General features: G+C 64.6%; 76 protein-coding genes and 1 pseudogene. 31 read left to right on the top strand and 46 right to left on the bottom strand.

Going from position 1 to position 100,380, the window contains the following annotated elements; all coding sequences use genetic code 11:
- Positions 1–898 (bottom strand): alpha/beta fold hydrolase (locus C5O79_RS33035; protein ID WP_165935655.1); only part of this gene is annotated, 898 nt, incomplete at its 3' end.
- Here C5O79_RS33035 and C5O79_RS38290 point away from each other — a divergent pair.
- The 11 genes from C5O79_RS38290 to C5O79_RS32985 all read left to right on the top strand — a co-directional run bounded on the left by C5O79_RS38290 (position 897) and on the right by C5O79_RS32985 (position 13,630).
- Positions 897–1,163: a hypothetical protein gene (locus C5O79_RS38290; RefSeq protein WP_163009088.1), complete on the top strand. Its 267-nt coding sequence runs from the start codon at positions 897–899 to the stop codon at positions 1,161–1,163. The genes C5O79_RS33035 and C5O79_RS38290 overlap by 2 nt on opposite strands.
- A gap of 295 nt (positions 1,164–1,458) precedes the next feature.
- Positions 1,459–2,598, top strand: a complete 1,140-nt coding sequence (locus tag C5O79_RS33030; protein WP_122478853.1) for an ATP-binding protein — start codon at positions 1,459–1,461, stop codon at positions 2,596–2,598.
- 435 nt (positions 2,599–3,033) lie between these two features.
- Positions 3,034–4,191, top strand: coding sequence for an efflux RND transporter periplasmic adaptor subunit (locus C5O79_RS33025; protein WP_122478851.1), 1,158 nt, complete (start codon positions 3,034–3,036; stop codon positions 4,189–4,191).
- Between the two features lie 20 nt (positions 4,192–4,211).
- A complete protein-coding gene (locus tag C5O79_RS33020) occupies positions 4,212–7,355 on the top strand; it encodes a multidrug efflux RND transporter permease subunit (RefSeq protein WP_122478849.1) in 3,144 nt (1,047 codons plus the stop codon).
- 4 nt (positions 7,356–7,359) lie between these two features.
- The gene (locus tag C5O79_RS33015; RefSeq protein WP_089444013.1) at positions 7,360–8,802 is read left to right on the top strand and encodes an efflux transporter outer membrane subunit; all 1,443 of its coding nucleotides are present in this window, start codon (positions 7,360–7,362) and stop codon (positions 8,800–8,802) included.
- 110 nt (positions 8,803–8,912) lie between these two features.
- Positions 8,913–9,602: a response regulator gene (locus C5O79_RS33010; RefSeq protein WP_046546655.1), complete on the top strand. Its 690-nt coding sequence runs from the start codon at positions 8,913–8,915 to the stop codon at positions 9,600–9,602.
- Positions 9,603–9,652: 50 nt separating this feature from the next.
- Entirely contained in the window at positions 9,653–9,859 is a 207-nt protein-coding gene (locus C5O79_RS33005; RefSeq protein ID WP_047852816.1) for a hypothetical protein, read from the top strand.
- 168 nt (positions 9,860–10,027) lie between these two features.
- Complete coding sequence (locus tag C5O79_RS33000) at positions 10,028–10,675, top strand: paraquat-inducible protein A (RefSeq protein ID WP_122478847.1); 648 nt, start codon at positions 10,028–10,030, stop codon at positions 10,673–10,675.
- Positions 10,672–11,319, top strand: a complete 648-nt coding sequence (locus C5O79_RS32995; RefSeq protein WP_122478846.1) for a paraquat-inducible protein A — start codon at positions 10,672–10,674, stop codon at positions 11,317–11,319. The genes C5O79_RS33000 and C5O79_RS32995 overlap by 4 nt, the downstream gene beginning before the upstream one ends.
- Entirely contained in the window at positions 11,316–12,986 is a 1,671-nt protein-coding gene (locus C5O79_RS32990; RefSeq protein WP_122478843.1) for an MlaD family protein, read from the top strand. Before C5O79_RS32995 ends, C5O79_RS32990 begins: the two co-directional genes overlap by 4 nt.
- A complete protein-coding gene (locus C5O79_RS32985) occupies positions 12,983–13,630 on the top strand; it encodes a PqiC family protein (RefSeq protein WP_046546650.1) in 648 nt (215 codons plus the stop codon). The genes C5O79_RS32990 and C5O79_RS32985 overlap by 4 nt, the downstream gene beginning before the upstream one ends.
- Positions 13,631–13,717: 87 nt before the next feature.
- On the opposite strand, the gene C5O79_RS32980 is transcribed toward C5O79_RS32985, so the two are convergent.
- Both C5O79_RS32980 and C5O79_RS32975 read right to left on the bottom strand, forming a co-directional pair.
- Positions 13,718–14,878, bottom strand: coding sequence for an AraC family transcriptional regulator (locus C5O79_RS32980; RefSeq protein ID WP_226235264.1), 1,161 nt, complete (start codon positions 14,876–14,878; stop codon positions 13,718–13,720).
- Entirely contained in the window at positions 14,878–16,512 is a 1,635-nt protein-coding gene (locus C5O79_RS32975; protein ID WP_131932097.1) for an AMP-binding protein, read from the bottom strand. Before C5O79_RS32975 ends, C5O79_RS32980 begins: the two co-directional genes overlap by 1 nt.
- A gap of 368 nt (positions 16,513–16,880) precedes the next feature.
- Here C5O79_RS32975 and C5O79_RS32970 point away from each other — a divergent pair, with 368 nt between their 5' ends.
- Positions 16,881–17,981 carry an AraC family transcriptional regulator gene (locus C5O79_RS32970; RefSeq protein WP_122478839.1) on the top strand — a complete coding sequence of 367 codons (1,101 nt, stop codon included), beginning with the start codon at positions 16,881–16,883 and terminating at the stop codon, positions 17,979–17,981.
- A 28-nt stretch (positions 17,982–18,009) separates the two neighbouring features.
- Here C5O79_RS32970 and C5O79_RS32965 read toward each other — a convergent pair whose 3' ends face one another.
- The 5 genes and pseudogenes from C5O79_RS32965 to C5O79_RS32940 all read right to left on the bottom strand — a co-directional run bounded on the left by C5O79_RS32965 (position 18,010) and on the right by C5O79_RS32940 (position 22,025).
- Positions 18,010–19,515, bottom strand: a complete 1,506-nt coding sequence (locus tag C5O79_RS32965) for a HAMP domain-containing sensor histidine kinase (protein WP_122479116.1) — start codon at positions 19,513–19,515, stop codon at positions 18,010–18,012.
- Entirely contained in the window at positions 19,515–20,234 is a 720-nt protein-coding gene (locus C5O79_RS32960) for a response regulator transcription factor (RefSeq protein WP_039353478.1), read from the bottom strand. Before C5O79_RS32960 ends, C5O79_RS32965 begins: the two co-directional genes overlap by 1 nt.
- A gap of 619 nt (positions 20,235–20,853) precedes the next feature.
- Positions 20,854–21,402, bottom strand: coding sequence for an RNA polymerase sigma factor (locus C5O79_RS32950; RefSeq protein WP_046546646.1), 549 nt, complete (start codon positions 21,400–21,402; stop codon positions 20,854–20,856).
- 181 nt (positions 21,403–21,583) lie between these two features.
- A pseudogene (locus C5O79_RS32945) lies at positions 21,584–21,703 on the bottom strand (peroxiredoxin); the annotation flags it as partial.
- Positions 21,704–21,779: 76 nt separating this feature from the next.
- The gene (locus C5O79_RS32940; RefSeq protein ID WP_046546645.1) at positions 21,780–22,025 is read right to left on the bottom strand and encodes a DUF4148 domain-containing protein; all 246 of its coding nucleotides are present in this window, start codon (positions 22,023–22,025) and stop codon (positions 21,780–21,782) included.
- 325 nt (positions 22,026–22,350) lie between these two features.
- Between C5O79_RS32940 and C5O79_RS32935 the strand changes: the two genes are divergently transcribed.
- Positions 22,351–22,797 (top strand): cupin domain-containing protein, encoded by a 447-nt coding sequence (locus C5O79_RS32935; protein WP_122478837.1) that lies wholly within the window; start codon positions 22,351–22,353, stop codon positions 22,795–22,797.
- 131 nt (positions 22,798–22,928) lie between these two features.
- Here the strand turns inward: C5O79_RS32935 and C5O79_RS32930 are convergent, their stop codons facing one another.
- The 5 genes from C5O79_RS32930 to C5O79_RS32910 all read right to left on the bottom strand — a co-directional run bounded on the left by C5O79_RS32930 (position 22,929) and on the right by C5O79_RS32910 (position 31,868).
- Positions 22,929–24,122, bottom strand: coding sequence for an MFS transporter (locus C5O79_RS32930; protein WP_122478835.1), 1,194 nt, complete (start codon positions 24,120–24,122; stop codon positions 22,929–22,931).
- Between the two features lie 164 nt (positions 24,123–24,286).
- Positions 24,287–25,375, bottom strand: a complete 1,089-nt coding sequence (locus C5O79_RS32925; protein WP_046546643.1) for a HAMP domain-containing sensor histidine kinase — start codon at positions 25,373–25,375, stop codon at positions 24,287–24,289.
- 135 nt (positions 25,376–25,510) lie between these two features.
- A complete protein-coding gene (locus tag C5O79_RS32920; RefSeq protein WP_046546642.1) occupies positions 25,511–25,894 on the bottom strand; it encodes a response regulator in 384 nt (127 codons plus the stop codon).
- A gap of 156 nt (positions 25,895–26,050) precedes the next feature.
- Positions 26,051–26,695 (bottom strand): response regulator, encoded by a 645-nt coding sequence (locus C5O79_RS32915; RefSeq protein WP_046546641.1) that lies wholly within the window; start codon positions 26,693–26,695, stop codon positions 26,051–26,053.
- 115 nt (positions 26,696–26,810) lie between these two features.
- Entirely contained in the window at positions 26,811–31,868 is a 5,058-nt protein-coding gene (locus C5O79_RS32910; protein WP_122478831.1) for a trifunctional serine/threonine-protein kinase/ATP-binding protein/sensor histidine kinase, read from the bottom strand.
- 531 nt (positions 31,869–32,399) lie between these two features.
- Here C5O79_RS32910 and C5O79_RS32905 point away from each other — a divergent pair.
- Positions 32,400–32,636 carry a DUF4148 domain-containing protein gene (locus tag C5O79_RS32905; RefSeq protein WP_046546639.1) on the top strand — a complete coding sequence of 79 codons (237 nt, stop codon included), beginning with the start codon at positions 32,400–32,402 and terminating at the stop codon, positions 32,634–32,636.
- A 624-nt stretch (positions 32,637–33,260) separates the two neighbouring features.
- Positions 33,261–33,692, top strand: a complete 432-nt coding sequence (locus tag C5O79_RS32900; RefSeq protein WP_122478829.1) for a universal stress protein — start codon at positions 33,261–33,263, stop codon at positions 33,690–33,692.
- Here the strand turns inward: C5O79_RS32900 and C5O79_RS32895 are convergent.
- Both C5O79_RS32895 and C5O79_RS32890 read right to left on the bottom strand, forming a co-directional pair.
- Positions 33,673–34,125: a DUF3331 domain-containing protein gene (locus tag C5O79_RS32895; protein ID WP_122478827.1), complete on the bottom strand. Its 453-nt coding sequence runs from the start codon at positions 34,123–34,125 to the stop codon at positions 33,673–33,675. The genes C5O79_RS32900 and C5O79_RS32895 overlap by 20 nt on opposite strands.
- A 96-nt stretch (positions 34,126–34,221) precedes the next feature.
- The gene (locus C5O79_RS32890) at positions 34,222–34,599 is read right to left on the bottom strand and encodes a BON domain-containing protein (protein WP_046546635.1); all 378 of its coding nucleotides are present in this window, start codon (positions 34,597–34,599) and stop codon (positions 34,222–34,224) included.
- 698 nt (positions 34,600–35,297) lie between these two features.
- Here C5O79_RS32890 and C5O79_RS32885 point away from each other — a divergent pair.
- Together C5O79_RS32885 and C5O79_RS32880 are read left to right on the top strand one after the other, a co-directional pair.
- Positions 35,298–36,893: a hypothetical protein gene (locus C5O79_RS32885; protein WP_131932095.1), complete on the top strand. Its 1,596-nt coding sequence runs from the start codon at positions 35,298–35,300 to the stop codon at positions 36,891–36,893.
- A 105-nt stretch (positions 36,894–36,998) separates the two neighbouring features.
- Positions 36,999–37,265 (top strand): hypothetical protein, encoded by a 267-nt coding sequence (locus C5O79_RS32880; protein WP_122478823.1) that lies wholly within the window; start codon positions 36,999–37,001, stop codon positions 37,263–37,265.
- Here C5O79_RS32880 and C5O79_RS32875 read toward each other — a convergent pair.
- A complete protein-coding gene (locus C5O79_RS32875; protein WP_236862408.1) occupies positions 37,257–37,814 on the bottom strand; it encodes a TetR/AcrR family transcriptional regulator in 558 nt (185 codons plus the stop codon). The genes C5O79_RS32880 and C5O79_RS32875 overlap by 9 nt on opposite strands.
- Before the next feature lie 163 nt (positions 37,815–37,977).
- On the opposite strand from C5O79_RS32875, the gene C5O79_RS32870 reads away from it, so the two are divergent.
- The 3 genes from C5O79_RS32870 to C5O79_RS32860 all read left to right on the top strand — a co-directional run bounded on the left by C5O79_RS32870 (position 37,978) and on the right by C5O79_RS32860 (position 44,775).
- Positions 37,978–41,169: a cytochrome P450 gene (locus C5O79_RS32870; protein ID WP_122478819.1), complete on the top strand. Its 3,192-nt coding sequence runs from the start codon at positions 37,978–37,980 to the stop codon at positions 41,167–41,169.
- A gap of 544 nt (positions 41,170–41,713) precedes the next feature.
- Positions 41,714–43,537: an acyl-CoA dehydrogenase gene (locus C5O79_RS32865; protein ID WP_122478816.1), complete on the top strand. Its 1,824-nt coding sequence runs from the start codon at positions 41,714–41,716 to the stop codon at positions 43,535–43,537.
- Positions 43,538–43,590: 53 nt separating this feature from the next.
- Positions 43,591–44,775, top strand: a complete 1,185-nt coding sequence (locus C5O79_RS32860; RefSeq protein WP_047852834.1) for an acetyl-CoA C-acyltransferase — start codon at positions 43,591–43,593, stop codon at positions 44,773–44,775.
- 230 nt (positions 44,776–45,005) lie between these two features.
- Here C5O79_RS32860 and C5O79_RS32855 read toward each other — a convergent pair whose 3' ends face one another.
- From C5O79_RS32855 to C5O79_RS32835, 5 genes are all read right to left on the bottom strand, one after another.
- Positions 45,006–46,628, bottom strand: a complete 1,623-nt coding sequence (locus C5O79_RS32855) for an AMP-binding protein (protein ID WP_122478814.1) — start codon at positions 46,626–46,628, stop codon at positions 45,006–45,008.
- A gap of 490 nt (positions 46,629–47,118) precedes the next feature.
- Positions 47,119–48,243, bottom strand: coding sequence for a porin (locus tag C5O79_RS32850; protein WP_046546627.1), 1,125 nt, complete (start codon positions 48,241–48,243; stop codon positions 47,119–47,121).
- Between the two features lie 154 nt (positions 48,244–48,397).
- Positions 48,398–51,538, bottom strand: coding sequence for an efflux RND transporter permease subunit (locus tag C5O79_RS32845; RefSeq protein ID WP_122478812.1), 3,141 nt, complete (start codon positions 51,536–51,538; stop codon positions 48,398–48,400).
- Positions 51,535–52,638, bottom strand: a complete 1,104-nt coding sequence (locus tag C5O79_RS32840; RefSeq protein WP_240687932.1) for an efflux RND transporter periplasmic adaptor subunit — start codon at positions 52,636–52,638, stop codon at positions 51,535–51,537. Before C5O79_RS32840 ends, C5O79_RS32845 begins: the two co-directional genes overlap by 4 nt.
- 39 nt (positions 52,639–52,677) lie before the next feature.
- Positions 52,678–53,256 (bottom strand): TetR/AcrR family transcriptional regulator, encoded by a 579-nt coding sequence (locus tag C5O79_RS32835; protein ID WP_047852838.1) that lies wholly within the window; start codon positions 53,254–53,256, stop codon positions 52,678–52,680.
- A gap of 81 nt (positions 53,257–53,337) precedes the next feature.
- Here C5O79_RS32835 and C5O79_RS32830 point away from each other — a divergent pair, with 81 nt between their 5' ends.
- A complete protein-coding gene (locus C5O79_RS32830; protein WP_081421300.1) occupies positions 53,338–54,738 on the top strand; it encodes a TolC family protein in 1,401 nt (466 codons plus the stop codon).
- Positions 54,739–54,838: 100 nt separating this feature from the next.
- On the opposite strand, the gene C5O79_RS32825 is transcribed toward C5O79_RS32830, so the two are convergent.
- Positions 54,839–57,286, bottom strand: a complete 2,448-nt coding sequence (locus C5O79_RS32825; protein WP_122478807.1) for an AsmA family protein — start codon at positions 57,284–57,286, stop codon at positions 54,839–54,841.
- Between the two features lie 256 nt (positions 57,287–57,542).
- Here C5O79_RS32825 and C5O79_RS32820 point away from each other — a divergent pair, with 256 nt between their 5' ends.
- The gene (locus C5O79_RS32820) at positions 57,543–59,351 is read left to right on the top strand and encodes an alkaline phosphatase D family protein (protein WP_122478805.1); all 1,809 of its coding nucleotides are present in this window, start codon (positions 57,543–57,545) and stop codon (positions 59,349–59,351) included.
- A gap of 16 nt (positions 59,352–59,367) precedes the next feature.
- Here C5O79_RS32820 and C5O79_RS32815 read toward each other — a convergent pair whose 3' ends face one another.
- The gene (locus C5O79_RS32815; protein ID WP_076841491.1) at positions 59,368–59,514 is read right to left on the bottom strand and encodes a DUF3096 domain-containing protein; all 147 of its coding nucleotides are present in this window, start codon (positions 59,512–59,514) and stop codon (positions 59,368–59,370) included.
- A 945-nt stretch (positions 59,515–60,459) separates the two neighbouring features.
- Here C5O79_RS32815 and C5O79_RS32810 point away from each other — a divergent pair.
- Positions 60,460–61,335: a phytanoyl-CoA dioxygenase family protein gene (locus C5O79_RS32810; RefSeq protein ID WP_122478803.1), complete on the top strand. Its 876-nt coding sequence runs from the start codon at positions 60,460–60,462 to the stop codon at positions 61,333–61,335.
- Between the two features lie 284 nt (positions 61,336–61,619).
- Here C5O79_RS32810 and C5O79_RS32805 read toward each other — a convergent pair whose 3' ends face one another.
- Positions 61,620–61,997 (bottom strand): hypothetical protein, encoded by a 378-nt coding sequence (locus tag C5O79_RS32805; protein WP_122478801.1) that lies wholly within the window; start codon positions 61,995–61,997, stop codon positions 61,620–61,622.
- A 436-nt stretch (positions 61,998–62,433) separates the two neighbouring features.
- Between C5O79_RS32805 and C5O79_RS32800 the strand changes: the two genes are divergently transcribed.
- Complete coding sequence (locus tag C5O79_RS32800; protein WP_122478799.1) at positions 62,434–63,702, top strand: aminotransferase class III-fold pyridoxal phosphate-dependent enzyme; 1,269 nt, start codon at positions 62,434–62,436, stop codon at positions 63,700–63,702.
- A 292-nt stretch (positions 63,703–63,994) separates the two neighbouring features.
- Here the strand turns inward: C5O79_RS32800 and C5O79_RS32795 are convergent, their stop codons facing one another.
- From C5O79_RS32795 to C5O79_RS32775, 5 genes are all read right to left on the bottom strand, one after another.
- Positions 63,995–64,291: an EthD family reductase gene (locus C5O79_RS32795; RefSeq protein ID WP_046546616.1), complete on the bottom strand. Its 297-nt coding sequence runs from the start codon at positions 64,289–64,291 to the stop codon at positions 63,995–63,997.
- A 51-nt stretch (positions 64,292–64,342) separates the two neighbouring features.
- Positions 64,343–65,032: a hypothetical protein gene (locus C5O79_RS32790; RefSeq protein WP_059709047.1), complete on the bottom strand. Its 690-nt coding sequence runs from the start codon at positions 65,030–65,032 to the stop codon at positions 64,343–64,345.
- Positions 65,033–65,236: 204 nt separating this feature from the next.
- Entirely contained in the window at positions 65,237–66,385 is a 1,149-nt protein-coding gene (locus C5O79_RS32785) for an MFS transporter (protein ID WP_226148036.1), read from the bottom strand.
- Between the two features lie 244 nt (positions 66,386–66,629).
- Positions 66,630–67,508, bottom strand: coding sequence for a phytanoyl-CoA dioxygenase family protein (locus C5O79_RS32780; RefSeq protein WP_059709046.1), 879 nt, complete (start codon positions 67,506–67,508; stop codon positions 66,630–66,632).
- 21 nt (positions 67,509–67,529) lie between these two features.
- On the bottom strand, positions 67,530–68,387 hold the full coding sequence (locus C5O79_RS32775; protein ID WP_236862406.1) for an NAD(P)-binding domain-containing protein: 858 nt from the start codon (positions 68,385–68,387) through the stop codon (positions 67,530–67,532).
- A 577-nt stretch (positions 68,388–68,964) separates the two neighbouring features.
- Here C5O79_RS32775 and C5O79_RS32770 point away from each other — a divergent pair.
- The gene (locus C5O79_RS32770) at positions 68,965–69,594 is read left to right on the top strand and encodes a TetR/AcrR family transcriptional regulator (RefSeq protein WP_046546611.1); all 630 of its coding nucleotides are present in this window, start codon (positions 68,965–68,967) and stop codon (positions 69,592–69,594) included.
- Between the two features lie 584 nt (positions 69,595–70,178).
- Complete coding sequence (locus C5O79_RS32765) at positions 70,179–70,778, top strand: TetR/AcrR family transcriptional regulator (protein WP_122478795.1); 600 nt, start codon at positions 70,179–70,181, stop codon at positions 70,776–70,778.
- Positions 70,779–70,919: 141 nt separating this feature from the next.
- On the opposite strand, the gene C5O79_RS32760 is transcribed toward C5O79_RS32765, so the two are convergent.
- Positions 70,920–72,380, bottom strand: coding sequence for an aldehyde dehydrogenase family protein (locus tag C5O79_RS32760; RefSeq protein WP_122479114.1), 1,461 nt, complete (start codon positions 72,378–72,380; stop codon positions 70,920–70,922).
- A 529-nt stretch (positions 72,381–72,909) separates the two neighbouring features.
- On the opposite strand from C5O79_RS32760, the gene C5O79_RS32755 reads away from it, so the two are divergent.
- The 5 genes from C5O79_RS32755 to C5O79_RS32735 all read left to right on the top strand — a co-directional run bounded on the left by C5O79_RS32755 (position 72,910) and on the right by C5O79_RS32735 (position 80,736).
- A complete protein-coding gene (locus tag C5O79_RS32755) occupies positions 72,910–73,890 on the top strand; it encodes an aminotransferase class IV (RefSeq protein WP_053060323.1) in 981 nt (326 codons plus the stop codon).
- A 405-nt stretch (positions 73,891–74,295) separates the two neighbouring features.
- A complete protein-coding gene (locus C5O79_RS32750) occupies positions 74,296–75,615 on the top strand; it encodes a DUF1329 domain-containing protein (protein ID WP_047853658.1) in 1,320 nt (439 codons plus the stop codon).
- A gap of 16 nt (positions 75,616–75,631) precedes the next feature.
- Entirely contained in the window at positions 75,632–77,338 is a 1,707-nt protein-coding gene (locus C5O79_RS32745; RefSeq protein WP_046546608.1) for a DUF1302 family protein, read from the top strand.
- A gap of 7 nt (positions 77,339–77,345) precedes the next feature.
- Positions 77,346–79,745: an MMPL family transporter gene (locus C5O79_RS32740; protein ID WP_122478793.1), complete on the top strand. Its 2,400-nt coding sequence runs from the start codon at positions 77,346–77,348 to the stop codon at positions 79,743–79,745.
- A gap of 16 nt (positions 79,746–79,761) precedes the next feature.
- Positions 79,762–80,736 (top strand): YCF48-related protein, encoded by a 975-nt coding sequence (locus C5O79_RS32735; protein ID WP_174242187.1) that lies wholly within the window; start codon positions 79,762–79,764, stop codon positions 80,734–80,736.
- A 214-nt stretch (positions 80,737–80,950) separates the two neighbouring features.
- On the opposite strand, the gene C5O79_RS32730 is transcribed toward C5O79_RS32735, so the two are convergent.
- From C5O79_RS32730 to C5O79_RS32655, 16 genes are all read right to left on the bottom strand, one after another.
- Entirely contained in the window at positions 80,951–81,640 is a 690-nt protein-coding gene (locus tag C5O79_RS32730; RefSeq protein ID WP_047852851.1) for a response regulator transcription factor, read from the bottom strand.
- 394 nt (positions 81,641–82,034) lie between these two features.
- Positions 82,035–83,663: a choline dehydrogenase gene (locus tag C5O79_RS32725; RefSeq protein ID WP_122478791.1), complete on the bottom strand. Its 1,629-nt coding sequence runs from the start codon at positions 83,661–83,663 to the stop codon at positions 82,035–82,037.
- A 220-nt stretch (positions 83,664–83,883) separates the two neighbouring features.
- On the bottom strand, positions 83,884–84,834 hold the full coding sequence (locus C5O79_RS32720) for an alpha/beta hydrolase (protein WP_122478789.1): 951 nt from the start codon (positions 84,832–84,834) through the stop codon (positions 83,884–83,886).
- 32 nt (positions 84,835–84,866) lie between these two features.
- Positions 84,867–86,357 carry an NAD(P)/FAD-dependent oxidoreductase gene (locus C5O79_RS32715; RefSeq protein WP_082138595.1) on the bottom strand — a complete coding sequence of 497 codons (1,491 nt, stop codon included), beginning with the start codon at positions 86,355–86,357 and terminating at the stop codon, positions 84,867–84,869.
- 337 nt (positions 86,358–86,694) lie between these two features.
- On the bottom strand, positions 86,695–87,678 hold the full coding sequence (locus C5O79_RS32710) for an alpha/beta hydrolase (protein ID WP_122478787.1): 984 nt from the start codon (positions 87,676–87,678) through the stop codon (positions 86,695–86,697).
- A 12-nt stretch (positions 87,679–87,690) separates the two neighbouring features.
- Complete coding sequence (locus C5O79_RS32705; RefSeq protein WP_131932093.1) at positions 87,691–89,154, bottom strand: NAD(P)/FAD-dependent oxidoreductase; 1,464 nt, start codon at positions 89,152–89,154, stop codon at positions 87,691–87,693.
- Positions 89,155–89,213: 59 nt separating this feature from the next.
- Positions 89,214–90,380 carry an iron-containing alcohol dehydrogenase gene (locus C5O79_RS32700; RefSeq protein ID WP_131932091.1) on the bottom strand — a complete coding sequence of 389 codons (1,167 nt, stop codon included), beginning with the start codon at positions 90,378–90,380 and terminating at the stop codon, positions 89,214–89,216.
- 29 nt (positions 90,381–90,409) lie between these two features.
- Positions 90,410–91,903 (bottom strand): NAD-dependent succinate-semialdehyde dehydrogenase, encoded by a 1,494-nt coding sequence (locus C5O79_RS32695; protein WP_124472655.1) that lies wholly within the window; start codon positions 91,901–91,903, stop codon positions 90,410–90,412.
- 1,035 nt (positions 91,904–92,938) lie between these two features.
- Positions 92,939–93,694 carry a histidine utilization repressor gene (hutC, locus tag C5O79_RS32690; RefSeq protein WP_047852859.1) on the bottom strand — a complete coding sequence of 252 codons (756 nt, stop codon included), beginning with the start codon at positions 93,692–93,694 and terminating at the stop codon, positions 92,939–92,941.
- A gap of 56 nt (positions 93,695–93,750) precedes the next feature.
- A complete protein-coding gene (hutH, locus tag C5O79_RS32685) occupies positions 93,751–95,244 on the bottom strand; it encodes a histidine ammonia-lyase (RefSeq protein WP_122478776.1) in 1,494 nt (497 codons plus the stop codon).
- A 7-nt stretch (positions 95,245–95,251) separates the two neighbouring features.
- On the bottom strand, positions 95,252–96,043 hold the full coding sequence (locus C5O79_RS32680; RefSeq protein WP_039353363.1) for an ATP-binding cassette domain-containing protein: 792 nt from the start codon (positions 96,041–96,043) through the stop codon (positions 95,252–95,254).
- A 27-nt stretch (positions 96,044–96,070) separates the two neighbouring features.
- Positions 96,071–96,817 carry an ABC transporter permease subunit gene (locus C5O79_RS32675; RefSeq protein WP_131932089.1) on the bottom strand — a complete coding sequence of 249 codons (747 nt, stop codon included), beginning with the start codon at positions 96,815–96,817 and terminating at the stop codon, positions 96,071–96,073.
- Positions 96,818–96,827: 10 nt separating this feature from the next.
- Positions 96,828–97,550, bottom strand: coding sequence for an ABC transporter permease subunit (locus C5O79_RS32670; protein WP_122478774.1), 723 nt, complete (start codon positions 97,548–97,550; stop codon positions 96,828–96,830).
- A gap of 92 nt (positions 97,551–97,642) precedes the next feature.
- The gene (locus C5O79_RS32665; RefSeq protein ID WP_122479109.1) at positions 97,643–98,503 is read right to left on the bottom strand and encodes a transporter substrate-binding domain-containing protein; all 861 of its coding nucleotides are present in this window, start codon (positions 98,501–98,503) and stop codon (positions 97,643–97,645) included.
- Positions 98,504–98,865: 362 nt separating this feature from the next.
- On the bottom strand, positions 98,866–99,999 hold the full coding sequence (locus C5O79_RS32660; protein ID WP_240687931.1) for a TIGR03364 family FAD-dependent oxidoreductase: 1,134 nt from the start codon (positions 99,997–99,999) through the stop codon (positions 98,866–98,868).
- A 250-nt stretch (positions 100,000–100,249) separates the two neighbouring features.
- Positions 100,250–100,380, bottom strand: a 131-nt coding sequence (locus C5O79_RS32655) for a putative glycoside hydrolase (protein ID WP_240687930.1), incomplete at its 5' end; no start/stop codon positions are given.

Below are 100,380 nucleotides of genomic sequence, written 5' to 3'. Positions count from 1 at the left end.
CCGGCCCGACCAAGGCCTCCAAGGGCGGCAACCAAAGCGGTCTCGCGTCCTTGACCGCAAACACCCCGTGCCCGGTCTTGCCAAACGGCGGCTCGACGCTCATCTGCCCGCGCCCACCCGCCCCCTGAAACGCGGCGAACCAGGTCGCCACCACCTCCGGCGCGAAATACTTGTCGTTCTGCACGTAATGCCACAGCACCGGTACCCGCGTCGTGCTCGCGAAATGCCCGATCGTGTCGGCCATCTGCTTCGGATCGCACGGCATGCCGGGATGAGTCGTCGGGTTCCCTCCACGCCCACCCGAGAAGTTCACCACCGCAACCACCCCCTGCGGCGCGTAGCTGGCCGCCGCCAGCGAAGCAAAACCACCCGCCGATTGCCCGACCAGCACGACACGGTTTCGATCCACCTGCGGCAACGTCTGCGCATACCGCACGGCCGCGAGCACATCGCGCGCGGCCTGCTGCCCCGCAGTGAGGTAATCGGGATGCCGGCACGAACCCGCATCCTCTTCATCGACCCCGCCCGTCGCTCCATACCCGCGGCGAATCGGCACGATGACCGCGAAACCGAGCTTCACGAACGTCCGGATCTGCGGCAACGCGCGGTAGCGGCGCACCTTCGGCCGGTCGCGCGGATCGGGCGGGCTGCCGTGGCTCAGCACGATCAGCGGAAAGGGTCCGGGGCCATCCGGCATGTACGTGGTAGCGACGATGTCGCGCGTGCTCGCCCCCTCATCGACCGGCACCTTGATGACGGTTTCATGCAGATCCGGCGTGATGGACGTGTCGTCGACCGCCGTCGCGGCACAGCCGACGACGGAAGCGATCAACGCGCCCGAGATGAGCAACCAGGCTAATCGGCTGGCGATCCGGTTTCGACGAACGACGATGCTCATGGGTGATCTCTCCACGAATCCGCAGCCGACGGCCCACGCTGCCGCGACGCATACGGCAAAGCCGTCAGTGTATCCGGGTGGCGAAGGTGCACGCTGCGGCGGCGCCATTCACGGGCGGATAGACCGGCGCTGCAACTTCAAGCCGAACTTCACCATCCCCAGCGGCAGCGGAAAAACGACGATCTCGCCGCGCGCGTTCCAACGTACACCGAATCATCGTGTCATCCAATGGCCAATTGCGTGCGGTAATATTGCGACTCGATGAAGTGAATAGCAGAATCCCGAGCGGACACCATGATTGAAGAACGCATACTGTCCCGCACACATCGCGCTGTTTGGCCGCTGCCCCTGTCGGCCGGGAACGATCCCGTCGAGGCAAGCCCGGCCTTTTCGGGTCTCGAGCGACATCGCACCTCCGACACACCTGCCGCGGGAAACCTCGACGCCCCGACGCATACCGCTCGCCCGCCTCGATCACACCCCTCCCTTGACGCCACGACCATCCAACCGCGCGACTATCCCGTCGTGAATCGACGCAACGCCACGCTTGGGAGCACGAAATGAAACTCGGTGGTCTGGGCCGCAAGATTGCGGTGTCGATGGCGGAGCTGGCGCTCGGCATCATGCTGATCGTCGTGCTGATGACCTATGTGTTCTACTACGTGATGCTCCGGCACTGGGGCGAGTTCTGCCACCAGGCAAGCTGGATTCCGTCCACCCCCGAGTGGATATGCCTGGGCATCACGCTCCTGATCGGCCTGATACTCGCCATTGTCGTGTCGACCCGGCTCTCGCATCGGATCCTCGTGCCGCTCAACTCGGTCGCGGACAGCATTCGTCGCGTCGCCAGGGGCGACCTGACCGCGCGCGCCGTCGCCGGCGATCGATCGATTCGCGAAGCCGCGCTGATCGCGGACGACTTCAATGCGCTCGCCGCCCAGCTGCAGCGCATGACGGACGAGCAGGCATTCTGGAATGCCGCGATCGCGCACGAACTGCGGACGCCGGTCACGGTCCTGCGCGGGCGGTTGCAGGGGCTGGCCGAAGGCGTCTTTCAGCCCGGCGAGGCGCTGTTCCGAAGCCTGTTGACCCAGGCGGAAGGATTGACGCGCCTGATCGAGGATCTCCGCGTGATCAGCCTCGCCGAAAGCGGGCATCTGAGCGTGAGCCTCCAGGAGACCGATCTGGCGGAGCACGTCAAGGCGGTCGTCGAGATGTTCGAGGATTCGCTGGCCGCGGCCGGTCAACACATGGTGCTCGATCTCGATACGCGGCCCGTGCATTGCGACGCGTTCCGGATGCGCCAGGCGTTGCTCGCGCTGCTGGAGAATGCACGGCGCTACGCGGTGCCCGGTGCGATCCGCATTCACACACGGGTCGAAAACGGTACGTGCCACTTACAGGTCGAAGACGAAGGGCCGGGCATTCCGGCCGATTACGCCGCGCAGATTTTCGATGCGTTCAGGCGCGTGGACGATGACCATTCCAGCCAGAAGGGCGGCAGCGGCCTGGGGCTGGCCGTGGTGGCGGCCATTGCGCAGGCGCACGACGGCGAAGCATCGTGTCGCCCGACCGCGCGCGGCGGCACGTCGTTCACGTTGCACTGGCCCGACCGCCCCGCATCGGTACGCGCGGCGGCACCGAGCCGGAAGGACCTGCCGCCCACCACGCAGCGCACCGTCGATACCGACCCGCGATAAACCGCCCGGTGAGCGGTCGACGCGCCTTGTGCGCCGGCCGCCGCCCCGCCCCCTCGCGCCCCGGCCGCCCTTGCAGCGGAACGGGAGGTGCGCCGGCCCTGATCCATACCCGCGCCGCCCCCAACGAAGCGAACCTCTCACCCGCATCCCCCGGCACCGGCCCGGGTATACCGATGGCGCGCACGGCCACCGGCATTTCATCGGATGATTGCGGCATTCCGGGACGCCCGCGCCGTCCACCCCCGCTTCCTGGTAGCGCCAAGCCGCCCCGGCGTCCGTCATCTTCCCGCTCGCCCCGCCGCCGGACCACCCTCCCGCCAAGCTTTCCCCCCTCCATCAAACCTCCATCTTTCCGCACAAAAAACTCCATCGGGCGCACGCACACTTCGATCCGAAAATGCGGGCCGCTGGGTGCCTGCGTCCCATGGAGTCCATATGAAAAATCAGAAACGAGCCTGCTACGGCGCCGTGTGCGCGCTGGTGGCGGCGATGCTGGCGGCCTGCGGGCCCTCCGAGCAGCAGGCCGCGGCGCCGGCCACCCCGGTTGCGGCGATGACGCTGGCGGGCGCGCCCCTCGACCTGACCGAAGACCTGCCGGGCCGCGTCGCGGCCGTCCGGATCGCCGAGATCCGGCCGCAGGTCAGCGGCATCGTGCAGCGGCGGCTGTTCGAACAGGGCACGGAAGTCCGTGCCGGCCAGCCGCTGTTCCAGATCAACCCGGCGCCGTTCAAGGCCGACATGGACACGGCCGCGGCAGCCCTGCAACGCGCGGAAGCCGCGCTTGCGCGGGCCAAGGTGCAGACCACCCGGCTCAAGCCGCTGGTAGAGGCCGACGCGATCAGCCGCCAGGTGTACGACGACTCGGTGTCGCAACGCGACCAGGCGGCCGCCGACGTCGCGCAGGCGCGCGCGACGCTCGCCCGCCGCCAGCTCGACCTGAAGTTCGCGACCGTCGAAGCACCGATCACCGGCCGCATCGACCAGGCCCTCGTGACCGAGGGTGCGCTGGTCGCGAGCAGCGACAGCCAGCCGATGGCACGCATCCAGCAGATCGACCAGGTCTACGTGGACGTGCGCCAGCCGGCCGCGTCGCTCGAAGCGCTGCGCGGCGCGCTCGCGGCCCAGCCGGACACCGCGGGCAACGGGCTGCCGGTCGACGTGCTGCGCGACGACGACTCGCGCTACGACGTGAAGGGCCGCATGCTGTTCTCGGGCGTCAACGTCGACCCGGGCACCGGCGACGTGCTGCTGCGCGTGCTGGTCGACAACCCGAAGCGCGAGCTGTTGCCGGGCATGTACGTGCGTGCCCGCATCCCGCGTGGGCATTACGAAAACGCGCTGACCGTGCCGCAACAGGCGATCGTCCGCGCGGGCGGCAAGCCGCAGGTCTGGGTGCTCGACGCGAAGAGCCAGGCGCACCTGAAGTCCATCGAAGTCGGCGAGCTGACGAACCGCAGCTATCGCATCAAGTCGGGTCTGCAGGCAGGCCAGAAGGTCGTCGTCGAAGGCATGGAGCGCCTGATCGACGGCGCGACCGTGGCGGCGACCGACTGGAAGGCGCCTGAAGCGGTCAAGACCGCTTCGTCGCACTGAGTCACGGGGAGCCTCCAGTCATGTCCCAATTCTTCATCCGGCGCCCGGTCTTCGCGTGGGTGATCGCCCTCTTCATCATCCTGCTGGGCCTGATCGCCATCCCCGAACTGCCGGTTGCGCGCTATCCGTCGGTCGCGCCGCCGACCGTCACCATTACCGCCACCTACCCGGGCGCCACGCCGCAGACGATGAACGACAGCGTGCTGAGCCTCATCGAGCGCGAGCTGTCCGGCGTCCGGAACCTGCTGTACTTCGAATCGGCGTCGGATACCTCCGGCCAGGCGAAGATCACCGCGACCTTCAAGCCCGGCACCGATTCGGCGATGGCGCAGGTCGAGGTGCAGAACAAGCTCAAGTCGGTCGAGCCGCGCTTGCCGCCGGTCGTGCGGCAAAACGGCGTGATCGTCGAGTCCGCCTCCACCGGCTTCCTGTTGTTCGTCGGCCTGAAGTCGGACAGCGGCCGCTATGACGAAAACGCGCTGGCCGACTACATGGCGCGCAACGTCGTCGAGGACCTGCGCCGTGTCGAAGGCGTCGGCAAGGTGCAGCTGTTCGGCTCCGAACAGGCGATGCGCATCTGGGTCGATCCGCAGAAGCTGATCACCTATGGCCTGTCGATGAACGACCTGACGACGGCCGTCGCCCAGCAGAACGTGCAGATCGCCCCGGGCAGCCTCGGTGCGGCGCCCGCGCTGCCGGGCCAGCGCGTCACCGTGCCGCTCACCGCGCAAGGCCAGCTCACGTCGCCCGAGCAGTTCGCGAAGATCGTGCTGCGCGCGAACGCGAACGGCTCGAAGGTCGTGCTCGGCGACGTCGCGCGGGTCGAGCTCGGCCCGCAGTCGTTCACCTTCGTCAACAGCGAGAACGGCAAGCCCGCGACCTTCGCCGGCGTGCAGCTGGCGCCGGGCGCGAACGCGGTGAAGACCGCCGAGGCCGTGCGCGAGCAACTGGACATGATCGCCAAGACGATGCCGGCCGGCATGACCTACTCGATCCCGTTCGATACCGCACCGTTCGTGAAGATCTCGATCGAGAAGGTGATTCACACGCTGCTCGAAGCGATGGTGCTCGTGTTCCTCGTGATGTACCTGTTCCTGCAGAACGTGCGCTACACGCTGATCCCGGCGATCGTCGCGCCGGTGGCGATGCTCGGCACCTTCACGGTCATGCTGATGACGGGCTTCTCGATCAACGTGCTGACGATGTTCGGCATGGTGCTCGCGATCGGCATCATCGTCGACGATGCGATCGTCGTCGTGGAGAACGTCGAACGCCTGATGGTGGAAGAAGGCCTGTCGCCCAAGGATGCGACGATCAAGGCGATGAAGGAAATCACCGGCGCCATCATCGGCATCACGCTGGTGCTGACGGCCGTGTTCCTGCCGATGGCGATGTCGAGCGGTTCGGTCGGCGTGATCTATCAGCAGTTCACGATGTCGATGGCCGTGTCGATCATGTTCTCGGCCCTGCTCGCGCTGACGCTGACGCCGGCCCTGTGCGCAACGATGCTCAAGCCGGTCGAGCATGGCCACCACGAGAAACGCGGCTTCTTCGGCTGGTTCAACCGCCGCTTCGACCGCATGACGAACTGGTACGAAACGCGCGTCGGCAAGCTGCTCGGCCGCACGGGCCGCGTGATGCTGCTGTTCGTCGCGCTTTCCACCGCGCTGGTGTTCGGCTTCCGCATGCTGCCGTCGTCGTTCCTGCCCGAGGAGGACCAGGGCTACTTCATGACCGGCTTCCTGCTGCCGTCGGATTCGACCGTCGAGCGCACGGGCGACGTGGTCAAGACCCTCGAGAAGCATCTCGCATCGCGTCCGGGCATCGAGTCGAGCATCTCCATCATCGGCTACGGCTTCTCGGGCCTCGGCTCCAACGCGGCGCTGAACTACGCGGTGCTCAAGGACTGGGACAAGCGCGAAGGGGCAAACGCAATGGACGAAGCGATGCGCGCGCAGGTCGCGATGGGCGGCGTGACGGAAGGCACGGTCATGAGCCTGTTGCCGCCGGCGATCGACGGGCTGGGCACCAGCTCGGGCTTCACGATGCGCCTGCAGGATCGCGCGAACCAGGGCTACGCGGCACTCAAGGCGGCTGAAGCCAAGCTGCTCGAACTGGCCGCGCAAAGCAAGGTGGTGACCGGTGTCTATCCGGACAGCCTGCCGGCCGGTACCAGCGTGAAGCTGGATATCGACCGCGAGAAGGCCGAAGCGCTCGGCGTGTCGTTCACGACCATCAGCGACACGCTGTCGGCCGCGATGGGTTCGACCTACGTGAACGACTTCCCGAACGCGGGCCGCATGCAGCAGGTGATCATCCAGGCGGATGCCCCGGCACGCATGCAGATCGAGAACGTGATGAAGCTCTACGTGCGCAACGCGACCGGCGGCATGGTGCCGCTGTCCGAAGTGGTGCGTCCGGTCTGGTCGGAAACCCCGCTGCAGATGGTGCGCTTCCAGGGTTACCCGTCCGCACGGATCTCCGGCGGCTCGGCCCCCGGCTACTCCAGCGGCGCGGCCATGGCCGAGATGGAACGTCTGGCCGCGCAGTTGCCGCCGGGCTTCACGGTGGCGTGGACCGGCCAGTCGCTGCAGGAGCGCGAGTCGGCTTCGCAGGCGCCGATGCTGATGGCGCTGTCGATGGTCGTCGTGTTCCTGGTGCTCGCGGCGCTCTACGAGAGCTGGGCGATTCCGCTGTCGGTGATGCTGGTGGTGCCGCTCGGCCTGATCGGCGCGCTCGGCGCCGTGATGCTCCGCGGGATGCCGAACGACGTGTTCTTCAAGGTCGGGATGATCACCGTGATCGGCCTGTCGGCGAAGAACGCCATCCTGATCGTGGAAGTCGCGAAGCAGTTGCGCGAGGAAGGCATGGGGCTGATCGAGTCGGCCGTGAAGGCATCCAGGCTGCGTCTGCGCCCGATCCTGATGACCTCGCTCGCGTTCGGCCTCGGCGTCGTCCCGCTGATGATCGCGACCGGCGCGAGCGCCGAAACGCAGCACGCGATCGGCACCGGCGTGTTCGGCGGCATGGTGACCGCCACCGTGCTGGCCATTTTCTTCGTTCCGGTCTTCTACGTGTTCGTGATGAGCATCCAGGAACGCATCTCGGCATGGCGCGCATCCGGCAAGAAGCCCGCCGCCGTGACCCACGAACATGAAGGTTGATGCCATGCGATTACTCATTCTTTCCGCAGCGGTTTCCGCGGCGCTCGCGCTGTCGGCGTGCTCGATGGCGCCGAAGCTGGTCAAACCCGAAATGCCGGTGCCGACCGCCTATACGACCGCTGTCGCGGCCGACCAGCACGCGAACGCGGCCGATCTCGGCTGGCGCTCGATGTTCGGCGACCGCCGCCTGCAGCGCCTGATCGAGCTCGCGCTCGAGAACAACCGCGACCTGCGCCTGGCCGCGCTGAACGTCCAGGCTGCCGAAGCGCAGTACGGCATCCAGCGTTCGGCGCGCCTGCCGTCGATCGGCGCCGGCGCGAGCTTCACGCGCCAGCGCACGGCCGCCGACTCGCAATCGAACCCGCCGCTGCTCGAAAACACGCAGAACCAGTACGGCGTGAACATCGGTCTCAGCGCGTTCGAGATCGACCTGTTCGGCCGCGTGAAGTCGCTGTCGGATGCGGCGTTCGCGCGCTACCTCGCGACCGATCACGGCCGCCGGGCGGTGCAGATCGCGCTCGTCGGCTCCGTGGCCAACGCGTATTTCGCCGAGCGCCTCGCGCAAGAGCAGCGCGCGCTGTCCGAGCGCACGCTGAACGACTGGCGCCAGTCGCTCGACCTCGCGCGCCGCCTCAAGCTCGCCGACCAGGCGAGCGGCGTCGACATCGCGCAGGCCGAAGGCCAGGTCGCGAGCGCCAGCGCCGATCTCGAGGCGCGTTCGCGCGCCGTCGAGCAGGCGGGCAACGCGCTGCGGCTGCTGGTCGGCACCGACCTGCCGAAGAACCTGCCCGATCCGCTGTCGCTGGAACGCCAGCCGGTGATGACCAAGCTGCCGGCCGGATTGCCGTCGGAATTGCTGTACCGCCGGCCGGACATCCAGCAGGCCGAGCAGAATCTCGTCGCCGCCAACGCCGACATCGGCGCGGCGCGCGCGGCATTCTTCCCGCGCCTGTCGCTGACGTCGTCGATCGGCTTCCTCAGCCCGGGGCTCGGCAGCCTGTTCGATGGCGGCCAGCGTGTGTGGAGCTTCGCGCCGCAGGTCACGCTGCCGATCTTCCAGGGCGGCCGGCTGCGATCCGAGCTGAATCTCGCGGAAGTGCGCAAGTCCAGCGCGGTCGTCGAGTACGAACGCTCGATCCAGACCGCGTTCCGCGAAGTGGCCGACGGCCTCGCCGGGCGCGAAACCTTCAGCCGCCAGATCGACGCGCAGACGAAGGTCGTCAAGAGCGCCGAGCGCCGTACCGACCTCGTGAACCTGCGCTATCGCGCCGGCATCGAGGATCGGCTGGAACTGCTCGACTCGCAGCGCCAGCTGTATGCCGCGCGCCAGACGTTGCTGGATCTGCGCAACGCCGAACTGGGTAACGCGGTCGCGCTCTACAAGGCGCTCGGTGGCGGGCTGACCGACACCGACGTGCCTCCCGCCAACAGCGTGGCAAAAAACTGAGCAATGGGCCGTCGCCCATCCGTTCGCGACGACTGAAAGCACGGTGAAGTCCGGCGGCGCACGTGCCGCGCCGCCGGCCCTAACGGTCACGCTCACTTCCAGTGAACCCGATGAACCCTCTGATACTCATTGCCGAAGACGATCCGGAGATCGCCGACATACTCCACGCGTACCTCGCCCACGACGGCTTTCGCACTTACCGCGTCGGTCACGGCCAGGCCGTGCTCGACGTGCAGCCCGTGCTGAAGCCCGACCTGATCCTGCTCGACGTCAGGATGCCGAAGAAGGACGGCTGGGAAGTCCTGGTCGAACTGCGCCGCCGCAGCGACACGCCGATCGTCATCATCACGGCGCTCGACCGCGAGATCGATCGCTTGCAGGGGCTGCGTTTCGGCGCGGACGACTACATCACGAAGCCGTTCAATCCGGCCGAGGTGGTCGCGCGCATCCGCGCGATCCTGCGTCGTTTCGAAGCGGCCACGTCCGGGCGCTTCATCAAGGTCGGCAACCTCGAAATCGATACGCAAAGCTATCTGACCACGGTCCGCACCGACACCGGAGAAACCGGCGTCTCGCTGACGCTGACCGAATTCCGGCTGCTCGCGCACCTGGCCGGCTCGCCGAACCGCGTGTTCACGCGCAGCGAACTGATCGACGCCTGCCTCGCCGACGTCGATGCGCTGGAGCGCACCGTCGACAGCCATATCAGCCGGTTGCGCAAGAAGCTCGAATGCGCGGGCGCGTCCGGGGTGCCGGAGGTGATGCGCGGGGTCGGCTACCGGCTGCGCAGCACCCAGTGACCGCGCGTCCAAGATCGCGGCGGCGCGCGGCGCGGATCGTCGGCCTCCTGATGGTTGCTGCCGTGCTGACGATCGCGACCGGATGGTTCGTCGCCTATGGCGTGATCCTGGCCGTTTCGTCTCCCGCGACCGACAACCCGATCGCGGTGGTGATCCGGGAGACGCCGAGCTATCTGATGCTGGCAGCGGTATTGCTGGCCGCGCTGGTCGCGACGATCGTCGATCTCGTCAGGCTGGCGCGCACGACGGGTTCATAGCAACAAGCCGACGCTGATTGCACGCCTGGGGCCACGCTGCGACTCCCTTGTTTTTGCGATGAAAACGCAACGCGTTCAAGCCCATCCCGGCTCCATCATTTCTCCATCAAACCGCACAAAAGCGTCCATCGACGCCAAGCACACTGCGAAGCCCATCATCGAGAACGCATGCGCGAGCAACACGAACCCATGGACACGTTTCCGGCCCTGATCGCCTGCGAGCATTGCGACAGCGTCTACCGACGCCGCGCGCTGGCGCCGCACGAGGTCGCGCGTTGCGAGCGCTGTTCGGCCGTGCTGTTTCGCTCGAGCTGGCTCGATGTCGACCGGTGGCTCGCGCTGGCGATTGCGGCAGGCGTGGTGTTTGCCATCGCCAACCTCTGCCCGATCATGCGGATCAGCGTGCAGGGGCTGCATAGCGAAGCCACGCTGTGGCAATCCGCGCTCGCGCTGGCCAAAGGCTTCGCCGCGCCGATCGCGATTCCGACGGCGCTCGCCATCGTGGTGGTGCCGTTCCTGCAGATCGCCACGCTGATCTGGTTGCTGGCCTTTGCCCGTGCAGGGCATCGCGCGCCCGCGTTCGGCCCGCTGATGCGGCTGCTCGTCGCGCTGCGACCGTGGAGCATGATCGAGGTCGGATTGCTCGGCATCCTGATCGCCATCATCAAGCTGTCCAGCATCATGCAGATCATTCCCGGCGCGGGCTTGTGGGCCACGGCCGTGCTGATGGTGCTGATCCCGCTGATCGCGGGCCACGATACGCGCCAGCTATGGGACTGGGTCGTGCCGGTGGAACCCGCCGGAGGCCGCCCGTGAGCCTGCCCGTGCGCGCCAGTCAGTTGGGCATGGTCGGGTGCCATGCGTGCGGCCTCGTCTGCCGGCCCCACGCCTGCGCCGCGCGGGATGCGCACGCGCATGGCGCCGAAGCGGAACGCTGCCCGCGCTGCGGGTCGGCGCTGCACGCGCGCCGCCCGGACAGCCTCGTGCGCGCGTGGGCGCTGCTGATCGCCAGCCTGATCTTCTACCTCCCGGCCAACCTGTTGCCGGTGATGCGCACCACGCTGCTCGGCAGCCACAGCGAATCGACGATTCTCAGCGGCGTCGTGGTGTTCTGGAAAGCCGGCTCGTACGGCATCGCGTCGGTGATCTTCATCGCGAGCGTCGTCGTGCCGTGCACGAAATTTCTCGCGCTCGGCACGTTGCTCGTCACGACGGGCCGGCGCAGCGTGTCGGCCATGCGCGAGCGGGCCGTGCTGTATCGCGCGGTCGAGCTGGTCGGCTACTGGTCGATGCTCGACGTGCTGGTCGTCGCGATCATCTGTGCGCTGGTGAAGTTCGGTCCGCTGTCCGAGATCGAGCCGCGCGCCGGCATTTTGTTTTTCGGCATGGTCGTCATTCTCACGATGCTGTCTGCGATGAGTTTTGACCCACGCCTCATTTGGGACGCCGAAGAAGCATGAATCCTGCATCCGGCCCGCAAGGCCTCGAACCCCACGACCCGCCCGTGACGCGCAACCGCCTGCGGCTTTCGCTCGTCTGGCTCGTGCCGCTCGTCGCGGCATTGATCGGCCTGTCGATGGTGATCCACGCGTGGTTGTCCGTCGGACCGGAAATCACGATCACGTTCAACACCGCGCAAGGCCTCGAAGCCGGCAAGACACCCGTCAAGTACAAGGACGTCGTGATCGGCACCGTGACCGCCATCTCGCTGAGCGACGACAGTTCGCACGTCGTCGCGACGGTATCGTTCGTGAAGAATGCGCGCAACCTCATTCGCGACGACACGCGCTTCTGGGTCGTGCGGCCGCGCGTCGGCATGAGCGGCGTATCGGGCATCGATACGCTGTTTTCCGGCGCCTACATCGGCATGGACACGGGCCGCTCGGCGCAATCGCGGAAGGCCTACACCGGGCTCGAGACGCCGCCCACCGTCATCAACGGCATGCCGGGGACGAGCTTCGCGCTGCGCGCCACCGATCTCGGCTCGCTCGATATCGGCTCGCCGGTCTATTACCGCCACCTGATGGTCGGGCACGTCGCGTCGTACAAGCTCGACATGCAGCGCCGCGACATGAACCTGCAGGTGTTCGTCGATGCGCCGTACGACCGCCTGGTGACGACCGATACGCGCTTCTGGAACGCGAGCGGGATGGACCTGTCGCTCGACGCGAACGGCCTGAAGCTGAAGACCCAGTCGGTCGCGACGATCGTGGGTGGCGGCATCGCGTTCGCGACGCCGGACGACAGCGATGCGGCGGCAGCCCGTGCAGGCAGCCTGTTTACGCTCGCCGACAACGAAACGTCCGCGATGGCGGCTCCGGACGGGCCGTCCCAGCTCATCCGGCTGCGCTTCGAGCAGCCGTTGCGCGGGCTCGCGGTCGGGGCGCCGGTGGAATTCTCCGGCATCAACATGGGCAAGGTGGTATCGACCCAGCTCGACTTCGACCGCGCCACCCGGCGCTTCCAGTCCATCGTCATGGTGAAGGTCTATCCGTATCGGCTCGGCCCCGTCATCGAGAAGCTGCAGAAGACCGAAGGCAACGGCAATCCGCGCGCGGCCCAGTTTCTCGCGGGCCTGGTCGAGCACGGGCTCCGTGCGCAGGCGCGTACCGGCAACCTGCTGACGGAGCAGCTCTACATATCGTTCGATTTCGTGAAGAACGCGCCGAAGGTGCCGTTCGATGCGAATGCCACGCCGCTGACGCTGCCCACCGTGGCGAGCACGTTCGACAAGCTGCCGGAGCAGCTCGCCGACATCGTCGACAAGATCAACAAGCTGCCGCTGGAGTCGATCGGCAAGCATGTCGATTCGAGCCTGACGAACCTGGACGCGACGCTCAGGCAGGTCAACGGCCAGTTGCTGCCGTCGACGACGCGCGCGCTCGACCAGGCGAACCAGACGTTCGGCGCGCTGCGCCAGGGCATCGCCGAGGACGGCCCGCTTCAGGAAAACCTGGCGAACACGCTGACCGAAGTCCAGCGCACCGCGCGCTCGTTGCGCACGCTCACCGACATGCTGGGCCGCCGTCCCGACGCGCTGCTCCGGGGCACCGGCGCCGATCATGCGCCGATCGCGCCTGTCGCCCCTTCCACCTCGCCTGTCCAGCAGGAGCCACGACAACCATGAGCTTCCCGATTCGCGCCAGGACGATCGCCCTGGGCGCCGGCGCCGTCATCGCGCTGACCGCCTGCGCGTCGAACCCGGTGCATTACTACACGCTCGTTTCGCCGGCCGCGTCCGCGACGGCAACGACAACGGCGACGGCGACGGTCGCGCGCACCACCGCACCGCCGGCGATCAACGTATTGCCGGTCGGCATCCCCGCCCAGCTCGACCAGCAACAGATGGTCGTGCGCAGCGGGACGGGCACCGCGCTGATACTCGACAACGAACGCTGGGTCGCCCCGCTCGGCGACGAGCTGCGCGCGGCGCTTTCGTCGGCGCTCGTCGAGCAGCTGGGCGCGCGCAACGTCACCGGCCTGCCGCGTCCGTCGAACCAGGCCGTCATGAGCATTCGTACGCAGGTGCGCCGCTTCGATGCTTGGCCCGGCAGCATGGCCCAGTTCGAAGCCGATTGGGTCGTCGGCGTGCAGCAGGACACGCCGGGCGCGCGCATTTCGTGCAGCACGCGGCTCAGCGAAGCCGCACCCGGAGGCTACGCGGACATGGTGCGTGTGCAACAGCGCATGATCGAGCAGTTCGCCGCGCGGATCGCGAGCACGGTGCGCAGCTTCGGCAACGGGCGTCCCGCCTGCCCCGCCGATTCGTAAACCGTCCCGCCGAGGGGAGCCGTCCATGGGAGCGCGCGAAGGTATCCGGTTATGGGAACCGGCTACCTTGACGCGCGACGCGCCCCGTTACACGCGCCGCCGGTAAGTGCCCGGCGTGCTCCCTGTCCAGTGCCGGAACGCGCGATGAAACGCGCTCGGATCGTCGAAGCCGATGTCGGCGCCGATCGCCGCGATCGTGTCGGGCGTATCGGTCAGCCGCTGGATCGCGATGTCGCGCCGCAGTTCGTCCTTGAGCACCTGGAACGTCGTCCCTTCGGCGGCCAGGTGGCGGCTCAGCGTGCGCACCGAGCAATGCAGGTGCTCGGCCGCCTGGTCGATCACCGGCAGGTCGGGCAACGCTTCCGACAGGTACTGCCGCACGCGATGGCATACGAGCTGTTCGCTGAACGATTCGAAGATCCAGTCGCCCGGTGCGCGCGCGAGGAACTTGCGCAGGTTGCGCTTGCTCTGCCGGATCGGCGCGTCGAGGTAATCCGCGCTGAAGCGCATCAGCGTGCGCTCGCAGTCGAACTGCACGGCGCCGGTGAAGAAGTACAGATGTTCGACCGCATGGCGCGGCCGCGGGCACGCGAACTCGATCTGCAGCAGCGGGATCTTCTGCCCGATCAGCCAGGAGCACACCCCGTGCACGAGCTTGAGCATCAGTTCCTGGCCGAGCGCGCCGATCGGGCCGATGGCGTCGTTCGGGCGCAGCACCACCTGCGCGACGAGACCGTCGCGCTTCGATTCGACGAAGAAATCGTCCAGCAGGATATGGAAGAATTGCCCGAAACGATGCAGCGCCGTTTCGAGGTTGCGTGCATCGAGCAGGCTCAGGCACAGGTACTTCAGCGTGCCGCCGCGCAGCGGGCGCGAGAAGATGCCGGGCATCTCGTCGTCGAGTTCGATCGCGAGCGTGCGGTACAGCGTCGAGAACTGTTCCTCCGTCACGCGCGCGTGCGGTTCGCCGAGCAGCTCGATCGGGATGCCGGCCCCGCCCAGGTAGCGCTCGACCACGTCGCGCTGCACGGCCGCGCTTGCGAGGAAGCCGTTGACGAGCGAGATCGGCACCGTCGCGCTCGGCGACGGCAGCGCACGCCCGGGTGCGGGCCCGGGCTGGGCGGAAAGTGAATCTGAACCGGTCATCGCGTCCCCGTCGATCGAACCGCTCGCATTGTACTTGAGCGGCCCGCGCGGAGCCTTCCGGGCCGTCGGCACGCCGGGCATTGCGCTGCGCGCCGACGCCATCAGTCGGTGCGGCTGAGTTCCCGGCGCAGGATCTTGCCGACGGTCGACTTCGGCAGCCGGTCGACGAAGCGAATCAGCTTCGGCACCTTGTAGGCCGCGAGGCTCTCGCGGCAATGCGCGACGAGTTGCGCCTCCGTCACGTCCGCGTCCTGCGCCAGCACCACGAACAGTTTCACGGCCTCGCCCGTGCGCGCGTCCGGCACGCCGATGCACGCGCATTCGGCCACGCCCGGCACGGCGGTCGCGACCGCTTCCACCTCGTTCGGGTACACGTTGAAGCCCGACACGATGATCATGTCCTTCTTGCGGTCGACGATCCGCAGGAAACCGGCTTCGTCGAACACGCCGACGTCGCCGGTGCGGAAATAGCCGTCGGCCGTGAACGCGGCCGCATTCGCGTCCGGCTTCTGCCAGTAGCCGTCCATCACCTGCGGCCCCTTCACGCAGATCTCGCCCGCGCCGCCGATCGCCACCTCGTTGTCCTGCTCGTCGAGCAGCTTGACGTCGGTCGACGGCAGCGGCAGGCCCGTGGTGCCCGTGAACGAGTCGATCGACTGCGGGTTGAACGACACGACCGGCGACGTTTCCGACAGCCCGTAGCCCTCGCGGATGAAGTTGCCCGTCACCGCCTTCCAGCGCGACGAGATCACGTCGATCACGGCCGCGCCGCCGCCGGCCGACAGCTTCAGCCGCGACCAGTCGACTTCCGTCAGGCGCGGATGGCCGGCGAGCCCCGCGTACAGCGTGTTCACGCCGACGAACACCGTCGGCCGCGCGGCCTTCAGCACGTCGATGAAGCCGTCCATGTCGCGCGGGTTCGCGATCAGCCAGTTCTGCGCGCCGATCGCGAAGTAGGACAGGAAGTTCACCGTCAGCGCGAAGATGTGATACATCGGGATTGCCGTGACGACGACCTCCTCGCCCGGCTCGCGTGCGGCCGGCACGATCGCGCCGAACTGCTCGATGTTCGCGACGAGGTTGCGGTGCGACAGCGCGGCGCCCTTCGACAGGCCGGTCGTGCCGCCCGTGTACTGCAGCAACAGCAGGTCCTCGCCGCCCAGCGCAACCGGTTCGAACGTGAGCGATTCGCCGGCGGCAATGGCCTCCGCGAGCGGGACCGACCCGGGCGGCAGCGCGTCGCAGGTCCCGGCCGGCGCATCGACGACGCCGAGATCGCCGCGCCCGACGCTCAGCACGGTGCGCACGCGCGTGCCGCCGACCACTTCGGCGAACGTGCCCATCGACCCGCCGCACACCAGCGCGACTTCGACGCCCGCGTCGTTGAGTTGATGCTCGAGCTCGCGCGCCGTGTAGAGCGGGTTCACGTTGACCTGGATCGCGCCGATCTTCGCGACCGCGACGAACGCGACCGGAAACGCGAGCACGTTGGGCAGCATCACGGCCACGCGATCGCCCTTGCGCACACCCACGACCTGCTGCAGATAGGCGGCCAGCGCGGTCGACAGGCGGTCGACGTCGGCATAGGTGAGCGTGCGGCCATACGAGCGGAACGCCGGGCGATCGGCGTATTGGCGCATCGCGTCGTCCAGCAGCGCGCTTACGGAAGGAAAGCGATCGGGATCGATCTCGGCGGGGATCGAGCCATACGACCCGGTCCAGTGTCTCTTCGTCATGTCTCACTCCACGGGGGACGGCGCGCCGGCCGCGCCGTTCGCACGATGGCCTGCACGCCGGAGAAGCGCGGACCATCGCCTGACCGGCGACTATCGCCCGTGCAGCGCACTTTGAAAATGATCCCGGCGGCCGAAAAGATGATCGAAACGGACATATGCGCCGCGCCTGTCCAGACAACTTCGCCGAATGCCGCCGACGTGGCCGGCCGCGACGCTCCGGGCCGGCTGCAGCGATACGGGCGCCACCGAAGCCCGCTGCGCCGGGTGGCGCCGGCGCGCGTATCAGGGTGAACCCTGTGGCGCCTGGGACCGATCCCGCGCAGAATTGCGTGCCGTCAACGATATCGATTCGGACGCAGGATGCTCCCATGCCGCGCAGTGCGCTCTTGAACCCGACGACCGCCCGCGCAGCCCGCCTGCCGGACGTCGAGCCGACCCACCCATTGCGCCAGCAGCGCTTCACGCCGGCCAAGCTGGCCGTGCTGCTCGACGTGGCCGCGCAAGCCGGCCTCGACCCGGCAGCGGTGCTCGACGGTACCGGCCTCACGCCGGCCGCCGTCGCGGACCCGTTCACGCTCACGTCGCCGCTGCAGTTCCTCACGGCCGCGCGCAATGCGATCGGCCGCTACGACGGCACCGATCTCGGCGTGCGCGTCGGCCACCGGCTGCACGTGTCGAGCTACGGGATGTACGGCTACGCGATGCTGTGTTCGGAATCGCTCGCGCACGCGTTCGAATCCGCCGTCAAATATCACCGGCTCGCGAACGGCATGCTCGCGATCCGCTGGGTCGAACAGGGCGACATCGTGTCGTGGCAGTTTCCCGACCGGCACGAAGTCGCGCTACCCGATCTCGACGAGCCGCTGTACCGCTTCCTGATCGACATGCAGTTCGCGCTGCACGTGACGATCATCAAGGACGTGATGGGAGCGTGGTGCGTGCCGGCGCGCGCGCAGTTCGCGCAGCCGCAGCCGGTGCACGCGGCGCTGCTGGCCGATGCGCTCGAATGCCCGATCGCCTTCGACCAGCCGCATCATGTGCTCAGCTACCCGGCCGCGTGGCTCAAGCGCGCACCGCAGCTCGCGAATCCGATTACCGCCGCGCAGGTGTCGTCGCATTGCGCGAGCCTGCTCGATGAATTGCGCAGCCAGGCCGGTGTCACGCGGCGCGTGTACCAGGAACTCACGCGCACGCCCGGGCAGTTTCCGGACATCGACGCGATCGCGGCGATCCTGTGCATCACGTCGCGCACGCTGCGCCGCAAGCTCGAAGCCGAAGGCACGTCGTACAGCGAACTGCTGGCGAGCGTGCGCAAGGCGCTCGCGATCGACTATCTGGGCACGACCACGCTCAGCACCGAGGACATCGCATTGGCGCTCGGCTTCAGCGACGCCGTGGGGTTTCGCCACGCGTTCAAGCGCTGGACCGGCGTGACGCCGAGTGACGTTCGGCGCAAGCGCGGCGGTTGAACGCGGGCGTGACCGGCGCTGACGACGATCAGCGCCCGTCGCCGGCCGCAGGCGTGGCCACCGCCAGCGCGAACTCGAACACAGCACCGCGCCCGGCCCGATCCACCAGCCGGATACTGCTGCCGTTGAGCGCCAGCATCCGGTGCACGATCAGCAGCCCGAGCCCGCCGCTCGTCACCGCGCCGCCGCTCATCGGCCGCTGCGGCCGCTGGAACAGCCCGTCGCGCCGCGCCGCCGGAATCCCTTCGCCGGTATCGGCCACGGTCACGAGCACGCGGTCGCCGCGCGGCTCGAGCGCGACCTCGACCTCGCCGTGCGCGGGCGTGTGCCGCAGTGCGTTGTCGAGCAGGTTGGTCAGCACGCGCTCGATCATCCCGAGATCGGCCGACACGACCGGCACCCGCGGCGGAATCCGCGCATGCAGCGCGACGCCGCGCGCCTGCGCGGTCAGCTCGAATTTCTGGAACACGTCCTGCACGAGATCGACGAGCGAGAACGGCTCGCGCTCGGCCTGCACGCCGCCCGATTCGAGCCGCGCGAGCTCGAACAGCGCCTGCGCGAGCCGGCCGACCTTCGCGCTCTGCGCGAGCGCGATCGACAGGTAGCGCCGCCGTTCGTTCTCGGCAAGCGTGTCCGACTTCAGCGACAGCGTCTCCAGGTAGCCGTGCAGCGACGTGAGCGGCGTGCGCAGGTCGTGCGAGATGTTCGTGATCAGTTCGCGCCGCTGCTGATCCTGGTGCGTCAGCGCGCGCCACTGGTCGCCGATCCGGTCGGCCATCTGCGCGAACGCGGATTCGAGCACGACGATGTCGTCGCCGCGCCGGCCCGGCCGCGAGCGCGGCACCGGCGGCTGCGTGTCGGGCGTACCGTTCGCGTCGAAGCGGCGCATCGCGTCCGTCAGCCGGCGCAGCGGGCGCGTGATGAAGCTGAATGCGGTAAGGCCCGCGAGCAGGCCGAGCAGCGCGACCAGCGCCATCGACCACAGCGTCGTGCGCAATACGTTGCCGGCATCGACGCGCGCGGCCAGCTGGTCGTGCGCCTCGCCGAGCAGCACCACGTAGATGTAGCCCGACGGCGGCTGCCCCGCCAGCTGCAGCGGCGCGGCGCTGAACACCTTGCGCGCATCCGGGCTGCGCGGGTCGTCGCCGAGGATCGGCAGCGGCTCGCCCGCGATGAAGCGTTGCACGGGCGCGAGATCGACGCGGTCGCGCTTCACGTGGCCCGGCGGCGCATCGTCGCCCTTGATCCGCCCTGCGTTGTCGAGCAGATAGACCTCGACACTCGGGTTCACGCCCATCAACTGGCCGAACAATGTGCGCACGGCGTCCGGACGCAGCCCGTTCGCGTCCATCAGCGGCGCGCTGTGGGTCACGCTGTTGACGATATTCGCGGCCAGGTCGCGCGACAGCCCTTGCACGACTTCCTGCTCGCGCATGTCGTTCGCGCGGATCTGCAGCCACGCGGACGCGCCCGAGCACGCAAGCAGCAGCACCGAGAACACGAGCGACAGCCGCTGGGTAAGGGTGAGCTTCATCATGCGTCCCGCTGGCCCGGCGCGGCGAGCTTGTAGCCGCGGCCCCACACGGTGAGGATCCGCACGGGCTCGGCCGGATCGGCCTCGATCTTCGCGCGCAGCCGGTTGATGTGGGTGTTGACCGTGTGCTCGTAACCTTCGTGCTGGTAGCCCCACACGGCATTGAGCAGGTCCATCCGCGAGAACACCTTGCCCGGGTGCCGCGCGAAGAAATACAGCAGGTCGAATTCGCGCGGCGTGAGGTCGATGCGCGCGCCGTCCACGCTCGCCTCGCGCGCGATCGGGTCGATCGCCAGCCCCGCGACGTCGAGCGTGCCCGCGTCGATCCGCGAATCGCGCGCGAGCGCATCGACGCGCCGCAGCAGCGCCTTCACGCGCGCGACGAGTTCGAGCACGGAGAACGGCTTGGCCAGATAGTCGTCGGCGCCGAGCTCGAGGCCGAGGATCCGGTGCACCTCGCTCGAACGCGCACTGGTGATGATGATCGGCGTGTAGCGCGTCATCGCGCGCGCGCGCCGGCAGATTTCGAGGCCGTCGACGCCCGGCAGCATCAGGTCGAGGATCAGCGCATCCCAACCGCCCTGTTCGAGCAGGCGCAGCCCCTCGGCGCCGTCCGCGCTGTGCACGACCTCGTAGCGCTCGTCGCGCAGGTGCAGGCTCAGTACATCGGCGATATCGGCGTCGTCCTCGACGATCAGGATGCGTTTCGGTTGATCCATGGCGGTGGGCGGCGGCACGTCGGTGCCTGGTATCGGTTCGGGCCGGCCCCGGTCCGGCTGGCCGGATGCGCGAGGGCGAATGGCGGCAGCGGCCGCTCTGCCGCCATTGTGCAAAATTTTGGAGCGGCGAGTGATCACAATTCATTTAACTTTGGATTGTGCCTCTTCCGCGAGCCAATGCCGGCAGGGCTTCCTGCTCCGCCCCTAAAATTAGATCCGTCGCGTGCCGACACGAACACTAGATGGACACTAAAAACCGAACGCACATTGCTGCGGCGTGCCGCCTCACCACCACTCCGGTGCGACAGCGCCTGTCACATGCCGCGCAGCCGATGGTCACCGCAGCAGAACACTCCCGCAACGCATGCCGACGACCGCGGACCGCGCCAAAGGCCCGGCATACGCCTGCGCGATTTCAGCGACCTTGCCGACCAGCCTCTGCGGCAGCGCGGCCATTCCTGACGCTGGAACGCATGCCGATAGGGCAACGCCCATGCTTCGAACAGCGCAACCCGTCCGGCGATGTCGGCCGACGTGCCGATCGCCCTGTCGACTTCCTCGCGCTCGTGCGACGAGAGTTACCCATCCACGTATGCCATGAGCACGATGTCGTCCATTTTCATGCCCCCTGATCCACGCGCTTCGCTGCGCCTTTCATGGGTCGTTCCTTTCCATCGTCGAACAGGGCGCCGATCGTCTGGCGGGCACGCGAAAGCCGGCTCATGATCGTCCCGATGGGTACGCCGAGCGCCTCGGCCGCTTCGTCATAGCTGAGCCCCTTCACGGCGACCAGCAACATGACCACGCGCTGCGCTTCGGGCAGTTGCTGCACCGCCCTGACGATCTGCGCGTCCAGCGCCTGCTGTTCCAGTGTCGGCGCGGTGGGATCGGCGACTGTTTCGAGCAGGTCGTCGTCCCAGTCCATGCCCGAGCGCCGACGCACGCTGCGTGCGCGAAGCTCGTTGAGCCAGATGGATTGCACGATCGAGAACATCCAGCTGAGCGGCGCGGTTCCCGGTCGCAGCTGATGCGCTCGTTCGAGTGCACGGACGCACGCGCCCTGCACGAGATCCTCGGCGTCGTGCCGGTCGCCTGAGATTCGCAGCGCGAAGGTCCAGAGACGCGGCAGCATCGCGGGGAGCAAGGCGGACAGTTCGGCTGCGGTCATCTACGTCGATCCTCCCGCAGTGCAACCAAGCCGACGTTGATGAGCTGCAGCGTCAGCCCGCGAGGCATCCTCGAGATCGCCGCCAGTGCGCAAGCAAAATCGTGCACCACGTCAATCCGGTCATTGCGCTTTCCGAATCGTTGCCAACCGGTCGTCGATCGCGTCAAGCGCCGCACGCGTATCAGGCCACCGTGACGACCACGTCGATGTTGCCGCGCGTCGCCTTCGAACTCGGACGCGTCCGGTGCGCCGCGTCGACCAGCGCCTGTGCGACGTCGGTGTCGACACCCGGCACGCTGACGGCATGATCGGTACCGTGTTGAACGGGATGGGTGGACGGCGATGCCGAAAATCGGCATCGCGTCGGCAGCAGGCAATCAACCGCCTCGATAGAGCTTGTCGAGGGCCGCAAGCTGACCGTCATTCTCTGCCTGCACCAATTCCGCGCGAACCTGGGCGCGCGTTTTCCCCTTCGGCGACTTGGCGACCGTCACCCATTGGCTCGCTTGCCCGACGGCCTGGTCGTTGACGCTCGCGTCGACCGGGCTGTCTGCAAAAGCGGAAGTGGTGGCTGCAACAGCGGCGCACGCCGCGAAAACCAAAGCGATCGTCTTTACTTTCATGTCGTTCTCCTGGGCAAATTCGGCTGCCGCGAATCTGTCCGGGCGCTCGGCGGTCGCTGATCTCGCGAAGCCGGTTCGAGCGCTCTGATCGGATTCGATCGGTGAGATGCATTAAATCCAGATCACGTATCCGACGTGTGTCCCGGGAAACGGCTTTTGCAAGGCGATGTATCCAGCCCCGTTTCATACACATTGAGAAACAAATTTGCCGTCTCGCTTTCGATCGATCGCCAAACGAAGCCGCGCTTTTCCGACAAAATGGCGCCACGACAGCGCGTTCCCCCTTTATGTCGCTGCCATGAGAAAACCGAAGGAGAGATAGCTGATGTCCAGATACGCCCTCGCAGCAATGCTGTTGTTCGGCGCCATGACCTCGGTCGACGCGCACGCTGAAACGATCAAGCCGATCAAGGCGTCGAGGTCCGACCTTGCCGGTGCGATATTCAATCGCGCCGACGCCGTGAAAAAAGACCAAGGCGGCGAAACGAGCGCGGACGTCGCGACGTTCACGTCGACCGACAACGCTTACCAGACCGGCGTGTATCGATCAGGGCCTTCACAAGAGGAGATCAGGGGGCCACACGGGCTGCCGTACAACGAGTTCCTGTACTTTCTTTCCGGCAGCGTAAAGCTGACGTCGTCGGACGGTTCGGTGATGCTCGTGAAGACCGGCGACGCCGTCACGCTTCCCAAGGGATGGACGGGACATTTCGACACACCGGGCTATACCAAGCTCTATGTGACCTACAGCCCCGACGACAGAAAAAAATAGTCCGTCATGCCGAGCGGCCCGGCCACGGCGGAATAGCGCACCCGCCTCGACTGTTCTGTTGAGGCAGGCCATCACTTCCGGAGTCGGGCGGTGCGGAATCGATCACCGGAGGGAACGCCGGTGGCGTGCATTCAGCACGCCACCGGCAATACCCGCTTGCGGTGCTCGACGATCGAGAGAAGCAGCGCGCCCAGGCCGCATGCCGCGATCAGTATCAACAGCATCGTCTTGCCCATGCTGACCAGCACCAAGCTGCCAAGCGCGGGGAATCCGAATACGCCGACGAAATACGACGCCACGAACCACGTCAGCACGGTGTGCCGATGCCGCGCACCGGCACTGTTGACGGCCTGCGCCTGAACGATCGGATAGACGAGGCCATACCCGGTGCCGAGCAGCACGGCGCTGGCCGAATGAAGCAGCGCGCTGTGCGGCACGGCGAACGTCACGGCAACGCTCAGAAACATGAAGCCGAGCAGGATCTGCGTCGTCGCGCAGGCGCGGATCCGAATCACGACCGCACCGAGCAGCCAGCGGATGACGACCACCGTGGCGGAATACAGACCGAAAAACGCTCCGGCCGTCACGCCGGAGCCTTGCGCGATCGACATCTGGAACGTCATCAACCCCGAGAAGACGCTCGAGCCAAGCGCGATGATTGCGATCGGATAGATCGCATGCGTGCGGGCGATCGCGCCCATCTCGCGTACCCAGCTATCCCGCACCGGCCGCGCAACGGCATGCGAAGCAGGCGACAGGTGTCCGAAACATTCCAGCATCGCCGCAGCCGTCACGCACAGCCCGCCGACCGTGAAGAACACCGCGCCCGTCGTCCAGTGCCAATTGCGAATCGCGAGTGCCGCAACGGCGGGGCCGCCGCCGACGCCGGCCATCTGAAACGACCCGAACCGCATGAACCAGCGTTCACGTTCGATCTCGGCCGTGCGCTCCGCGAGCATGATGGGTGCCGCGAGGCAGAACCCGCCCCAACCGATGCCGACCAGCAATCCGGGCACGACGCGCAGCGAGCCGGTGCGCCCGATCAGCGCGAAGCCGACGACGCCTGCACCGACGATCAACGCCGCCAGCGCGGTCGCCCGCGCGGCGCCGATCCGGTGCGAGCACCACGCGACCAGCGGCAGGCCGATCAACGCGCCGATCATCGCTTCGGCGAGTGAGGCCCCCGTGTCGATGTCGCTTCCGCCCGCCAGATGGAAATGCATCGACAACAGAAATGTCGCGCCGTAGCCGCATGCCGTCAGCAGCGCGCCGAGCAGTACGAACGAGGCGACGCGCGGCGACATCCTGCGTGGATCGACCATCATGCCTCCGTTGTTTCAAGATTCCCGTCGATTCGGGCGGCGGTGCAAACAGCGCGCCGCTCACGGCCATCGCGATATGATCCGCACAGTCCGTCATCGAAGAAGTGAACCGTTCCGATGATGTGCTGCATACGTTCGTATCGACGCAAACGACAGCCCACGTTCCGTCACGCGCGTGCGACGCGCTCAGTATCGGCGAGCGGCAACGTCACGCACGCTTCGAGCCCTCCGGTACTGCGATTGTTCAGCTGCAGTTCGCCCCGCATCGCTTGCGTCAGCCGCCGTGCGATCGCAAGCCCCAATCCGGATCCCGGCACCCGCGCAGATGTCTGCGGCGCCCGATACCAAGGCGTGAATACCGCTTCCATCTCCGCCGCCACGATGCCCGGCCCAGAATCCACCACCGCAAGCATCACGCGCCGGGCATCGAAGCGAACGCACACGCGGACATCACGCCCGTAGCGCAGTGCATTGTCGATCAGGTTGACCAGCACGCGCCGCAGTGCATGCGGAAACGTCACGAGCGGACAGCCCAACCGCCCGTCCAGCACGACGGCAAGCCCCGCGTCGCGATAGTTGTCGACCAGCGAGCCAAGCAACTCGTCCACGTCGACGCTGCGCGGCGGCTCCGCCACGCTGCACTGAAGCCGTGCGCAGGCAAGGCTCGCGTCAATCAGTTCTCCCATCTCGGCAAGGTCGCGCTCCATCGCATCGCGCAACGTGCGATCTTCCAGCATTCCGCTACGCAGCATCACGCGCGTCAGCGGCGTGCGCAGATCATGCGCATAGGCCGCGAGCACATGCAGCAATTCCGTCATGCGATCCGCATGCTGGCGATGCGCGTCGTTGATCGCGGCCGCCAGTCTCGCGATCGGCGGCGTACCGCGCTCGACCAGCGAACAGGGCAGTTCTTCCAGCCCATGGTCCTCGATTGCCGCGGCGAGTTGCCGGATTGCCGCGTCCAGACGCAGCGCACGCAGCCACAGCACTGCCGCCGCCAGCGCCAGCATCGCGCCCGCCATGCTCGCAATCAGAAGACCGTCGTCGAGGGCGGGAAGCAATGCATTCGCGAGCAGGTCACGAGCGTCGTACAGCGCCGCCGCGACGAACAGCACGCCAGCCACGACGAACAGCCGGGCCGGACACGCGACGAGACCGCGTGCATGCCCGCGGCATGCGCGGCTGAGGTTGCGTATGGAGCGCGTGAGCCGAGCCTCGAACCAGGCTTCGGACGATAAGGTAGGAATGTTGGCCATCTTCGTTCTCCTGTCGCCGTCGCGGCGGACGGTACAGGAAAGATGAAAACATGCGTGCGGGGGGGCGCACCATCAAACAAGCGGCCATCTACCCCCTACGAAAGTTTAGGTCACCGTTGCGGCGCAGACCGGCAATCAGCCGTATCCGAGCGCACGGGCGAGCCAGCCTTCGAGCTCCTGTGCGTCGATCGGTTTCTCGAGGAGACAAAGCGCGGTGCTGGCCCGCGCTCGCTCGGACGCGCGGGCGCTGACGAACGCCGTGACCAGCACGGTCGGAATGTGCAGGCTGCGTGCTTCCATCTCGGCCAGCACTTCGAGGCCATCCATCTCGGGCATCTGGAGGTCGCAGATCAGGCAACCCGTGCGCGACACCACGTCCGACGCCAGGAATGCCGGGCCCGACGCGAACTCGCGCGCCTCCCCGCCCAGCGAACGCACGAAACTTCCGGCGGCGGCGCGTACGAAGGGATCGTCGTCGACAATGGATACGAGATCGGAGGCTGAGAGTGAAAAAGGCATCCCTGCTTATGGCGAAGGGGACGGAACGGCCCGTCCCGAGCACTGTTACCCAAGTTGCCAGCATACCGTCACGCCGCAGCGCCGCCATCATACCTACGTATGGGTACGCCCGGTGCGGTGCATGGGCCGGCCCAGGGGCCCGGGAAACGCGTGGTGCTAGCGCGACGGCACGTTGATGCCGAGCGCAGTCATCTTGCGCACCAGTTCAGCCACCGAGCGGCACTTCATTTTTCGCATCGCCTGGCTGCGATGAATCTTGGCCGTGATCTCCGCGATGCCCATGTTACCCGCGACCTGCTTGTTCATCAGGCCCATTGCGACGTGTTGCAGCACCTCGGATTCGCGCGGGGTGAGCGATTCCCAACACGCGCGCAGATCGAGCAGCGAGTGATCGTCCTGCAGCCGTTTCGCATCGCGCTCGAGCGCTGCGATCACCGCATCAATCACGTCTTGGTCGCGGAACGGTTTCGTCAGGAAATCCATCGCGCCGGCTTTCATCGCCTTCACCGTCATCGCGATATCGCCGTGCGCCGTGATGAAGATGATCGGCATCTGCGGACCGCTGCTCTCCGCCAGCGACGTCTGAAACGCGATTCCGCTTTGCCCGCGCAGCCTTACGTCCAGTATGAGGCACGATGGTCCCGCGCCCTTCGCTGCCGCGAGAAACTCTTCCGTTGACGCAAAGGCGCGAACCTCCAGGTCGATCGATCGCAGCAGGCTGATCAGCGCGACACGGACAAATTCGTCGTCGTCGACGACGTAGACGACGCGGCTGTTCCGATCAGGTGTCGCGTGGGGCATTCTGGTTTCCGGCATCGATATTCGCTGATGAATTTTCAGGAGTGGCCGCGCAGCGGCTCATACACAACTCGAAGAACCTGTCCGCCCGCTGCGCGTCGCGCCGACGGACGACTCGTCATGGATCGATACGCGGCAGCATCACGGTTGCTCGCGTACCGGCACCCTCGCGCGGCGACAGCGTCAACGTTCCGCCGTGAGCGTCCACGATCGAATGCGAGATGGCGAGGCCCATGCCCATCCCGTTCTCCTTGGTCGTGAAAAGCGGTTCGAGCAGCCGGTCCGCGATGTCGGGTGCAATACCGCTGCCCGAATCCTCAACGCTCACGCGCACACCGTCAACGCCGTGCACTTCGCACGCCAGCGAAAGACAACGCGCCGTCTCGAGCTCGGCCATCGATTCGGCACCGTTCGTCAACAGGTTGATCACGACCTGCTGGAGCTGGATCCGGTCGCCGTGTACGTAGACGGGGCCATCGTGACTGCGCAGCTCCAGCACCACGTCCAGCGTGTCGAGCTGCCGCGCGACGAGCGCCGCGGCCTCGCGAACGGCCTCCACGAGATCGACCGTCGCAAACTGCGGCGCGGCCTTGCGTGCCTTCGCGCGCAGCGTCTGGATGATGCTCTTGGCCCGCGCGGCGCTCCGGTTGATGTGCTCGAGCATCGCCCGCGCCTCGCCGACATCCGCCGGTTCCCGGTTCAACCAGCGCAATGCGGCGCTTGCCGACGTGTCGACGGCGGCAAGCGGCTGTCCGATCTCATGGACGATGGACGCCACGAGCTCGCCCATCGCGGTCAGCCGGCTGGCGCGCTCGAGGCCGGCCAGTGCGGCACGCAACTGTTCCTCGGCATGCGCGCGCTGACGGTTCTGCTCGACCAGCTCCTCATAGAGCCGCGCATTCTCGAGCGCGAAAGCGGCCTGCGACGCGATCACCTCGACCAGTGCCGCCTTGGCCGCGGTAAACATCCGCGCCGCCAGATTGTTTTCCATATACAGCACGCCGACGAGCGTCGCATAACGCATCAGCGGTACGCACATCACCGAACGCGGGCGCCGGCGGCGAACGTAAGCATCCTGACCATGAACCGGCGACTCCGATGCATCGTCGATCACGACCCCTTCCTGCGTTCGGGCAACCGCCTGCACGACGGAGACAGGCAGCACGCTCGCCGTCAACGACACGGCCTCCTGCGTCACGACGATCGTACCGTCGATCACGTCCGCACGAGCCGGTACATGCCAGACGCCCTCGCGCAGCACCGCGAGCGCGCCATGCTCCGCTCCGGCGCTTTCGAGCGTCGTGCGCAACAGCGTTTCCACGAGACGCGCCGGCACGATGTCGCTCGCCAGCGCGTTCGACACGCGAAGCACAGCGTTCACGTCGAGTGCGTGCATCCGGCTCCCGACGGGATTGCCGGCGCCGGCATCGAATACATCGGGATGCGCGGCCTGCAACTGGCGCACCTTCGCCAGCGCCCCCAAGCGCTGCCATGCGCTCAGCGCATGGCGCAAATATGCGTGCGCGGCAATATTGTCGCGATCCGCATGGAAGTGCGCCGCACACTCTGCTGCCAGCGCCTCGACCTGCGTAAAGCCATGCCGGCCCGCGTGCGTCACGGCACGCACATAGGCTTCCGCCGCGTCCAGCGGCCGGCCGTTCACACGCGCGTGCTCCGCGCGCACCAGCTCGCGTCGCGCGGCGAAGTTCGCCGGGCAGGCCTGCGCCCAGACGTCGAGCTGCTCGAGATGGCGCTGCAGCGCAGCCTCCTCGGACGCATCGCGGCCGGGCCGCGCAAGCAGTGCGAGCGCGCCGTAGAACGGCAAATCGGCCCGCTCGGCAAACGAACGCGCCGTATGCTCGCAAGCTTCAGCGTGCCGACGCGCGTCGAGCGCGCCCGGAAGATCGCCGAACAACAGTGCGGCCTGCAGCCTGTAGACCCAGTAGGCGAGATCGACCAGGTTCGCCGGCCGGCCCTCCTGCGGCGGCAACACGTCGCGATCGTCGCTCTCGCCTTCCTGTAACCGCCTCAGCAGCATCTGCTGCACGAGCAGCCCATCGATCACAAGCTGGAAATTCGCATCGCGCGCGATCGCGAGCCCGTGCGCCACCGTGTCGCGTACGTCGCCGAGAAATTCGCCGGCGAACAGCATGCCGGTCGCCTCGTTGCGCTTGCAATAGAGCGCGAAAGTATGATCGCAACACTCGACCGTGATCTCGAATGCCCGCGAGATATACCCGCGGGCCGAGCGCGCCGGCAACACCCACGGCACCACGATCGTACCGTGCGCCATATATACGCGGCCGCGATACCGATCGAGCCCGCGCTCGTCGACCAGATGCAGCGCGAGCTCGCCAAATGCCAGCGACGCGGCGTAATCGCCGTAACGTGCGCCGAAGATCTGGTTCATGCAGACGTAGACGTCGGCCGAAGCATCGGAATGGCCATGCTCGATCGCCAGATTCACCGCGCGCAGCAGGATCATGTCGACCAGGTCCTGATCGGAATAAAGTGCCGGCGGGATCAGGTCTGCAAAGATGTCGACAATCGCGCGCTGCATCGGATCGGCGATGATCGGCAGGTCACGCAGCGCGTCGATCCCGTTGCGGTCCAGCCAGCCGCGCAGGCGAAGGTATTCGCGATGCACGTCCGCGCTGTCCGGATGGGGCGGGATATCGATGCCGGCGCGCTTCAGGAACGCAAGGCCGACACCGAGCGCCAGATCGAAGCGGCCCAGCGCCGTGTACAACGCCGCGCGCAGGCGCGTGAGATCCGCGCCGAACGTGCCGTCGCCCGCGACCCGCTCCAGCTCGGCCAGGCGCGCTTCGGCGGCTTCGAGCGCACCGGTCATGAACTCGGCCTCGCCGCACAGCATGCGCGCCTCGAGCCCGTCGTCGCTGGTCTCCCGTTCGCCGAGGAAATCGACGGCTGCCCGAAAAAAGCCGAGCGCGGAATGATGCGCGGTGGCAGCCCGGGCTTGCTGCCCGGCCTCGAGATTCACTCGCGCGAACGCGCGGCGCTGCGCGGGCGTCTCGACTACCGCCCTGCCGAGGTTCGCCTGCGCGGCCAGCACGAACGCGTCGGCGCAGGCATCGCCGGCCGCCAGCAAACGGCAGGCGATTGCATGATGCAGCGGCGCCCGCTCGTCCTCCGGGATCGACGCATACGCGGCCTCGCGAATGCGATCGTGCCAGAACGTCCAGTCGTTGCCGTCGCGCTGGAGACTGCCGGCCTCGAGCGCCGCCTGCAGCCCCGCGATCGCATCGGGTTCGCTCAGGCCGGCCGCCGTGGCCAGCAGGCGCGTCGACGCCCGCTGGCCGATGCAGGCCAGCAGGCGCAACATGAATTGCGCGGCGTCCGGCAGCAGTTCGAACTGCCGTGCCAGCATCATCGCGACGTCATCGCCGCCGCGATGCGCGGCGATGCGCGCCATGTTCCAGCGCCACCGGCCGGCGCCCGCATCGTAATCGAGCATGCCTTCGTCGGCCAGCAGGCGCAGCAGATGATGCACGAAGAACGGATTGCGGCCGGTCCTCCTTCCGATCAGGTCGGACAGCGGTTGAAGCGCATCGGTATCCTGATGCAGCGCGTGGGCGATCAGTTCGGTCGTCGCCCGTTCGTTCAACGGCCCGAGTTCCACCGTCAATGCGTCGGGAACGTCGGCCAGCGGGCCTGCCCGCAACGGGTGACGCGCATCGATCTCGTTGCCGCGATATGCGCCAACGAGCAGCAACGCCGTGTCGTGGTGTTGCTGCACCAGCCGCTCCAGCACCTGTATCGTGCCCGCATCGGTCCATTGCAGATCGTCGAGCAGCAGCGCGAGCGGGCGCTCCGGTGCCGCGAAACACGCGATCAGCCGGGCGATCGCGTGCAGCACGCGCTCTCGCTCCAGCCCCGGCGCCAATTCGGATTGCTCCGGCGGGCCCGCCTGCGGGCCGAGCACCGCCGAGAGCGCCGGCAGGAATCTCGCGAGCGTGCGCCCGACGGGCGCCACTGCCGTTCCGATTCGCGCGCGCCACAGGTCGAATTCGTCGTCCGCGCAACCGAGCACGAACTGCAGCAGCGGCTCCAGCGCCTGGGCAAGCATCGCATACGGCGTGCCGCGGCGCCCTTCCTCGCCCTTGCTGGTGGCAACGAGCAGCGCCCCGTCGTGCCTGATTCGCGCGACGGCCTCCAGCAGCAGCGTCGACTTGCCGATACCCGAGTAACCGGAAATCCATGCGACGCGCATCTCTCCACCGGCGGCGACGGCACGGTACTGCGCGCGCAACGCATCGATCTCCTGGTCGCGGCCCACCACTTGATCAGCTTGCTGCAGACGCTGCAGCGCCGCATGAGCATCGAGCACGAACATCGGAATGTGTCCGTCGCGACGAAGGCACTGCTCGCATCGCTGCAGGTCGGCGACGAGCCCCGAGGCCGTGCCGTAACGCTGCTCCGGCGCCTTTTCCAGCAACTTCACGACGATCCGGGAAATCTGCTCAGGTACATGCGGAACGAGTTCGTGAGGGGGACGCGCCGAATGCGTGGCGTGCGCGTGCACGAGCCCGGCAGCATCGGTGGCATCGAACGGCGGCACACCGGTCAACTGCTCATAGAGAATGCATCCGAGCGAATAAAGATCGGCGCGCGCGTCGACACGCAGATTCATGCGCGTGCCGAGTTCGGGCGCCGTATAGACGAAACCCGTGTCGTCCCACTCGAGACCGGTGTCGCACAACGGGTCGGTCACATCGGGGCCGATCGCATGGCCGAAGCCCGTCAGAAACGCACGATCGTCGTCATCCACGAGGAAGCGATGCGGTGCAAGCGCGCGATGCACGATGCCGGCCGCATGCATCTCGCCCAACGCAGTCGCGAGCGAAATCGCACGCCGCAGAAACGCGGACAACCGCGGCTGCGGGACAACTTCAACGGAGAGCGGCATCCCGCCCGGATCGGCCAGGACGAGCACGGCGCCGCCGCCATGCGACACGATGGCTTGCGGCACGGCGGACCAGCGTTCGTGCAGTGCCGAGCGCAACACATATTCACGTTGCAGCGCGGCGACCGCGGACGGCGCCGCGACGCCGCGCCCCGCCACCAGGACCGGCGGCGCATGGTCATCGATTGCACGGTGCAGTCGTGGCGGGCCGAAGCTCAATTCGATGAAGCGGCGTGTCGAAAGGTCGATCATGCGAATGCAATAAGGAAACGGTGGCGTCATCTACTCGAACGCCGCCGGCACGGCGGCGTGGAGCACGGCATGCGGCACCCGTGCCACGTGCCGCGGGATGCCGGGTTGTATCCGTTCGTTCGAACACGCGGTCGCGGCGCGGGCCGCGGGGCGCCCTCGATTTCGCTCGTGCGGTGTTGCACCTCACCGGCCGCCGCGCCCTTCTTCCAGGTACCCGTGATAACACGCGAACCCGCCGATTATTCCAGCACGATGTCGTCAATGCAACAATGCGCGCCGGCCAATGCATGCGAGCTGCCGAAGCGCACTCGCGTCGCGATCGGGGCTTTCGTATCCGGATGTATCGCGTGTCCGCATCGATACATGACATTGCAAAACGCCGCGTCGCGGACACATGCGGGATACCTTGGCGGCGCTCAATACACGTGCGACGGATTCTGACGACATTCGCGACGCGGCCGACGCATCCGGCTCCCGCGTTCGCCAGATACCGTGCGTACCGTTCGACCGACCCACTTTCCGGATTCCGACATGAAGACCTCAAGGATCACCTTCGCGCTCGTCGCCTTTGCCACCGCAGCCTTCGCCCATGCAGCGGCCCCTGTCGATTCGACGACAGGGAATCAAGATGCCGTGGCCACGACCGAATGGGCACCAGCCCTCGCGATGCCGATGGGAAAGACACGAGCCGAAGTGCGTCAGGAGCTCGCTCGCTCGCGCCAGAGCGGCGAGCTCGACGCACTCAGGAAACTCTATTCCGGCCATTGACGCACCGACGTGTTGTGGAGGGCCGGCACGGGCAGACGCAATGCTCGCCGGCTCGATATGGCTCATTGACTTGCGGCAACGCAATCGTCGCAACGGCCTCGTGCTCGAACTGAGCGACACATTGCCGGAGACGGACTCCGATTCCGGCTCCCCCCCGAAACCGGACTGGCCATCCGCCCAATCTTCGACGCTGTCGAGCTGCTGCAGGAATCCCGACGCACTGCGTCGCTGCTCGTCGGCATCGACGGGCTTCTGCCATCGGCCGGCAGCCGATACGCTCGACATACCCATCGGCACCATCGTGACCCGGATCTCCCGTGAGCGCAAAGCGATTCGGATGGTGTTCGACGGATCCGGCGAATCACGAATGGAGACGGGACATCGCATCGACGTGCAGTGCCGACGTCGACGAGCGACGTCGCGCGCCTGCCGGTGCGCCCCGGCCGCAACACGATCGCCCGCGTGGGGAATCGCATGGGAATAAACGATCGCCTTCGCGTGTTCAGTGTTGGCAGTCGCGCCGCTTCCGTGCATGTGACCGAACGCCGACCGGCTGTACCGGTGCCCACCACGGGCGATCTTGTTCCCTCGCCGCCAGTATCGAAGATGTCATCGCTGTCCAGAATGCTGCTCGTCTATGACGGAACCAACGAAGCAAACGCCGCGCTCGCACGATGTGCGTCGCTTTCCCGCGCATTGTCGGCCACGGTCGACGTCGTCGCCATCGTCGACAATGCCACCGCCAACGCACGGTCGGCCGGGCTGCTCAGCGAGCTCGCCCATCAGCATCTGGCAGAATCCGCCCGTCGCGATCTTCAACGGGCGGTCGACACACTGACGGACGACGGCATCGCCGCCCGCGGCTATCTCCGCTTCGGACGCGCGGCCGATGCTGTCGCCGCCCATGCATCGACGACCTGCGTGGACATGATCGTCGTCGGATATCGCGCCCCCACCGGGTTCGCTCGCTGGTGGCGCGAGCGTCTCGTTCACTTCGATCTGGCCGAGCGCGTTCCGGGTGCCGCGCTTGTCGTCGTCACGATCCCATCGACCTAGCGTCGGCCGCATCGATGCACGACTGAACGGTCGCGGCAAGAATCATCCGCTGCCGGTTGGCGGGCAGACAGGCCTCGCTCCCGCGCGGACGAAACACCGGGTCCCCGCGTTGTATCGCACGCCCCGTCAGCGCGCATATCGACGGGACACGCGCGCGGCTCCTGCACCAGATTTGCTCGGCATACCGCCCGGAACACGAATCGCTCCACGAGACACTGATCATGTACAACGACAGGCGTTCCATCACGGCTATCCTGGCAGGCGGCTCGGTGCGCGCACGCGCATCGTCCTCGTCCCATTGACTCACCCCGACGCGTCGCGCCTTGTATCGCGTGCGCTGCGCTCGCAAACACACGCTGCGCTGTTCCTGCGAAGGATCCAGGACATTGATCAACGTGCGAGCCACGATATCCGCTTCATGCAGCATCACCATCACCTCTTCTCCCGGTCAATCGGATCAATCATGTGAAAGCGGGCGCACGAATCACCGACACACCGTCATTCGGCCCCGCGATGCGCGCGCCCTCGCTCAGGCGCCGCCTTTCTCATGCAGCATCAGCTCGCTTTTCACCGATTTGACGCCGCGGATCTTCCTGGCCGACTCGACCGCGAGATGGTCTTCGTCTTCGGTCTGCACCTGACCGGCCAGCGTCACCTGTCCGGTCTCGGCATTTGCGAAAACCGTGATCGCTTGCCCTTGCAGCCCCTTCGTTCGCGACAGCGTGTTCTGAATCGACCGCGAGAACCTGCGATTGGCTGCACGCGTGGCCTTTTTCGTCTGGGCGGACGGCACCGCTGCATCCGTGCCTGCACCATTGGCGCTTTCATCGGCAATTGCCTGCAGTTGCAGGCAAGCGAGCAGGACGGCCGCCAGGCCGCCATTCAGGATGACTTGTCGAATTTTCATGATGGGTTCCTTGGGTTGCGGGTATCGAATGGCACGCATGTTCCGGCCGTGTGCATCGTCGCGACGCACGCGAATCGCATCATTGCCGCATCGCGAAGCCGACTCGATCACCTGTCGCCCGCGTCGTCACCGATGCGATTCGTGTACCGGTGGAACCAGAATAAGGCGCGACATCAACGGCATCCATAGCATCTGCAGCTAGCGGCACAACCCGTCGGGATAGATGGCCGCATACGTTCGTATAGGCTGTGGAAATGGCTGCACGCGTCGCTGCGCATCACGCCGCCTGATGCGCGGCCCCGTCAACCGGAAAACGCGGGAGCGTCACCATTGTGTGCGTGCCGCCGCGCACGCGCGGCGGCAGTCAATGAAGGGCGAGCGCAGCAGGCCGCTATGTGCGCCGAAACCTGTTCAGCGACGACGAGAACGCGGGATGTATTGCCGACGACGAACTACATGCATGGCATGAATGGCCTGGCCTCCGCATCACCGGTATATTCCTCGTCTGAGCGGGTGAGCTGACGATCCGGATCGGCCGGAAGCTGATGCGCATATGATCGCTAGCTGTTGCGGCGTGGATGTACGACGAGCTGACGCGTTGCCGAACGTAACGCCATTCAACTTCGAGCGGATATGACCCGCCCCATCGTGGACGACCGAAGTTGCACACACAAATAAACAAGAGAGATTCCGGGAAAATGCTTCGATATGCTTGCCTGTTTGCTCACGACCACCCGTCCACGCCCGACAGCGTGTGGGATATCGACAACGGCCAGATGGACGGCTGGGCCGAATGGTTCGAACAGATTCCGCAACTATTCCTCTACCTCATCGGCGATGCAGCGCATCTGCCGCAGATCGCACCGTGCGCGATGTTTGGCGATGTCGAATCGCCCGCCAGCCTGATGGCGCCGATGGCCGAGGTGCGCGAACGCTGGCATGCGCTGGATCGACACATGCGGCCACGGCTGCCGCAGTTGCCTGCCGATGCCCGGGCGCAATGGGCACACATGCACACGACCGTCTCGACGACGACGCGCGAATGGCTGATCCTCGATTGCAGCCAGTTTTGCGACGCGGCCATCGGCACGCCGGACATGAACGCGTTCCTGCAGCAGACGCGGCAACGCTGCGCCGAATGGAGCCCGGCACCGGAGCCGGGCACGGGCGACCTGCCGCCCGTCCTTCTACCGTTGCTGAGCGAGGCAACGGGGCAATGGGGATGGTGGAATCCGAACGTGATCGAGCGCATCTACGCGATCGAGGCGCAGCCGTATGCGGAATGGCCGGATGATCTGCGGGAAAGCTACGAGCCGGCAAGGGACTGGCAACCATGGATCGAGGAAGTGCAGGCGTACTATGTGCGGCGAATCGATCGTGCTGCGGGCGAACCGCCTTCGGCCGACGCCGATCGGCCACGCGCCGCGGCCGGGCTCGTCACGCCATATGGCCGCTGGCTGGTGCACCCCGACGAAGGCGCGGAATGGATCGACATCGAGGCAGGCTATATCGTCATCAGGCAACACGGTGACTGGAATGCCGGGGCGCGGGGCGGCCTCAAGGATCTGAATGGCCGGTGGGTCGTGCCGGTTTCAGCAGGCTACGTCAATTTGTCTCCCCTCACGCGAACGCTGGCACTGGGGCGACGGGCGCCGCTGCCGGAAGGCACGAGCGGAATCGTCGAGCTGCTGCGTTGGCCAGGTGGCGAATCGCTGTTCGACGACCTGACCGGCGGGATGCTCCATGACGACGGTCGAGTCCGCCTCTTCCATGCGGACGATACGGTGTCCGTTGTCGATGCAGCGACCGGCGAACCGCTGTTCGACACGCGTTACAAGAACGTGTTCGCGTTCCACCGGAAGCTGGGCCTCGCAGTGGTCGAGTGGTGTCGACCCGGCGAGCCTTCGCCGGACAATCCGGGCATCCTGCAGGGTGTCGTGCACGAGAGCGGCCGGCTGGTCATCCCCTGCGAATACGCACACGTCCATCACGCCTACAAGCAGCCGCCGAAGCTCCTGCACGGGCGCCAGTTGCTGGCGATCACCGCGGACGGGCGGCCCCATTTCTACAGTCCCGACGGCGAGCTGCTGGCGGCACTGGAGTGCGACATGAAGCCATGGATCTGGACGCCGATCGTGAAGGAAAATCAACTGTTGGCGCTCGACGGCGAAGGCATGGACGCACGCGTGATCTGGATAGCGTTGAGCGACTACAGCTTCGTCGAGACCGGCGAAACCCGCGCCGATTGCGTGAACATGTTGAGGGAAGGCCTGAAAGGCTGGCTCCCGAAGTAACGGCGTTCGCGGATACGCATCGAACGCACCCTGCTCGACGCCGAGGGCGCCAACCGCCACATTCGCGGCGCACTGGGCGATCACGACACGAAGGACAAGATCGGTGTGCCGTTCGACGATGTGTCGGAGGACGAACGCGAGTGGATCTCGTCCGCGCTGCGGGCGTTCCAGGTAATCGGCGAACTCGATGCCCTCGCGCTCAGCCCCTACGCACGCGTGGTGACGTACCGCGATGCAGGTCGTCTGCTGCTGGCCACGGAATCGGCCGTGTCGTCGAGCGACATCGCGCAACTCGAACGTGCTGCCGTACTCGATCCGCAAGTGCCTGCGCTGCGATCCCCGCTTACCGTGCATCCCCTCTCGCTACTCTGAATCCGCCTGCGCGAACCCGACCGTCAGCCCGAACGCATCGAGGATCGTCGCCGCCGTCTTGGCCATGCGCTTCGCCATGACCGCCGGGGTCTCGCGCGTGGCGCCCTGGCGAAGCCAGTGCACCGCCGTCCAGACCAATCCCCCGCCGAGCACCGTCAGGCAATCCTGCTCTGCTTCCGTACGGACGCCTTCATAGGGCGGAAGGAGACGGCCGGAAACGAATGTCACCAGTTCATCGAAAAACGCCGATGTTGCCGCGTCGTTGAACACGGTCAGATAGAAAGGCTGATGCGCATGCAGATGCTCGAGAATCAGCGCGGTTTCCACCTCCATCGACCTGATGAAAGAGGCATTCGGCGGGTTCAGCAGTTTGCCTTGCTCCTCGACGAACGCAAACGCGTTGTCGAGCCTCACCAGTGCGGCCCGCTGAGCGGCCGACTGAAGATCGGGAAAGTGCTGATAGAACGTGGGACGCGCGACGCCCGCGCGCTGCACCAGCTGAGCAATGCTGAGCTTGTTGAGCGGCGCGTCGTCGAGCAGTTCGGTCACAGCGCGAACGAGCGCGTCGTAGCTCCGTTGAAAGCGAGGATCGGCGGGATTAGGGCTTACATCAGGGGGCATAAAAAGCTCTGGACACGGGGTTTTGTCTATTTTACATTCGTTCAATAGATTGAGATGTGATGCGCTGACATACCTCTGAAAGGCTATTGAAATGAAATCCTCATCCCTCGTCCCCCAGCCGCCCCTGAAACCCGTCATCGGCCATCTGATGGAGGTCCTCGGGCCGTCTCCACTTGCCAAGATGATGGATCTCGCGCGCAAGTACGGGCCGGTCTACTGGTTCGAGGTGTTCGGCCAAGGTTACTACGTTGTCAGCGGCCAAACACTTGTGAATGAAGTGTGTGATGAAAGCCGATTTCAGAAGTGTGTGCACCAGTCGCTGCTCGAACTCAGACCCGCGATCGGGGACGGGTTATTTACGGCATTCGGTGACGAACCGAACTGGGCCAAAGCGCATCGCGTGCTGATGCAGGCGTTCGGCCCGCTCAGTATCTGGTCGATGTTCGACAAGATGGTCGACATCGCCGACCAGATGTTCCTCCATTGGGAGCGGTTCGGCCCGGAGACGCCGGTCGACGTGTCCGATCACATGACGCGACTGACGCTCGATACGATTGCCCTGTGTGCGTTCGATTGTCGTTTCAACAGCTTCTACCGTGAAGATCAGCATCCGTTTGTCGATGCCATGGTCAACACCCTCAGCGAGGCCGGAAAGCGCGAGTTGCGACCCAAACTGGTGTCGAAGCTGATGGTCAATCGCAGTCGAAAGTTCGACGCGGACATCGAAGTCATGCGATCGCTCGCGACCAAAATGATCGAGGACCGGCGCAAGCACCCGCACGACAGCGAAGCGTCGATGGACCTGCTGGACCGGATGCTGAACGGCGTCGATCCGGTGACGGGAGAAAAACTCGATGACGAGAACATCGTCTTCCAGATGATTACCTTTCTCATCGCCGGACATGAAACGACCAGCGGGCTCCTGTCCTTCGCCACGTATTTCCTCCTCAAGAACCCGGACATCCTGCAAAAAGCACGGGATATGGTCGACGAGGTGGTGGGCAGCGAGACACCACGAATCGAGCATCTCGCAAGACTTCGCTACATCGAACACATCCTCATGGAGACGTTGCGAATCTGGCCGACCGCGCCGGCATTCGCCGTGAAACCGCTCGCCGACACCACGTTCGGCGGGAAATATGCCGTTTCTCCCGACGACATCATCATGATCCTGACGCCCATGTTGCATCGGGATGTGAGCGTCTGGGGCGAGGACGTCGACGCGTTCCGCCCGGAGCGATTTGCCCCGGAGAATGCGGAGCAACTCCCGCCCAATGCATGGAAGCCCTTCGGCAATGGTGCGCGTGCCTGTATCGGCCGCCCTTTTGCGATGCAAGAAGCGCATCTCGTCCTGATCATGCTGCTTCAGCGATTCGATTTCTCGTTCGCCGATCCGGACTACGAGCTGGAGGTCGCCGAAACGCTTACGCTGAAGCCGACCGGTTTACGGATCAACGTGAAACCGCGGGCCCGAAGTGCGCTCAAAGCGCCCGATACGGCCGTTCGCGCCCGCTCGAGCGCGCAAAGCCCGAGCGTCGCTCCGGTTCAGTCGCTCCCTTCCAGCGAAGATGTGTCGACGATGCTCGTGCTCTTCGGGGGAAATACGGGCTCCGCCGAATCCTTTGCAAGACGCATTGCAGGGGACGCGAGTCGTCACGGATTTCACGCCACGTGCGCGCCCCTCGACGATTTCGCGGGGAAACTCGACGGGTATCCTGCCATCGTGATCGTCACCGCTTCCTACGAAGGACAGCCGCCGGACAACGCCAGATCATTCGTCCCGTATGTCGAAGCACTCGGCGAAGGCGCGCTGGACGGTGTCCATTTTTCGGTTCTCGGGTGCGGCAACAAACAATGGGCTCGGACATACCAGGCGATTCCCAAGCGAGTCGATGAAGCGCTCGAGAAGGCCGGCGCCACGAGAGTGCACGTCAGAGGCGAACTCGATTCGGGTGGCGACTTCTTTGGTGAATTTGACAATTGGTACACCGAAATGTGGGACCGCTTTGCAATCAGCGCCGGGAAGGAAGTGTCGACCGTGCAACATCGCGATACCGCACTGAAGGTCAGTTTCGCCGAGAATACCCGTGAAAAATTGCTGAATTTCGGCGACATGGCGAATGCATCGATCGTCGACAACAGAGAACTGGTCGATATCAGCGTGGCCGGCAGCCGCTCCAAAAAACATATCGAACTGAAACTGCCGGAACCGATGACTTATCAATCGGGAGATTACCTGGCCGTTCTGCCGCGCAACTCGAAAAACAACGTCGATCGCGTCTTGCGCCGGTTTCGCGTGAGCTGGGACACGCAGGTGGTGATCGAAGGAACGTCAAGTAATCCGCGCCTTCCGCTCGGCCAGCCAATCAGTTGTGGTGACCTGTTCTCGAGCTATGTCGAACTCGCCGTTCCTGCCACCCGATCACAAGTATCCACCCTGGCCGCTGCCACGCGCTGCCCTCCCGAGAAGGTCGAGCTCGAGCGCCTGAGCGCCGACGATTTCGAATGCGAGATCCTGGGAAAGCGGACAACCGTCATGGATCTGCTCGAACGCTTCGGATCCGTCGATCTGTCGCTCGAGAAATTCCTCGATATGCTGCCCGCGCTGAAAGCACGCCAGTATTCGATCTCGTCTTCCCCGCTTTGGAAAGCAGACCACGTCACGCTGACGGTAGCCGTGGTCGATGCACCGGCGCTCTCCGGCAATGGTCGCCATGAAGGGGTGGCGTCGTCGTATCTCGCGCGACTCAACACGGGGGACAGCCTGTCCGTTGCAGTCAGGCCATCGAATGCACACTTTCGGCCACCCGCCGAAACCGGTCTTCCGATGATTCTGATCTGTGCCGGTTCCGGTATCGCCCCATTCCGCGGCTTCCTGCAAGAGCGCGCACTACAGAAGCAGCAGGGGGAAAACGTCGGCAAGTCGTTGCTCTTCTTCGGAATCGATGATCCCGACGTCGATTTTCTTTATCGCGAAGAACTCGACGAATGGGCTCGAAGCGGCGTGGTCGAAGTGATGCCGGCTTACTCGAACCGCCCGGAGGAAGGTGCCCGGTTCGTTCAGGACAAAGTCTGGCTGGAACGCGAGAAGATCGCCGCACTGTTTGCGCAAGGCGCCACCGTCTTTGTCTGCGGGGATGGAAAGAATATGGCCCCTGCCGTACGTGCCACGCTTGGCCGGATTTATCAGGAGGCAACGGGAGCGAACGATGAAAGCGCCAGCGCGTGGATCGACACGATGGAGCGGGAGCATGGCAGATATGTTGCCGACGTGTTTGCATGACGGCCACGGGATCATGCCGGTTCCGGTTGCTTCAGACATTTGACCGGCCCCGCCACCGCTTTCCGGAACCGATGCGACGAGGTCTTCGATCCTGGCCTGCACCGTGTTTTCCTTGCGTCCTTCACCCTGGTTCCGGTCGAGTTCCGACCGGAACCAGGGATTGATCACACGCCGCACAACTGTGCTGAATCGCCCCCTCGTCTTTCAGTGACGGCATGGTTCTGAGAGCGACGGGTTAACCACGATCGACCGCCGATGAACACCATGCTAACTTCATCGGCCATATGACTTGGTCATTTGATCAATATTGGTGTGGATATGCCGTCCCACTGGAACCCCACGTGAATCGCTCCATGCATGTCGCCTCCGGATACGCGTAATCGATCACGCCGATGTCGTGGCGGAGTGGACAATGCCGATCACCACATGATGTCCTGCAGCGTTTCCCAGCCCGATCGTTTCGAAACAATAATTTCGCATTCCGGAATTTATTGAAGAAATTCCAAATCGTTCCGGGACACCCGACACTCACTCATTCGATTCCATGACTAGCGAACTCACCCTCTCCCGTCGCGACGTGGAGTTCATTCTTTTCGACTGGCTGCAGGTCGAATCGCTCACCCGTCGACAACGATTTGCCGGGCAAGACCGATTCGACTACACCTCCGTGCTGGATGTGTACGAATCGCTTGCCACGGATCTCTTCAAACCGCATAACAAGAAAAACGACAGCAACGAACCCGCATTCGACGGAGAACGCGTCACCATCAACCCGGAAGTGGGTGTCGCATTGCGTGCATTCTCGGCCGCCGGCCTGATCAGCGCGTCGTTCCCCACCGAGTGGAACGGCATGAGCCTGCCGAGCACCGTGGAGCGGGCCGGCATGGCGTATTTGCTGGCCGCCAATCCGGGAACCGCAGGATACGCCTTTCTCACGATCGCCAACGCCAATTTGCTGATGGCCCACGGCGAGCGCGACCGGGTCGAGCACTACGTCAAGGCCATGGCGGAGGGGCGATGCTTCGGCACGATGTGCCTGTCGGAGCCGCAAGCCGGGTCAAGTCTTGCGGATATCCGCACGCGCGCGGTTCCGAGCGGAGACGGCCGCTACCGCCTGTTCGGCAACAAGATGTGGATCTCCGGTGGCGATCACGAGATTTCCGAGAACATCGTCCACCTGGTATTGGCAAAGATTCCCGATGAAAACGGGCAACTTCCTCCGGGCGTTCAAGGGATATCGCTCTTCACCGTACCGCGCAAGCTGATCAACGCCGACGGGCTGCCTGGCGAGCGAAACGATGTCGTCCTCGCCGGCATCAATCACAAGATGGGGTACCGCGGCACGGTAAATTGCCTGCTGAACTTTGGCGAGGGTCGCTACCGTCCGGAAGGCGAAGCGGGCGCAATCGGGGAGATCGTCGGCGAACCCGGCAAAGGCCTGGCCTATATGTTCCACATGATGAACGAGGCGCGTATCTCGGTCGGCCTCGGCGCCGCCGCGATCGGCTATACCGGCTACCTTCACTCGCTGGAGTATGCGAAGACGCGCCTGCAGGGCCGGACACGCGGTGACCGGTCGCCCGCAGCGGGACAGGCCCCCATCATTCGTCATGCCGATGTCCGGCGCATGCTGCTCGCGCAAAAGGCATATGTGTCCGGTGCACTCGCGTTGTGCCTGTACGCGGCTCGACTGAGCGACGATATTCATTCGCAAGAAGACGCCGACGACCGGGAAGAGGCGCATGGTCTGCTTGACCTGCTCACCCCCGTCGTCAAGAGCTGGTCTTCCCAATGGGGCCTCGTCGCCAACGATCTCGCCATTCAGGTTCATGGCGGCTACGGTTACACGCGCGAATACAACGTCGAGCAGTTCTATCGCGACAATCGGCTCAACCCGATACACGAGGGCACATTCGGTATCCAGGCGCTCGACCTGCTGGGTCGAAAGACGCGTGCAAACGGCGGCGCCGCCATGAAAGCGCTCGACCGGAAAATCGCCGCGACGGTATTCAAGGCACGGTCGATCCGTCCGCTCCAGGACCATGCCGACGCGCTCGAATGCGCGTGGGAGCGCATCCGTATCGTCACCGCCGAGTTGCACCGGCTCGACGACCCGGAGGTCCAGCTGGCGAATGCGGCGGCCTACCTCGAAGCATTTGGCCATGTCGTCGTCGGCTGGCTTTGGCTCGATCAGGCGATCGTGGCCGACACGCTCGAGAGCGGCCCCGCCGGGAGCGACTTCCATCGCGGCAAGCTCGCCGCGTGCGACTACTTCTTCGGGTGGGAAATGCCCAAGGTGGCCGCGTGGCTGGCCGTGCTCGATCCGGTGGAAACCACCCCGCTGACAATGCCGGAGGATTGGTTCTGACCCGTGTGCGCGCCGCCATTTCGTTGCTTTCGTTTAATTCATGAGGATGTCATATGATTGATGCCGTCATCGTTTCCACCGCGCGCACGCCGATCGGCAAGGCCTATCGTGGTGCATTCAACCTCACGCACTCGCCCACCCTGCTCGGTCACGCAATCCGGCATGCCGTATTGCGCGCCGGCATCGAACCGGATCGCATCGAGGACGCTGTCATCGGTTCGGTACTCAACGCGGGAACCGCCGGCAACAATGTCGCCCGACAAGGTGTGCTGGCGGCCGGGCTACCTGCTTCAGTCGGTGCGCAAACGCTTGACCGGCAATGCGCGTCGGGCCTGATGGCGATCGCCACGGCCGCCAAACAGATCATGTGCGACGGGATGCAGGTCGTTGTCGCGGGCGGCCAGGAAAACATCTCGGCGGTACAGACACGCTACTTCGAGTGGACACGTGCCGACCAGGATCCCAACGTGCTGGCCGTGCAACCCGCCGCCTACATGCCGATGCTCGAGACCGCCGAGTTCGTTTCCCGCAAGTACGGGATCGCTCGCGACGTGCAGGATCAGTACGCGCTCGATTCCCAGCTTCGCACTGCCGCCGCTCAGAAGGAAGGCCGTTTCTCGGACGAAATCGTCCCGATCACGACACAGATGCTGGTCGTCGACAAAGCGACCGGCGAAACGTGGCGGAGGGAAGTCACGCTCACGCAGGATGAGGGCAATCGTCCCGGCACGACGCTCGAATCGCTTGCCGCGCTCGCACCGGTGGTCGACGGTGGCGTGGTGACCGCCGGGAACGCAAGCCAGCTTTCGGACGGCGCAAGCGCCTGCGTCCTGATGAACGGCAAGACGGCCGAACAGATCGGCGCAACGCCACTCGGCATCTATCGCGGCATGACCGTCGTCGGCAATGCGCCCGAGGAGATGGGCATCGGTCCCATCTACGCGATCCCCAAGCTCCTGAAGCTTCACGGCCTGACAGTCGACGACATCGGGCTTTGGGAGCTCAACGAGGCATTCGCCTGCCAGGTGCTGTACTGCCGCGACAAGCTGGGAATCGATCCGGCCCGATACAACGTCAACGGCGGCAGCATTTCGATCGGCCATCCGTACGGGATGACGGGCGCCCGTCTGGTCGGACACGCACTGATCGAAGGCAAACGACGCGGCGCGCGCTACGTCGTCGTATCGATGTGCGTGGGGGGCGGAATGGGTGCAGCCGGCTTGTTCGAAGTCGTCTGACAGAACGCGCCTTTACCTGCAGAACGAATGGGGCGGCAGCCCCGCTCATGCGGGGCTTGCAGACCTTTCCGGGGATGCTTTAGCGGACCTTGTCGCGCAAGCGCGCCTGATGCACCATCGCACCAGGCGCCGACGCGCGACCGTTTTTTTTCGTGATGCCGTTCGCGTGCCGGTTCGGAGACCGGTGATGCCGACCGCTCACTCTTCCGGCATCACCTCGGTCGATCACGTCAATTGCTCGATACCCGCAACTCGCGCCGCAGGATCTTCCCGACGTTGCTCTTTGGCAGGCTGTCGCGAAACTCGATGCTTTTCGGGCGCTTGTAACCGGTCAGCTGGCCTTTACAGAACGCCAGCAGGTCTTCGTACGTCAGCGCCGGATCTTTCCTGACCACGAACAGCTTGACGGCCTCTCCGGAATGCTCGTCGGGCACGCCGATCGCCGCGACCTCGTATACGCCGGGGTGGTTGGCGACGACCTCTTCGATCTCGTTCGGGTAGACGTTGAAACCGGACACGAGAATCATGTCCTTCTTGCGGTCGACGATTCGCACGAAGCCCGCTTCGGAGATCGACGCAATGTCACCCGATCTGAAGAAGCCGTCCGCGGTCATCACCTTCGCGGTCTCGTCCGGCCGCTGCCAGTAACCCGCCATCACCTGCGGACCACGAATGCACAGCTCTCCCGCTTCGCCGGGCGCCAATTCGTTACCGTCGTCGTCCCGGACCGACACTTCCGTGGAGGGCAACGGCAAGCCGATGGTGCCGTTGAACTCACTACCGGTCACGGGATTGACCGCGACGCAAGGTGATGTCTCGGACAGCCCGTATCCGTCGATGATCGGCGCGCCGGTCATCTCCTTCCAGCGCCTTGCGACGGCCTCTTGCGTGGCCATCCCGCCACCGCTGGCCACCAGCAGATTGGAGAAATCGAGGCGCGGAAATTCAGGATGATGGAGCATCGCGTTGAAGAGCGTGTTGACGCCCGGAAAGTTCGTGACCTTGTATCCGGCGAGCGACTTGATCATCCCCCCGATGTCCCGCGGATTCGGCACCAGTACGGAAAGCGCACCCATGTGAATCGTCAACAGACAGCAAACATTGAGCGCAAAGATGTGATAGAGCGGAAGTGCTGCCACCGTGATGAACTGCGTCACGTCAGGGCGCAAATCGCGAGCCGGTTTGAGCCAGACGTCCGACTGCAATACATTCGCGACGATGTTCCGATGCAACAGCGTCGCGCCTTTCGACACCCCGGTTGTCCCGCCCGTATATTGGAGAAAAGCGACATCGTCCGACGACTGGGAAACCGGTACGAATGTGCCCCGACGTCCCTCCTCGATCGCATCGTCAAATGCCGCATACGGGCTCGGCTTCTGTTCCGCGCCGGAAGCGTTGCCCTGCGCGGCAACCAGAACATGCTTCACCTGCGTGTGCGCAAGGATTGCATCCAGCGTTGCCGTACAGCCGTCGAGAATGACGATCGCCTCCGCGCCGCTGTCATTCAGCTGGTGTTGCAGCTCGCGGGGCGTATAGAGCGGGTTGACGTTGACGACAACGTAGCCGGCGCGCAACACCGCACAAATCGAGATCGGGTACTGCAGCACATTCGGCATCATGATGGCGACCCGCGCACCACGTTCGAGGCCGCGTGACTGCAGCCACGCGGCCAGTGCGCCAGACATCCTGTCGAGCTCACCATAGGTGATCTGCTTTCCATCGCACGCAAACGCCGGATTCGCGTGAAACCTGCTGAAGCTTCGTTCGATCAATGCACTGATGTTTCGATACTCGCCGGAATCAATCTCTGCCGGAACCCCCGGCGGATAGGCATCAAGCCAGATCTTCTCCATATCCAATCTCCTCTGTCCCGTTGAATAATTGCGCGACGCAAAATCCCTCTTCACGCGCGTGAACAAGCCGGGGCGCCTCGAACACGCGAGACTCATCCCTCGTCGCAACGATATGGTTGCATGGTCGATCGCCAGTCAGCGACGCCGCGGATCACGTTGTCGGCAGACAGTTGACGGGCGACTGCCACCATCCAGTTTGTTTCGCCTCCAACGCACCCTGCTTGGCAGGAAAATTCTTGCCCCCCGAGACGCGACTTCCGAGACAGGGGGCTACTCTCAAACTGGTCAAATGATATGGTCATTTGACCATACAGGGAAACTTGCGGCAACTTGGTAGTTGCACGAGGCTGCGACGCGGGACTTGTCGATGCCATGCTCGAACCGAAACACGGATCATCGGTGTTGAAGTTCGTCGATGTTGCTCGTGGCTTCCGTCAGAACGCATATCGTGTACGTTTATTCAACCCATGCAGGACGACCGCCGTGACGCTTAGAAGCGGTGACGCAGGCCAACCGTTGCCGCAGTCTGGCTGACCTTCGAGCTCGGGAACGCGTTGATGTCGCCGTTGTAGATCGACGAACCCAAACCGGTGCCCTTCGTACCACGCTGATACACCATCTGAGCGTAGACGTCCGTACGCTTCGACAGGAAGTAATCAGCTTGCACGCCGAACTGGTTCCAGTGCGTGCTGTTGCCGTTCTGCTTCGCGTTCGTGTACGTATAGGCAGCGCCCAAGCCGAGAGCCGGCGTCAGGTTGTACTTCGCGTTGACTTCGTAGTTGTCCGCACGCAGCGTACCCAGGCCGTTCGTCTGGTTGTCGAGGCGCGATTGCGTCCATGCCGCGCCAACCAGTGCCGGGCCAAATGCATACGTTGCCGCGATGCCATACGTGCGGCTGCGGCCCTGAATGCCGAATGCATTGCCGTTCGTATCGATGGTCGGGTTCACCGCGCCCGACGTGGACAGGCCAGCGTTGTTAGCTTGCGAGTACGCCGCACCCAGCTTCAGGCCTTCAAACTGGTACGACACGCCAGCGCTGTACGCACGGTTATTCGCAAAGTTCGTGCTGTTCGAGAACGAGTACGTGCCGCCGAATTGCAGGCCGGCATAGTTCACGCTCGTGTACTTGATCGTGTTGTTCAGCGCGACGTCGCCGTTCGTGCTCAGGCGGTCATTGTTCAGCGGGTGCGCGAAGTACGTGCCGCCCCACGAGCCCGTTGCCGTCAGCGGCGCCAGGTAGTCTTGCGTCGCGTCGTATTGCTTACCCAGCGTGACCGTGCCGTACTGGCTCGACAGGCCGACGAATGCCTGGCGGTTGAACATGCCGCCGTTGCCGTTCGCAAACTTGCCGTTACCGAGGTTGAAACCGCTTTCCAGCGTGAAGATTGCCTTCAGGCCACCGCCGAGATCTTCCGAGCCACGCAGGCCGAAACGGCTCTGGTCAATGCCCGATCCCATCGAAAAGCGCGACTTGCCTTGGCCCGATGCGTTCTGGACGTTGCTTTGATACGTGATGCCTGCGTCCAGCACGCCATACAGCGAAACACTGCTTTGCGCGTATGCGACGGTAGTGAACGATGCTGCAACTGCTGCAGCGATCAGAGTCTTGTTCATTCGTGATGCTCCATTCAAAAAAGAGGCAGGTCTCGCGACCTCGTTCATAAACGGCCGGCAACCGCCAGCCACCGGGAGGACCTTGTGCTGTTGGCCACACCCGGGTTTCCAAAGCGCCCGCATTGACGGGCGCCAAATGGCCAGGCCACCCGTGTCAGCATTTCCCGGGCGCATCGACGGCGCCGGAACCGAAGAGCTTCCGGCTCCAGCCGGACAGCCTGTCGCTGAACAGCAGTTCGTACAGCACAGGCACCATGCCGAGCGTGATCAGCGTCCCGAGCAGCAGCCCGCCCATGATGGTGACGGCCATGCCGGTCCACAGCGTGCCGGCGAACAGCAGCAGCGGAATCAGGCCGGCGATGCAGGTCAGCTTGGTCATCACGATCGGCCGCAGGCGCGCCACGGCCGCCGCGACGACCGCTTCGCGGCGCGATTTGCCGGCCGCCAACTCGACCTCGATACGCTCCAGCAGCAGCACCGCGTTGTTGACGATGATCCCGGCCAGCGACAGCAGGCCGAAGTTCGCCATGAAGCCCAACGGTTCGCGGGCGATGATCAGCGCGGGCCCGACGCCGATCATCGCGAACGGAATGATCCCGACGATCAGCAACAGCTTGCGGAACGAGCCGAACTGCCAGATGAACAGCACCAGCATCGCGACCACCGCGTGCGGCAGATACTCGCCGAGCGCCACGTTGGCCTCGGCGGACTCCTCGATTTCGGCGCCCAGCTCGATCCGGTACCCCGGCGGCAACGCGATCCGGCCGATGGCCGGCGCGAGCTGATCGACCGCCTGCTGCGCGGTGCCGTGGGTATTGCGGCCCTTCACGGTCAGCGTGCGCATCAGGTCGCGGCGTAGAATCGTCGACGGCTCGGTATTCAACGTGACCGTCGCAACCGCGGACAGCGGAACCGGCGCGCCGCCCGCAGCCGGATGGATCAGCGTATTGGCGAGATCTTCCGGCCGAGTGCGCTCGGCTTCCGCACCGCGCACGACCAGCGGTACCAGCGTATCGCCGTCTCGCAACACCGAGACGTTGACGCCGGTGTACCGCGTGGCCAGCGCCGTCGAGATGTCCTCGCTGCTGACGCCCAGGCGCCGTGCCTTGTTCTGGTCGATTTCGACATCGACACGCGGCACGCGCGGCCCCCAGTCGTCGTGGATCTGCACGATGCCCGGCTGGGTATGCAACGCGGCCTGGATCTTGCGGCCGATCTCGCGCAGCACGGCTTCGTCGGGACCGGACACGCGATAAGCCACCGTGCCGGCGTCGTGGGCGCTACGCGAGAAGCGTTTCGCATCGGTTCGCACCTCGGGATGGTGTTGCGTCATCCACGCCTGGGTTCGTGCGATCACGGCGTCGAGATCCTGCGGCTTCGCGACGCTGACCGTGACATAGCCGATATGCGACGCAGGCAGCGGCGGATTGAGCACCAGGACGACACGCGGGCCGCCGTCGGCGACATAGCCGATGCTGGTCGTCACCTCGGGATTGAGCTTGCGATCGTCGAGCCAACGGCTCAGGTCGCGGACCACGTCGCGCGTGAGCCGTGCATCGCTCCCGGGCTGCAGCTCGAGTTCGACCTGGAACTGCGGCCGGTCGGAAGCCGGCAGGAACCCTGCCGGACGCGTGGCCAGGATCGCGAGCGCGCCGACCAGCAAGGCAGTCATCACGACCAGGAACCACCCCTTGTGGTCGAGGACGCGACGAATCAGGCGGGCATAGGCACCGTAGAAACGGCTTTGCTTGACCGTCGCGTCGGCATCGTGCTCGTGCGCATGGCCTTCGCCGTGATGGCCGGATTTCAGGAAGAAATAGCAAAGCAGCGGTGTCACCGTCAGACAGAGCAGCCACGACCCGAGCAGCGACAGCGTGAGCACGACCACGAGCGGACGCAGGTATTCGTTGGTGGCGGTGTCGCCGAAGAAGAACGGCGAGAACGCGAAGATGATGACCAGCGATGACGTCAGCAGCGGGATCGCGAGCGTACGGCCTGCTTCGATGCACGCGTGACGGCGCTCCTCGCCTGCGGCGAGGCGGCGCTCGACGTCCTCCGCGATCACGATGCCGTTGTCGACCAGCAAGCCCAGCGCGATGATGATCGCGGCCATCGACACGATGTGCAGTTCGATGCCCAGCGAGCGCATCACGAGCAGCGTGGCAAGGATGGTCAGTGGCACGATGCCGCCCACCACGACGCCGGCGCGCCAGCCGAGGAACAGCACGACGACGATCATCACGATCACGATCGTCTCGATCATCACCTGGTTCATGCGGCCCATTTCCCGCTCGACCACGTCCGCCTGGAAGGTCACGTAGTCGAGCGAAAAACCGGCGGGCAACTGCTGCTTCAATTCGTCCAGACGCGCGCGCAGCGCCTGGCCGACCGCCTTCACGTTCTGGCCTTTGCGCATCGAGACGCCGAGGACGACCGCGTCTTCGCCGCGGTAGATCGCCGCGGACTCGGGCGGGTCGACGGGCCGGACCTGCACCCGGGCGATGTCGCCCAGGCGCACGGTGCCCGGCGTCGCCTCCGCGCGCGCGCCGGCCGGCGGCACGGTGAGCGTGAAATCCTGCAGCGCCTGCAGCGAGCGGATTTCGCCGGAGCTGACGACCGCGCTGTTCAGGCCCGACACCACGAGCCGGCCGCCGGACTGCACGACGTTCTGCTTCTGCAGCTGTTGCATGACCGACGCGGTGGACAAATGCAGCCCCGCCATTCTGGCGCGGTCGAATTCGATATAGACGCGCTCCTCCTGCAGGCCATGAAAGCTGACGCCCTGCACGCCGGGCACGCGATACAGCCCTTCGCGCAACAGCTTCAGCGGTTCCCGCATCTCGCTCATCGAAAACCCAGGCGCGGTCACCGCGATGGACGCGATCGCCACGCGACCGAAGTCGTCGTCGATCTGGGCAGGCAGCGTGCCGGCCGGGAACAGCGGCGCCACTTCCTCGACCTTGGCGCGCATGCGCTGGAATACCGGCATCAGTGCATGCACGTCCTCACGCAACGAAACCTGGAGGATCACGCTGCCGTCACGCACGGTGCTCGTGACGTGCTTCAGTTCGTTCAATTGACGCAGGCGCTCTTCCAGCGGCCGGGCGACGAGCTGCTCCATCCGCTCGGCCGGCATGCCGGGGTTCGCGACGAACACCAGCGCGTCACGAACGGTCGTGGAAGGCTCCTCCTGGGACGGGAACGTGAGGAAGGTGAACGCGCCGGTCACGAGAATCAGCAGCGCGACAAAGAAGGTAAGCCGGCTGGAATTGAGTGCGGCCTGGGTCAGCTTCACGAGCGCGCTCCCTGCAGAATGGTCTGCGCCCGATACGTGACGACGGACTGGCCCTCGTTCAGGACGGCCGTCCCCGCGACCACCACCTGCTCGCCGGCACGCAGGCCTTGCGTCACGGCGACGCGCCCGCCCGGAAGCATGTGCCCGTCCGTGCGGATCGCGCGACGCTTCAGCGTATGGCTGGCGCCGTCGATGACGAAGACGCTGCCCCGGCCGGCTTCCGTGCCGGCCATGACGGCCGTCGCCGGCAGCGTGATGTCATGCGCGTCGCCGCGCGGCAGCGCGACGGACAGCACGCCGCCACTGCGCAGCCCGGAAGGGGTGCCCTGGACCCGGAAAATGGCTTGCACCAGCGAGCCGTTGTCGCTCCGGCCGGACAGCCGCTCCATGGTCAGCGTCACGCGATCCGTGCCGTTGACCGCTTGGGCTTCGGCGCCGGGCGACAGCGTCGCGGCGATCGTGTCCGGCAGCATCACGACGGCTTCGAGCGCGCGGCCGGCCTCCATCTGCAGCACGCTCTGGCCTGCGGCGACATCCACGAACGGCTGGACCTGACGGGCCACGATTTCGCCGTCGAACGGGGCCGTGATGCGCGTGAACGCGAGGTCGCGCCGGGCATTCGCCACCGCGGCCTCCGCGACACCCAGCTGGCTCGCGGCCTGCTGATGCGACGCCTGTGCGGCCTGCAACGCGGGCGCGGAAATGATTCCGTCGCGTGCGAGTTCCTCCTGCTGACGCAGGTGGGTGCGACGCTCGGCCAGAGTCGCGGCGGCGGCGGCACGATCGGCCGTTGCCTTGTCGAGCCGCCAGCGTGCCGGCGACTCGTCCAGGCGTGCGAGCACCTGCCCGGCCCGGACGCGATCGCCCACGTCGGCCAGCATCGCAACGACGCGGCCCGACGACTCGAAGCCGAGGTCGGTGCGCTGGCGCGCGCGAAGCGTCGCGACGAAGGTGTCGGCATGCGCCTGGCCGGCGCCGCCGGCCACTTCGACCTTGACAGGCCGTGGTACGTCGGCAACCGGCGCGGCGGATGGGTGACATGCCGACAGCAGCGTTGCCGAGACGAGCGCGCAGAGTACCAGCCTGCCCGCTTGAGGCATGGAACGGGAATGCATCGTAAAACCTTTGAATGAGGGAGCTCAGGGAAGCTTGCGAATCGCGCTTTCCAGCGTGTCGCGCAACACTTGGCGCTGCTCTGGCGTGAACCGGTGCAGATTGAGCACTTCGAGCAGGGCGATGCCGTCGAGGGCGACGACAAGCGCAAGCACCTGCCCCGCATCGGGGCCGCTTTGCGCAACCCGTGCATAGCTGCGCGAGTAGAAATCCCGCACGGGACCGGCCAGATGCGGATACAACGACGTGGCGGCCAGCAGGTTGGCCAGCAGCAGGCGGCGGTCTTCCGGCATGTCGAAGGTCAGCTTCGACAGCTCGGCCATCGACGACTTCAACGGCTTCGCGGAATCGTCCACCTCTAGCGCCTCCTGCGCCCGCAGGTCCAGCATGTCCAGTTCGCCGACCACCCGCTCGATCAGCGCAGCCAGCAAGTCGTCGCGCGTTTTGAAATGGTAGACAAGGCCCGCTTTCGTGACCTTCGCGGCAGCGGCCACGGCTTCAATAGTCAGGTTCTGGATACCCTGGCTGGCTACGAGCTCGGCCGCGGCATCGAGAAGACGGTCGCGTGAACTGCTGCGGCCGGCTCGCCGCTCGGAAGTCGACATGGTGCATCTCCTTGGGATTGAAACTAAACTGTACGTATAGTATAGTTTCACAAACCTCATGTCAAGACTCAAGGTAAATCCATGACGACCGTTGTTTCCCGCCCGGCTCCCGCACAGCGAGCGCTGACCTGTCTTGCACTTGTCGCGACACTCGCATTCGGCGGCTGTGCGGTCGCCCCGCCCAGCCAAGTTGCCACGACGCCCGCCGTTGCTGCGCCCTCGCAATGGGCCGAGACATCGCCCGGGCACCAGGGCACCGTCGGCGACGCGTGGTGGCGTGATTTTGGCGATCCGGTGCTCGATCGACTGGTGGACAGCGCGCTCGATGCCAATCGTGACCTGAAGGTCGCCGCGGCGCGCCTCGCACAGGCGCGCGCGCTCGGCGACAGCGCCGAGGCGGAGCGCCGCCCGCGGCTGGATGCGATGGCGCGCGGCGAGCGCGGGCGCGAAAACAGCGTCGATCCGCGTGCGGAGCGCAGCGGCGTCGGCTTGCGTGCCGCGTGGGAAGTCGATCTGTTCGGGCGCGGTGCGTTGCTGGTGGATGCCGCACGGTCCGACAGCGCCGTCGCTCGCGAGGCGCTCCGCGCAGCCCGCATTGCGCTGGCCGCGGACGTCAGTACCGCCTACTTCGAATTGCGCACGCTGGAGCGGCGCTCAGCGCTCAAGCGCGAGGCGCTCGAGGTTGCGCAAAGGCAGGCGGTCGTGGCGGCGCGCAAATTCGCCGCGGGCCAGGTGACGGCGCTGGATGTCGAACGCTGGCGTGCCGAACTGGCGCAGGAACAGGCGTCGCTTGCTCTGCTCGACGGCGAACACCGGGTGCGCTTGCATCAACTCGCGCTGCTCGTCGGCAGCTCCCAGGCGCCCGAGCTCGGCGCGCAAGCCGTGCCGGCCGCACTGCCCGCGCCGCCCGCGACGGTGCTGCCCGCCACGCTGCTCGAGCGCAGGCCCGACGTGCAGCGTCAGGCGCGTGCACTCGACGCCGCGCTCGCCCGTGCCGGCGCCGCCCGGAAAGAGGTCTATCCGCGGCTCCAGATCGAGTGGGCAGGGACGAAGGAAAGGCTGGCCGCGATCGGCGATGGCGCCGCGCCTCGCGTGGCGGTCGGCTATGGCGTGTCGGTGACGCTGCCCATCCTCGACGGTGGCCGGATTCGCGCCAACGTCGCGGTGCACGATGCCCGCGCGCAGGAAGCGATGGCCGAATACGAAAAGGCCATGCTGGCGGCGCTCGTCGACGTCGAGACGAGCCTCGCCCGATGGTCGGCATCGGATCGTTCGATGCAGGAGTGGCAACGCGCCGAGGCGGCCGGCAAGGTGGCCGCACGCAATGCGGCCAGACTGTATGACGCAGGCCAGGCCGACATGAGCGATGTACTCGCCGCGCGCCACGCGCACCTGCGGTCCCGCGACGCGCTGGAAACGGCAATCGGCGCGCAATGGGAAGCCGCGGTCGGCCTGCGCCGCACCTTTGCCGGGGCCGTCTAGGCGGCCTGGCCGACGCGTCCGCGACGCTTGCGTACGGGCGACGCGTGGTGGCTGCACCAGCGTCGGCGCGAAGCGTCCGCGTTGCTACCGCACACCTCACTCACTTCCCATGCCGGGGTTCGCCACCCGCCGGCGCGGACGCTGAAGAAGCCGCCGACGGCACGTTCAGGTATGCCGGCGCCGCCTTCGTCTTCTGCCGGACGCCCGGCGGCGGCGCGATCGGGCGCCGCTCCATGTCGGCCAGCATCTGCCCGCACGGCAACGGGCGGCTGCGGCCCGGCTGCAGCAACGCGAGCAGACTGGCGAGCGGATTCAGCAAGCCCAGCCCGACCGCGGCACCGCCCCGCGCGATCAATGCGCCCGCCTTCACCCCGACGTGCGGTTGCTTGAAGGATCCGGTGACGTACAGCGGCGAGCGTAGCGATATCACCCGGAATCCCTTGGTGTGGGGATGGATCGTCAGGTTCATGGTCTCGTCCCGCAGGTTCACGTTGCCGTCCATTGCGATCACCGCATCCTCGGTGTCGAGCGCGAATACGCGCGAGTCGAGCACGCCGTTGGTGGCCACGAAGTCGGCCGCGCCGCAGTTGATCTTGACGTCGCGTGTGCCGAACAGTTTTTCGTACACCACGTTGGCGACGTTCAGCCCCGCGGCTTCCATCAGCAAGAGGCTCACCGTCCCGTCGGTCACCAACGTCTTCACCTCTCCGTTGGACGTCGCGGCGAGCGCCGCCGGCGAATTGCCGGTGGCCGACAACGCGGCATCGCCGTTGACTTCGCCGAGCGCCGTTTGCATCACCGGGAAGGTCGGGAACAGTTGCTTGAGTTTCAGATGGCGTGCCTGCAACGAGAACCGCCCTTTGAGCGGTACGCCACTGCCGTCCAGGTGGATGTTCGAAGCAAGCGTACCGCCCGCGACGCCGAAGTTCAGCGGGTTGAGCGTCAACACACCGTCCTGCATCACGATGTGGGTCGACAGGTCGGTGATCGGCAGGCTCGCGGTCTTGACGATGCGCCGGCCGGTCAATCGAACGTCCGCGTCGATCTTCTTCCAGCGTTCCGTGCGAAATGTCTCGACCGGCAACGCCTTGTTCGCGGGCTGTGCGACCGCGGCGCCCCGCCGCGCCTTGCTGGCATTCGTGTCGGCGCCGATGAGCGGCGCAAGGTCGGAGAACTGCAGCAGCTTCGACTCCAGCGTACCGGACAACAACGGCCTCGGTTCGCGCGAGACGTACACCAGCGTGCCGCCGAGATCGCTGCCGCCGACGCGTCCCGTGAAGTTCTCGTACTTGAAAACGTTGCCTGACGCCCGGAACTGGCCGACCAGCCGGCCGTCGGTCGCATAAGGTGAAGTTTCGGGCAGCGTGATGCCCGTGACGTCATACAGCTTGGCCATGCTCGTGCCCGCAAGCCACAGCCGGAGATCGACCGCGGCCAGGTGTGACGGGTCCGTCAGCGTGCCGACCAGCGCCAGGTGCGTATCGCCAAAGTGCAAATCGGCCTGAACCGGAAACGGGCGTTGCGCGCCCTGCAGGTCCAGCAGGTTGCCGAGCTTGCCTGTGCCGGCGACCTTGCCCTTCTTGTAGATCCCCTTGACGGTCCAGCCAATCGCGTAAGTGCCGACACCGGTGGATGCCGCGGGCGCCGCACCCGCCGATGCATGCGATGCCGCCGAGGCCGCCGCGCCCGGTGCGGCAGTCGAAGGGGCGTTCGAACGCGCCGCCGGGCCTGATGCAGCCGGGGCGATCGCGGTGCCGGATGTCGTCGCTGCAGCATGCGAAGCAGCGGCCAACGCTTGCGACGCCGCGGCCGATGCGCGTGACGCCGCTTCAACCCCTGATGCAGGAACCGCCGGCTGCGCCGAACCCGCGTGCGCCTGGGCGGCAAGCTTCTTTTGACCTGCCGGCCCGACGGCCCGTGCCGATTCGTGGTGCGCCAACGCCTCCTGCTGTTTCATCACCGCGCCGAACGGGATCGGCTGGCCAAGCGTGTTGATCACCGCGCTCAGATCGAATTGCTTCTGCTGGTCGTAGTAGCCGAGATTGCCTTGGGCAAACGCGATCTGATGCAGGTCGAGCGTCCATCGGCCCGACTGAGCGGGCTGCTTGAACTTGAACGTCCAGTTGGCTCGCCCGTCCTTCAGGCGTTCGAGGTCGACGGACGGATTGACCAGATCGATTGCCGGGATCACGATGCGGCGCGCCATCAGCGGCAGCGCCTCGACCTCGAAACTGATCGCGTCCAGCGTGACGAAATACTTCGTGCGCGCCCAATCGGGGTTGGAGATCGTGACATTGCGCGCGATGAATCGCGGCCACGGCACCCATGCGCGCCAGCCCTGCTCGCTCGTGGGCCGACGCCATCCGACGTGCAGATCGCCGTTGATGGCGAACTGCCGTCCGATCGCGTCCGACACCTTGTCATCGATCCAGGGCCGGGCTCGATTCCAGTCGAACGTCACGATGACGATGACCAGCGCGGCAAGCGCCAGCGCGACGCTCACGGCAAGCCACGCGGCCGCCTTGCCGACGGTGTGGCCGTTGTGCATTGCTCACTCCCCGAGTTTGCTGCCCGGTATCCAGCAATGCGCGTTCCTGAACACGGAGGCCTTCCGCCAGACGGCGTGCGGGAATTCGAAATGGGGTTCGCACGACTTTCCAGCCTTCGATCTTCGCAGTAACGTTCCGGATCGACTGCTCCGCCTGCCGCGCGTTGCGGGAGGCAGTGGCATGCTTGTCGGGCGCGAGAAGCGGACGCCTGCTGCAGCGCAGCCCGTCTCCACGGGATGTCGATCGGGAGGACCAATGGATCGTCGCCATTTCCTCAAGTCGTCGGCTTTTTTTACCATTGCGGCTGCCACCGTCGCCGCCGCGCACGACGTTTCACCGGCGGCCCCGCCGGGCAGCCCCGTGCGCAAGACCCTCCATCGATTCCCGCAAGGCGTCGCAAGCGGCGATCCGCGCGATCACTCCATCGTGTTCTGGACGCGATGCGTTCCGGTATCAGGCGACGTGCAGCACGATGCAAAAGGTGCCGCGCGCGCGGTATCGCTACGACTCGAAGTATCGACGCTGCCGGATTTCTCCACGCTCGTCGCCCGCGTCCCGTTGCGGGCGCTGGCCACCTACGACTTCACCGTGCGCGCGAAGGTGACGGCCTTCTCGCCGAAGACCACCTACCACTACAGGTTCGTCGCCGGCGACGACGTCAGCATGACGGGTGTCGCGCGCACGGCGCCGGCGGCAAACGAGGCCAACGATCAGGTTCGCTTCGCGTGGCTCACCTGCCAGGACTGGAGCGTCAACCACTGGCAAGCGATGACGCTGCTGGCCGACGAACGCGACCTCGATTTCGTCGTGCACGTGGGCGACTACATCTATGAAACGGTGGGGACCGCGCCCCCCGGCCGTGCCGAGCCGGCGCATCCTCCGCTGCACCTGCCCGGCGGCAAGCTGCTCGCGGACGGCCGCGCGTATGCCGATACGCTCGACGACTACCGGACGCTCTATCGCACCTATCGGACCGATCCGCGCCTGCAGACGCTGCACCAGCGCCTGCCGATGATTGCGATCTGGGACGACCACGAATTTTCCGACGACTGCTGGCAGGATCATCAGGTCTACACCAACGAGGAGCGGCAGGAAACCCTGCGGCGCCGCAGCGCCAGTCGCGCGTGGGCGGAATACATGCCGGTGGATTGGGACGATGTGCGCTTCGAGCCGGACGATCGGTCGTACACGAACATTCGCATCTACCGCGATTTTCGCTTCGGCATGCTGATGCACCTGGTGATGACCGACGAGCGGCTGTATCGCGACGACCACGTCGTGAGCGAAGCCGCTGTCGCACGCGCGCACGGTCATGACCCGGTGCATGGCGACGATGCAGCCGGTTCGCGCTACTTCGTCAAGCAGGACGCGCTGCAACGTGACGAGGCGCGCGAAACGCGGCAGCTCGGCCGCCCGCCGTCGATGCTCGGCCCCGAACAGACCCGATGGTGGAAAACCTTGATGAAGGGCTCGACGGCAACCTGGAAGGTGTGGGGCAACGAAGTGATGTTGAACCGTCTGTGGTTCCTGATGCCGGGCGCCCCCGGCACGCCGGCGGCCCGCCTCGTGGTGGATTGCGATGCATGGGACGGCTATCCCGCGCACAAGCACGAACTGCTCGCTTACTTGAGAGAGCACGGGATCCATAACGTCGTCGCGATCACCGGAGACCTGCATGCCTTTCAGGGCGGTGTGGTGCGGGACGATCCCGATCCCGCGACGGGGGTGCCGGTCATCGTCGATTTCGTCTGCGCCGGCATCAGCAGCCTGTCCTTCCATGCCTATCTGAAAGCCGCATGGAACGGTACACCGCTCGCGTCGATCGCGGCGACCCCAGCCAGACTCGACCGGTTCCTGATGGCGAACAACCCCGATCTGTGCCACGCCGACCACGACGCGCAGGGTTATGCATCGGCCACCGTCACACCGGAATACTTTTCCGTCACGTTCAACAAGGTGAAACCGTTGAACCCGGACGGCACCGCTCCCGCGGATGCACTGCTTGGCCGCACGCGATTGACGGTGCCCCGGGACTCAGTCGAGGTACGCGTCGAACCCATCTAGATTCCGACGCGGCGCATCAGTGGAAATGCCCGCCGAAAAGCCCGAGCAATCCTATGACGATCAAGTAGATTGCGACGATGTAGTTCAGCAGGCGCGGTACCACCAGAATGAGAATCCCGGCAATCAACGAGACCAGTGGGCTCCAGTTCGTGAATGTGTGCATGGCGTTGCCCTCCTGACAATAGATCGCGAAATCGCTGGGTGAAGCGCCTCTCGTGAAACACCAGAAGCGCTGCCGCTCGAATGTGCGTTTGGCGCCCATCGACATCCGCGGACCGGAGCGATTTCCGTGCCCGGCTCAACGCGCGAGCCGCTTTGAAAATACCGGCATGCCTTCGAGCAATGGCGTTCGCGCATCTCACGGCGTTTCGTCGTGCAGAAGCCGGAACGCGCCGCGGAGTCGGGACAGAATTGACAAGCGCTTGAAAAATCGTCTGCGGATCGTGCGCCGGTCGCGGTGCAGCTGCGCCGCCTTGTGATCGCGATCGCCCCCTATGTGGGCGCTTCCGAGGAGCGAGCAGCTTTCGTGCCCGACCGCCCAGCGCGCGCCACACCTATTTTGCAGAGGATATCAAAGCAATACCGTGATCCGTCTCCGGGCATTTCTGCTCAAAGCCGTACAGATCGTCCTTGCCGGCGTGGCCATTTGATCCTGAGTCACCTCGCGCCCCACCTCGCCGCGCGTGACCAGCACTTCCGCATCCACGCCGGAACGACCGCTCTTTTCTTATTAGCTACACCATCCGAAAGCGACGGGTTAACCATGATCGACCGTCAAAAAACGCCATGTTAACTTTCTCGATCATACGACTTGGTCACTTGACCTTATTTGTCACGAATACAGCAGTTCACCGTAAACCTCGGTGAATGGCTCCATGTCTGTCGCCTCTGGCTCTGGATACAGGTACCGGACCATCCGGCGGTCGCGACAACGTCGGGAACAACGTGCGCGTTCCGTCAACTGTCGTGAAAGGAACGTATGGCAGAAGGCAAAGGTATACGCGGTCACATGACTCAGTCAAATATTTGATTTGATGTCTGGATCACCACTCGAATCAGAACGTAACGCCGCATCTGATTTACCCGTCCAAGCAACTTTGAGGCAAACATGAACGCAACTATTCAGAATATTCAGGACGCGCTCCCCATCGTCTCCAAGCAGACCAGCGCACAAGAGATCGTATCGCTCATGGATCAATATGGTGGAGTCCGGATCAAGAACTATCTGACCCAGGAGCAGGTCGCAAACATCAACCGCGAGGTCGATGCGCCGCTCGAGCGGCTTCGCGAGGGGTCGTCGCACGACAACGAACTGATCAAGGAATTCCACGGCACCTATACGAAGCGCCTGACGAACATGGTCACGCACAGCAAGACTTTCGGAGACGTGCTGGACGACGACCTCTTTCATGAACTCGGCGAGGTGCTGTACCGCGAAGAGTCCGGCGACTGGTGGCTTTCGACCGCGCAGGTCATCGACATCGGCCCGGGCAACACGGCACAGATGCTGCATCGCGACGTCGGCAATTTTCCGCCCCTGTGCGCGCTCGGCGTCAACGGGCCTACGGTATTCACCAACCTCATGATTGCGCTGACGCGCTTCACCGAGGAAAACGGTGCCACCCGGATCATTCCGCGGAGCCAGAACTGGGACGAGGATTACTTCGACAGCAAGGGCACGCCCGACATGACCATTGCCGCCGAAATGGATGCCGGCGACGCATTGCTGTTCAGCGGAAAGGTGATCCACGGTGGCGGCGCGAACGTGACGAAGAACGAGCGCCGACGCGGGCTCACGATTCCGATGCAACCGTCCTACCTGACTCCGGAGGAAGCGTATCCGTTCATCGTCGAGATGGACACCGTGCGACGCCTGTCGAAACGCGTTCAGCGAATCATCGGCTTCCGCTCGCAATATCCCGCCGGCACGCCGGGCCTTTGGCAAGTCGACTACGACGATATCGCGACGCATCTCGGCCTCTGAGCCACGAACAGGCGCCTGCTTGGGTCCGGGAGGGGCGGCCCCCTCCCCGGATGCCGTCATGCACATGCGCGGGCCACGACGGAATCACCACCAGCGAGACACCCCATGAAGATCGACCTGACGAATCGCGTTGCGGTCTTGAGAACAATGCGGGGATCGCGCGCCTTTCCGGGAATGGTCCCCCAGGAATCGACTTTCTAATTCACCTCAACCAACTCAGGAGCGCGATCATGGTGAAGCGTTTATTCGTCGCAATCTCACTCGTTGCCGGGTTACTTCTTGTACTAAGCCCGGGATTCATGGTTCTTTACCATATCGAGCACTACGACTCGAGCCAATAGACTTCCCCTGGAAAGATCGAACACGCTGGCGTTGCCTCGCACGCGGATCGTGTCGAACGCGATCCGTGTAGCACATCGCTCGCGCGTCGGTCGGTGGCTTTCGGTCTTGAACCAATCCGACAGCATGTGAGGCCACGCGTCGAGAACGCGCGTGCCCGCGCGCTTCGGATGCTTCCGGCTGCGTAAATCAGTCTGCCCCTGCCATGCGCGCACCGCGCGTGTGAACACGCCCGTACGCACCGCGATCTCCCGCAGCGCAATCTTCTGGCGGAAATACTCCGCCGTCCCCCTGCCCACCTCCCCACCTTGATCGCCCTGCATCCTCGCTCCAAAGATTGAGCGGGGATTTCCATGATGCGGATCAGATGTCGACGCCGCGCAGCGCACGCGGCGAACTGCCGCCGCTCAACATGCCTCGCCCCCCATTGCCGCCGCATGGCGAACCTGACGTTGATCCATTGCTGCGCGGGTCTAGTGGAAAACGCCAATTTCCGTCTGGGTGACATTTATGGACACTAGACTTGGTCACTTGACCTACTAACATGAAGTAACGACAGACGCTCAAGCGCGGGACGCAGCAAAGCTGCATTCGCGACGCGCGGATGGTCGGCACGTCGATCCGACGACGAGACGCGAGATTTCGGATGCAGCATTCCCTAAAATTCCCGGGTTCCGAATGAATAGTCAAATGACTCAGTCAAAAGACTTGATACCGGGTCTGACGTTCCGGAAACGAATTTTTCACAAGGAGTCGAGCATGGACAGGCTGGCAAGGAAGAACGAGTGGTTCGCAAGAGCCGAGAAGGTCATCCCGGGCGGGATGTACGGTCACCAGAGCGTCAAGTACCTGACGGAAGATTTCCCGCTGTACTTTGCAAAAGCGAAAGGTACCCATCTCTGGGACGTCGACGGCAACAAGTACATCGACTACGTGTGTGGCTACGGCACGAATCTGTTCGGCTACGGCAACGAGCGGATCGAGCAGGCCGCTGCCCTGCAGTTGCAGAAGATCGACACGGCAACGGGCCCCAGCGAGGTGATGGTTCAGCTCGCCGAGGCGCTCACCCAACAGGTCAGCCACGCCGATTGGGCGATGTTCTGCAAGAACGGCTCGGACGCCACGTCGATGGCCATGGTGATCTCGCGCGCGTATCGCGAGAAGCGGAAGATTCTCGTTGCGCGCGGCACGTACCATGGTGCGTCCCCGTGGAACGTGCCCTATACGACGGGGATTACCAAGGAAGACCGGGCGCACGTCGTCTACTTCGAGTACAACGATATCGAGAGCCTCAACGCCGCCGTCAAGAGCGTCGATGGTGACGTAGCGGCCATCTATGCAACGCCGTTCCGCCACGAAGTGCTCTACGATCAGTTTTTCCCGTCGATCGAGTACGCGAAGGAATGCCGTCGCCTCGCGGACGAGCAGGAAGCGCTTCTGGTCGTCGACGAGGTTCGCACGGGGTTGCGCCTGTCGCGTGATTGTTCATGGTCGGACTGGGGCGTGCACCCGGACCTCAGCTGCTGGGGCAAGGCCATCGGCGGCGGCTATGCGATCGCGGCGGTGCTCGGTTCGGACAAGGCGCGAGAGGCAGCGACGAACATTTTCGTCACGGGCTCCTACTGGCTCTCCGCTGTGCCGATGGCGGCGGCCATCGAAACACTGCGCCTGGTACGGGAAACCGACTACCTCGAACACACCAGGCGCTTGGCCGACAAGCTGCGCTCCGGGCTCGCCGAGCAAGCCGAGCGGCATGGCTTCGAACTCAAGCAGACCGGGCCGAGCGTCATGCCCCAGATGCTGTTCGCGGGTGACGACGAACTCGTGTCGCGCGGCCGGGCGTGGGCTTCGGAAGTCATCAAGAATGGCGCCTATCTCCACCCGTGGCACAACATGTTCTTCACGGCGAGCCATACCGACGAAGACATCGCGCGTACGCTCGAGGCGACCGAAGCGGCGTTTGGCGCGATCAAGCAGAAGGCGGTTGCAGTGAGCCGCCTGGATATTCTGGACACGGTGCAGCGTTAATACCGGACGTTCCATCAGCCTTCGGCCCACGGCCGAAGGCCGTATTGCCCGGTGAATTCTCCCGGCGTCAAAGCCCTGATTGGCCGCGCGAGCAATCGATCGGCGTGGTTTCAGGCAACACGCGATTCACGCCTGAACCGCGTCGTGGTCAAATTGCCGTCGACCATCCCGCCTGCTGCCGCCCTCTTCCAGCAACGTGACGCTTATTGCCCAATAAGTGTGCGACAACGCGCCGGAACGCCGCCCGGTGCAGGTCGCACGCACCTCAGCGCAAAACGTCACGTCGTGCCAATCAGTCGCCTGCCCGGAAGATCGCCGGCTGGACCCGGGTGAAGTTCCTCACATCGCCGACCACCTCCGCTGTTCTGGACGAAGCGAGCGCGGCATCGATTCCAGCCTGATCGCTGAAACGCAGCAGCGTGACGCAGGCAAAAGGCTGTGGGCCCGGGGCCGGAAACAGCACCTCCACCGACTGCAGGCCACATTCGCCCCACGCCGCCCTTACGAGCGAGATGTGGGTTGCAAGATAGTACTCGCGATCAAGATCCATACCCTCTGCAGCGGGATAACTCACGATCAAGGTAGCCATAGCCGTTCTCTCGTACGAAGATACAAATAGATTCCCGCAGGAACGCGACAATTACCGCGGATTTCGCTCCAGGCGGCCAAGGGTATAGCCTCGAATCAGATTCCCTTCCTTTTCCTGCACCCGTTCCAGCGCGCAATAGGCGTAATACAACGAAACTGACATATAAGACCAAGAAAGTAATGCAAATATATAGAAAATCATATGATCGCTGTCGCCAGGGATAGGGTAGAAGTCGTAGATGCTCGCAATAATCTGCGTGGATACGAGTGTCAGGACAACACCCGCAGCGTTACGATACTCTCCGGCGCTCGCCAATTTCTTGACAACGTAAATGAGATAAAACGAGAACAAAGACCACATCACCAGATAGAAATACGGTTTGGGGCCAACCATGAAATCCGCGGTCCACAAAATAACCGTCCCCACCAGTGCGCCCACCGCATACAACACGTCGCCGACGATCGATGGTTTATATCGATGCGTAACCGACATCATGCCCGCAACGATGATGATCGGCACGCCGAAGCCTCTTGAAAACGCGTCGCAGAAAAGCGAGATGCTGAAAAAGACCGCCTTGCCGGTAAAGGCATTGATCATTAAATTCGTTGCCGAGAACGTCACGACCAGCGACTCGAATCCGAGGAGGCCGTTGCGCTTCCGGAAGTACTTCACGCCACATATGAACGAAGTCACGATCAACGCGAGATCAGCCAGGCAATAAAGATAGAATTTGAGTTCCATGAAAAAATTCCATGATCGTCGAGATATTGGTCTGCCGCTGCGCTCGTCATCCACGTTCGCGGCAGTTTTTTGCGCTGCCTGTCGACGCGAGCGGGCTCTTCCGAGAGATGTCTGCTCCGCACTGGCATGTCAGGCATGCTGGCGCCGCCCTGGTACCGGTACGGTCAGTGCGGCCACGCTCAGTTGATCGCTTCGTCGCGCACGTCAGGCGACAGCGGCTTCGGCATGTTTTGCCTTGAATTGCCGGATCGCCACGCTGGTCAGAAGGATCGGCACCACCAGCAACCCGACGGAGAGCCAGCCGACCGCACGCAAACCGGCCACGCTGAACACCGTGCCGGCAATCGCGGGGCCCACCGTCAGGCCAAGATTGATTGCCGACGCACAGGTCGCGGTGCTTCTTCCGCTGGAATCCATTTGCGAAAGCGCCGCCACCATATAAGGAGCCACCAGCGTGGCGCCGGCACTGACGAGCGCCGTCGACACGAGAAACGCCCACTTGCCGCCCACGCAATACATGCCCAGGCTGCACGCGATCAACAGCGCGAGTCCAAGGGCGATCGGCTTGAACAGACCAAAGCGATCGCCCAGCCAGTTGACCGCCACCCCCACCGGCAACTGGAGGGCCGCATTGAGCATGAACAGCATGCCGAGTTGCTCCGCTTCGACGCCCCGGGTTGCAGCGACCTCAGCGGCAAATCCCATGAGGGCCGTCTGCGAAACGTAGATGAAGAATGCGCTGATCAGAATCCCCCGGACGTCACTGGATTTGATGGCGTCCTTCCCGACCTCTTCCTCGCTTGCGTTGACGGCAGGATGCATGAACGCGCCGAAAAACAGCGCTGCCACGACCACGGCGAGCTGGACGGCATCCACCCCGATATGACCCATCTTCACATTCAAGATCGGTACGACGTACATCGCACATGAAAATATGATGGCCATCGCCACAGCGACTTGCGCGGCGACCTTCTCCGGATGCTTGACGTGTGCAATCACCCCATACGCGCACACACAGCTGACGCCCAAGGCGGCGCCGAGAACCAGCTTCGCGGCGACGAATACATAGAAATTATGTGAAAACATCGCACACGTCGACAGAACGGCAAGCGCTGCCGCAGCGAGCGCACCCGTTCTCTTGTTCAACGTCGCCGTGTGACGACCGAAAAAGATGATGGAAAGCGAAAGACAGAGCAGCACTGCGGACGCAAGCCAACCAGCGGTGCTTTCGGACAGCCCGAATCGGGCCATCGATTCTTCGATGCTGAATGGGAGCAGATAGGTAGGAGTCCAGACCACGGCTCCTGTATAAAGCAGCGCGATTTTTCGGATTCCCTTGATTTCGACACTCACGATCGACTCCTTGTCGTTTGCACGAATACGAGATCGCGACAAGGCGTCGAATCGCCCTCTTGCTCGCATTCATACTGGCACTGTTTCGAAGACTGCTGCATCCAGCCGAAAAATCGCAATATCGAAATTGCTCGCGCTTCACCGCCCCAAGCATCCCGTCGACCGACCACGATGCCTTCAGGTGATGGAATCGCCCGATCTCCGCGTAAAAATCGGGCCGGGATTCCACCACACATCCCGACCGTTAATCGAAATGCCCGACCTCGAGGAAATCCTTCATCTTCAACAGGTCGTTCGGGTCCGACATTTGACCGTTACGCTCGACGAAGCCGGCGAAAGTCGTGCCGTACGTCCAGCCGAGCAGGCGCTGCAGTTCTTCCGGATAGCGCTTCACGCGTTCGATGGGCACCGTGAGGTACTGGTTTTCTTCCTGCCGAAGGATCGCCAGGTCATACGACATCGTCAGGCCGGTGCGCGGCGCATCGCTGCTATTCTTCCCTCCTCCGTGATAGGTGGAGCCGATGAAGAACAGCGCATCGCCGGCGGACATGGTCGCGGGAATGGCTTCCTCCTTCTTGGGCATGCGCTCGTCGTCCCACTTGTGGCTACCCGGGATGACAAGCGTGGCGCCGTTTGCCTCCGTAAAGTCCGATACGGCCACCATCACCTGGAACCGGGCCTCGCGCCCATAGTTCGGGTGCCGCCAGAGCCATACGGAATCGTCACGATGCAACGGCTGAAGGCCCTGACCCGGCAGAATCTGAATGGCTTGCGTGACCCCCACCTGAATATCGGGAGCGACGTCGACCTGGTTTTCGCCGCTCCAGATCTTGATCGGCGTCTGCAGGATGCTGCGCGCCGCACCCAGATAGAGCGGATGCAACGCAACCTCGGCCATCCAGTCGGTACGCGCGAAGAGGCGCGAGACGCGACGCGTCTGCGTACCGGCGAAGTAGTCGTCTACTCCGTTCGGAGCCGACTCGAGCGTGTCAAAGAGCGTACGCTGGATTCGCGCAAGCAAATCGGCATCGAGAAAGTTCTTGACGATCGCTCCACCATCCTGCCTGACTGCATTAGCAAGATCTTCAGGAGTGCTACCACTTGAAAGGCGCTGCAACGACATGATGATTCCTCCAACAAAGTGTCAATGATTGAAGAGTGCGGCGTACCCTCGGCCACCACTGCCTTCTGCAATGGATGACAGGATTCGCTCACGGAGCGCCTTCAGAATTCGCGGCGGTTGCCCGATATCTTCCTGCGCCTGCTGAAACAGTTCGATCGCTCGTGCGTAGATGTCGAGGTCTGCTCCTCGCGGTTGATAGTCGGCGGCCGCCACGGACTCGAACAGACCTTCGATGAAATGAGTCTGACCGGCGATATAGGTTGGAATCAGGTCGCGAATCTCGTCGATCGAAATGCCCGAGTTCACGACGAATCTGAGCCCTTCCAGGAAGGCTGCGCCGGCACCAAAAACGAAGGTGCCCGTCAACCCGGCGTCGAGCACGTTCGGCACGTCAGGTCGCGCACTGACGTAGGTGGATTGCGGCGCAATCTTCCGAAGCAGAGGCTCCACTTCGCCCCAGATCTTCCCGTCGCCACCAAAAAGGATGGCGGCGCTCTCGCGGCCGATATCCGGCGGGAAGCACTGGATTGTTCCGCTGATGAATTTTGCGCCGGCGCCACGCACGATTTGATCCAGCTTCTGGACCTCGGACGGGCGCCCCGTTGCCAGATTGATCACCGTTTTCCCTTTCAGACGCTCGCCCAGCGCCTCGAAGTCTGCCGCGAGGTCAACGGGCGTTGCCGTCACGACGACGATGACGTCCGCCTCATCAACGGCGGCGGTGGCACGCTCGGCAACCCGGGCTCCCAGTTCGCGCATATGCTGCGCCTTTTCAGCCTTCCTGTTCCAGACGACGACTTCCGCACCATCGTCAAGCAAGGTGGCGGCAATGGCGGACCCCATCACCCCCAGGCCCAGGACAGCAATCACGTTGCTCATTCGCATTCCCTATCGTTGTCGTTGACCACACTATCGAGAAATATCCTTCGTTCAAGTCAATCAATCAAATCAATTGACTTGATCATACGACTATAAAGCAAGGCGTATGCCAATCGGATCCAGGTGTTCGCCCTTCGTGAAGTGCGGCTGACGCAACCGGTGGTGATACGCATGCCCCGGCGTGGGGAATCAGCCGCACCAAGTGATGCTCAGCGTCACGATAGCGGTGCAGACGGTTGACTTGATCAAATGACCACGAATCTGCAGGCACGAGTCTTATGCTTCGACAGGACATTGGGAATACGGAGTTTCCATTAGCCTCCTCATGAAGGCGCCGTCCGAGCCAACGCAGCGGCGCCCTTTCCAGCGCACGCATGGCTGCTTCGTCGTGCACGCACGGCGGTCGCCGTACCTGCGAGCGGCATTTCTCACACCGCCGTGGCAGCACAACATCCGTGCCGGACAATGCCTTCCGTTGCTTGCGAAATGCCGTCCATCGTCATGCTAATATCCGAGGATTCGACTACCCTGCACGGGTAGCGCCTTTGGACGAAGACATATAACGGAGCGCTGGCCTATGCAGCGAGTACGGGCTGAAGTCCGCCGCCAGGACCTCGTAGCGGCGACTGTCGCGGTGATTGCAGAGCACGGTGTGAAGGGTGCCACGACCCGCCGCATCGCCGAGGCTGCAGGATGCCCACTGGCTTCCCTGCACTACGTCTTTCACTCAAAGGACGAGCTGTTGTTCGCCGTCTACGAGTCGCTGATCGACCTGATCCGCTCGGATAGTCCCGAGCCTCCGGAGCACGGCACCCTGTCGGACCTGGCGGAGTTCAACCTGCGCTCCGTGATGGCCTGGTTCGAAGCAAATCCGACATACGCGAAAACCCAGTCCGAGTTGTATACCTGGGCGCTCCGGCACCAGCCCGACATGGCCATTGGCGCCCTTCGCATCTCCCAGGAAGGCGCCCGCGCCAACCTGACCGCCGCCGAGCCGCGTGCAGATGCCAAGGCGCTGGACGCCATCGCGCGGTTGACCATCGTCCTGATCGACGGACTGCTCTTCTCGTGGTTTGCCCAGGAAGATTCGAAACGTCTGGCTGCCGATGTCGACCACGCCAGCAAGATGCTGGCCGCCTACGCGGCATCCCTGTCGGACGCTCGCCCTGCCGCCAAGACCCCTCGCAAGTCCGTACGGAAGCACTGAACGGCTGCCACCTGCCCGGAGGCACTGGCTCCCTCCGGTGCCCTCACAGCGGCAGCCGTCGTCGCTTCAGAATGACCACACGGCTCGCGGCGCATGACGTTCGCCATTTCGCCCATGCGCCGCACCACGTGCACACGCTGCTCGAAGGTGCGCTCGGGAACCGTTGTTCGCGTTCGAGCGCAACACGTGCGACGTGAAGTAACCGGCACCTCAGAGAATCCACACCGGCTGCGGCCAAGCACCCCGTTTCCGTTCGCATGGAAACCCGACGCTCCCGGCAGACAGCCCTCGGTCTTACGCCGCAGTTCTCGCGCTCACGGGTTTACCTCCATCGACAGCGCCTCTTCGTCTGCTTAACGTTGACCGATCAAATGATCAAGTCACATGATCATCTTTTCCGAAATCAGCTGAAATAAGCGAACTGAATATTCAGGGCACCCGCGGCCCGGCCCATTCATGGACAAACTTTCAAGAAGCCGACATAATTCACGGGCGTTATGGTCACTTGACCATGTATCACGGATAAACACTACACCGGTGTATGACGTGAACGGAAGAGGATTTTCGGGTACCGGAGTTTACCAATGACAAGAGTTCGCGCTGCGTTGCGGCGACAAGATTTCGTTGACGCTGCCGTCGAAGTCATCGCCGCGCACGGCGTCGCTGGAGCCACCACACGGCGAATCGCCGAAGCCGCAAGCTGCCCTCTGGCATCGCTGCATTATGTCTTCCATACCAAGGACGATCTGTTCGACGCGGTTTACGAATCCCTGTTCGACCTGCTCGCGGCGAATGCTCTCGCTGACAGGGAATTTCATTCTTTCGGCGAACTCGCCGGATGGCAACTGCGCAAGAATGCCGAATGGCTCGTGCAGCATCCGTCGTACGCCCGGGCACAGTCTGAACTGATCCAGTGGGCAGAGCGTCATCGCCCCGACTTCGCGTTGAAAACTTATGTCGAGACCATCGAGCGAACGATCGCTTACCTCGGCAAGCGCGCGCCGCAAGTCAACCCTGACGCGATTGAATCCGTCGCCAGAATGAGCATCATCCTGATCGATGGATTGCTGAACAGTTGGCAAGGCGACACGAATATCCGCGAGCTCAGGGCGAACCTGGATAGTGCAAGTTCAGCGTTGGAGGCGTTTGCCACCTCCCTCTCGAACTCGACGGTACAAGCGTGAACGTCGCCGGGGCATGTCATTGCGCCATGGCCGGCAGCCCGACCAAGCCCATCCGCACGATGCTTCATGGCAGGCTTCGCTCCTGCCGCCTTTCCGTAGACGGACGCCCGCATACCGCCGGACGCCCGTCGTCGATTCCCGCTAGCTGACGGCGCCCGGCACCGCGCCGAACATCGACTTCGTCTCCAGGAACTCTTCGATGCCGGCGTAGCCCCACTCTCGTCCGTTGCCGGACTGCTTGTACCCACCGAACGGCGCCGCGATGTCGACGGGCGCGCCGTTCAAATGCACCATCCCGGTCCGCAACTTTCTGGCGACCCGCTCCGCGTGTTCGATCGTGTCGCCATAAACATAGCCGGACAATCCGTACGGCGAGTCATTGGCAATGGCGACAGCGTCCGATTCGTCCTGGTACGGGATGATCACCAGGACGGGGCCGAAAATCTCCTCGGTTGCAATCTTCATGCGGTTGTTCACCCGGCTGAAGACCGTCGGCTTGACGTAGTAGCCTCGTTCAAGCCCGGAGGGATTGCCGAGCCCACCCGACAGGAGCACCGCGCCCTCGTCGATTCCCGTCTGGATCATCTCCTGCACCTTGCGATGCTGGCGCTGGTTTGCCATCGGCCCCATGGTCGTGCCGGGATCGCGCGGATCGCCGACGACGACCTGCGTGCACGCCGCGACTGCAATCTGCTCCGCCTCCTCGAGCCGGTGCGCCGGCACCAGCATTCTCGAGGGCGCGGTGCATGTCTGGCCGGAGTTGGCCATCATCTGGAGCACGCCGTGCGTGACACCCTGCTGAAAGTTTTCGCTGTCCAGAATGATGTTCGCCGACTTTCCGCCCAACTCCAGCGTCACCCGCTTGATCGTCGTCGCAGCGGCCTGAGCGACCTCCACGCCGGCGCTCGTCGAACCCGTCAGCGACACCATGTCGAAGAGCGGGCTGGACGCAATGGCCCTGCCCAGGCGCTGCCCGGCGCCCTGCACGAGATTGAATACGCCGGGAGGAACGCCGGCCTTTTCAAGGATCTCGGCGAGAACGATCGCCGAGTACGGCGCATTCTGACTGGGCTTCAACACGATCGTGCACCCCGCCACCAGCGCGGGCGCCACCTTGCACATGACCTGGTTCATCGGCCAGTTCCATGGCGTGATCAACCCGCACACCCCCACCGGCTCCTTGACGATCCGCGACGTGCCCTGGGCTCGTTCAAACGGATACTGCTTCGCAACTTCGAGGGTCGTATGGAGGTGCCAGAGCCCCAGCGCCGCCTGAAGCGGGCGGGAGATAGCGTCCATCGGTGCGCCCATCTCGAGCGTGATTGCGTCGGCCATGTCCTGCAACCGCTCCGTGTATGCCCCAATCACGCGCTCGAGCAGCTTGAGCCGCTCGACGAGGGGCGTGTTCGAGAATGCTGTGAAGGCGTCGCGCGCCGCTTCCGCGGCCAGGTTCACGTCGTCTTCGTCAGAGAACAGCAACACGCCGGAGACTTCGCCCGTCGCCGGATTGATGATGTCGTGCTCCATGCCACCGTTCACCGGCTCCACCCAACGGCCGCCTATGAACGCCTTGCGGAGATGGTCTGCGTCGAAAATCGGCATCTGCTCGCTCCATGTCATTTTGTATCGAGGGCGAAGCTTCAGCCTTCTGGATCGCCCGGGAAGATCCATACTAACGTCTTTTTTGATCATTTGGCCAAGTCACATGACTCGGTAATAATCAGTATTGCCACCGGCATACCAAAGTAAGACGCTTCAGGGAACGAACGGTCATGCCGCTGCAAAAGACCTGCAGCACGTGTGACCGGATGCTCGCAACACGCCGAAGCCTCTTTGCCCAGGCCGACCGGTTTGGTCTGCCGGGACGGACGTTCGACGATCACCGGCCGGCAAGCACGAGTCTGCTCGCCGCTCGCGTATCGCGGCACGCATCACAGAGGGTTAACCTTCATCGACAAGGAATTTTTCGAGCAATACTTTCTACTACACGGTCATTTGATCAAGTCATATGGCAGACTTCACGCCGGATAGCCAGGAAGCAAGCAATCCGCAAGGAAGCGCGCCGAGACCCGGTCGCTTTTGACGTCAACATCGAACGACAACTCTCCCTCGGGAGCGAAAGGTAACTACCATGGCAATCATTCAAGTCCAGCAGATCATGCACGAGAATCCGCTGCATGCTCGCGCTCCGCATGAACCCCGCTATGAAGATGGCAGCGCCTTCTGTGACGGCAACTACGTTCCCATCACCGAAGCGACCGTCCCGCTCGTCGACGCGGGATTCCTGCATGCCGACGCGGCCTACGACGTCGTCACCGTCTCGCGAGGCAACTTCTTCCGGCTCGACGATCACCTCGCGCGCATGGAAGAGTCGTCGGCGAAGTTCTTCCTCGAGAATCCGTTCAATCGTGACCAGGTCCGGGAGATCCTCCACAATCTCGTGCGCAACGCCGGCCTGAAGGACGCGTACGTCTGGTGGTGCGTCACCCGCGGCCCGCTGAGCGTCGACCGCCGCGACCGCAGCGCAATGAAGAACGCCATGTTCGCGTTTGCCGTGCCGTTCTTCTTCCAGGCCGACGACGAAGTTCGCACGCGTGGCTCGAACCTGTTGATCAGCAAGCACTACAACCGCATTTCCGCGAAGGCGGTCGATCCCACGGCCAAGAACTTCCACTGGATGGACATGAAGCTCGCGCTCTTCGAAGCCATGACGCAGGAGAAGGACTGGGCGGTTCTCGTCGACGAACACGACAACCTCACCGAAGCAGCCGGTGCGAACGTCTTTTTCGTCAAGAACGGGGAGCTCTACACCCCCGCTGAAGGCTGCCTGCTGGGCATCACGCGCCAGAGCGTCTTCGACATCGCCGCCGAGCTCGGCATCAAGGTGAACATCGGCAAGTACACCGCGACCCAGCTGCGCGACGCAGACGAAGCATTCACGTCGTCGTCGGCAGGCGGGATCATGCCCGTCAGCGCGGTAGACGACCAACCCCTCGGCAACCGCAACGGCCCCGGCCCGATCTCCGAGAAGATTCACAACCTCTACTGGGAAAAGCGCTGGGCAGGATGGCACGCTCAGCCGGCTGAATACTTCTCGTCGATCCCGGCATAAGCCGGAAGCCGGAAGCCGTTCAAAAGCGGCGCGTACGAAGCCGATCCGGTCGAACGAGCCGCATCCGGCCCCGGTGGGCGCCCAATAGCTGCATGCATCGACAAGCCGTCCGGCGCCCGACCAGGCGCCGGTCAATACGAACTTCTACGTTTTAGCGATGACCTGGAAGTTCGGTGATTCAGTAAAACAAAGCACGAACACACCCCAATTCATTTCGCATAGCTAATAAACGGCCTGGACTATCGGCACCTTCAACCGTTTTTACCTATGCACAACCCTTTGGCGGGCGCACGTCAGCTGGTCAAGGTCAAGGAGATAGCCGTGGTCAAGACTCATTCTTTCAAGAAATCTGCTTCGCTCATCCGATCGGCAGCGAAATTGTCCGTCATCGCTTCCGCCGTCGCGATGTCTTTGACCGGTGCGCTCGCGGAAGGTACGGATTCATCTCATACGCCGTCGGGCGCCGAAATCGCCGGCACCGCGAGCGGCATTCCTGCCTGGACACCCGTGGGCAACGTCGGGGCGGGCTGGAGTTACGGCAAGCGCCGCTCGGACTTCTTCAAGTACAAATCCGACAAGCCCCTGTACACGATCGACGCCAGCAATGTCGACAAGTACGCGGACAAGCTCAACCCGGGCCAGATTGCGCTGTTGAAGAACCTGAAGGGCTTCACGATGCCGGTCTATCCGTCCCGGCGCACGTGCGGCGTCCCCGATTTCGTCGCGGAGAACACGAAGAACAACGCGGGCTTCGCCAAGATGTCGGCTGACGGATCGGAACTCGCCGATGCCCGCCTGCCCGGCTACCCGTTCCCCGCGCCCAAGACCGGCGCGGAAGTGATGTGGAACGCGAAGCTGCACTACCGCGGCGCAGGCGTCGAGATGCGCGACATCACCACCGTCGTCTCCCCGCGCAAGGGCGCGTCCGACTGGATCAAGAACGTGTCCGACGCGTGGATCTACCAGCCGTGGGGCGACAAGGCCGGCACGACGTTCGCGAAGGTCAATCAGGTCGAAGGCAACGCCTACTACGCGTACAAGTCTCCGGCGGCCATTGCCGGCCAGGCCGCAATCTTTACGAACTATGCCGACAAGCCGACCGAAGTCTTCTACTACTTCCCTGGGCAGCGCCGCACCCGTCGCATGCCGTCGTATGCGTACGATGCGCCCCAGATCGGCTTCGACAACCAGTACAACATCGATGAAGCGCTGATCTTCTCCGGACAGACGGACCGATTCTCCTGGAAGCTGCTCGGCAAGAAGGAAATGATCGTTACCTATAACGACCTGGGCATGTACGACTTCTCGGACAAATTTGAAGATGCCTACGGCCCCGACTTCGTGAACCCGTCGAAGCGTCGCTACGAACTCCATCGCGTGTGGGTCGTGGAAGCCACGGTCAAGCAGGGGATGCGCCATACCGCTCCCAAGCGCCTCTTCTATGTCGACGAAGACAGCTGGAGCTACCTCGGCGCGGTGGACTACGACGCGCAGGGCAACATCTCGAAGGTTCGCGAGGGTTACATCATTCCGGTGTACGAGACGGGGAGCTGCGACACGCTCGCATTCGCTCAATACAACCTCGTCGACGGCCGGTACCTCGTGGACGGTTCGATGCTCGCGGCCGGGCGGGACGCGAAGTGGTCGGTCGACTCGTCGGCGGACCAACACTACAAGCCGAGCTTCTACAACGCCGACAATCTCCGTGCGTTGAGCGAGCGTTGACAAGGGCCGAAACAAAATGGCTACCACCTCCTCATTACAGCCCCGCTCCAGCGTGGTGTTCGTGCGCGCGGCGATCGCGGCGCTTGTCGCCGTCGGGTGCGGCAGCGCGCACGCCTTCACGTTCACGATCGGGAACGTCGAAGGCAGTTTCGATTCGACGATATCGGCCGGCGTCGGCATCCGAACCGCGTCGCCGAGCAGCAATCTCGTCTCGCCGACCTACAACGTGGCCACCGGAGCGCAGACAGGTGGCGGCCGACTCGGTCAGTTGAGCGGCCTCTCCGATCAGGGCGACATCAACTACGGCAAGGGTGATCCGTTCACGAGCTATCTCAAGGGCAACCACGAGCTGGTCCTGAAGATGCCGTCGCAAGGGCTCACGTTCATGGCACGCGGCACGTGGCAATACGACTACTCCGGTACCCGCACGACAGGCGCAACCAGCGGACAGGACCTGTTCTACAACCCGTCGCCCAACCTGAGCGGCGGGCTCTCGTCCGATGCCGAGAAGAACATCCGTTTCAAGCCGCGCCTGCTCGACCTGTGGGTCAGCAAGCAGTTCAACGTAGGCGACCAGATTGCGCGCATCCGCGTGGGTAACCAGGTCGTCAGTTGGGGCGAAAGCATCTGGGAAACCGGCGGCGTCAATGCGACGAACGCGATCGACGTGAATCGCGCGTCCCAGCCCGGGGCGCAGGTCAAGGAGATCATCCTGCCCGCGCCGATCGTGAGCGTCGCATCCGGCGTGGGTCACGGCGTGAACGTCGAAGGGTACTACCAGAGCAACTGGAACCAGAATTACCTTCCACCGGTTGGCAGCTATTGGTCGAACCAGATCGTCGGGCCCGGCAACAACACGTACGGCGCCTCGACCGTCCATCCGAAGAACGGCGGGCAGTATGGTTTTTCCATTCGCTACCAGCCGGCGGGAACGGACCTGAATCTCGGCTTCTACACGATCGCGTACCACGACAAGTTCCCGCAAGTCTCGCTGAGCTCGACGGGCGGGACGGTCTTCCGGTTTCCCGAAGACCGTCACATGATCGGTGTCAGCGCCAACTTCCCCGTGGGCGACTGGGCGATCGGCACCGAACTGTCGTACCGGCCCCGAGACGCAGTTCCGCTGAACCCGGCCAGTGGATGCGTCGCGCAAGGGGGAAACTGCTGGGTCGACGAGAAGCGATTCCAGTGGCACTTGACGACGCTCTACTCGCTCCAGCCGGGCAATTCCGCGGCGTTCCTGAAGCTGCTCGGCGCCCAGACCGCCACGCTGACGACCGAGACGGTGATCATCGCGTATCCGGGGCTTCACAAGAGCTACGGCGGGTCGCCGATTTCGCCTGGCGCGCTTCTGTGGGGGAACGAATTCAACGACTTGTTCGCGACCGGCGCACTCAACACGCCGGGTAGTGCCCAGGGAACGAAATACTCCGGCGGGATCGACGTCGATTTCAACTGGGTCTACGACGGCACCCTCATTCCCGGGTGGCAGGTCAATCCGGGGATATTCGTCCGATACGGCCTCTTCGGCAACACGCCGAACGTGAATGCCCAGTTCATGCGCGGCGTGACGGCCATGAACCTGTATGTGAACTTCATACAGAACCCGGCGAACTGGCAGGTCGGATTGAACTACACCCGTTTCATGGGCCCGACCAACCCGCTGGCCAACCCGCTACGTGACAGGGACTTCGTGGCAATCGTCGCTTCTCGAAATTTCTGAGGTCAATATGAATCAAACGCCTGTTTCCGACGCAGCCCGACCCAGCAAGCTGCCAAGAATTCTTCATTCGCTGGAAAATACGCTGTTCGGTCACAGGCGTCTCGTGCTGGGGCTTCTGGTTCTCTTCACGGTCGTCATGGCCTGCTTCGCCGTCAAGCTGCGCATGGATGCCGGGTTCGAGAAGCAGCTTCCGCTGGGCCACGAATATACCCAGACGTTCAACGAGTATCGTGGTGACCTGCTCGGCGCCAACCGCCTGATCGTCGTCGTCAAGGCCCGCAAGGGCAGCATCTGGACGCCGGCCGGGTTGAAGCGCCTGTATGAAGTCACCCAGGCGGTCACCTTCCTGCCGAACGTGTCTCGCAGCAGCGTTCAATCCCTCTGGACTCCGAATTCATTCGTCAACGAGATCACCGAAGACGGGTTCCGCGCGGACCCGCTCATTCCCGGCACCGTGACGCCCGATCAGCTCGACGGCAACACGGTCGGCGCCATTTCGCGCTCGACTGCCCAGGGCGGCTTCGTCGGCAGCCTCGTGTCGCGCGACCAGAGCAGCGCAATGGTCACCGCCGATCTCAACGAGCTGGATGCGAAGGGTGAGCGAGTCGACTATGTGGCATTCGACAAGGCGCTCGAATCGCAATTGCGCGCCAAGTTCGAGGATTCGAACTATGAAATCCAGATCATCGGTTTCGCGAAGCAGATTGGTGATATTGCAAACGGCGCGTCGTCCGTCCTGAAGTTCTGCGCGATCGCCCTGCTCCTGACCGCGTTGGCCGTCTACTGGTACTGCCGCTCCGTTCGCCTGACGATCCTGCCGCTGACCTGCTCGCTGGTCTCGCTCGTCTGGCAGTTCGGCACGCTGCATCTCCTCGGCTACGGGCTCGACCCGTTGGGCGTGCTGGTTCCGTTCCTGGTGTTCGCGATCGGCGTGTCGCACGGCGTCCAGCAGATCAATTTCATCGTTCGCGAAATCTCCCACGGGAAGTCGGTGGAGCAAGCCGCCCGATCCAGCTTCAGCGGGCTGCTGATTCCCGGCACGCTCGCGCTGGTGACCGCTTTCGTGTCCTTCGTCACGCTGATCCTGATTCCGATCCCGATGGTGCGCGAGCTCGCGATCACCGCTTCGCTCGGCGTGGCGTACAAGATCGTCACGAATCTGGTGATGCTTCCGCTGGCCGCGTCGTTGCTCAAGGTCGACGGCAATTACGCAAAGAATGCGGAAGGGCATGCCGTTCGTCGTGGCCGCGTGCTCCGCGTGCTCGCCAAAGTCGCCATTCCGCGCAATGCGGCGATCGTCCTGCTGGCCGCCGTCGTGGTGTTCGCCGTGGCGGCCTGGGAAAGTCGGGACCGCGTGGTCGGCACGCTGCAGGCCGGCGCGCCCGAGCTTCGTGCCGATGCCCGGTTCAACAAGGATTCGGTGTCGATTGCGTCGAGCTACGACGTCGGCCTGGACTGGATTTCCATCGTCTTCGAAGCGCCGCCCCAGTCCTGCAACAACGTGGAGGTCGGTGCGTACCAGGATCGCTTCGTCTGGTCGATGCGTGCCGTCCCCGGCGTGTTGTCGGTCGTTTCGTTCTCGTCGTTGCTGCGGCAGTACAACGAGGGATACAACGAAGGCAATCCGAAGATGTCGGCGGTCCCCATCGACCCCGACAACTATTCATCGCTGGCCGGCGAGGTGGCCCGCACGCCCGGCGTCATGCGCAAGGACTGCAGCATGACCGCGGTGAACATCTATCTGGCCGACCACAAGGCAACCACGATCACCCAGGTGATCAACGCCGCGAAGCATTTCCGCGATGCGAACAAGCTGCCGGGCGTGAAGATCCGGCTCGCGTCCGGCAACGCCGGCGTGCTGGCCGCGGTCAACGACGAAATCGAGCGCAGCGAATTGCCGATGATGCTTTACGTCTATACGACCATCGTCCTGCTCGTCCTCGTCACGTACCGCGACCTGCGCGCGGTCCTCGCCTGCTGCCTGCCCCTGACGATCGGCACGTTCATCGGGTATTGGTTCATGAAGGAACTGCAGATCGGCCTGACCGTCGCCACGTTGCCCGTGATGGTGCTGGCGGTGGGCATCGGCGTCGACTATGCGTTCTATATCTACAACCGGCTGCAGCTGCATCTCGCCAACGGCGTCGGCATCGTCAAGGCGCTCGAACAATCGATCCTCGAGATCGGGACGGCCACCATCTTCACGGCGATCACGCTCGCGATCGGCGTCGCCACCTGGTCGTTCTCCGAGCTCAAGTTCCAGGCCGACATGGGCAAGCTGCTGGCGTTCATGTTCATCGTCAACATGGTCATGGCCATGACGGTCCTGCCCGCCTTCGCCGTCTGGCTCGAGCGCATCTTCCCGCGGCGCAAGCCCGCCCGTGCCCCCGGCCTGCTCGCCCATTGAAGAAAAAGAGGATTCCATGACCCTGTATCGCAAGGTTCTCTCGCTGTCGGCCGGTGCCGTCGTCGTTGGCGCGCTGCTGGGCAGCACGCCAGGCGCGGTATCCGCATCGGAACTCCGGCCCGTTCCGGCCGTCCAGTCCGGCATCGCGACCCAGTCGGCCGTGCTGGATGCCACCTGGGCCGGCCAGCGGGTCGTGAGTGTCGGCGCGAACGGCATCGTCCTGCTGTCCGACAACCGCGGTGCGACGTACCGTCAGGCCAAGTCCGTGCCAGTAAGCTCGACGCTGACGTCCGTCAGTTTCATCGACGCCAGGACAGGTTGGGCAGTCGGCCACTGGGGCGCGATCCTGAAGACGACGGACGGCGGCGAGACGTGGGAGGTTCAACGACTCGCGACGAACGAGGATCGCCCGCTGTTCGGTGTGCACTTCATCGATGCCGACCACGGCGTGGCCGTCGGACTCTGGTCGCTCATCCTCGTCACCGATGACGGCGGCAAGACCTGGACCAAAAGAGAAGCCGTTCTCCCGAACGGCAAGAAGTCGGACCTGAATCTGTTCGGCCTCTTTTCGAACGGCAATGGCGAGATCTTTGCCACGGCCGAGAAGGGGCAACTCCTGATTTCCAGGGACAAGGGCAACACGTGGGAAAGCGTGGAGACCGGTTACAAGGGCTCGTTCTGGTGCGGCGTCGCGCTGCCCGACGGCGTACTGCTGGTCGGCGGGCTGCGTGGCACGTTGATGCGAAGCGAGGACAACGGCCATACCTGGACACGCGCGACGCTCGACACCAGGAATTCCATTACCGCGCTTGCGTCCCGAGGCTCCACGGTATTGGCGGTAGGGGTCGACGGGCTGCAGGCGCAAAGTACCGATGATGGCAAGACGTTCCAGCGCCTGCACACCCAGACCGGGACGACGTTCACCGCGGCGCTCCCCTCGGCCGGCGACAAGTGGCTGATCTTTTCTCGCGACGGGGTCGTCACGCAGTAACTTTCGGATGTCTGATGCGCACGGCGAGCCGCGATCGTGAATCGCGGTTCGCCGTGTCGAAGCCAGGTGGTTACGGTCGATGATCGGCGCACCCGCCGCACCGGCTCGGGCCCGACGATCTGCCGGTGGTGCACCCATCGCAGCTGCATGCACGTCAGCGCCAATGCTGACTCAACGAACCGCGGCTTCCGGTCACGAGCGACGCCCTTCCCCGTCAACCGGATTTTCGAAGACGATAGCCGACGCCGTGCACGCTTTCCAGGATGCCCGACACCCCTGCGGCCGCCAGCTTTCTCCGTAGCCGGCTCATGTGACTGTCGACGGTGCGTGTGGATGCGCTGATGTCCGCCATGCACGCATTGAGCAATTCGACGCGCGTAAATGCACGATTCGGCAGCCTGGCCATGTGCGCCAGCAGGCGGAATTCGACGAGTGTCACGGAAACCGGCATTTCACCGGAGGGCGTTCTCACGCACGCCATATAGCTTTCCGTATCGACCTCGAGCGCACCCACGCGGAGACGACGCTCAGGCGCGAGCGCACCGGAGCGGCGAAGCATCGTGAGCAATCGCGCGACGACCACGTCCGGGTTGAAGGGCCTGACGATGTAGTCGTCGGCGCCGGCGTGCAGTGCGCGCAACCGCTCCCAGTCCAGGTCACACGCCGAAATGACGACGATAGGGGTATCGCTTTGTCGTCGAAGCCTGGCGAGCATGTCCAGGGTATCCGCACGCAGTTCACGGACGTCGAGAATGACCAGATCCGGCTTCAGGTTCAGTTGCGTGGCCAGCATGGCCTGGGAGATGTTGGTCTGGAATGTTCGAAACCCGTTGCGAGTCAGGCAGGTATCGAGCGTTGAGGCCATTTCCGGCGCGTCATCCGCAATGAGTATGAGCGAGTGCATGATCGAATATCCGAGTCGTTGCCTGTCGCGCACGCGGACACCTTCCGGACAGCGCTCAGGCGCGGCAGAGGGTTCCCCGTTCACGGGCGTGGCTCGTCGAATGGAAGACGGCGTTCGGCATGACGCACGCCGAAGGCCGGACGCCGAGCACGGTCGATCGGCTGACGGGTTCGTTGGTTGCTGCGGCTCATCGCCGCAAAGCGGGCACCGGTCTTTCTCCGGTTGTTGACGCACACAGGCCGGCGCGCGATGCCCGGGCAACGTCCAGTCTGGCCTCAACCGGCCGGCGAGCGCATGCCTTCAGGCGGCGGACGTCGCTGCACATATCGTGCTCGCGACGTCCATATCCGATCGGAGCCTTCGTGCCGACGTATGTCGGCACGAGAGCGGCCACTCAGACCGCGGTTTCCGGCATCGCGGACGGGAATCGGGAGATCCTCCGAATCAGGTCGGAGGCTTTCTCACCGATCATGATCGTCGGCGCGTTCGTGTTTGCGCCCACGAGCGTCGGCATGATCGATGCATCCACCACGCGCAAGCCTTCCGTTCCCCGTACGCGCAACTGGGAATCGACGACGGCGAGCGCGTCGTTCCCCATGCGACAGGTTCCGACCGGGTGGTACACGGTGTCGGTCCGCTCGCGCAGCAACGCGCGAATGTCGTCGTCCGATCGCGACCGGGACGCGAACATGTCCTCCGTCACGAACCGGGCCATCGCCGGTGCCGCCATCAACCGCCGGGTCAGCTTGTAGCCCTCGACCAGGACCTCGAGATCATCCTCGTGATCGAGGAAGGCCGGGTCGATCAACGGCGCGTCCAGCGGATCGGCGCTTCGCAGCTTGACCGACCCACGGCTTTTCGGCCTCAGCAGGCACACGTGACAGGAAAGACCGTGGCCGAGCCGCACCTTCCTTCCGTGATCGCTGACGGGCCCGACGACGAAGTGCATCTGAACGTCCGGTCGATCCAGCTCGGGACGCGTCTTCAGGAATGCGCCGCCTTCGGCAAAGTTGGTGGTCAGGGTACCGGTTCGCGAGTTCCGGTATTGCCGGATGTCGCCCAGCGTCTTGATCGCGCCGCGTGCCGATACGCCGAGCGCATCCAGGCTGTTCGTCTTGTAGCTGAGAACGAAGTCCGGGTGATCCTGGAGGTTCTCTCCCACGCCCGGGAGATCGGCGACGACCTCGATGCCGTGACGCTCGAGCTCGTCCTTCGGACCGACGCCGGACAACATCAGCAACTGAGGCGATTGAAACGCGCCGGCGGAAAGGATCACCTCCTTCTTCGCCCAGACCGTCTCGACATTCCCCCCGCGCGTGACTTCGACGCCAACGGCCCGCTTGCCGTCGAACACGATGCGCCTGACCTGCGCGCCCGTCTCCACCGTCAGATTGCCGCGCGTCTGCATGTGCGGAAAAAGATACGCACGTGCCGCACTCCAGCGCTCGCCATTCTTCTGGGTCACCTGGTAAATGCCGACGCCTTCCTGCTCCGCACCGTTGAAATCGTCGGTGACGGGCAGGCCGCACTCTCGTGCGGCGTCCAGCCAACGCGCCTGGAATGGGTTGTCCGTCCTCAGGTCGCTGACCCACAGCGGGCCGCCGCGCCCGTGCCATTCATTGCCCAGCCGCTCGTTATGCTCGCTTCGCTTGAAATACGGGAAGACGTCGTTCCAGCCCCAGCCTTCGTTGCCGAGCGCGGCCCAGTCGTCGTAGTCGGCATGATGGCCGCGCGTGTACACCATCGCATTGATCGCGGACGATCCGCCCAACGCCTTGCCGCGCGGCTGGTAGCCGCGCCGCCCCTGCAGCCCCTTCTGCGGCACCGTCTCGAACGCCCAGTTGTTCAGCCGGGACGGGATCATCAGCACCAGCGCGGCCGGAACGTTGACGGGCCATCCATCGCCCGTGCCGCCGGCTTCGAAGAGGCACAGCGTCACATCGGGATCTTCGGTCAAACGCGAAGCCAGCACGCTGCCTGCCGAGCCGCCGCCTACAACAAGATAATCGAATGAGTTCTTCACGGGTCTGTGTCCTCGATAGATGCTTGAACGCTTCGCAAGCAACTACCTGATGCATCGATTCCGCCACTCACGCCGCGGCCTCAGCGAGCCGTCGCGCGATCGGCTTCATTCCGTCATGCATCAGCACTGCGTGGCCGCATCGGCAGCGTTGGAGGTCATCCATCGAACCGCGTGGCCACGAAATGGCGAAAAGCGAAATCAGGTCGCTTCCGCCAACCTGTCAATGGTGCCGCGCGCCGCCGAGTACCTTTCTAAAACTCGCGATGCCCTTCTCGATCCACGCCTGCGCGCCCGGGGAGATCGCCCCCATGTCGAAGAACCCGTGAATCATGCCGTCGCACCGGATCGTGTCGACCTTGATGCCGCTCGCGTGGAGCAAGCGACCGTAGGCCTCGCCCTCGTCGCGCAGCGGATCGAATTCGGCGGTCAGGATGACGGCAGGCGGCAACCCGGCCAGGTCCTTCGCACGGATCGGCGCGAGTCGCGGCTCCTCCCTGTCGGTACCGTCGAGCACGTAATGTCGCTCGAACCAGGCGATCGTCTCGAAGTCGAGAAAGTAGCCTTCGCCGTTTTCCTTGAAGGAAGGAAAGCCGGAGCGATCCTGCGCTACCGCGGGGTAGATCAGGAACTGGGCGGACAGCGAAATGCCGTCGGCGTGCAGTTGCTGGGTCACGACCGCCGCAAGATTGCCGCCTGCGCTATCGCCGGCCACCGCCACGACGTCGCTTCCGCCCAGCTCACCCGCGTTCGCGATCACCCATTGGGTCGCGGCAATCGCGTCGTCCGCCGCGGCCGGATACGGATGCTCAGGCGCCAGCCGGTAATCCACCGAGACGACGACCGCGTTCGCGCCGCGCGCCAGTTCCCGGCAAATGTTGTCGTGGGTATCCAGGTCGCCGATGACGAACCCGCCGCCATGGAGATAGACGACCGTCGGCAGATCACGCTCCTGCGTCGGACGATACAGCCGCGCCCGCAGCGATCCGGCCGCGCCGGGAACGGTCAGGTCTTCCACGCCGTGAATGTCGACCACGGCCTCCGGTGCGCGAACGGCGCGAGCCAGATGCTGCATCAAACCGCGCGCCTCTGCGGGGGTCGACTGTGGCAGCGGTTTCGCGCCGGACCCGGCAAGGGATTCGAGAAAACCAGCGAGGTGCAAATCGAGTGCCATAACTTCACCTTTATTCGAACGTTGCTCGGAGATCAGCGATACACGAGGACTTCGGCATCCGGGCTCAATTCCGGAATGGTCTGGCGCTCCTCCTCGTACTCGAAGTGGTGCTGCCACGGCATGCGATCGCCACGCAGGTGCATCTGGTGTTGCGACCGCATCACGTATCCGGCATTGAAGTTGTTCGGGTCGGTCCAGGGCAGACGCTGCATGTCGGCGTCTTCGGCGCGCAGGCACGGCTCCACCGTCTTCGCGCCCACCTTGTCCATATGCGCCAGGACGCGGCAGGTGAATTCGCAGACGAGATCGGCGCGCAGCGTCCAGCTCGACCGGTAGTAGCCGTAGATGAACGCCATGTTCGGGATACCCTCGATCATCATTCCCCGATACGAGACCCGCTTGGACATGTCGACCGGCTCGCCGTCGACGTGGAACGCGATCTGGCCGAAAGCGCTCATGTCGAAGCCCGTCGCCGTCACGACGATGTCCGCCTGGAGATGTTCTCCCGACGCCAACACGATGCCGCTTTCGTCGAACGATTCGATGGTGTCCGTCACGACGGACGCTTTGCCGTCCCGGATGGCCGTGAAGAGGTCGCCCTCCGGCACCGCCGCCACGCGCTGCTGCCACGGGCGATAGCTGGGGTTGAAGTGCTTGTCGACGTCGAACCCTTCCGGCAGCTGCTGGCGAGTCTCGTTGATCAGCCAGTCGCGAACGGCGTCCGGGTTCGCGGCCGACAGGTTGATCAGGTCGAACGTCTGCTTCAGGTGCGCACGCCGCAGAATCTCGGACCGCCACGCTTCCGGGAGGCTCAGTTCGCGAAGCGTCGTGTCCAGCTGGTGGGTCCAGGGAACCGCCGTGAAGAACGTCGGCGAACGTTGCAGCATCGTCACATGCGCCGCGGTGCCGGCCATCGCCGGAATCAGCGTCGCGGCGGTTGCGCCCGAGCCGATCACGACCACCCGCTTGCCGGCATAGTCGAGGTCGTCCGGCCAGTGCTGCGGATGAACGACCGTTCCCTTGTAGCGATCGAACCCGTTCCACTTCGGCGTAAAGCCCTTGCGATGGTCGTAGTACCCCGCCCCCAGCCACAGGAAGTCGGTGGTGATCGAGAAGTGTTCGCCCGTATCCTTGCGCGATACCTCGACCGTCCAGCGTTTCTGCTCGCTCGACCAGCTCACCGTTTGAACACGATGCCCGTAGTGGATCTTCGAACCGAGGCCATATTCCTCGATGACATCGCCCAGATAGCCGTGGATCTCCTCCGCCGTGGCGATCGAGCGGCCCTGCCACGGGCGGAATCCGAATGCGTACGTGTACAGGTCGCTGTCGGAACGCGCGCCGGGGTAGCGATGGGTCCACCACGTACCGCCGAATCCATCCATGGCTTCCAGGATGGCGAAAGAGCGGTCCGGCAAGTTCATGCGAAGATGACAAGCGGCATCGATCCCCGAGATCCCCGCCCCGATGATTAGTACCTCTACGTGCTCAGGCAAACCCGAATCTGCGTGATTCTTAGTCATGAGATCCCTCCGATGACCAGTTATTGAAAATATCCGTAACGCCGCACGACTAGATCAATCGACTTGGTCATGTGACTACGTAGGAAAAAGACGCTCGCACGTGCATGCCAGCGACAACGCTTCAACCCAGCATGAGACAACCATCGGTGCACCCGAGCGGACGTGCATGTGCCGTTGATGGTCACGCCCCGGTCGGACCGGCCAACTCGAACATGATCAATTGACCAAGTTCAACGGTTCCCAGTCTATGCAGTCGAGGGACAATTTGAATCAGGAGTTTCCATTACACGGCCGATCGCGACGGTGGCCTGCGTCGGCCGGCGCGACGGCCCAGGCGTCAAACGTCGAGACCTTCTTTCTCGGCAAGCCGCCGGACAAAGGAAGCGGCGCGATCCAGCAGACAGGTTGCTGCCGGGATCGTGCGGGCGGCGGTGATGATGCCGTGATGATGCCCGGGCAGATGGTGATGCTCGACCGTGCTCCCCGCGCGGGCCGCGCATGACGCGTAGGCAATGCCTTCGTCACACAGCGGATCCAGCCCCACCGTGGCAATGAACATCGGCGGCTGCCGCCGGCCTTCCGCATGCAGCAGCGGTGACAGGCGCGGAAGATCAAATGGCGTGTCGGGCGGCACGTAGTGTTCCCGGAACCACAGCATCGACTCGGCGACCAGCGGAAATCCGCCTTGAATGCGCTGGTATGACGGAAGCGAAGCCGTCAGGTCCGTCACGGGATAAAACAGGATCTGCCCGATGATCGCGGGTCCCGCGGCCGGTGCCGCATTGGCGATGAGGGTCGCCATATTGCCGCCGGCGCTGTCGCCCGCCATGATCACCCGACACGCATCGATGGCGAGCGCTGACGCATTGGCCGCCAGGTAGTCCAATGCCTGCTCGCAGTCTTCGAGCGGGATCGGCCACCGGTGCTCCGGCGATCGCCGGTACTCCACGGAAGCGACAGCACACCCGCCATGCCGTGCGAGATGACGGCAGATGCCGTCATGCGTGTCCACGCTGCCGATCACCCACCCGCCGCCGTGAATGAAGACGATCAGCGGGGCGCCGTCGGCACGCGCTCCGGCGGGCGGACGATAAAGCCGTACGCGAATGCTGCCGCCCGCGACGGGAACGTCGATGTCCTCATGGACAACGGCCGCGTCGCCCGTGAGGCCGTTCAATTCGCAGGCCCGCACGAAGTTCACGCGCGACTGGTCGACGGAAAAGCTGCCGTAGTGTCGCCCGCCCAGTTCGCGGAACGCCCGAACGGCGTCCCGAGCATCGTCAGCCACCTCGGTCAGCGGCAACCAGTGCGCAGATGTCATGTGCCTCCCCGCTCAGATCGCAGCGAACGCGCTTTGATCCCATTGCGCCACGGCGCGGTATTCGTCCACCGTGCCCGGCCAGTTGTTGATCACCTTGCCTTGCGCGTTCTTGTACCAGCTCGAGCAGCCTGCCGAAAACGCCGACCCGGCCATCGCCGACTGCAGCTTGCCGTTGTATTCGTCGAACACGGCCCGATCGACGTCGACGGCCTTCACGCCGGCCGAAGCCATGCCGCCGATCGCGTCGATGATGTAGTTCTGCTGAATCTCGAGCATCGACACGATGGAGTTGTGGTTCAGGTTCGTATTCGGCCCATACAACATGAACATGTTCGGAAAGCCCGGCACGGTCATGCCCAGATAGGCTTCCGGGCCGTCTGCCCAAGCCTGGGCCAACGTGCGGTCCGTTCCACGCACCTGCAGGCTGCCCTGGAAAGCCTGACTTTCGAATCCGGTTCCGAACACGACCACGTCGAACGGGAGCAGGCGGCCGTCCCGCGTCACGATGCCCTCGTCGACGAACGATTCCACTCCCGCCGTCTCCAGCGCGACGTTGTCGCGCATGAGCGCCGGATAGTAGTCGTCCGATCGCAGAATCCGTTTGCACGCGTATTCATAGTCCGGCGTCAGCTTCTCGCGCAGTACCGGGTCGGGCACCTGGCGATGCAGGTGCGCCAGCGCGAGACTCTTGCCTTCCTGCTGCGCGCTGGACCCCATCCGAGTACGCTCGAACCCGGACTCGCGGAAAGCGTGCAGCGACTTCCGGCTTTCTTCGAAGAGATGGGGCTCGCGCTCGTAGGTATCGAGCTGTTCCGTCGGGAAGACGATCTGGTTGCGCGGCATGATCCAGTTCGCGCTTCGCTGGAATACCGTCAGGTGATCGACCTTCGGCGCGATGAGCGGCACATACTGCACGGCGCTGGCGGCGTTTCCGATGCTTGCCACCCGCTTGCCGTTCAGGTCCACGTCGTGCCGCCACTCGGCGGAGTGGAAATAGTCTCCGTTGAAATCCGCCAGGCCGCGAACCGCGGGGATCATCGGGCGGTTCAACTGCCCCCAGGCCGGCACGAAGAATCGAGAGGTCATCCGGGAGCCGTCACTCAGCGCGAACCGCCAGAGGTTTGCACCGGCATCCCATTCGGCAACGAGAATCTCGGTGTTGAATCGCAGGTGTTCCGTCAGGTCGAACCGCGTGGCAAGCGATTTCAGATAGTGCAGCAGCTCATTGCGGCCGGCATACATCGCGCTCACGCGCAAATGCGGATGGAAGCTGTAGCAGTACAGGTGCGATTCGGTATCGCATGCCGCGCCGGGATACGAATTGTCCAGCCAGACGCCGCCGAGATCGGGACGCTTCTCCAGCACGACGAAGTCGTCGATGCCCGCGATTTTCATGCGAGCGGCCATGCCGAGGCCTCCGAAGCCCGCACCCAGGATAACGATCTTGTGGTGCTCAATCCTTTCTACATTGTTCACGGTGCACTCTCTCTGCTCTCTGTTTACATTACGGCGACTGCGGATTTTCCGGCGTCGGTTCAATAGGCTTGTTCGTACAGGCGCAATGCATCCGACTCCGTGACGACGACCGGATTGTTCAACAGCAAGCGCTGCTGCTTCATCGCATCGGCCGCGAGGGTCGGCAGGCTCGAGTGCGTGACACCCACGTCGCGCAGACGACGCGGCGCGCCGGATCGGTCCATCAGGTCTTCCAGAAATGCGATGAACGCCGCCGTGCGCGCCGTGGCGTCGCCCTTTCCACCCGCGCCGACGACGTCTGCCAGTTCCGAATAGTGCGAAGCCGCCGCTTCGGCGTTGAAACGCAGCACGGGCGCCAGCATCAATGCGTTGGACAAGCCGTGCGGGATATGGAAATGGCCGCCCAACGGATACGCCAGCGCATGCACCGCCGCCACCGGAGCATTGGCGAAGGCTTGCCCCGCCAGCGTCGCGCCCAGCAGCATGGCCTCGCGCGCGCGCCGGTCCTCGCCGTTTTCGCAAGCCGGGATCAGGTTGCCCACCAGCAGTCGCAGCGCCTCACGCGCGAGCGCGTCGGAAATGGCATTCTTCTTGTGCTTGCTGGTATAGGCCTCGATGGCATGAACCATCGCGTCGATGCCCGTCGCAGCGGTATGGCTGCGTGGCAGGCCGACCGTCAGCTCGGCATCCAGGATCACTTTGTCGGCATACAGCTGACGTGCGACGATGCCCATCTTGGTTGTTTCGTCAACCGAAACGATGGAAATGTTGGTGACCTCCGATCCGGTACCCGCCGTTGTCGGGATCTGCACCAACGGCAGGCGCGCGCCCTGAACATTGCCGATTCCGTACATTTGCGCGAGCGATTGCCGCGAGACGGTGAGCACCGCAACCAGTTTCGCGATGTCCATCGACGAGCCGCCGCCCAGGCCGACGACGACGTCCGCCTCGGCACTGCGCGCGAACTCCACGCAGCGCAAGACCACGTTCTCCGGCGGGTCGGCCACGACCTCGTCAAAAACCGCCACGCGGAATCCCTCGGCCGCCAGCGACGCTTTCGCCGGTTCCAGCACACCGGCCTTGTGCAGCCCTGCATCGGTCACGATCAGGGCATGACGGCGCTCCGTCCACGCCGCCATCACCTGACCCAGGCGGCGCGCACAACCCCATTCCTGGAGAATGGACGGAACAGTTTCGAAGAGCATCGACTGCGGGAGCATTTCCATTGACGTTTCCTTGATGCGGACGTTGGCAGTTAGACCTGGGTGCACATGTACTTGATTTCCAGGTATTCCTCGATGCCGTAACGGGAACCCTCACGGCCCAGGCCCGACTGCTTGACCCCGCCGAACGGCGCGACCTCGTTGGAAATCACACCGGTATTCAGGCCGACCATGCCGTACTCGAGTGCCTCGCCCACACGCCAGATGCGGCCGTGGTCGCGTGTATAGAGATAGGCGGCGAGCCCGTACTCGGTGTCGTTGGCCATCGCGATCGCTTCTGCTTCATCCTCGAAGCGGAACACCGGGCCGACGGGCCCGAAGAGCTCTTCGCGCGCGACACGCATGGCCGGCGTCGCACCGGCAATGACGGTCGGCTCGAAAAACGTGCCCCCGAGCGGATGGCCTTTCCCGCCGGTGACGATTCGTGCGCCCTTGCTAACGGCATCGTCGATCATCTGATTCAGGTGGTCGCACGCGGACTTCTGGATCAGCGGCCCCTGCTGCACCCCCGGCTCGATGCCGTTTCCTACCTTGAGTGCCTGGACTCGCCGGGTGAGCGCGTCGACGAAACGGTCATGAATGCCTGACTGGACGAGAAAGCGATTCGCGCACACGCAGGTCTGGCCGCTATTGCGGTACTTCGACGCCATCGCACCTTCGATTGCCGCGTCGAGATCGGCGTCGTCGAACACGATGAAAGGTGCGTTGCCGCCGAGCTCGAGAGACAGTCGCTTGATCGTCCCGGACGACTGGCTCATGAGCACGCGGCCGACTTCGGTCGAGCCGGTGAACGAAAGCTTGCGAACGACCGGGCTGGCCGTGAGCACCGCGCCGATCTCGCGCGACGGGCCGCACACCACTTGCAGGACGCCCGCCGGAATGCCCGCTCGCTCGGCCAGGACGGCAAGCGCAAGCGCCGTGAGCGGCGTCAGGTCTGCGGGGCGCACGATGATGGAGCAGCCTGCGGCCAGTGCCGGCGCGACCTTGCGCGTGATCATCGCGGCAGGGAAATTCCACGGCGTGATCGCGGCACACACGCCGATCGGCTGGCGGATGACGAGGATGCGCTTGTCGCCTTGCGGATGAGGAATGACGTCGCCGTAGACACGCTTCGCTTCTTCGGCGAACCATTCCACGAAGGAAGCCGCATACATGATTTCGCCGCGGGCCTCCGCCAGCGGCTTGCCTTGCTCCGACGTCATGATCAACGCGAGGTCGTCGGCATTCGCCACGATCAGGTCGTACCAGGCGCGCAGTAGCTTGGCGCGCTCGTGGCTGGTCCGCTTCTGCCAGCCTTGCTGTGCCAGCGCCGACGACGCAATGGCCTGTTCGACGTCCGCGGCGCCGAGGCTGGCCACGCGGGCCAGGATGTCACCCGTGGCCGGATTCGTTACGGGGAACGAACGGCCATCCGTGCCCTCCTCCCATCCCGACGCCAGCCAGGCACGCGTCTCCAGCAAGGAGCCGTCCCGAAGTTGGGCGCGTAGCGCCGAAGGGTCAATCGCTTGGTTCGTCCTGCTGTGCATTTCATTCACGAGCACCGTCTCCAGAAATTCTTGTTTTCCAACCTGGCGCTTTCAGCCGACGGGCGAAAGCTGCCCAGGCGTCAACACGCGGACGCCTGCTTCGTCTCCCGGGATTTCGCCAAACCTCCGGTGGCCGATGCGCGCCAATCTCCGCGCCGCCCCGAAGCTTTCGCAAACCGTTGTCCGCCCTCGGCCAGTCCGCGCTTGCGCGGCGACGCCCAATTGGGGATGAAACAGACGTGTAGATCATTTGACATGGTCATTTGACCATAAACCATTTTTTGCGGCAACTCAGTAGTTGCACGGGCCTTCGGTGACTCGTTGGGAAATGGTTACGCGAGGCCGGGGAGTCGCTCGGTGACTGCAATGGCAAGGAGAGTCCGGCAGATGCACTCGGCGGCGCATCAAGCCAATGCAACGCCGCTTGCCGTCAAAGGCGCGCGGCCATTTGCCCAACCTGGCGGCAACTCGATGCACCGGTGAATCAGATCGCGGAATGGCGGCGGCGGCGGTTGCACGGGGCGAGCGGCGCAACGACTGCCCTGAAGGCGGCGGCCTGTGGCATGACGCCAGCGGCAATCGGGTTTCGAAGTGCGCGGGTGAGACCTGCGAGCGCCACGGCGGGCAGGGTAACCGCCTCGTCACCGCGATGACGACACCACCAGGCTGGTGGCGGTGCGCGCGGCGCATCCGGTCAGGTTTGCACGCGAAAACTACGCCGACACTTTCCGCGCGGCCGAACCCATTCCGACTGATATCCCGCGCTGAGCGGCCCGTTCCGCGTCGCACGCCTTCGTAGCACGCGAGCGGTACGCCACCCAGACGTGCGCATGCGCGCACGGCATCGCTGCCGGCGTCGGATACGGCATCACCCGCCGCGGACGATGCCTCCGCATGCGCGCAGTGCCGCAAGCCGATGGACGCCGACGACCTGTTCTGCGGCGAATGCGGTGCACGCCGTCACGCTTGACGGCGACCTGCCTCAACGATCGCCTTCGGGCAATGTAGGTGACTGGCGGCGACGGACAGACCTCCCTACACCCTCCCCGCCAGATGAAACCGTGACGCCGGATGCCACAGCTGCACCGACGTCGCGACCTGCCCGCCGACCCACGTGCGCCGCCGCAGCAGCAGGCACGGTTCGCCGATTTCCATCACGAGGTGCCGGCGCACCTGCGCATCGGGCTTCTGCGCGTAGATCCGGAATTCCGCACGCTGGATCGGCGCGAGCCGCACCATGTAGTGGTTCGGCGTCTCGACCGTGAAATCCTGCTCGAGATACGCGGGAAACAGCGCCGGATTGACGTAGCGATCCTCGAACTGGATCGGCTCGCCCTCCTCGCAATGCACGATGCGCGAATGAAACACCGGCCCCGCGCGAAGCCCCAGCGCTTCGATCGCTTCGGGATCGTCGCTGCTTTCGAGCGTCATCACGCGCGCACTGTGCCGATGGCCGCGCTCGGCGATCTCGTCCGCGATGTTGCGGATCTCGAGCACCGTCGATTCGTAATGACGGCGCTCGACAAAGGTGCCCGCACCCTGGATGCGGGTCAGCACGCGCTCGGCAGTCAGCTCGCGCAGCGCACGCGACACGGTCATCCGCGCCACGCCGAACTCCTTGACCAGTTCGGCCTCGGTCGGAATCGCGCCGCCGGGCTTCCAGTCGCCGTTGGCGATCCGCTCGACCACGTAGCGCTTGATCTGCTGGTAGGCCGGCAGCGCGCGCGCCGGCACGTCGTCGCCCGGTACGGCCCCCGGCCGGGGAGCCGTGTATCGTTCCGCTTCGTTCATGCGCCCTCGATCGAATGAAGATGGGATGACCTGCCGACCGCCGCAGCGCCGCTGCGTCACACCAGCGACGGCGGTACGCCCGCGACGATGGCGGCCGCGCTCGCGATGTCGTCGGCGAGCGGCCGGTCGTCGTGATACGCCGGCACGCGTTCGCGCACGTATCGCCGCAGCGCGTCGGTCGGCGCCGCCCGCGATGCTTCGTTTTCCTGCAGATCGTACGCCTGCGCGGCGGCCAGCAACTCGATCGCGAGCACACGCGTGGTGTTCTCGATGATGTCGAGCGCCTTCAGCGCAGCCGGCGTCGCATGGCACAGGTGATCCTCCTGCAGGCCCGACGTGATGCCGCCGTCGAGGCTCGCAGGCGCGGCGAGCCGCTGGTTCTGCGCAACCAGCGCGACCGCCGTGTACTGCGCGATCATGAACCCGGAACACGTGCCGCCCGGCGCCGCGAGAAATGCCGGCAGCCCGCTCACGAGCGGATTGACGAGCCGGTCGAGCCGCCGCTCGGCAATCGCCGCGACCTGCGCCATCGCGGCCGCGAGGCTGTCCATCGCGAGCGCGATGCCCGCGCCGACCGCATGCGCCTGCGAATGCACGGTCGGCGCGTCGCGCGTGCCCGCGACGATCGGATTGTCGGTCACGGACGCGAGCTCGCGGTCGACGACTTCCGCCGTGACCGCCAGCACGTCGCGCGCCGCGCCGTGCACGTGCGGAATCGTGCGCAGGCTGAGCGGGTCCTGCGTATGCCGCCCGTTCGCCGCGGCGAGCATCGCGCTGTCGGCGAGCATCGCGCGCAGGCGCGCGCCGACGTGCCCGATGCCGGGCGAAATGCGCAGCGCCAGCGAGGCCGGATCGAACGCGGCGAGCTGGCCGCCGAGATTCTCGAAACTCGTCGCCGCGATCCAGTCGGCCCAGTCGAGCAGCCGCTCCGCGCGCGCGAGCGCGAGCGCGGCGAGCCCCGTCACGCACGGCGTGCCGTTGACCAGGCTCAGCCCCTCCTTCGCACCGAGCGCCAGCGGCTCGCGGCCGATGCGGCGCAGCGCTTCGTCACCGCGCACGCGTTCACCGCGATGACGCGCGTGGCCGTGCCCGATACAGACGAGCGCGACGTGCGCCATGTGGGTCAGGTAGCCGACCGAACCGTGCGCCGGCACTTCAGGCAGGCAATCGTGTTCGAGCAGTGCGACCAGCTGGTCGACGATGTCCGCTCGGACACCGGAATGCCCGTGCGCGTAGTTGTTGATCGCGGCCGCGATGATCGCGCGCGTTTCCGCCGCACCGAGCGGCGCGCCCACACCGACCGCGTGGCTCATCAGGATGTTGCGCGACAGCGTACCCTGCTGCGCGGGCGAGACGATCACGTCGCACAGCGCACCGACGCCCGTGTTGACGCCATACGCGCGAATGCCGCGCGCGACGATCGCGTCGACGAGTTCGCGCGCCGCGACGACACGCCCGCGCGCCTCGTCGGTCAACGCGAGCGGCGCGCCGGCCGCCACCGCCGCAATCTGCCGCCAGTCGAGCGGGCGGGCCGAACGGAATACGGTCATGGCAGCCTCAGTTCGCGGCACGGTCATGATGGCTCGACACGAACTGGCGGAAGCGTTCGGAGCACTGGCCGCCGAACAGTTCGCCGGGCGTGCCGTCCGCATCGACCTCGCCCTGATGCAGGAACATCACGCGGTTCGACACGTGCCGCGCGAAGCCCATCTCGTGCGTGACGACCAGCATCGTGCGCCCTTCCTCCGCGAGCGAGCGCATCACGCGCAGCACCTCGCCGACCAGCTCCGGATCGAGCGCGGAAGTCGGTTCGTCGAACAGCATCACCTTCGGATGCATCGCGAGCGCCCGTGCGATCGCGACCCGCTGCTGCTGGCCGCCCGACAGATGGGCCGGATAGTAGCCGCGCTTGTCCGCGAGGCCGACGCGCGCGAGCAGCGCCTCGGCCTCCTCGACCGCTTCCGCGCGACTGCGCTTCTGCACGCGCAGCGGCCCTTCGACGAGATTGTCGAGCACGGTCATGTGCGACCACAGGTTGAAGTTCTGGAACACCATCCCGAGCTGCGAGCGGATGCGGTCGACCTGGCGCCGGTCACCCGGATGCAGCTTGCCGTCGCGCGCGCGTTTCATCTTCAGTTCCTCGCCGGCGAGCGCGACCGAGCCGTCGTCGGGCGTTTCGAGCAGGTTCAGGCAGCGCAGGAAGGTACTCTTGCCCGATCCGCTCGCACCGAGGATCGAGATGACGTCGCCTTCGTGCGCGTCGAGCGAAATGCCCTTCAGCACGTGGTGATCGCCGAACGACTTGTGGATGTTCCTGACCGACAGGGCGACGGGAGCAGCGGTGTTCATCGGATTCTCCTGGAAGGAAGGATGCGGTCAGGATGCGACACGCCGCGCATTGCGGGCGTCGGCCGCGGGTGCGCCGGACGGCTTCGGCGCGCGCAGGTGGCCCGACAGCCGCCATTCGAGTGCGCCGAGCAGGCGGACGACGATGAAGTTCAGGCCCAGATAGATGAGGGCCGCACACACGAACACCTCGGTCGTCCGGTAGGTTTGCTGGATGATCTGCTGCGCGACGCCCGTCACCTCCCACACGGTCACGAGGCTGGCGAGCGCGGTGGACTTCACCAGCAGCACGGCTTCGGTCGAATACGCGGGCAGGCACTGGCGCAGCGCGATCGGGCCGATCACGCGGCGCAGCAGCACGAAGCCCGACAGGCCGATCGAATAGCCGGCCTCGATCTGCCCGACCGGCACGGCCATCAGCCCGCCGCGCAGGATCTCGGCCGTGTAGCCGGCCGTACACAGCGCGAGCGACAGCACCGCGCACACGTACGGCTCGCGCAGCAGCGGCCACATGAAGCTCTCGCGGATCACGCCGAACTGGCCGAGCCCGTAGTACACGAGAAACATCTGGATCAGCAGCGGCGAGCCGCGAAACACGAGGATGTATGCACGCGCGAAGCGGTTCGGCAGCCAGCGCGGCGACACGCGCATCGTGACGATCACGAGCGACAGCAGGCCGCCGAGCACGAGCGACGCGAAGAACAGGCCGAGCGTGGTCGGTACCGCCGCGAGCAGCTGGCGCAGCGTGTCGAACAGGAAGTCGAAATCGAGTGACATGTGCGCTCCGTCAGTTGCGTGCGAAGTTGCGGCGGAACGACCGGCCGACGATCGCTTCGGCCCGGTTGAACACGCGGTTCGACAGCCCCGTCATGACCAGGTAGAGCGCGCCGCCCGCGACGAAGAACACGAAATACTGGTGGGTCGAGTTCGCCGCGATCTGGCTCGTGCGCAGCAGCTCGGCGAGCCCGGTGACCGAGATCAGCGCCGAATCCTTCAGGCTCAGCTGCCACACGTTGCCGATGCCGGGCAACGCGAAGCGCAGGACCTGCGGAATCAGGATACGGCGCAGGACCATGCTGCTCGGCATGCCGATCGAGCGCGCCGCTTCGAGCTCGCCCTTCGACACCGCGAGCACGGCCGCGCGATACACCTCGGCCTGGTACGCACCGGAGATCATCCCCACCGCGAGCGCGCCGATCACGAACGGCGGCACGCCGATGAAGCCTTCCGCGCCGAACCACTGGCCGACCGCCGTGACGAGCGTCGAGCCGCCGAAATAGAACAGGTAGATGACGAGGAGTTCGGGCACGCCGCGAAACACCGTCGTATACAGGTCGCCGAGCAGGCGGGCGCTGCGATAGCGCGACAGCTTCGCGGCTGCGATGCCCGCGCCGATCACGGCGCCGACCGCGAGCGCGGCAAGCGTCAGCGCAACCGTCATCAGCGCGGCGAGCAGCAGCACGCCGCCCCAGCCTTCGGTTCCGAAGCCCAGCATTTCAAGGATCTCCATGCGTGCCTCCCGGCAAGCGTTGATAGGATCGGCGGGATGCGCGCCGCCGCGCGCGGCTCATGCCGCTTGCGCGGCGGCGGCCGGACGTGCGCTTACGGGGTGACGTCGGTCTTGAACCACTTGTCGGCGAGCTTCTTCACGGTGCCGTCCGCGAGCGCGGCGCCGATCGCCGTATCGAACTTCGTCTTCAGGTCGGCATCCTGCTTGCGGAACGCGAGCCCTTCACCCGGCCCCCAGATCGGGCCGCCGAGCTTCGGGCCCGCGAGCACGATCGATGCGGTGTCCTTCTTCGTGTTGTTCGCCGCGTAGTACGTGACATCGTCGAACGAGGCGTCGATGCGGCCGGCGACGAGGTCGAGATCGCGCTCGGGCGAAGTCTTGTACACGCGGATCGACGCGATGTCCTTGAAGCTGTCGTTGATGAACTTCGTGTAGACGGTGCCCGACTGGATGCCGATCGTCTTGCCCTTCAGCTGCTTGCGCAGCGCGTCGACGATCGATTTGTCGGCATTCGCGTCGCCCGACAGCTTGACGATCGGCGCGCCCGGCGCCGCCTTCGGCAGGATCTTCGTATCGGTGACGGCGAAGGTCGCGGGCGTCGCCGCATACGGACGGGAGAACAGCAGGATCTTCTCGCGCTCCGGCGTGATCGAGATCGCATCCATCAGGACATCGAACTTGCCGGCCTGAAGCCCGGGAATCATCCCGTCCCAGTCCTGCGCGACCATGTTGCACTGCACCTTGATACGCTCGCACACGTTGGCGAGCAGCTCGGGCTCGAAACCGCCGAGCTTGCCGCCCGGCAGCGTGAGGTTCCACGGCGCGTAGCCGCCCTCGAGCGCCACCGTCACCGTCTTCCATTCCTTCGCCTGCACCGGCGCGGAAAGCGTGGCCGCTGCCGCTGCGATGATGCCGATCGTCCTGACTGCCCATTTGATGCGCTTGCCGTTCACGAGATTTCTCCTTGTGTTGAAGATCGTCATCCCTTCGGTCATGCAAGCGGCCTCAGGAATTTGTCTATACAAGCATGCAAGAAGAAAAACCGAGCGACAAGCGTTGATCAAAAAAAACCGGATAAACGCGGGAAATCCCCTAATTCCGGGGCTCTGGCGCGCCTCGTGGTGGTGATTCACGGCACGAACATGGTGCATTTCATCCGATCTTTCGGTCAGGATGACTAGACAAATTCTTGATTTGCCCGTTTCGCTAAACACACTAAAACCGCCCATCGAATCCCGCGGTCATGTAGCCAGGTGTATCGCTCGCAACAGCATCCCGCGAACCCGGCGACTGCGCGACTCGCATGCCGCCGCCCTCACCACGCGGCAAACACGTCCTGCGCGATCCCGAAGCCCGTGCTCATCCCGGCGCCGCTCGTCACGACGACGACGCGCGTGCCGTCGTCCGGCGCCTCGATCACGCAATCGGCATCGGCCGCCGACGGATAGCTGCCGGTCCAGCGTTCGACGATGTCCAGCTCCGGCACGTCGAGCGTCTCGTGCAGCAGGCGCAGGATCTGCGCATCGATCTCCTGCGTCGCGAACGGCAGCGGCGCGGCGCCGTATTCATGCGAATCGCCCACCACGAGGCTGCCGTCGGCGCTCTGCACCACAATCAGGTGGATGCCGTAACCGAGGCATTCGGGCTCCTCCGCCTGCAGGCGCGTGCGCAATGCATCGGCGGCGGGCAGCGCCGCGAAACCCGCGTAACGCAGCAGGCTCAGGTCGCTCATCACGGCGGCGCGCAGCGCCAGCGGGCGGTGCGGCCGCACGCGCAGCATCTGCAACTGGCACAGCCGCACCGCGTGCCGCGCGAACCAGTCGCCGTACAGGTGACGGCTGTCCGCATTGCCGCAGACGATCACGCGCTCCGCGTGCAACACGCCGCGCGACGTACGCACGGTCGGCGTGCGCACCTCGTGCACCATCTCGCCGTAACGAAACCGCACGCCGAAGCGTTCCGCCAGCCAGGACGCGAGCAACCCGATCGCGGTACGCGGCTCGATGCGCAGTTCATGCGGGCTGTGCAGCACGCCCTGCGCACCGTCGAGCCGCAACTCGGGCGCCACTGCCGCCGCTTCACCGGGTGTCATGACCCGGCAGCCGTCGGCCATGCCGGTCTGCATGAACGCATCGATCAGGCGCATCGCCTCGGGGCGGCGCGCAATCAGGTGGAGGCCCGTGTGAAGCACGTCGATGCCGGCTTGCGGCGCGACGTCCGCCCAGACCTCCCGGCTCGCCCGCGCACGCCGCCAGCTGTGTCCGGCGTGCTGCCCGGTGACGGTGACGAAGCCGAAATTGCGGATCGACGCGCCCACGCATGCGGCATCGCGTTCGATCACGCAGACGCGCAGCCCCTTTTGTGCCGCCGTATAGGCATGGGCGAGGCCGACGATCCCGGTGCCGACGATGACCACGTCATGGGAGTCTGCCGCTGCGATGGCGTTCACGATTGCACGTTCCTTCTGTCGAGATGACACGCGCCGCCTTCAGGGCGGGCGTAACGGTTGCTGTTTGCCGCGTCCCATGGACGGTTTCCCGGCGGCGAGGCGAACGGGCCGGCTCGCGTCGTTCGTTCCCGGGACTGGCGCACGGTCCCGCACTATCTCGACGCGAGATGACATTCGAATGAAAAGCCACAGAACTGCATGAATTGGCAGATTTTGCCATTTCGACACGTGGCGCATCCCGCTTCGCCGCTCAGCGCGGCAGCGCAGCGGGATCGTAGCGATTGCGCGGATTCCACAGCATCCATCCGTCCGTGCCGGCCGCGTCGGCGGCGTCCACCTGAGCACGGATATCCGCCGCGTCGAATGCGCGCCGGTCGAACG

It is taken from the genome of Burkholderia sp. SRS-25 (genome assembly GCF_004343765.1).
Taxonomy (GTDB): Bacteria; Pseudomonadota; Gammaproteobacteria; order Burkholderiales; family Burkholderiaceae; genus Burkholderia; species Burkholderia contaminans.
The sequence above is the reverse complement of the archived record's forward strand: the minus strand, read 5'-3'. Positions and strand labels throughout refer to the sequence as shown.

Bases quoted from the DNA above. Each gene is read 5' to 3' on its own strand.
- C5O79_RS38290 (WP_163009088.1), top strand. From the start codon at position 897: ATGGGTGATCTCTCCACGAATCCGCAGCCGACGGCCCACGCTGCCGCG.
- C5O79_RS33030 (WP_122478853.1), top strand. From the start codon at position 1,459: ATGAAACTCGGTGGTCTGGGCCGCAAGATTGCGGTGTCGATGGCGGAG.
- C5O79_RS33025 (WP_122478851.1), top strand. From the start codon at position 3,034: ATGAAAAATCAGAAACGAGCCTGCTACGGCGCCGTGTGCGCGCTGGTG.
- C5O79_RS33020 (WP_122478849.1), top strand. From the start codon at position 4,212: ATGTCCCAATTCTTCATCCGGCGCCCGGTCTTCGCGTGGGTGATCGCC.
- C5O79_RS33015 (WP_089444013.1), top strand. From the start codon at position 7,360: ATGCGATTACTCATTCTTTCCGCAGCGGTTTCCGCGGCGCTCGCGCTG.
- C5O79_RS33010 (WP_046546655.1), top strand. From the start codon at position 8,913: ATGAACCCTCTGATACTCATTGCCGAAGACGATCCGGAGATCGCCGAC.
- C5O79_RS33005 (WP_047852816.1), top strand. From the start codon at position 9,653: ATGGTTGCTGCCGTGCTGACGATCGCGACCGGATGGTTCGTCGCCTAT.
- C5O79_RS33000 (WP_122478847.1), top strand. From the start codon at position 10,028: ATGCGCGAGCAACACGAACCCATGGACACGTTTCCGGCCCTGATCGCC.
- C5O79_RS32990 (WP_122478843.1), top strand. From the start codon at position 11,316: ATGAATCCTGCATCCGGCCCGCAAGGCCTCGAACCCCACGACCCGCCC.
- C5O79_RS32985 (WP_046546650.1), top strand. From the start codon at position 12,983: ATGAGCTTCCCGATTCGCGCCAGGACGATCGCCCTGGGCGCCGGCGCC.
- C5O79_RS32980 (WP_226235264.1), bottom strand. From the start codon at position 14,878: ATGGCGTCGGCGCGCAGCGCAATGCCCGGCGTGCCGACGGCCCGGAAG.
- C5O79_RS32975 (WP_131932097.1), bottom strand. From the start codon at position 16,512: ATGACGAAGAGACACTGGACCGGGTCGTATGGCTCGATCCCCGCCGAG.
- C5O79_RS32970 (WP_122478839.1), top strand. From the start codon at position 16,881: ATGCCGCGCAGTGCGCTCTTGAACCCGACGACCGCCCGCGCAGCCCGC.
- C5O79_RS32965 (WP_122479116.1), bottom strand. From the start codon at position 19,515: ATGAAGCTCACCCTTACCCAGCGGCTGTCGCTCGTGTTCTCGGTGCTG.
- C5O79_RS32960 (WP_039353478.1), bottom strand. From the start codon at position 20,234: ATGGATCAACCGAAACGCATCCTGATCGTCGAGGACGACGCCGATATC.
- C5O79_RS32950 (WP_046546646.1), bottom strand. From the start codon at position 21,402: ATGACCGCAGCCGAACTGTCCGCCTTGCTCCCCGCGATGCTGCCGCGT.
- C5O79_RS32940 (WP_046546645.1), bottom strand. From the start codon at position 22,025: ATGAAAGTAAAGACGATCGCTTTGGTTTTCGCGGCGTGCGCCGCTGTT.
- C5O79_RS32935 (WP_122478837.1), top strand. From the start codon at position 22,351: ATGTCCAGATACGCCCTCGCAGCAATGCTGTTGTTCGGCGCCATGACC.
- C5O79_RS32930 (WP_122478835.1), bottom strand. From the start codon at position 24,122: ATGATGGTCGATCCACGCAGGATGTCGCCGCGCGTCGCCTCGTTCGTA.
- C5O79_RS32925 (WP_046546643.1), bottom strand. From the start codon at position 25,375: ATGGCCAACATTCCTACCTTATCGTCCGAAGCCTGGTTCGAGGCTCGG.
- C5O79_RS32920 (WP_046546642.1), bottom strand. From the start codon at position 25,894: ATGCCTTTTTCACTCTCAGCCTCCGATCTCGTATCCATTGTCGACGAC.
- C5O79_RS32915 (WP_046546641.1), bottom strand. From the start codon at position 26,695: ATGCCCCACGCGACACCTGATCGGAACAGCCGCGTCGTCTACGTCGTC.
- C5O79_RS32910 (WP_122478831.1), bottom strand. From the start codon at position 31,868: ATGATCGACCTTTCGACACGCCGCTTCATCGAATTGAGCTTCGGCCCG.
- C5O79_RS32905 (WP_046546639.1), top strand. From the start codon at position 32,400: ATGAAGACCTCAAGGATCACCTTCGCGCTCGTCGCCTTTGCCACCGCA.
- C5O79_RS32900 (WP_122478829.1), top strand. From the start codon at position 33,261: ATGCTGCTCGTCTATGACGGAACCAACGAAGCAAACGCCGCGCTCGCA.
- C5O79_RS32895 (WP_122478827.1), bottom strand. From the start codon at position 34,125: ATGGTGATGCTGCATGAAGCGGATATCGTGGCTCGCACGTTGATCAAT.
- C5O79_RS32890 (WP_046546635.1), bottom strand. From the start codon at position 34,599: ATGAAAATTCGACAAGTCATCCTGAATGGCGGCCTGGCGGCCGTCCTG.
- C5O79_RS32885 (WP_131932095.1), top strand. From the start codon at position 35,298: ATGCTTCGATATGCTTGCCTGTTTGCTCACGACCACCCGTCCACGCCC.
- C5O79_RS32870 (WP_122478819.1), top strand. From the start codon at position 37,978: ATGAAATCCTCATCCCTCGTCCCCCAGCCGCCCCTGAAACCCGTCATC.
- C5O79_RS32865 (WP_122478816.1), top strand. From the start codon at position 41,714: ATGACTAGCGAACTCACCCTCTCCCGTCGCGACGTGGAGTTCATTCTT.
- C5O79_RS32860 (WP_047852834.1), top strand. From the start codon at position 43,591: ATGATTGATGCCGTCATCGTTTCCACCGCGCGCACGCCGATCGGCAAG.
- C5O79_RS32855 (WP_122478814.1), bottom strand. From the start codon at position 46,628: ATGGAGAAGATCTGGCTTGATGCCTATCCGCCGGGGGTTCCGGCAGAG.
- C5O79_RS32850 (WP_046546627.1), bottom strand. From the start codon at position 48,243: ATGAACAAGACTCTGATCGCTGCAGCAGTTGCAGCATCGTTCACTACC.
- C5O79_RS32840 (WP_240687932.1), bottom strand. From the start codon at position 52,638: ATGCCTCAAGCGGGCAGGCTGGTACTCTGCGCGCTCGTCTCGGCAACG.
- C5O79_RS32835 (WP_047852838.1), bottom strand. From the start codon at position 53,256: ATGTCGACTTCCGAGCGGCGAGCCGGCCGCAGCAGTTCACGCGACCGT.
- C5O79_RS32830 (WP_081421300.1), top strand. From the start codon at position 53,338: ATGACGACCGTTGTTTCCCGCCCGGCTCCCGCACAGCGAGCGCTGACC.
- C5O79_RS32825 (WP_122478807.1), bottom strand. From the start codon at position 57,286: ATGCACAACGGCCACACCGTCGGCAAGGCGGCCGCGTGGCTTGCCGTG.
- C5O79_RS32820 (WP_122478805.1), top strand. From the start codon at position 57,543: ATGGATCGTCGCCATTTCCTCAAGTCGTCGGCTTTTTTTACCATTGCG.
- C5O79_RS32815 (WP_076841491.1), bottom strand. From the start codon at position 59,514: ATGCACACATTCACGAACTGGAGCCCACTGGTCTCGTTGATTGCCGGG.
- C5O79_RS32810 (WP_122478803.1), top strand. From the start codon at position 60,460: ATGAACGCAACTATTCAGAATATTCAGGACGCGCTCCCCATCGTCTCC.
- C5O79_RS32805 (WP_122478801.1), bottom strand. From the start codon at position 61,997: ATGCAGGGCGATCAAGGTGGGGAGGTGGGCAGGGGGACGGCGGAGTAT.
- C5O79_RS32800 (WP_122478799.1), top strand. From the start codon at position 62,434: ATGGACAGGCTGGCAAGGAAGAACGAGTGGTTCGCAAGAGCCGAGAAG.
- C5O79_RS32795 (WP_046546616.1), bottom strand. From the start codon at position 64,291: ATGGCTACCTTGATCGTGAGTTATCCCGCTGCAGAGGGTATGGATCTT.
- C5O79_RS32790 (WP_059709047.1), bottom strand. From the start codon at position 65,032: ATGGAACTCAAATTCTATCTTTATTGCCTGGCTGATCTCGCGTTGATC.
- C5O79_RS32780 (WP_059709046.1), bottom strand. From the start codon at position 67,508: ATGTCGTTGCAGCGCCTTTCAAGTGGTAGCACTCCTGAAGATCTTGCT.
- C5O79_RS32775 (WP_236862406.1), bottom strand. From the start codon at position 68,387: ATGAGCAACGTGATTGCTGTCCTGGGCCTGGGGGTGATGGGGTCCGCC.
- C5O79_RS32770 (WP_046546611.1), top strand. From the start codon at position 68,965: ATGCAGCGAGTACGGGCTGAAGTCCGCCGCCAGGACCTCGTAGCGGCG.
- C5O79_RS32765 (WP_122478795.1), top strand. From the start codon at position 70,179: ATGACAAGAGTTCGCGCTGCGTTGCGGCGACAAGATTTCGTTGACGCT.
- C5O79_RS32760 (WP_122479114.1), bottom strand. From the start codon at position 72,380: ATGCCGATTTTCGACGCAGACCATCTCCGCAAGGCGTTCATAGGCGGC.
- C5O79_RS32755 (WP_053060323.1), top strand. From the start codon at position 72,910: ATGGCAATCATTCAAGTCCAGCAGATCATGCACGAGAATCCGCTGCAT.
- C5O79_RS32750 (WP_047853658.1), top strand. From the start codon at position 74,296: ATGTCTTTGACCGGTGCGCTCGCGGAAGGTACGGATTCATCTCATACG.
- C5O79_RS32745 (WP_046546608.1), top strand. From the start codon at position 75,632: ATGGCTACCACCTCCTCATTACAGCCCCGCTCCAGCGTGGTGTTCGTG.
- C5O79_RS32740 (WP_122478793.1), top strand. From the start codon at position 77,346: ATGAATCAAACGCCTGTTTCCGACGCAGCCCGACCCAGCAAGCTGCCA.
- C5O79_RS32735 (WP_174242187.1), top strand. From the start codon at position 79,762: ATGACCCTGTATCGCAAGGTTCTCTCGCTGTCGGCCGGTGCCGTCGTC.
- C5O79_RS32730 (WP_047852851.1), bottom strand. From the start codon at position 81,640: ATGCACTCGCTCATACTCATTGCGGATGACGCGCCGGAAATGGCCTCA.
- C5O79_RS32720 (WP_122478789.1), bottom strand. From the start codon at position 84,834: ATGGCACTCGATTTGCACCTCGCTGGTTTTCTCGAATCCCTTGCCGGG.
- C5O79_RS32715 (WP_082138595.1), bottom strand. From the start codon at position 86,357: ATGACTAAGAATCACGCAGATTCGGGTTTGCCTGAGCACGTAGAGGTA.
- C5O79_RS32710 (WP_122478787.1), bottom strand. From the start codon at position 87,678: ATGACATCTGCGCACTGGTTGCCGCTGACCGAGGTGGCTGACGATGCT.
- C5O79_RS32700 (WP_131932091.1), bottom strand. From the start codon at position 90,380: ATGGAAATGCTCCCGCAGTCGATGCTCTTCGAAACTGTTCCGTCCATT.
- C5O79_RS32695 (WP_124472655.1), bottom strand. From the start codon at position 91,903: ATGCACAGCAGGACGAACCAAGCGATTGACCCTTCGGCGCTACGCGCC.
- hutC (WP_047852859.1), bottom strand. From the start codon at position 93,694: ATGAACGAAGCGGAACGATACACGGCTCCCCGGCCGGGGGCCGTACCG.
- hutH (WP_122478776.1), bottom strand. From the start codon at position 95,244: ATGACCGTATTCCGTTCGGCCCGCCCGCTCGACTGGCGGCAGATTGCG.
- C5O79_RS32680 (WP_039353363.1), bottom strand. From the start codon at position 96,043: ATGAACACCGCTGCTCCCGTCGCCCTGTCGGTCAGGAACATCCACAAG.
- C5O79_RS32675 (WP_131932089.1), bottom strand. From the start codon at position 96,817: ATGTCACTCGATTTCGACTTCCTGTTCGACACGCTGCGCCAGCTGCTC.
- C5O79_RS32670 (WP_122478774.1), bottom strand. From the start codon at position 97,550: ATGGAGATCCTTGAAATGCTGGGCTTCGGAACCGAAGGCTGGGGCGGC.